Raw genomic sequence first — 114300 nt, forward strand, 5'->3', positions numbered from 1 at the left:
ACGGGCACCCCGGCGTACCGACGAAATGGGGCTGTGTGGGTGACGAAACGCAGTCCGTCGTCGGCCGGGCGATTGGGCTGACGCCGATCCCGCCGAAGGCGGCTCCCGTGTGCGGGAACTTCTGCGTATCTGCGCGGGATACACGCCCTGCTGGACTTGCTGGCCCACCATGCCGGCGCATTGCGTCGGTGGCCCGATCGCCCATGTGCATCGACGCGTAGTACCGCCGGCGAGCTTCCTTGACGTCCTCCGGGAAGGCGTCCACCAGGCCGAAGTCGGTGATCGAGTTGTCGAGCTCCTCAATCGCCGTGTGCACTCCGGAGGTTCGCCGCGGCCCCAGTCTCGGGCAGTGCGGCCTCGCGCCGATGGTCCGCGGCTCCTTACTCTCCCCCGTCAGCGGAATGGAGCTGGAAGTCGACGACGACGCAACCAACCCGTCCGTCATCGGTGCGGCCGATCCAGACGGGGTAGGCCCCGTCGCCCCGGCCGGCACGGAAGGCGATGAGGTTCGGCTCGGGCTCCGTGCCGGGCAGTTCGACGGTGAAATGGCTGTCGAGGGGTACGAACAGGTCCTCGTCCAGCCGGCCTTCGATCACCGTCCGAGTCGCATCCATGAAAGCCGCTGTGCCGGTATCCACGCCAACCCCGTAGAACTGGCCCTCGCCGAGCAGCCCCAGGTCCTCGTCGGGCCGGACGGCCATTTCCCACTCACGAGGCGGGATGTCCAGGAACGTCACCCTGGCCGCGGCGACACCGGCCCCGCGTGTCGTACGCAAAAGCGACAGCGTGACCGGGAACTCGCCCGGTGGCACAGCGACGGTCCGCGGGGTCTCTCCGATCCAGCCGGGGTCCGAGACCGCCAGCTGCCCTGACGTGATCCGCAGCAGGCCGGCGTCAACGGGCTCGACGACGGCCGGCCCATCCGGAGTGTCGCACGCGCCCGGACTGAACAGTTGCTCGATTCCGGTGGCGCGCAGCGGTCCTGATCCTTCGTCCACCGACACGTCACTCAGGACTACGGTCGTGGCGGGCTCGTGGCCCTGCTGGGCGAGGAACGGCGCGAACACCTGCCAGTCGCCGAATTCCGGTACGGGGCAGAGGAAGCTTTCGACGGGCGCCGGGAACCGCCGCACGGGGACGCTCGACGGGCCGGATGTTCGAGCGTGCAGTGGCTCCGTCGACGCTCCCCTCGGCCCGGCGAACTCGGACCTCACCTCGACCTGCCCGTCGGCCGAGACGGTCGTGGTCTCCTGAACATCCCACTTCCAGGACGAGTGCTCCTGCTCGTTGGAAAACTGCCATCGGGTGTTCCGGTGAGCCAACAACATCCCCGTGCTGTGCGGCTTGAGGTCGATCATCTGCATGCGCCAGGACCTGTCGTCGAACAGATACACACGCCACATCCGGCGCGGCCAGTACTCGACCAGTGCCAGCGGTCGCTCCCGCGCGGACAGCAGAACCGCGTACTCCATCCCGGCAGCATGTCTGCGTGCCGCGACCGCGCGCGACATCGGGTCCGGATGGGTCATTCCCTGATGGGAACCCCACATGTCGCCGTACGACACATCAAGACTGTCGAAGATCACAGCCGCGCATCTCCCCCCGTGGCACCAGCCGCCCCCGAGCAGTGGCGCTCGACGGGTGACCCTGCCGCATCGCCCTGCCCCTCCGGAGCTTCGTTGTGCCGCCAGTCTGCCACTGAGGTGTGACACACAGGATCGTGGGAGGCCGGCAACCTGAACCCCCCGCAGAAGCGCTTGACGGCGCCTGCCGGCTCCACCCCGCCGCCCCCGGCATCTGGCCAGACACCGACCGCAACCGTCCTGTCTCAGTCGATCTTGCTGCCGGGGGATGCCCTGACCTGCGGAAATACAAAACCAGGTGCGACACCGGAACCTTGCTGTCTCACGTGAAGTTGTCGGCAGAGCGGGAGTGGCGGTCTCCCCTTCGCGCGAGGTTTGTGTTGGACTGTCCCGACATAATCCGTACACGACAATGGGGTGAATGCGATGCCTCTTGAGGGCGAGTACGAGCCGAGTCCGGCGCAGTGGGTGCGCGAACAGGTCGAGCTGTATGAGAGTTCGGGTGGCACACAGGGCACAACGCTCTGGGACACGGGCCTGCCGGTCGTCATTGTCACGATGCGCGGCGCGAAGAGCGGCAGGATCCGGAAGATTCCGCTGATGCGCGTGGAGCACGAGGGGCGGTACGCGGCGGTGGCCTCGAAGGGCGGCTTCCCGCGCCACCCGGTCTGGTACTTCAACCTCAAGGCCGACCCGCAGGTGGCTCTCCAGGACGGCCCCGAACACCAGGGCATGATGGCCCGTGAGCTCACCGGGGACGAGCGGGCCCAGTGGTGGCAGCGCGCGGTCGCCGCGTATCCGCCGTACGCCGAATACCAGGAGAAGACCGACCGCGTGATCCCGGTCTTCGTACTCGAACCCGAGCACCTGGCCGGTCCGGCGAAGGCCCCGGCGCCGACGAGGAACTGAGCTTCGGGCCTCACTCGCTCGGCCCGGCAAGGCGCCGCGCGGCTGGGGGTAGGAGCCCGGCGCCGGCCTGGACAGACTCACCTACCTTGTTCCCGGAATGCGAACTGAACAAGGTCCGGTGAGACAGAGGCGAGGTCTCGTGAGACGGGACAACACCCCTGCCTCCGCCGTCAACTCCCGAAGGACTTCCGGACCGGACCACTTAGGAGCCCGGCGACGCCGACACCTCCCAAGGTGCAGGCAGCGGCTCAAGACCGCCCAGGCGGAACCGCCGCCGTCTGCTGACGTCCGCCAGGGCGGGCACGCCTGCTCCCCTACCGTGCCGGTGGGACAGCGGGACGCGGCGTCAGTCGTCGGTGTGCAGGGACTCGGCTGCCGCGGCGGCAATCGTCTCCGCCACGAGTGCGAGTGCCGGCACATCCAGCTTCCACTGCTGCCAGTACAGCGGCACATCGACCCGCCGCCCCGGCGCCAGTTCCGTAAGCGCGCCCGACCTCAGCAGCGGTTCCGATTGCGGCTCCGGAACCAGGCCCCAGCCGAGACCGGCGGCCACCGCGTCGCAGAAGCCTTCCGACGTGGGTACGTAGTGCCGGATCCGACTGGCGCCCGCCCCGTCAGGTGTGAGGGACCGAACGAACCGGTCCTGGAGTTCGTCACGCCGATCGAAAACAATCACCGGCGCGTCGGGCAGACAGCGCTCCAGCGGCCCGGTCGACAGATGGCGCTCCGCAAACCGCGGGCTCGCCACCGCCAGGTACCGCGCCCGGCCCAGCGGGCGCACCATGCAGCCCGCCACCGGCTCCGCCGACGATGTCACGGCCGCCATCACCTGCCCCTCGCGCAACAGCGCCGCGGTGTGTGCCTCGTCCTCGCGGTGCAGGTCGAAGCAGACCGGCGGGCTCTGCGGCACCCGCGTCAGGGCCGGCAGGAACCAGGTGGCCAGGGTGTCCGCGTTCACCGCGATGGGCAACCGGGCCGGACCGGCTCCGGCTGCGATCCCCAGCTCCGTCTGCGCCTCCCGTTCCAGGGCGGCCAGCTGGCGCGCAAACCGCACCACCACCTGCCCGGACTCCGTCGGCCGGACCGGCTTCGTACGCATCAGCAGCACCCGCCCGGTGCGCTGCTCCAGTGTCTTGATCCGCTGGCTGACCGCGGAAGGTGTCACGTGCAAAGCGGCGGCCGCGGCGTCGAAGGTGCCCTCGTCGACGACGGCCAGCAGCGTACGCACCTGATCGATGGGCAGCTCTGTCATCATAATCACTAATGGTAGGTAAGAAACTTTAGCTGTACTAATGCCACGGTGATCCATAACGTCGGAGGCCATGAACAGCGGCATTCTCTCGGCGGGCATCGCCGGATTCGGTACAGGCCTGTCCCTCATCGTCGCCATCGGCGCGCAGAACGCTTTCGTCCTGCGCCAGGGCGCGCGCGGGCAGGCTGTACTCGCGGTGGTCGGCATCTGCGCCGCGTCCGACGCAGTCCTCATCGCCCTCGGCGTGGCCGGGCTCGGCGCCGTGGTCACCGCGTGGCCCGCCGCACTGACCGCGGTCGGCCTGGCCGGTGGCGCCTTCTTGATCTGTTACGGCATTCTGGCCGCCCGTCGCGCGCTGCGGCCCGCCACCGGGCAAGCGCTGACGACGCGGGGCGCCTCGGCGGGCTCCGTGCGCACCGCAGTGCTCACCTGCCTGGCCATGACCTGGCTCAACCCGCACGTGTACCTGGACACCGTGCTGCTGCTCGGCTCGGTCGCCGCCGACCGCGGCTCGCTGCGCTGGGCCTTCGGCCTCGGCGCGATGCTGGCAAGCCTGGTCTGGTTCGCCGGCCTCGGCTACGGCGCCCGGCTCCTCGGCGGCGTCCTGTCCCGCCCCACCGCCTGGCGGGCGCTGGACACCCTCGTCGCGGCCACCATGCTCGTGATGGGCGCCATGCTCCTGGTCCGCACCCTCTGACCGCGCTTCCACCGGACCTGCCGTGTTCTACGGGGTGCCGTGGCCGTCGCGGAAACGAAGCAGGGCGCTCACCGCGGCCTTGTCGCGGGCGCGCATCGCTTCGGCGAGATGGGCAACAGCAGTTCGCCATCGACAGGAAAGCCGATCCCGGCGGCGGCAGCTGCCACAGCCGACAGCGACACCGTGCTGTTCAGAGCGCGAACCGTCTGCCGGTTGAGCGGACGGAGTTCATACACGTGGCGCACCGCGTCGATATCCACCGCGGTCTCGTAGTAATCCTCGGCGAACCTCTGGAACGCTTCCGGCGTCGGGTCTGTCAGCAACTGAAACAGCCAGTCGGCACCGTCGGGGTCCGCGTACCCCTCGGGGAAGTGGATATCTCCTGTCTGCCACCGGTCGCTCGCTGCCTCACGCCACATGCAGGCAGTCACGCGGGGCATGCCATCGTCGCCGAAGGCCGGCTCCAAGACGTGTCCACGAAACACATGGGGAACCGAGTCCACAACCCCGGGCCACAGCCCGTCGTCGGCGTAAGGACTCATCGGCGACTCGTGGTCGAAGCCCCGGACATACGCGCCCGCCGGGGAGAACACGACATCGAACTCGTCACCGGAGCCATTGCGCATCGAGGCGATCTCCTCCGTCGGTGACCACGTCGCGCTGAACGAGTAGTACCGCTCACCATCCGGGTTCAACAGCGCCTCCACCATGGCCATCGACCGGCACAGATCCCGAAGGGCGGGGATGTCAGGAAGAGCTCGCGCAACATCATGAACCGTCATGCGGACATCCAAGCCGACACCACCGACACTCCAGAACCCTCGTCTCCGCCCAGGCATACAGCCGCCCTGGAGAAGTTGGCCAGGTGGACGACGCCGATATCAAAGGTCGCCGACCAGGCCGAACGCCAGGGCCCGCCGCCAACCTGTCCGAAAACACCGCCCACCGCGAGATCCCGTCGGTGCCGCGGTGAACGGTTCGCCACCGAGGGGCCGGTGGATCGTTAGCGCTGGCGGAGGCTGCCGACCCTGGCGGCCCGGGAGGGGAGGTCCGGAAGTGGTGTGGAGCGAGGGAGCGTTCGGCGACTCGCCAGAGCTGCGCGAGGCGTACGAGGCGTGCGAGACCGAGGTGCGGCAGTCCCTGGCCGCGCTGTGGACGGCGACCGACACGCTGCCCGCAGCGGTCAGGCGGTTCGTCCACGCGATTCACGGATGGACTGTGCAAACGGACCGGATCGCCGACGAGGGCTCGCCCGAGGGCCGCCAGGAGCGTTTCGCCCGCTGGCAGGCCGACACCCTGGCCGATCTGCGATCCGGGCACAGCACGCATCCGGTGCGGCGGGCGTTCGTGGACACGGTGCACAGGTGGGATCTCGACCAGGCGCTGATCGAGGAGTATCTCGACACCGTGCGGGCCGACTGCGCGGCCGTGCCGGTGTACGAGACCTTCGCGGACCTCCGGCGCGACTACCTGCGCGGGATCGCGGGTGCCGTGGCCGAGCTGTGGGTGGCCCTGCTGGAGCCGAGCGGCCCCGAGGCCCTGCGGCTGGTGTCGACGCTGTTCGAAGCGTGCCAGATGGCGGACATCTTCGAGGACCTGCCGGCCGACCTCGCGGCGGGCCGCTGCTACCTGCCGAGGGAGGACCTGCGCCGGCTCGGGCTGGAGGTCGGTGACCTGCGAAGCGGCGCAAACCGGCAGGAGCTGGACGCGTTCGTGGACGTCCAACTCGTCCACTGGCGCGGACTGCTGGATGAGGCCGCACCGGTCACCGGGATGGTAGGGGTGCAGTACCAGCCGTTCCTGCACACCCTCCTGCTCGGCGCGCAGCTGCCCTACGACGAGGCGACGCTGCTGCGCTCCCAGGTGCTGGCGGACGGAGTGGATCCGACGAGCCTGGACGGCAGTGCGCGCCGCCGCCCGGCGCGGCCGGATCAGGGACCGATGCCCGGCCATGTCGCAGTCATCATGGACGGAAACCGGCGCTGGGCCGAGGCCCGCGGCATGCCGGTGCCGCAGGGCCACCGCGCGGGTGAGCGAGCGGCCCTGCGGCTGGTCAACGCGGCTTTGCGGCTGGGCATCCGGCACCTGAGCGTCTACACGTTCTCCACGGAGAACTGGGGCCGGTCGCCGGAGGAGCTGGCAGCCCTGTTCGACACCCTCGCCGACGGGATCACCCAGGGTGCGCAGTGGCTGCACAGGCTCGGCGTGAAGGTGCGCTGGTGCGGGCGGCGCGACCGGATCGACACCTCGCTGGCGTCCGCGCTCACGCTGGTGGAGAGCATGACCTGCCACAACGACGTGCTCACGTTCACTGTCTGCGTGGACTACGGCGGGCGGGAGGAACTCACCGCCGCCGCGCGTGCGCTGGCCGCCGAAGCGGTGGCGGGCACGGTCCGCCCCGAGAACATCGGCCCCGCCGACCTCACCCGGCATCTGTATGTGCCGGAACTCCCCGACGTCGATCTGCTGGTCCGCACCTCCGGTGAGCAGCGGATCAGCAACTTCCTGCCCTGGCACCTCTCCTATGCGGAGCTGGTCTTCGACCCCACCCTGTGGCCCGACTACGACCTGGCCCGGCTACGCGACGCCGTCACCGCCTACGCGGCGCGCGAGCGCCGCTTTGGCAGTCGTCGTGGCCTGCCCGCTCAGGCCGGCCGTGAGGAGCCGGCCCGGACCGGCTGAGCAGTCCGGGCCGGCGATGCCTCACGCCTTCGGCGGCGGCGTGTACACGCCCTCGGCGGTCACGTGCGCCAGCACCGTGTCGGTGGTGAAGTCGGCGTCGCCGAAGGTGTTGCTGAACGTCTCCACCAGCTCCGGCGTGGGCCGCAGCGGCACATCGGTCATCCGGACTTTCATCGGCTTGCCCAGCGGCACGCTCTCCGTCTTCAGCACTCCCTTGTCCAGGCCCGGCCGGACCACCGCCTGGTGCCCCAGGTCGACTCCGTTGACCACACACTTCCCGGACGCGAGCCCGTCCTGAAGAGCACCTTCCAGGCCGGTCACCCGCACGTTGCCATCCGGTGTGCGGATGTCGACTCCGCCGTCGAGCCGACCGTCGCCGTGAGCCCTCGGCGGGTCGGCCGCGGACGGGTCGCCCTGCCCGGACCGCACCGGGAAGCGGATCGCCCCACCTTGGGCGTCCCGCACCAGCTGGGCCGGGGCCACCGCCTCCACCACCGCCTGGAAACGGTCCAGAAGCACCTGGGCCTGCTCGGTCCAGCGGACCTCGACCCAGCCCTCGGAGACCGTGCCCAGCGTGCCCGGCTCGGCGGTGGCGGCGGATGCCGCCCCTGTGAACTGGGCCAGTAACGGCCCGGCCATGGCCGCGCCCAGCACCGAACGTCGCGTTGCGCTCATCGATGTGCCTCCATCCCTTCTCGGGCCGCAGGCCACGGCCCGGGGGTTGGGATCATCGGGCCACGCGGGCACCTCCGGGATCGCAACGAAGAACAAACCACTCGAAAGCGCGACAGCCAAGGCCAACACGCTTCACCCCCGCCACGGCGACCCCAGCCGACCCCCTTGCGTCGCGCCTCGCCCGGCCACGTACCACGGCATCGTCGCGAACGGGTTCGACGGGGATACCGGAGCCTTCCGGGTCCATTACGTCCGGTTGCCTCCGCGCCGCCAGATTGGAGGCGTCGTGCGAGCGGCAGCGCGTGCATAGGGGCCGTCGCAGACCGGCTCTCCTGGTTGCCCCGGGCCCCTAGGGCCTGTCGTCAAAAGTCACGTCCACATCAGAGGGCAGGAACCATGAGCGGGTCCTCGCACGCCGTACGGTCGGCAGCCGTCGGCGTTGTCATGGCCAGCTGGCACCATGGTCGGTGTGAGTGAAACAACTGGTTCTGACGAGGGTGTAGTTGACGCTGTTCTGACCACACCGCAGGAGTGGCGTGGCTTTCTGGAGCGGTACGGCGAGCGGTACTTGAAGAACTGTGCCGACGGCGACGAGTTGGTCGATCTGCTGGATGAAGATCAGCTGGACCTGCTGGATCGGGAGGGTCGGGTCGATGTGTGGTTGGGTGAAGCACCGGCTCGGGAAGAAGCCCTGGTGGCATCCGAGGAGCGCCTCGGGGTGCGGTTCCCGCCGAGCCTCAGGGGGTTCTTTCTGGCGAGCGACGGGTGGACGCGCCTGGATGCCTGGGTGGAAGGTGTTCATCCGTGCGGCCGCGTCTCATGGATGCGGGACGGCGATGCCGGCAGGCGCGTGACCGAGATCTACGACTCAATACCCGGCAACGAGAACGATGTACAGCTGTTTCGCCGATCCGTCGAGATCGCCCGGGGAGAAGACTTCTGGTTGCTCGATCCGACCGACGTCGGGCCGGACCGCGAGTGGGCCGCCTACGAGTTCGCGCCGAAGTACGGCAACCCGACGAAGTACCCAAGCTTCTCAGCGCTGTTTCACTCCGGGTACGAGAGCATGGACGGGTACGAGGACCTGGCCTAGGTTCGGTCGTCAGATGTCACGCCCACATCAGGAGTGATGCGAGGGTGACGGCGGGGTCGTAGGACTCGATGGTCTTGTCGTAGCGGGTGGCGATGCCGCGCCATTGCTTAAGGCGGTTGATGTCGCCCGCCGCGTCTGCTTTCGCCTGAGCAGCCCGCAGCATCCGCTCGAACGTCCCGTCCATCGCCCACCTGCGGAAACGTGTATGCAGCGTGGCCCACGGGCCATAGCGCTCGGGCACGTCCCGCCACGCTGTCCCGGTCCGGAACTTCCATACGATCCCGTTCAGGATCTTGCGGTTGTCCAGCCGCTTCCGCCCCCGCAACGACTCGGGCAGCAACGGCCGAACGAACTCCCATTCGGCATCAGACAGTTCATGGCGAGGTATCACGACACCATGATCCACCAACGCTGATCATTTGAAGACACTGCCTAGCGGCACCTTCGCCAAACGGCACGGCCACAGCGGTTACCCGGTTAGCGGTCTCATGGAGGGGATACGGAAGTGTTCACAGCTTTTCGAAGGGGTCGTGCTCGGCGAGCAGCTTCTCCATCCGCGCCTGGTCGACCCGGCTGACGATCTGCCCGGCCTCCTGCCGGTCCCGAATCACCTTGGCCAGAGTGAAGGCGGAGGTCACCAGGTAGAGCACGGCGATGGCCAGGAAGCCGCGCACCCAGGCGTCGGCGTTCAGTCGGAAGATGCCGATGGCGGTGGCCGCCATGGCGACAGCGAACGAGGCGACCGCCTGGCCGTAGAACGCGGCCGTACTCTGCTGCTTGACCGGTGTCTCACTCATGCGGGCAAGAATCGCTGAACGTGGCCGACTCCGCATCCGACCAGATACTCAGGAGGTACTCAGAAAACGGGCGCCCTCCGCAGAACCTCGTGGTGCACCGCGCAAGAACCAGGTACCGCCACCGCGGTCTCCGCGATCCGTTCCGGCCACGCCCGGCTTGCTCACCGAGAAGGCGCGGTTCACTCCTGACTCCGCTCTCCCAGTTCAGCCAACATGGGGCCAAGCCTTGTGGCGAGTTGGGAGACGAGCGTTGCTTCAAGTGGCACCGTCATTGTCATGGGGAGCAGGTGGGCGCCTTTCGCGTGGACGGCTGTATGGCCGAGGCGTAGGCACGCCAGTGCCACAACATGATCACGTAAGGCGCTGATCCAGTATTCAGCCTGCCATGCCCGGCCTCGCTGGATGGAGATGTGGGCATGCAAAGCGTGGTGCCAGGCGAGGCCGATCAGGGCGTCACGGTCGGGCTGCGGGAAGGGGGCCAGGGATCGTTCCTCACCGAAGATGGTCCGCCACTACGGGCCTCTCGGGCCGAACTCGTCGTGGAGCCACTGTGTCCAGCGGCTCGAGGACACAGCGAGTTCGTCGCGGATCGCGAGAACCAGGTCAGTGTCCGACCATTCGTCGCTGTGCCCGTTGGCTTGTGAACCGGTGAGAGCCGCTCCAGTGACCGCCTCGTCAGCTTCGGCAAACTGGATGAGACGTTCTCGGAGGCGGTCCCGATCTTCGACATCGCGCGCTCCGTGATCAGTGGCGAGCCCTGTGTGGTCGGCGAGCGCTCGACTGGACGGTCGGGCATCGCCGCGTCGACGGAAAGATCTCTCTTCTATATATGACGCCACATGTCATAAATGCAGCTTTACGGTGGGAGTGTTCCCATCGAGTGATGGCCCCGAGGAGAAGCGCGATGACTGACAACCGTTCGCCCGCGACTTCGGCGCGCTGGAGAACCTGCCGGCCGGTGAGGTGACCGGCAAGTAAGGGTACCGGGAGTTCTGGGAGGACTTCGCCCCGATGGTCGCCGCCGGTGGCACGATCATCCGCAGCCAGTTCATCGTCGGCACCGCGCCCACCGCGAACCTCGAGGGTGGCTTCGTGGCCCGCGCCAAGGGCGCGCGCAACGCCTGACCGAGCCGGACTCCCCGGGGAGAGCTTCACTCCATCACGTCTATTAGTCATCGGAGCCAACAAGGAGATGCGCTGTGCGTTCGGAGCGGCTACTCGCCCTCCTGCTCCTGCTGCAAACGCACGGGCAGACGTCCGCCAGGGAACTGGCCGAGCGCCTTGAGGTGTCCGTGCGGACGGTGATGCGTGACATCGAGGCCCTGTCAGCGGCCGGCGTCCCCGTCTACACGGAGCGCGGGCCGCACGGCGGCATCGCGCTGGTGCCCGGTTACCGTACGGACGTCAGCGGTCTCACGGCGGACGAGACACGGGCGCTGTTCGTGCTCCTGTCCGACAGTGCCCACGCCGATCTCGGGCTGGGCCAGGCCATGGGGTCCGCCCTCCGCAAGATCATGGCAGTGCTCCCCGAGGTCCACCGCCCGGAAGCCGACCTGGCCAGCCGCCGGGTACTCATCGAGCCCGACCGGTGGCACACCGGTGCCACTCCCGCTCCGGTCCCCGGAGCTGGCCTGCCTACAGGACGCGGTGTTCGGCGACCAGCGGCTGCGCGTCCGTTACCGCCACGGCCGTGACGGAAGCGAACGCTCCTACACGTTGGATGCCTACGGGCTCGTGAACAAGGCCGGCGTCTGGTACCTGGTAGCCGACCACCAGACGCGGCCGAAGCTCTTCCGCGCCGATCGGGTCGTGACCGCGCGTGTCCTGTCCGAGCAAGCCCGTCTCCGCCCCGGCGTGGAGCTACAGCATGTGTGGCAGGACCTGCGACGCGAGGTGGAGAGCGTGGAGCGACCCGTAAAAGTCACGGTCCGCGTGGCTCCTGACACCCTCGCCCGGTTCCTGCGGGTCCACCACACCGACCTCGCCGCCCCTGCAGGCACACACAGCCGCCCGGACACCGAGGCAACCGAACTGACATTGCAGTTCCGTTCCCTCGGCCACGCCACCACCCTGCTGTCCTTCGGTCCGAAGGTCGAGGTCGTCGATCCACCCGAGCTCCAGGACGCCCTCCGGGAAGCGGCCCAGGCAACGGCGGCCCTCTACCCTCGAACCTCCCCGAGCACCCTCGCTCCCCCACCGGACGGTTCCTGAATGGTCTGCGCACAGGCATCCGCACCACTGCCCACAGCCCGTCGCCGGGCGCCTGTTGCCGCAGGTCAGGGGCCGGTCCCGGCACGGGAGGCCGCGTACTCGGACATGCCGGTGAACCACGCCGGCTCTGCCCGTGGAGTCAGGACACAGGAAAGGAGAAGGAGACCGCCATGCCCGCCGAGGACATCCATGTGACCGACGGCATGATCCACTTCGCCGCGCCACTACAGCCCGCGACGATCATCCGCCGCCCCAACCGGTTCATCATCGAGGCCGACATCACGGGCACATCCGTGGCCTGCCACTGCCCCACCACCGGCCGGATCGGCAACTTCGTCCTCGACGGCCTGCCCTGCCTGCTGTCCCGCAGCGACAACCCTGCCCGCAAAACCACCCACACCGTCGAGGCCATCTCCCTCGATCCACCCGAGACACCCGAGCCCACCTGGATCGGCATCAACCAGAACGCCGCCAACCGCTATATCGAGACCGCCCTGCGCCACAACCTCCTGACCGACATGATTACCGCCCGGACCGTGCTGTGCGAGCAGACCCTGGGCCACTCCCGCCTCGACTTCCTCGTCAACGACGACACCTATATCGAGGTCAAGACGCCGCTCCAGCACGTCCAGGCCCCGCTGGGCAGACACATCAGGACGCGCAGACAGGCTCCCTTCGATTCCACCGACCGCATGATCCGGCACATCGGCGAACTCGGCGACAGCCTCGCCGGCCACCAGCGCGCGATCCTTATCGTCTGCTTCCTCTACGACAACCCCGGCTTCCAGGTCGGACCCAACCCCAGCACCCGACACGCCGCCGTCCGGACGAAGGTCGCCGCGGCCGTCGACCAGGGCGTCGAGATCTGGCAGGTGAACTTCCTCCTCGACGCCGACGGCGTCCGCGTCGGCCGTCAGACCGAACTCACCGCCCAGTTCACCCAACGACCCGCGAGGCCCGCCGGCCCACACTGATCCCTCACAAAGCCGAAGGCGACGGGGAAGTAGTGGTCTCCGCCTTCGGGGCACGGCGATGCCACGGCGAGAAGCACCGGCCGGAATAACGCGGCAGTTCAACAATTCCCCTTACGGCACCGCACCCCGGCAAAACTCCCCACCTGAAGACTTTCATTTCTCGTCAATTTGCAGGCCATCCGATATCCGAGTCGGGTGGCCATTTGGCGTGCGTTTTACCCCGCGGCGATCCGGTAGATTTTCAGTGCCCACACAGCAAGTCCCCTTGTCAAGCCGGACTTTCGTCATATCAGTTTCGGTCCGAACCAGGCAGCGGACGATGCTAGGGTCTTTCTCATTCGCATCCGCGATGCCGCTTTCCGCCGCTGCCGCAGACTTCCACAACGAAGCGTTGGCGCGGCAGTGCCAATTCACTCTCCTCTGGAGCCCTCTTTCATGTCTACCGGCATGTCCACCGACCGCGCGGCCGCAGCCGTCGCACCGGCCGATACGCCCACCGCGCCGCCGGGGCGGGGCCGTCACCTCGGGCTGGCCCTGATCGTCATCGCGGCCGCCCAGCTGATGGTGGTCCTCGACGCCACCATCACCAACATCGCGCTGCCCGCCATCCAGACCGACCTGAACGTCACCGACGCGAACCTCGCCTGGATCGTCAACTCCTATGCGCTGGCCTTCGGCGGACTGCTGCTGCTCGGTGGACGGGCCGGTGACCTCTTCGGACGACGGCGCATGTTCCGGGCCGGCATCGCCGTCTTCACCCTGGCCTCGCTGCTGGGCGGCCTGGCCCCGGGCGAGGGCCTGCTGATCGCCGCCCGCGTCCTACAGGGCGTCGGCGCCGCGCTCGCCGCGCCCAGCGCGCTGGCCCTGATCACCACCACGTTCCCCCAGGGCAAGTCACGCAACACCGCGATGGGCGTGTACGCGGCGATGGGCGGCGTCGGCGCCACGGTCGGCCTGCTGCTCGGCGGCACGCTCACCGATCTCCTGGACTGGCGCTGGGTGTTCTTCGTCAACATCCCCATCGGCCTGGCCGTGCTCGTCGGCACGAACACCCTCGTCGAGGCGGAGCGCCACCCCGGCCGCCTGGACATACCCGGCGCCGTCACCGGCACCGGCGGTCTGATCGCCCTGGTCTACGGCATCACCCGGGGCGGCGAACACGGCTGGACCAACGCGCTGACCCTGACCTCCTTCGTCGGGGCGGCCGTACTGCTCAGCGCCTTCCTGCTGCTCCAGGCCCGCACCGCAGACCCGATGATGCCGCTGCGCCTGCTCAAGGACCGCAGCCGCTCCGGCAGCTACGCCACGATGCTGTTCATCGGCGCGGGCATGTTCGCCACGTTCTACTTCCTGACGCTGTACATGCAGTTGATCCTCGGCTACAGCCCGGTGAGGACCGGCTTCGCCTACCTCCCCTTCAGCTTCGGCATGGCCACAGCAGCCGGCATCAGCTCCAAGCTGGTCACGCACTTCGCACCCCGGCTGATCGCCGGTCCGGGGTTGCTGGTCGGGGCCGCCGGCATGTTCTGGTTCGCCACTCTGGAGCCCGACTCCTCCTATGCCGCGCACCTCATGCCCGCGATGTTCGTCACCGCCCTCGGCCTGGGCATGAGCTTCGTACCGATGACCCTCGGCGCGGTCAGCGACGTCGCCCACCACGACACGGGCATCGCGTCGGCGCTGCTGAACACCGCCCAGCAGATCGGCGGCGCTCTCGGCCTCGCCGTGCTGTCGACGATCGCCACCTCGGCCGCCAACGACAAGCTCCCCGACGCGGCGACCACTCTCTACCGAGCGCTCGCCACCAAGGACGTCGGCCTGGCGAGCCGCGCCGGCGAGGCTCTGACCCACGGCTACACCATGGCCTTCGCCGCCGCGGGCGCCATGTTCCTCGCGGGACTTGCCATCACCGTGCTGGCCATCAACGCCGAACGGCAGCACACCGAGGACGGAGCCCCCGCCGTTCACATGGGCTGACCCCTCGGGCTGAGCACTCCCGAAACCGCGCGCGGTGCGCCGACTCCCCCTCGCAAGACCCCGAGGACCTCAGCGGGACCTGCCGGCCCGCGCACCGCGCGCCCCTCCAAGAGCACCGACTGGCCGCCGAACACCGTGTTGCGTCGTGTTGCGGGCTGACCCCACACTCCTGTCACCATCAAGCCGACCGGTCGGCGAGCACGCGGCGGACGCCGTAGGCGGCGGCGCCGACGGCCACCACCGCGGCTCCGGAGATCACCGACGTGACGGGCAGGGCGAAGGCGAGGACGAGGCATCCGGCCAGGCCGGCGACGGGGATGATCCGGGCCGGGCGGCCCTCTGCCGGGGTGAGGGTCCAGGCGGAGGCATTGGCGATGGCGTAGTAGGCCAGCACGCCGAAGGAGGAGAACCCGATCGCCCCGCGCACGTCCGCCACCGCCGCCAGGGCCGCCACGACCGCGCCGACCACCAACTCCGCCCGGTGCGGCACCTTGAACCGGGGGTGCACGGCGGACAGGACGTGCGGCAGGTGCCGGTCGCGGGCCATGGCCAGCGTGGTGCGCGAGACGCCGAGGATCAGCGCGAGCAGCGAGCCCAGTGCCGCCACCGCCGCGCCCACCCGGACGACAGGGACCAGCCAGCCGGCGCCCGCGGCCCGCACCGCCTCCGACAAGGGCGCAGCGGCCTGGGCCAGACGGTCCGGGCCGAGCACCGTCAGTGCGGAGACCGCGACCAGGGCGTAGACGACGAGGGTGATGGCCAGCGCGAGCGGGATGGCGCGGGGGATGGTCCGTGCCGGATCGCGCACCTCCTCGCCCAGCGTGGCGATCCGCGCGTACCCGGCGAAGGCGAAGAACAACAGGCCGCCTGCCTGAAGAACCCCGCCGAACGAGGCGTCCGCGCCCACGCTCAGGCGGGACGCTGTCGCGGCGTCAGAGGTGAGGGAGGCGGCCACGACGGCGCCGAGCACTGCCAGCACGATCGCGACGATCACGCGGGTCAGCCACGCCGACTTCTGCACCCCGGCATAGTTCACCGCGGTCAGCAACACCACCGCCGCCACCGCCACCGCGTGTTCCCGCCCGGGCCACACGTACGCGCCCACGGTGAGCGCCATCGCCGCGCACGAGGCGGTCTTGCCGACCACGAACGCCCACCCGGCCAGATACCCCCAGAACGCGCCCAGCCGCTCCCGCCCGTAAACATAGGTGCCGCCCGAGGCCGGATACCGGGCGGCCAGCCGCGCCGAGGACGTGGCGTTGCAGTACGCCACCACCGCCGCGACGGCCAACCCCAGCAGCAGGCCCGAACCCGCCGCACGGGCGGCCGGAGCGAGTGCGGCGAAGATCCCGGCGCCGATCATCGACCCCAGCCCGATCACCACCGCGTCCGGTACTCCCAGCCGCCGCGCCAGCTCATCCGGCACCCCCGCCGCAGTAGACGCCCTGCCCATGGCCTACGCACCGCCCCGTGTCACGGACCCCGATATCGAAAAACGATATATGAGCCGGGTGGCCCGGCCTCAAGCACTCACGCCCGGCAGGCACATCCAGGCATGCGGCGGCCCTCGCGGCGGGCGCGGACCTGGCCCGGGCCCTGGCTCGCGGGGCGGGCCGGGGCCGCCGCGCCGGGCCGGACACGCCGCGGGTACAGGTAGAGATCCAGGTCACGCGGCCCGGCTTGGCCCGGGCGGCCCGGCCGTACTCAACGCCCGAGAGGCGGAGGCGAACGATCTGCCGACCGCGCCCCTGGAGGGCCTCACATCGGCTCGATGACGTTCTTGCGCAGGTGCCCATAGACCACCGAGGTGCGTACGTCCGCGAGCTCCTTTCGCTCGGTCAGCTTGTCCAGGACCACCGAGTGCAGATGGTCGGCGTCGCGAACCGCCACATGGAGGAGGAAGTCGTCGGTGCCGGTCAGCACGAAGACCGCGATCACCTCGGGCATCCGAGCCACGAAGGCCTGGAACTGCTCGATGACCGCACGCGTCGGCGGCCGTACCCGCACGGCGATGATCGCCTGCAACCCCCGGCCGATCGAAGGGAGGTCCGCCTCGGCGTGGAACCCGAGCAGTACGCCGCGCTCACGGAGGGAGCGCACCCGCTCCAGGCAGGTGGAGGGGGCAATTCCCAACTCCTGTGCCAGATCCCGGTTGGTGCGCCGACCATCTTGCTGAAGAAGCCGCAGCAGCGCCGAATCTAGTTCGTCCATATTCCGCCAAGCTCCCAGAACGCCGAATTATGTTCGGCCAGCGTGCCACATACACGGACCGATTGCTAGCATCCCCGCGATGTTTCCGTCCATGATTCGCATCTACGCCATGCGGTCGGGCGGAATCGGAGAGTTCGGACGGGAAGGGGCATCAGGGGTGGACGAGCGGAAGACCAGGATCTTGGCGATCGGTTCCGTCGTGGCGGCCGCGCTGTTCTGGAGCAGCTCGTACGCGGTGACCAAGGAGGTGTTGGCGGACGTCGGGCCGCTGACCATCGGGGCCATCCGCTTCACGATCGCCGCCGCGCTGCTCGCGATCATGGTGCGTATGCGCCGCAACCCGGTAGCCCGGCCGGATGCCCGCCAGCGGCGGCTGATCTACCTGAGCGGCCTGCTCGGCATTCTGGTCTACTTCGTGCTCGAGAACATCGGCGTCGAGCTGTCGACCGCCTCCGACGCCTCCCTGATCGTGGCCTCGTATCCGCTGATGACCATGCTCCTGGAACTCGTGGTCTTCCGGACCAGGATGCCGCTGCTCCGGGTCAGCGGTGTGCTGCTCGCCACGGCGGGAGCCTTCCTGGTCGTACGCAACGGGGCGGAAGTCGGAGGCACAGCACGCTGGTTCGGCGATGTCCTGCTGCTGCTCGGCGGGCTGGTGTGGGCCGGGTACAACGTGCTGGGCAAGTACGCGGGTCGCGGGCAGGACGCGGTGAACCTCACCTACTACCAGACCGTGGCGGGCGCCGCCGGCTTCCTGCTCGCCTCGCTCCTGGAGATCGGGGACTGGCGGGTGCCGGATGCCACGGCCTCTGCGCTGCTCGCCTATCTGGCCGTGGCGTGTTCCGTCGGCGGCTTCCTCCTCTACAACTACGGTCTGCACCGGATGACCTCGAGCGTCGCGGTCAACATCCTCAACCTGGTGCCGGTGTTCGGTGTGCTCGGTGCCGTGGTGATCAACGGAGAGACGGTCCGGCTCGCGCAGGTCTTCGGCGGCGTGATCATCATTGCCGGTGTGGCGCTCGGGTTGGTCGAGCGCCGAACGGCCATCGAGGAACCCGAAGCTCCCGAACCGACTCTGGTCGGCGAGCGCACCTGAAGGCGTCCCTCCGCAGGGCGCCCCCGCTCGGGGAAGACAACCGCGCCCCCGGCTTTATCCTGCCTGTGGATGAAGCTCGGCCCGCTTGTGTCAAAGGGGTTTCCGAACCGGACAAACACCGCTACGGTCCTTGAGATGTACCGGTCACATAGGGGGTCCCCTCTCCCTGGACCGGTCACCCCGGCGCGACGGCGCGCGCCTGTGCCAGCCACAGTGGCCTGACGGCCCGCCCGTACACCCCCTCTTTCCACGGAGGATCAGCGTGCACAGGAAAAGGCTTCGACTGCGCGGGCCCCTCGCGCTCGTCACGAGCGGACTGCTCGTCGGCGCGGGGCTCGCGTTCACCGCTCCGCCGGCGGTCGCGGACCAACCCGCCCCGGCCGCCGAGGAGTTCCAGCAGGTCACCCTCGCCAAGGGGGCCGAGGAGACCGGTGAGCCGATGTCGCTCGCCGTACTGCCGGACCGCTCGGTGCTGCACACCTCGCGCGACGGCACCCTGCGGCTGACCGACGCGGCGGGCGACACCAAGGTGTCCGGCAAGCTCCCGGTCTACTCCCATGACGAGGAGGGGCTCCAGGGCGTCGGCATCGACCCGCAGTTCAGCGAGAACCGCGCCATCTACCTCTACTACGCGCCGCCGCTCGACACCCCCTCCGGCGACGCCCCCAACGAGGGCACGGACGCCGACTTCGCCAGGTTCGACGGGGTCAACCGGCTCTCCCGCTTCACCTTGAAGACCGATGGCACCCTGGACCTGACCAGTGAGAAGAAGGTCCTCGACGTGCCCGCCTCACGCGGTATCTGCTGCCATGTCGGCGGCGACATCGACTTCGACACCGACGGCAATCTGTACCTCTCCACCGGAGACGACACCAATCCGTTCGCCTCCGACGGCTTCACCCCCATCGACGAGCGGGAGGGCCGCAACCCCGCCTATGACGCCCGGCGCTCCGCGGGCAACACCAACGACCTGCGCGGCAAGATCCTGCGGATCAAGGTGGCCGACGACGGTACGTACACCGTCCCGGACGGCAACCTCTTCGCGCCCGGCGCGCAGAAGACCCGGCCCGAGATCTACGCGATGGGCTTCCGCAACCCCTTCCGGATGAGCGTCGACAAACCGACCGGCACGGTCTACGTCGGCGACTACGGCCCGGACGCGGGCGCCGCCGATCCCAAGCGGGGACCGGGCGGCGCGGTCGAGTTCGCCCGGATCACCAAGCCCGGCAACTACGGCTGGCCGTACTGCATCGCCGACAACAAGCCGTATCTGGACTACGACTTCGCCACCGGCGCCTCCGGTGCGACCTTCGACTGCGCCGCGCCCAAGAACACCTCGCGCTACAACACCGGGCTCACCGACCTGCCTCCCGCCCAGCCCGCCTGGATTCCGTACGACAACGACTCCGTGCCCGAGTTCGGCTCCGGCTCCGAGTCGCCGATGGCCGGGCCGGTCTATCGCTACGACGCCTCGCTCGACTCCCCGGTCAAGTTCCCCGAGTCCTACGACGGGGACTTCTTCGCGGGCGAATTCGGCCGCCAGTGGATCAAGCGGATCGAGCAGGGTGACGACGGCACAGTGCAGAAGATCAACGACTTCCCGTGGCGCGGCACCCAGGTCATGGACTCGGCCTTCGGCCCGGACGGCGCGCTGTACGTCCTCGACTACGGCCTCGGCTACTTCAACGGCGACGAGCACTCCGCGCTCTACCGGATCGAGAACGCCACGGGCGGCCACTCACCGATCGCCGAGGCGAGCGCCGACCGCACCTCCGGCAGGGCGCCCATGAAGGTCGCCTTCTCCTCGGCGGGCACCTCCGACGCCGACGGCGACACCCTCGCCTACAGCTGGGACTTCGGCGACGGGACCACATCGAGCGCCGCCAACCCCACGCACACCTACCGGAAGAACGGCACCTACACCGCTACCGTCACCGTCAAGGACCCCTCCGGGCGCACCGGCAGCGCCAGCGTCCACCTGACGGTCGGCAACACCGCGCCCAAGGTGACGCTGCGGCTGCCGGCCGACGGTCAGCTGTTCACCTTCGGCGACGAGGTCCCGTTCGAGGTCAAGGTGACCGACCCCGAGGACCGGACCATCGACTGCGCCAAGGTCAAGGTCACCTACATCCTCGGCCACGACAGCCACGGCCACCCCGTCACCACGGCGAACGGCTGCTCCGGCACCATCAAGACCAACGCCGACGGGGAGCACGACCCCAACGCCAACATCTTCGGGGTCTTCGACGCCGAGTACACCGACGGGGGCGGGGGCGGCCAGCCGCCGCTGACCACCCATGACCAGAGCAGGGTCCAGCCCAAGCACCGGCAGGCCGAGCACTACGGCGACAGCCAGGGCGTCTCGGTGATCTCCCACGCGCCGGCCAACGGCGGCAAGACGGTCGGCGACATCCACAACGGCGACTGGATCTCCTTCACCCCGTATGTGCTCGGCAACGCCAAGGACTTCACCGCCCGGGTCTCCTCGGCGGGCGCCGGCGGCACGCTGGAGATCCGCACCGGATCCCCGACCGGACCGCTGCTCGGCAGCGTCACCGTGCCGGTGACCGGCGGATGGGAGACCTTCCAGGACGTCAAGACCACGCTGCGGAATCCCCCGACCGGTAGCACCACTCTCTGTCTCGTCTTCAAGGGCGGCGAGGGAGCGCTCTTCGACGTGGACGACTTCACGATCGGCACCGGCTGACGAACAGGGCCGGGGGCGGTCCGCGCGGCCGCCCCCGGCCCGGAGGAAGGAACACAACGGACATGCACCCGCACTCTTCTCCGCATCCCGGGCCCCGTTCCAGACGCCGCACCGGATCCCCGCGCTCGGCGCGCCTCGCCGCCGTCGGGGCGGCCGCCTTGCTGCTCGCCCTGACGGCGCTGCCCGCCGCCGCGTCCGGGCCCGCCCCGTCCAGGGCCGCCGCGTCATCGGCCGCGGCGGGTTCCTCGGACCGGTCGGACCCGTCGGACCGCGTACTGGTCTTCTCCAAGACGGCCGGCTTCCGCCACGACTCGATCCCCGACGGCATCGCCGCCATCGAGGAACTCGGCGCGCAGGGCGGTTTCGCCGTCGACGCCACCGAGGACGCCGCCGCCTTCACCCCCGACAACCTCGCCCGCTACGACGCCGTCGTCTTCCTCTCCACGACCGGCGACGTCCTCGACCCCGCCCAACAGTCCGCCTTCGAGCGCTATGTGCGGGCGGGCGGCGGCTATGTCGGCGTCCACGCCGCAGCCGACACCGAATACGACTGGCCCTTCTACGAAGGCCTGGTCGGGGCGTACTTCCAGTCCCACCCGGCGATCCAGCAGGCCACGGTGGACGTCGAGGATCGGGCCCATCCCGCGACGGCGCATCTGGGGCCGCAGTGGGAGCGGACGGACGAGTGGTACAACTATCGCGCCAATCCCCGGGACCGGGTGAAGGTCCTCGCCTCGCTCGACGAATCCTCCTATGAGGGCGGGGCGATGGGGCAGGACCACCCCATCTCCTGGTGCCAGGACTACCGCGGCGGCCGCGCCTTCTACACCGGCTTCGGCCACACCAAGGAGTCCTACACCGACCCCGCCTTCCGGCAGCACCTGCTCGGCGGCATCCGCTACGCCACCGACGCCGCCCAAGCCGACTGCCGCCCCGAACAGGGCTACCGCCCGCTCTTCGACGGCACCTCGACGGACGGCTGGAAACAGGCGGGCCCGGGGAGCTTCACTCTCGACACCGCGTCGGGAACCCTCACCTCGACGGGCGGCATGGGCCTGCTCTGGTACCAGGCGCGCGAACTGCGCTCGTACTCGCTCAAGCTCGACTGGAAGGTGTCGGGCGACGACAACTCCGGTGTCTTCATAGGCTTCCCGGCCTCCGACGACCCCTGGTCGGCGGTCAACAACGGCTACGAGGTGCAGATCGACGCCACGGACGCCCCCGATCGCACCACCGGGTCCGTCTACGGGTTCCAGTCCGCCGACCTCGCCAAGCGGGACGCGGCGCTGAACCCGCCGGGAGAGTGGAACACCTACGAGATCCGGGTGCAGGGCGAGCGGCTGCGGATCTGGCTCAACGGCGTGAAGATCAACGACTTCACCAACCAGGACCCGGCGCGCAGCCTGCGGCAGGGATACGTCGGCATCCAGAACCACGGGGAGGGGGACGAGGCCTCCTTCCGTAACATCCGCGTCAAGGACCTGCCGGCGAAGAGCGGCGGCCACCACCACCGCTAGCCGCCCGGTCCGCTGTCCCTACGGCCCGAGGGGAGCCGTAGGGACGGCCGGCGGCGGGAAGGAGCACACCGCCTCCTCCCCGCCGCCACCTCATCCACCCGTCCGGAAGCGGGCCCTGGCCCCCGAGGTCGGGACGCAGCTGCTCGGCCCCTCACCGCGCCCATCCGCGTGACCTCTTGCTCTGGGCCGAATTCCGCACCTCCGGCCCAGCGTGAAGGGCCCGGCGGGCAGCAGCGCGGCGGCGGACGGCGTCCGTTCCCCGGAGCCGTCGGGGTGTGCCCCGCCTGAACGGCAACAACAAACCGTGAAGACTGCCTGATTCCGGCAATGATCTCCCGCGCGTTCAGAGCGACCATTCTCGCACCGGTGGATGGGGCACCAAGGCTCGGGGCGGGCCATATGCCGCCGATTCCTGACGACGTGTGCCATCCCTCGGTTCTGCGTGAAGTCCCCTGCTCGACGTTCGCAAGGAAGGTTCACACGTGAGACTGACCCGCGCTGCCCTGACCCTCGCGGCCACCGCTCTGACACCGGCGCTGCTCCTCGCCGCCACTCCTGCCTTCGCCACCGGCGCGACCGGCGCCTCGACCACCAGCGTGGCGGCGGCGTCGGATACGGACGGCTCGACCACGCCGGTGGACGAGATGTCCGACGACGACGTCCGGGTCGCGATCATGCGCATCATCGCCGACCCCAGCACCGGCAAGGCCGTCTTCGCCGCCGCGCAGGCGGCCATGGACGGCACCATCGAGGACCAGCGGTACTTCCTGAAGACGGGCCGCTGGACAGCCCAGTTCGAGGACGACCGCGTCGCGGTCGTCCGCATCCTCGCCGTCGCTCAAAAGAACAACGACAAGGCGGTTGTCAGAGAGGCCAACAAGGCCCTCGACGACGGCACCCCAGAGGCACTGCGCGCCTTCCTGGAGACCGGCTACCGCCTCGCCCAGGCCGAGGACGACCGCGTCGCGATCTTCCGCATCCTCGCCAGTCCGACCACCAGTGATGCGCTCCGCGCGGCGGCGGAGCGGGCGCTTGACATCGGCACGCCGGAGGCATTGCGGTATTTCCTGGAGCACGGTCAGTACGAGGTGGATGCCTAGCAGATCTGGACCTCCGCCCTCCTGCCCGTCGCCCACCAGCTGATCGCCGCGCTGCTCGAGGGCGGACGGGCCTCCTACGCCGACCTCGCCCACCGCGCCGACGCTTCCCTCCTCACCGCCCGCCGCCGGCTGGAGGCGCTGGTGGGCGGCCAGGTCCTCAGACTCGCGTCCGAAGTCGACCTCGCCCGCCCGGGCAGCCGCTGAGCCGGCCACACCCGGCGGCGGGGCCGGCCGCCGAGCCCGGCCGGCACGGTGCACCGCGGTGGGACCCTGCCGGAGGGCCTTTCGACGTACGTTCCTGGCCACGGTCGCGCTCTCCCGCAGACCTGTAGCTTGCGGGAAAGCCGGGGGAGATGTCATCGACCGGCTCCGCCGCTCGTTATCCCCCACGTCCAGGTACGCAGTCATCGAGCAGGAGAGCACATTGGCCACCGCAGCCCCGCAAGGCGTCCCCTCTTCCTCCTCCCGGCCCGGCTCCGTTCCCCTGCCTCCGGAACTCGACGCGGCGGCCGTCGAGCGGTGGCGGGCTTCCTCGGGGGCGGTGGTCGACTTGCTGGCCCAGGCGCGCGAGCTCGGCGGGGTCAGCGCGGTGCGCCTCGGCCCGCGCCCCACGGTGCTGGTCACCGATCCGCAGGCGGTGCAGCACGTCCTCGCCCTTCATCCCGACCGCTACGTCAAGCGCTCCCACCGGGCCCGCGTGCTGGTTGGGGACGGGGTGCTCTCTGCCGTCGGGGAGCCGTGGAAGCGTCAGCGCCGCCTCCTCCAGGCCCAGTTCACCGGAGCGGGGATCCGCCGCTACGAGCAGCGGATCGCCGGCGCCGCGCGCCGCGCCGCCGACCGCTGGGCGCAGTGCGCCCGTACCGGCACGCCGACCGATGTCGGCGAGGACATGCGCTTCTTCGCTCTGGACACGGTCTGGCGCTCTCTCACCGGCCATCCCCTCGACGAGACCACGAACCGCGAACTCGTCGCGGTCGAGGCGGTGGGGGCCGCCCTGCCGACCACCCCCTCCGGGTCGGCCGGCGCGGCCGAGTTGCGCGCCGCCGTGGCCGCGGACCTCGCGAGGATCGACGCCGTCGCCGAACACGCGATCGCGGCCGCCCGCCGACGAGAGGCGGGCCCGGAAGGCCCCGGCCTGCTGCGCGTCCTGGTGGACGCCGGGGCGACCCACCCCGAATACACCGACCAGTTGATCCGCGACGAGCTGGTCACCCTGCTCGCCGCCGGTTACGAGACCACTGCCAAGACCCTGTCGTGGCTGTATCTGCTGCTCGACCGCCACCCCGAGGCCCGCCCCTGGGCGCTGAGCACGGGACCCGCGGGCTCGCCCGAACGCGAAAGGGCCATCCGGGCGCTCGCCTCGGAGACCCTGCGGCTCTATCCGGCGGTATGGCTGATGCCCCGCCACGCCACCGAGGACGACACCCTCGCCGGCTACCGCGTCGCGGCCGGCACCGACATCTTCGTGTGCCCGTACCTCACCCACCGCGACCCGGCGCTGTGGCCCGAGCCCGAGCGATTCGACCCCGAGCGGTTCACCGCCGCGGACGAGAGCCGGCCCTCCTCCCGGCACGGCGCGTACTACCCCTTCGGCATCGGCGCACGAGCCTGTCTGGGTGCGCAGTTCGCGATGCGCGAGATGACCGTGCTCCTGGAACACCTGCTGCCCGCCTTCACCCCGTCCTTCCACACCACCCCGACCTCGGCCGTCTTCGGGCTCACCGTCCGCCCCGACGGCCCGGCGCCCGCCACCATCACACCCACTCCGGACGGCTCATAGGACGCCAGGTCACCTGCGGGCTCTCAAGGGTGCGCCGGAGCCGCGGGCGCTGATGGCGGGGCGAAGACCGTCGCGGCCTGCCCGACTGCCTCGAGGCTCCCTACGTCCTCTGGGACTGCGTCGGAACGCACGACCACGCGATGGCGGCGGCGGCCAGGTAGGCGAACGCGCCGATGACCATGCTGGTGCGCAGCCCGGTGGAGTAGTCGGTGGCCGTGGCGAGCAGGCTACCGCCGAGTGCTACGCCGGTGGCGCTGCCGATCTGGCGGGTGGTGTTGAACAGGGCGGAGGCGGCCCCTGAGTACGCCTGGGGTGCGGCGCCCATCACGGTGGCGGTCGAGCCGGTGAGGGCGAAGGAGGTACCGAACCCCGCGGCCATCATCGGGGCCACCAGCAGCGGGTAGTCGGGGTCGGCCCCCGCCGCGGCCCAGCCGGCGAGCCCCAGGGCAGCCAGGAGCATGCCGGAGATGACCAGCGGACGGTCGCCGGTGCGACGGGTCAGCCTCCCGGACAGGGCGGAGGCGAACATGGTCATCGCCACGGCCGGGAACAGCGCCAGCCCGGTGCCGAGGGCGCTGAAGCCGCGCTGATGCTGGAATTCGAGGCTGGCGGTGAACACCATGCCGTAGAAGCCGAAGTTGAACAGCAGCCCGATGACGGCTCCGCCGCTCATCGCACGAGAGCGCAGCAGGTTCAGCGGCAGGGCAGGAGAGCGGGCCAGCCGCTCGCGCACCGCGAACGCCGCGCCGGCCAGCACGGCCAGGCCCACCCCGGCGAGTACAGCCGGATCGGACCAGCCCCGCCGTCCGGCCTCGTTGAGCGCCGCGGTGAGCAGCGCCACCGCCGCCACAACCGCGCACTGCGCCGGCCAGTCCAGGGCCCGGGCAGGGCGCCGGGGCGAGCGTGCCACATGCCGCAGCGTCAGCACCAGACAGGCCGCACCGACGGGCAGGTTGATGAGGAACACCCAGCGCCAGCCCACCACGGTGACGAGCAACCCGCCCAGCAGCGGCCCGGCGGAGGCTGCGATGCCCGCCATCGAACCCCACAGCCCGAAGGCCCGCGAGCGTGCGGTCGGTGCCGGGTAGGCCTGCTGGAGCAGGGCGAGGGAACCGGGCACGATCAGCGCCGCGCCGAGCCCCTCCACCAGCCGGGCCGCGACCAGGAAGGGGGCGCTGGGCGCCAGCGCGCACGCGGCTGAGGACACGGTGAACACCGCCACGCCCGAGCAGAAGACCCGGCGGTTGCCCAGCCGGTCGCCCAGCGCGCCACCGGTCAGCAGAAACCCGGCGAAGACCAGGGTGTACCCATCGGTGATCCACTGGATACCGGTCAGCGAGGCCGACAGTTCCCGGCCGATCACCGGCACGGCGACATTGATGATCGTCACATCCAGGATCACCATGAAGTAGCCGGCGCACACCGCCAGCAGCGGTGCCCAGGACCGTCGCTCGGGCTCCGGTGCCGCCTCGGGAGAGGGCATGGGCTCGCCGCCACCGGCCGATTCCGCGAACGCCACGGCCCCAACTCCATCCCGTCCACGGAGGCCCTACACCAAAAGCCACAGTAAGGCACATATGCCCGACATTGACGGATCAAGTGGCGACTCGTGAAGCACGCCGAGGGTCAGCCGAGATACGGCCGGAAGAGAGAGCGGGGCCTCTTGAGCCTGTCCGTAAGGGGATCCCCCAACGAACACACAGATCTTGAAGGGTGATCGCCAGCGGCCTGCGTGATCGCCGTCGAGCCCGCCCCGGCCTCGACCAGGCGCTGGCTGCCGTGCGCGCCGGCGACACCCTCGTGGTGCCCAAGCTCGACCGCCTCGCCCGCTCCGTGCCCGACGCCCGCGAGATCGGCGACTCACTCGTCCCCGAGGCGTCCGCCTGTCCCTCGGCGAGTCGATCTATGACCCGGCGGGCCCGATGAGCAAGATGTTTTTATTCTGGCCACCCTTCCGGAGGGACGAGCCCACCATGGACGAGATACAGGTCGAGGTGGCTGACGGCCCGTTCGCGGGTCTGTCGGCGACTCTCATCTCCCACATCGGCGACCAAGTACAGATTCAAGTCACCATATTCGGCAGGTAGATACCGCTGGACCTGCACGTCGGCCCGGTTCGCATCGCCGGGACCCCACCGGCAGAAGAACTGGGCACGACTGATGCCGTCAGCAGCTCTCACGCGTCAATGCGTGAACAGATCGTCGTGGAACACGAGCGGCTCGCCGCAGCGGAGGCGTTCGCGTTCTTCCTGGCGAGCGGGACGCCTACCTGGCCCACCGGGACGAGCAGCTCAATAACCACAAACAGTACTGGGAATGGCTCGACAGCACCGCAACCGACCTGATCTTCGGCTCCTGACACGACACGAGCCACGCCTGGCCCTGCCCCGCTAAGGCCCAGCCCACAGTACTTGCTTCGCGAGATCGCCCCATCCCGGAATACGCCGCGCCCGGTCACGAAACCACACTTCCGCGCGGGACCGTACCAGGGCGGGCTTTCGGACCGTACAAGTGGCCGCGCGCATAGCCGCCTCGCTCCTGGCCACAGTGTTGTTCGCTGGACGGCACCACCTCGTCGAACCCGCCGACTGGCCCGACCCCCTGCCGCCGCTCTTGCCACCCACCTGGGCGCTCCGGGCCGGTGGCTTGCTACCTCGCCGGAAGTTCCCACCTGATCTCGCCTTCGTGCCACTGACCGGTGGGAGCCAGGCCGGCAGCAGCGGCAACGGCAGCGGACGCGTGATGATCCGGATGAATGTGGGCACAGATCGCCTGCACGTCTTGTTCCCTCAGCCAGGCAACCAGCCCTCGTGCGGCCTCGGTGGCGATCCCGCGCCCTTGCCACGGAGTCCCGACCACCCAGGCGACCTCGGCCGCACACCCGTGCTCGCCGGCGCTGATCGTCGCCTGCACCGTCCCGGTCAGGCTCTTCTCCTCGCGCAGCCGGATCACCCAGTTCCACCAGGTCACGGAAGGATCGGGTGAGCCGGCGACCAAGCGTTCATACCGGGATCGCAAAGCCTGTGGGGAATGCGGGACACCACCGATGAAGACATGCAGAGCAGGGTCGGAGAGCACGTCGGCCATCTCGTCGGCGTGCTCGACAGCGAGCGGCACGAGGCTCAGCCTGCTCGTCTCGATGGCCCCGATCTTCATCACGCCCACGCTGGCTCCTGCCCGACCGCTCCCGCTGCTGATGACCATCCGACACTACGAGAAGATTCGCCGTCGGATCAGCCCTCAGGGCACGAGGACGATCTTTCCCCGATTGGCCCGGCCCTCGATCGTCGCGTGTGCTCGTGCCGCGTCCGCGAGGGCGAACTCCGCGTGGACCGTGGGCCGCAGCACGCCCTCGCCGAACAGCCTCCACAGCTCCTCGATCCACCCCGCATACCGCTCGGGCCGGGTCCTGGCCACGATCGCCACCTGGAACCCGATGGCCGACTTGCCACCGACGAGGAGGTCGTACGCCTCGATGGTGCCGCCGCCCGAGCTGTACGCGACCAGCCGTCCGCCGGGCGCGAGCGCCCTGACGGCGGGGGTGAGCAGTTCGCCGCCGACCGCGTCGAGCACGATATCGACCGGCTCGCCCCAGCTCTCTTGTTCGTATGTCACCACGGCATCGGCGCCGACGGAGCGCACGAAGTCCGCCTTGGCGGGATCGCTCACGGCGGCGACGACGCGTGAGGCACCCCTCAGCCGGGCCAGCTGTAGGGCGAGATGGCCGACCCCGCTCGCCGCCGCGGTGACCAGCACCGACTCGCCCTTCTCCGGGCGCGCGGCCTCCAGTGCGCCGAGCGCCACCACACCGCTGCGGACCAGCGCGACGGCGTCCTTGGCGGTGGCGCCCGCCGGGACGGGGGAGGCCATCGCGGTGTGCAGCAGCGCGTACTCCGCATACCCGTGCCCGAAGCAGAGGCCGGTGACCCGGTCGCCCGGCGCGTATCCGCTCACGCCTTGGCCGACGCGCACCACTTCACCGGCCAGCTCGCCGCCGAGCGGGACGGGCTGCGTACCCTCGCGCACTTTGCGTACGACGGGGAGCGTGACGCCGATCGCCTCGGTCCTGACGAGCAGTTCACCAACTCCGGGGTCCGGGACGGGAACTTCTTCCTGGAACAGAGTTTCGGGTCCGCCGATGTTTTCATACCGAATACGCCGCATGCGTGATCGCCTCCGACACCCTTGGGATTCATTGGAGTTCCCAACGATATCCGACGATCATTGGGAACTCCAACGTTTTCTCGGTACGCTGCCGCGCATGGCAGAGAACCCCTCGGCGCCCAGCCGAATCAGCGCCCTCCCGAGCTGGCTCCTCGGCCGGGCGGCGGCCCGTGGGCGCGGCCTGGTCGCTGAGGCGCTCGCGCGACACGACATGAAGATGTGGCATCACGTGGTCCTTGCCGCGGTCGCGGATCTCGGCCCGGTCGCCCAGGCCGAACTGGGCAGGACGGTCTCGCTCGACCCGAAGGACATGGTCGGCATCCTCAACGATCTTCAGGCGGCAGGCCTCGTCGTGCGCGCCCCCGACCCGGCCGACCGCCGCAAGAACGCGGTGAGTCTCACCGCCGAGGGCGAGCGCCGCCTGGAGGAGTGCACACGGGCGGGGCAGCGGGCCAACGACGAACTCCTGGCTCCGCTGTCGGCAGCCGAACGGGAGCAGTTCCTGGAGATGCTGCGGAGGATCAGCGGCGTGCGGTGATCCGGCGGGCGGCGGCCCCCGCCCTGAGGCGGTGAAGCGGGTTGGTTCATCGGCTGCTCGCGGTCGCGGCGATGGCCGGCAGGATCGCGAGGGCGAGGACGCCACCGGTGAGGGCGAGGATGGGGTAGCTGGTGGTGGCGACGACGATGCCGGAGGTCAGGCCACCGGTGGCGCCGGCGATGGCAATGGAGACGTCGACCATTCCCTGGGTCTTGGCGCGGGTGGCCAGCGGCACGGTGTCGGTGATGATCGCCGTGCCGGAGACGAGGCCGAAGTTCCAGCCGAGTCCCAGCAGGGCCAGGGCGAGCGCGAGGAGGGCGACGGAGTCGTCGGGAGCGATGGCCGCGAGAATGCCCGCGGCCAGGAGGGTGAGCCCGGACGCGGCGGCGACCTTCAGCCGGCCGTAGCGGTCGACGAGCCAGCCCGTGACCGGTGAGGGCAGGTACATGGCGCCGATGTGGACGGCGATGACGAGACCTGAGGCGGCGGTGCCGTGACCGTGGTCGTGCATGTGGACCGGGGTCATCGTCATGATCGCGACCATGACGAGCTGAGTGAGGATCATGACGAGCGCGCCGAGGACCACGCTTCCGCGGCCTTCGTGTGCGGGGTCGGTGGCCGGGGACGCGTCGGTGGCGGAGCTGCCGCTCTGTTCGGCGGCGACGGTACGGGCCATGAGCAGCGGGTCGGGTCGCAGCCGGACGGCGAGGACGAGCGCGGCCAGGGCGTAGGCGGCGCCGGACAGCAGGAACGGGCCGGCCAGGCTGGGGATACCGAGGGTTTCCGCGAGGTCGCCGGTGGGTGCGGCGAGGTTGGGGCCTGCGACACCGCCGAGGGTGGTGGCGACCAGGACGGTGGACACGGCGCGGGCGCGGTGGTTGGGGTGGGCGAGGTCGGCTCCGGCATAGCGGGCCTGGAGGTTGGTGGCGGTGCCGGCGCCGTAGACGAACAGGGCGATGAACAGCAGGGCGGGATTGTCCAGGACGGCGGCGGTGATGACACCGGCGCTGCCGATGGCTCCGGTGAAGTAGCCGGCGGCCAGGCCGGGGCGGCGGCCGCGGGCTTGGGAGATGCGACCGACGGCGACGGCGGCGAGTGCGGATCCGGCGGTGAACAGGCCGCTGGGCAGCCCGGCGAGGCTGGTGGTGCCGAGCATGTCCTGGGCGAGCAGGGCGCCGACGGTGACGCCGGCGGCGAGTCCGGCCCCGCTGAGGATCTGGGAGGCGACCAGGACGCGCAGGATGCGGCGCTGTGCCTGGGCGGCGTTGAATATGTCGGATGCGGCGCCCGTGGTGCCGGCGCCTGGTGCGGATCTGGTCATGTCTCTTCCGGTGGCGGTAGGTGGGGCGGTGGTGTTGTCCGAGGTGAGGCCCGCGCAGGGGGAGGTGGGGTCAGCGCTCGGTGGCCACCTTGACGAGTGCCTCCGCCGCCGTCTCGATGTCGTCCGCCGTGGACCAGCGGCCCAGCGACAGCCGCAGCGCCCCGAGCGGTGTGGTTGCCGCGGTGGCAGGCCGAGCCTGTCGAGGCCGCGATCCCGTGGGCGGCGGCGAGGGGTTCATGGCCGAGTGCGTCGTCGATGCTGACGTTCAGGGTGTTCGACAGGCGCTTCCACTCTGGGCCGTTGAGGCGGACGCGGCCGGGCAGCGCCGCCGCCAGGCGCTGGTGGAGGTCGTCACACAGAGCCGCGATCCGGGCCGGAGCACCGTCGCCCAACTCGTCGGCGTCGAGGGGGATCATCCCCACCGCCTGGGCGGCGTCGCAGTGGAAGCGGCCCTCGCACACGAGCAGATCGGCCTCGGAGCCGGAGGCGGTGAACACGGCCTCGTCGGCGCGGGCGCCGACCAGGGCGGCGACCTGCGCCCGAACCTCGGCCGGCGCCCGCCGGGGCTCGGCGCTGTAGTGGTGGCTGCTGGAGGGGTTGCCGAAGAGGTCCGTCAGGCGCGGCCACATCGCCTCGGCCACGCGGATGTCAACGGGGGTGGCGGCGTTGTGGTCCAGGCAGACCGGTGCGCCGGTCAGCCCCGGAGGGAGGGGCGGGTGGCCGCCGTTCACGCCAGGTCCCCGGCGTCGACGGGCAGTTCGGCCAGCCGCCACTCCAGCATGCCGTCGTTGAGGCGGATGGCCCGCCGGCCGAGGTCGGTCAGCAGCCGCACCGCGTCGTAGGCGAGCACGCAGTACTCGCCCCGGCAGTAGACGACGATCTCCGTCTCCTCGGGCAACTCGCCGATCCGGTCGGCCAGTTCCCCGACCGGAATGGACACCGCACCCGGAATGTGCCCGGCCCGGTATTCCTCCGCCGGCCGTACGTCCAGCACCACCACGTCCCCGGCCGCCACGCGGGCGCGCAGTTCCTCGTGGGTCACCTCCGCCGCGCCGCCCTCACCGAGGTAGGCGTCCCGCGCCGCGGGCACGGCGGCCTGGTGGGCTTCCGCGACCTTGCGCAGCAGGGCGAACAGCTGGGCCACGTCATCGCCGGCGAGCCGGTAGTGGATGCGTACGCCCTCGCGGCGGGTGGCGACGAATCCGGCCTGCTTGAGGGTCTGAAGATGCGCCGAGGCCGTCGTCAGGTTCAGCCCCGCCGCCTTGGCCAGGGCATCGACCGTGCGCTCGCCCTGAGCGAGCAGATCGAGCAGTTCCAGGCGCTTTCCGCTGGCCAGCGCCTTGCCGCTGGCCGCGAAGGCATCGTACAGCTGCGCCTTCGGACCGGCTGCGGTGTTCCCCGTCATAGGCTTCCTCCATAAATCCATGGAATACCGTAGATGATGATGGAGGCGATGACCAGGCGCGGCGACGCAGGCGGAATCGCCAAAGGCGTTGACGCTCCCTGTGAGGCGCCTATCATCCAAGTCACCCGACGGACCGGCCGACGTTCGACGCCCCGAACGAAGGCTTGGCCGCAGCGGCCCGTACGCTCCGCCCGAACCGAGCACAGCAGCAGCCGCACCACCCGCACCGGCACAGCGATCCCCGCCCGCCACCACGCCCTGGCACCTCTTCGTCCCGTCACACAAGGAGGGCGATCAACATGTCATGGCTCCATCAAGAACACACGCGCCGGAACGTACTGACGGCGGCCACCGGCCTGACCGCGGGGGCCGCCCTGCCGGGCACCGCGGCCGCACAGGCGGCGACGCCCATGCCCTCGGCCGTCGCCGCACAGTACGGAAATCCCGTGCTCTGGCAGGACTTCGCGGACATCGACATCATCCGCGTCGGTGACACCTACTACTACTCGGCCTCCACGATGCACTACTCCCCGGGGGCACCGATCCTGCGCTCGTACGACCTGGTCAACTGGGAGTTCGCCGGCCACTCGGTGCCGGTCCTGGACTTCGGCGCCAAGTACGACCTGAACGGCGCACGCGGCTACGTCCGGGGCATCTGGGCCTCGTCGCTGGCCTACCGTCCGAGCAACAGGTCGTATCTCTGGCTCGGCCAGATCGACTTCGCCAAGACCTACATCTACACCGCCGCCGCCGTCGAAGGGCCCTGGTCCAGACTCACCGCGATCGACAACGCCTACTACGACGCGGGCCTGCTCGTCGACAGCGACGACACCCTGTACGTGGCGTACGGGAACTCCACCATCAGCGTCGCCCAGCTCTCCCCGGACGGACGCACCCAGGTCCGCACTCAGCAGGTGTTCACCACGCCCTCCAGCATCGGCACCCTGGAGGGCTCCCGCTTCTACAAGATCAACGGGAACTACTACATCTTCCTCACCCGCCCGGCCAACGGCCAGTACATCCTGAAGTCGACGAGCGGCCCCTTCGGGCCCTACACACTGCGCCAGGTCCTGCTCGACCTGCGTGGCCCGGTCTCCGGCGGCGGGGTGCCGCACCAGGGCGGACTCGTGCAGACGCAGAGCGGCGCCTGGCACTACATGGCGTTCGTGGACGCGTACCCCGGCGGGCGGATCCCCGTGCTGGCCCCGGTCACCTGGACCTCGGACGGCTGGCCCGTCATCCAGCTCGTGAACGGCGCCTGGGGCGCCTCGTACCCCAGCCCCGCCGTCCCGGCCCCGCCCCGCCAGGTCGCCCCGATGACCGGTGTCGACACCTTCGACGGCACCGCCCTCAAGCCGAAGTGGGAGTGGAACCACAACCCCGACAACAGCAAGTGGTCCGTGAACAACGGACTGACGCTCCAGACCGCGACGGTGACAGGCGATCTGTACTGGGCCCGCAACACCCTCACCCACCGGATCCAGGGGCCGACGTCCACCGCCACCATCCAGCTCGACTACTCCGCGATGCGCGACGGCGACCGAGCAGGGCTCGCCCTGTTGCGCGACTCCTCCGCCTGGATCGGTCTCAAACGGGACGGCGGCACGACCAGGGTGGTGATGGTGAACGGCCTCACCATGGACAGCAACTGGAACACCACCGGAACCGGCGCCGAGGCCGCGAGCGCCGGCGTCTCCGGCGGCCGCGTCTGGCTGCGCGCCACCGCCGACATCCGCCCCGGCGCCGCCCGGCCCGGCACCTTCTCCTACAGCACCGACGGCACCAACTTCATCCGCCTCGGCCCCGCTTTCACCATGGGCAACGACTGGCGGTTCTTCATGGGCTACCGGTACGCCATCTTCAACCACGCCACCCAGGCACTCGGCGGATCGGTCAAGGTCGCACGGTTCGAACTGTCCACGCCCTGACGGGCAACCGCCCTTCACGTAGACGTGACCGCGTTCGAATGTCCAATTTTGGGAGCGCTCCCATACAGGAGCCCTGATCCCGCGAGGAGAGAGATGAACCTTCGGAACCGATGCGGCCGACACCGAGCCTCGGTGTCGGCACTGCTGGCCGCCACCACCGTCATCGCGTTGTCCGGGACCGCACTCGCCACGCCCGACTCCGCCCGGGCCACCACGCTGGGCGCTCAGGCGGCCCAGTCCGGTCGGTACTTCGGGGCCGCCGTGGCAGCCGGCAAGCTCGGCGACGGCACGTACTCGACGATCCTGGACCGCGAGTTCAACATGGTCACCCCCGAGAACGAGATGAAGTGGGACACCACCGAGCGGTCCCGCGGCTCGTTCAACTTCGCCCCGGCCGACCAGATCGTCAACCGCGCCACCTCCCGCGGCCAGCGGGTACGCGGCCACACCCTGGTATGGCACTCCCAGCTGCCCAGCTGGGTCAGCTCCATCGGCGACGCAAACACCCTGCGCGGCGTGATGAACAACCACATCACCACCCAAGTGGCCCACTACAAGGGCAAGGTCTACGCGTGGGACGTGGTCAACGAGGCGTTCGCCGACGGCGGCAGCGGAGCGCACCGCCCGTCGGTCTTCCAGAACCTGCTGGGCGACGGCTTCATCGAGGAGGCGTTCCGCACCGCCCGGGCGGCCGACGCGTCGGCCAAGCTCTACTACAACGACTACAACATCGAGAACTGGACCGACGCCAAGACCCAGGGCGTCTACCGCATGGTGCGCGACTTCAAGGCACGTGGCGTGCCCATCGACTGTGTCGGTTTCCAGGCCCACTTCGGCACCAACGGCCCGCCGGCGAGTTTCCAGACCACCCTGTCGAACTTCGCGGCTCTCGGCGTGGACGTGCAGATCACCGAGCTGGACATCGCGCAGGCGCCGACGACCGCGTACGCGAACACGGTCAAGGCCTGTATGAACGTCGCACGCTGCAACGGCATCACCGTGTGGGGCATCAGGGACACCGACTCCTGGCGCGCCGGGGAGAACCCCCTGCTCTTCGACGGCGGCGGCAACAAGAAGGCCGCATACAACGCGGTGCTCACCGCGCTGGGCGGCACATCCGCGACCAAGGCCACGGCGAGGTCCACGGCCTCCCCCGCCTCGTCGGCCGCCGCCCTGCCCGGCAGCTTCGGCTGGAGCTCCAGCGGGGTCCTGATGTCCCCCAAGCCGGACTCCACCCACAACATCGCCGGGCTCAAGGACCCGTCGGTGGTCTACTACAACGGCAAGTACCACGTGTTCGCCAGCGTAGCCAGCTCCTCCGGATACAGCCTGGTGTACCTGAGCTTCACCGACTGGTCCCAGGCGGCCTCGGCCACGCACTACTACCTGGACCGAAGCGGAATCGGCACCGGATACCGGGCCGCACCCCAGGTGTTCTACTTCGCGCCCCAGCGCACCTGGTACCTCGTATACCAGACCGGCAACGCCTCCTACTCCACCAACACCGACATCAGCAACCCGAACGGGTGGAGCGCCCCGCGCAACTTCTACTCCTCGATGCCGGACATCATCAAGCAGAACATCGGCAACGGCTACTGGGTCGACATGTGGGTGATCTGCGACAGCGCCAACTGCTACCTGTTCTCCTCCGACGACAACGGACACCTGTACCGCTCGCAGACCACCCTCGCCCAGTTCCCGAACGGGTTCACCAACACCGTCATCGCCGCCCAGGACTCCAACAAATACGCCCTCTTCGAAGCCAGCAACGTGTACAAAGTGCAGGACAGCAACCAGTACCTGCTGATCGTCGAGGCCATCGGGTCCGACGGAAAGCGGTACTTCCGCTCCTGGACATCCAGCAGCATCGGTGGCTCCTGGACACCACTGGCCGCCTCCGAGAACAACCCGTTCGCCCGGGCCAGCAACACCGCCTTCCCGGCGGGAGCCTGGACGAAGGACATCAGCCACGGAGAGCTGATCCGCGCCGGGTACGACCAGACCCTCACCATCAGCCCCTGCAAGATGCAGTACCTCTACCAGGGCATGAACCCCAGCGCCAGCGGTGACTACAACACCCTGCCCTGGCGGCTCGGCCTGCTCACCCAGACCAACTCCACCTGCTGACCGCGCCGGGAGACCGTGGTGCCGGGACACGCGTCCCGGCACCACCCGCGTCCGCCCTCACCTCATGCCCGAGTCACTCATCCGGCCCTCTCTGACGTGCGCTGCGCCATGGCGTCCGCTTATGTGATGGTTGGCAACTTTCTGTGACCGTCGTGAGACCGCCGGATGGCGCACGACGCTGAGGAGGCATGACCTGATGAGGCTTCTTTCCGCTTCGCGTCTCGCGGCGGCGGCTGTGACCGCGGCGACGGCGATCCTGACGGTGGGCCAGACGGTATCCGCCGCGCCGATGACTGGGGACGGGCGACCGTTCCTCGGGCCGCTGCGCACCGTCTCGACCGTCGCGTCGACGGTTCCGGACAACGGCGACGTGAACCCGTACGGCACCGCCCTGGTCAAGAAGAGTGTTGGTGACCTGCGGCGCGGCAACGTGTTGGTCAGCAACTTCAACAATGCCGCGAACGAGCAGGGCACGGGGACCACTCTCGTGCAGGTCAGCCCGAAGGGCACGACCAGCCTGTTCGCCGAGATCGACCCGCGGAACCTGCCGGGACCGTGCCCGGGAGGTGTGGGTCTGACCACCGCGCTGTCCATCCTGCCGGGCGGCTGGGTGGTGGTGGGCAGTCTGCCCACGGCCGACGGCACATCCGCCACGGCGCAGGCCGGGTGCCTGCTCGTGCTGGACAACCGCGGAAAGGTCCGGGAGACCATCAGCGGCCACGGGATCAACGGTCCCTGGGACATGACCGCGAAGAGCCACGGCGACGAGACCGACCTGTTCGTCACCAACGTGCTCAACGGCACGGTCGCGGGCGGCGGCGACATCGTGCGGCGGGGCACCGTGCTGCGGATCACCCTGCGCACCCACGGCCACCGGCCGCCGACCCGGATCGCCACGACCAAGATCGGTTCGGGCTTCGCCCAGAAGACCGACCCGGCGGCCCTCGTGATCGGCCCGACGGGTGTCGGCCTGCGGGACGGGACGCTCTACGTGGCGGACACCGTCGACAACCGCATCACCGCGATCCCGGACGCGCTGACCCGGGACGACAGCGCCGGCACCGGCCGAGTGGTCACCTGCGACCAGCACCTCAACGGCCCGCTCGGGATGGCGATCACCCCGAAGGGCAACATCCTCACCGTCAACGGCGGCGACGGCAACATTGTGGAGACCACCCCAGGCGGCGACCAGGTGGCCGTGCGCACGCTCGACCGCAGCGGCTCCCCGCCGGGAGCGGGCGTCCTGTTCGGGATCGCGATCGCCGAGAACCCCGACCGGGTCTACTTCGTGAACAACGCGACCAACACCTTGAACGTGCTGAGCCGACGCTGATCCGCTTGCGCGGGGCTGATCCGGCCCCGCGCGAGCCCAGGCGCGCGGGGCGCCCGACCGGCTGGACGAAACGCTGGTCGCGCGCTTCCGCTGGCGGCGCAACGCGGTACGGCCCATGGCCCCGGCGCACCCCGGAACACCCGGGGGCGCCGGGGCCCCGGTGTTGGAGGGCGGATCTCGACGCCCCGGCCGTGCGCATCAGGTCGGAGTGCAGGACCACGGCCCGTACGGCGGCGGCGCCGGCCGGCCTTGCCGGAGACGGTCAGGCGCAGCCGGCCGACCAGGTTCTGTCCGATGTTGAGAATCCGCCCGGCGGCGGTCGCCCGCACCGCGGCACACAGCGCACGGCAGCGGGGCCTGGTGGATCTGTTCGTCACCCTGTCCGCCGCAGCCTCGGATCCGGAGCACCCGGCCAACGCGTTCTTCGTCCGACGGTACGAGGCTCTGACGGAGTCCATCGAGGACGGGCTGCGCAAGGCCCAGGAACGGGACACGGTCCGCACGGATATCCGGCCGGACCACAATGGGACGGATGCTGCTCGCTCTCTCGGACGGGCTCCAGTTGCAGTGGCTGCTGAACCCGGGCATCGACATGTCGGAAACCATCCAGGCCTCACGACATCCACAGCCTCGAAAACCTGTCCTTGTTTGACTTTTGGCCTTAGAGTCATCCGCCGTGCGCGCGCCACGCGGCGCACCGAGCCGTGTACTCGTTCTCCGCGACACCCGCACACGGGCGGCTCCCTTGCCTGCGCCCACGGCACCGGAACCCACTCCCCCGAGAAGAACGACGAGAGGTAACCCCTATGAAACGCCTGGACAATCGACGCATATTCATCACCGGGGCCGCCTCCGGCATCGGCCGTGCGACGACGTTGCGGCTGCTCGCCGAAGGTGCGCATGTCGTCGCCACCGATGTCGCCGAGGAAGGGCTTGCGGAGACCGCCGCCCTCGCCACCAAGGCCGGGACCGGCGACGACCGGTTGAACACCGCCGCCCTGGACGTCTCCGACGAGAACGCCGTGAACACGGTCGTGGCGGACGCCGTCACCCGACTCGGCGGACTCGACGCCCTGATCAACGTGGCCGGCATGCTGCGCGGCGCGCACACGCACGCATGCTCGCTCGACCTGTGGAACCGCGTGATCGCCGTGAACCTCACCGGCACGTTCCTTGTCACCCGGGCCGCGCTGCCCGCCCTTCTGGAGACGGGCCAGGGCGTGGTGGTCAACTTCAGCTCCACATCGGCGCAGTTCGCCCACCCGTTCATGGCCGCGTACTCCGCGAGCAAGGGAGGCATCCTGTCCTTCACCCACAGCATCGCCCAGGAATACGCCAAGCAGGGTCTGCGCGCGGTGAACATCAACCCGGGCAGCATCTCCAGCGGCATCACCGAGAACATCTTCTCGCTCGTGCCCGAGGACACCGACTGGAACCTCTTCACCAAGCTCACTCCGGCCATCGGCGAGGGCTTCGGCTCGCCCGACGCCGTCGCCGGCGTGGTCGCCATGCTCGTGTCCGACGACGGTGCCTTCATCACCGGGACCGAGATCCGCATCGACGGCGGCACCCACCAGTAGTCGTCCGCACCGGGTCTCCGGCTCGGATCACCCGGTGGAGATCTTGTGGACGGTGGTGTCGTCGGGGTTCAGCCGTCGCCCGTCCGCAGACCGCACTTCCAGTGCGCGGAGGCGATGTCCCTGCTGCCGGTCGACCAACTGTGAGTGTGGTTCGCCGGGGGCGAAGAAGTGCTGTTCGCCCCACTGCCGCAGTGCCACGATGACGGGGAAGAGCGCCTGGCCCTTCGGGGTCAGTACGTACTCGCGATAGGCGCTGCCGTCCGAGGCGGGGACGGATTCGAGAACACCGCCGGCGACCAGGGTGCGCAGACGCGCGGTGAGGATGTTCTTCGCCACGCCGAGGCTGCGCTGGAACTCACCGAAGCGCCGGCTTCCGTCGAAGGCGTCCCGCACGATCAGCAGGGACCACCAGTCGCCGATCGCGTCCACCGACCGGGCGACGGGACAGTCGCTGTCGTCGAAGCGCGTCCTGGTCACCATGGCGTCCCTCACTCTCACGACGGTTGCAACATGCTACCAAAGAGCCTACGGTCGCCATCGGTAGCAAGTTGAAACCAGATCTGCGGAGGAGTGCTGATGCCCGGCTGCGGTGAGGCCGTGACACGACGGGCCGAGGCCCGAAGCGAGGAGGGTTCCGCGTTCGTCCTGTCCCGTGGCGTCGTCATACTGTTCGCCGTCGCCTGCGGGGCAGCGGTGGCCAACGTCTACTTCTCCCAGCCGCTCCTGGTGACCATGGGCCGAGATCTCGCCATGAGCCCGGCACTTGTCGGCAGCGTGGTCACCCTGACGCATGTCGGATACGGGCTGGGGCTCTTCTTCCTCGTGCCGCTGGGCGACATGGCCGACCGCAGACGGCTCATCGTGGCCCAGTTGCTGCTCCTGGTGGTGGCGCTGGCCGTGGTCGCCGCCGCACACTCGGCGGCGATCCTGCTCGCGGGCATGGCCGCGACGGGACTTCTCGCGGTCGTCACGCAGACGCTGGTGGCCTTCGCGGCATCGCTGGCCCCTCCCGCCGGGCGCGGACGGGTCGTCGGCCTGGTCACCAGCGGCGTGGTCATCGGCATCCTGCTCGCCCGCACCGTGTCCGGCCTCATGGCCGATCTCGCGGGCTGGCGCTCCGTCTACCTCGCCTCGGCGTCGCTCACCGCGCTGCTCGCCCTGGTCCTGTACCGAGTGCTGCCGCGCCACCGTGACGCTCCGCCGACACCCCTGCGCTACGGACAGCTCCTGCGCTCGACGGTCACCCTGTTCGCACGCGAACGGCTGCTGCGGCTCCGGGCCCTGTTCGGTCTGCTGATCTTCGCCGCCTTCAGCACCCTGTGGAGCAGCGTCGCGCTGCCGCTCAGCGAGGCCCCGTACTTCCTGTCCCACAGCGCGATCGGGGCGCTGGGGCTGATCGGGGTCGCAGGCGCCCTGGCCGCGACCGTGGCGGGTCGGCTGAACGACCGTGGCCTCTCCCGGCGGACCACCGGCATCGCCCTGGCACTGCTCACCGCCTCGTGGTTGCCCTTGGCCTTCACCCGCAGCTCGCTCTGGGCCCTGGTCGTCGGGGTGATCCTGCTCGACCTCGCCGTGCAGGCCGTCCATGTCACCAACCAGACCCTGATCTACGCGCTGCACCCGGACGCGGGCAGCCGGCTGATCGGCGGATACATGGTCTTCTACTCGATCGGCAGCGCCACCGGCGCCATCGCCGCGACCTCCCTCTACACGGTGGCCGGCTGGGGCGCCGTATGCGTACTGGGCGCCGCGTTCAGCTCCCTCGGGCTCGTGCTGTGGGCGTCTTCCGGCCGCCGCTGAAATCGGACTCATTCCCGTCCGACTCAGTGTCCCTGACTCCGTTTCCCTCCCAACGTTTTGGCTCATCCGAAAGCGCGCATAGAGGCCGCTTCTCCTGCATCACAGGCAAAATCAGCCCGATTTGCGGGCTTTTAAAAAGCTCTCAAGACTTCGACACGGGTGTCCCATTGATTGCCCGTTTGCGAGGCTTTCCGCCGCGCCGCATCCCTCAGTGTTCCGCTACCGGAAATTTCCAAAATGGCAACAGAGCCGAACCTTTATCGAGCGCTTGTTGTAACCTCTTATTTCTCGTCCGACCGCCCTGTCTCTAAGAGGAGCATGTGTGGGTTTATTCCCCGGAGCCGATCCCCCGCCCATCCGCGTGGCAGGGAAGGCACGTGCCGTCCTCTACATCGTCCACAACCGGGTTTCCCTGCGGACGCTGCGCCGGGTGCACCGGCTCCTGGCGGACGACGGCCGCCTTTCCTTTGCGGCGACGCTCGCCCCGGACCACTTCGGGCGGGGCTGCGAGGCGGAGGTCGGCCGCTGGGGCCTGCCCCTGGTGCCGTTCGAGGCGGCAACCGCCGAGCCGTGGGACCTGGCGATCTTCGCCAACCACGGCGGAGCCCACCTGTTCACCCGAACCGGGGCCCGGGTGTTCGTCCCGCACGGGGTGGGCGCGGGCAAGCAGGTGCTGGGCCAGGACTTCACCTACGGCCCGGACTTCGTCCTTCGCTCGGGAGAGCCGATCTACACCGCCATGCTCGAGGCGAGCGAGGAGGGGCGGGCACGGGCCGAGGGCCTCACCCCTCAGCTCACCGGGCGAATACGGGTCGTCGGTGACCTGGAGACCGACGAGTTCCTCGCCGTCCTCGCGCGCCGCGCCACCGCCCGCGCCCTGCTGTGCGCCGGCCCCGAAGATCTCCTCGTACTGCTCTCGGCCACTTGGGGCGATGCCGGAATGCTCGCTTGGCACGGCCCAGCCCTGCTGAAGAGCGCCCGTCGGCTGCCCGGGCACGTCCGTGTCGTCCTCAAGCCGCACCCCCACAACTGGGACCAGCGCGGACGCCCTCGTCCCCACCTCGCCCGCGCTCTTGCCGCGGCGCCGGAGGCGGTCTGCCTCGTCCCGCCGTGGCAGTCCTGGATGGGCGCGTACGCCGCCGCCGACCTCGCGGTGTACGACTTCGGCTCGCTCGCCCTGCGCTTCGCCCTGCGGCCCAGGCCGATGGTCGCCGTCCCCGCCGAACCGGGTGCCGTCACCCCCGGGTCCCCGGTGGACGCGCTGCGCGCCATGACGCCCCAATTGGCCGAGCCCTCGCTGCCGCAGGCGCTCGAACTCGCCTTGGAGGCGGGGGTGCCGCCGGGGCTCGCCGACCTCGCGCCCCGGTTCGTCAGCCACCCCGGTCAGGCCGCGCCCCGCACCCGCGGCGCGCTGTACGAGCTGCTGGACCTCGCCGTACCCGGCCCGCAGGACAGGGAGGAGGAGACGAAGGAAAGGGAGCTGGAGGCGAGCGGATGAGGGCCGTCGTCGCAGGCATCGCCAACCAGCAGACGCGGCTGCCGGTGCAGGGCTTCCCCCACCCTTACAGCCCCGCGCGTCACCTGCCCGGCCGGATCGAGGACACGGTCGGCGGGGTGGGCTTCAACGTCGCCGCGGCCCTCGCACAACTGGGGGCCGCCGTCGAGCTGATCGCGCCGTTGGCCGACGACGCCCCCGGGCAGGCCGTGCTGGCCGCCGCACACCGTCTGGGCGTCGGCACCGGCCTGTGCACCCGGTCCCTGGAGCGCACCCCGCGGTCCGTCATCCTCGTGGACCCCGCGGGCCGTCGCCAGGTCAACACCGACCTCGGCGGGGCCCTGGCCGCCTCCTTCGGCCCTGCCCCGTTCCGCGCCACCGCCGCCGGGGCGAACGTGTGCGTGCTGGGCAACCTCGACTTCTCCCGCCCGCTGCTGCCCGCCGCCCGAGGACTGGGGGTGCCGGTGGTGGTGGACCTTCAGGACGTGCGCGGCCCTGACAACCCCTACGATCGGGACTTCCTCACCGCCGACACCCTCGTCATGAGCCACGAGCGCCTCTCCGGCCAGGACCTGCCCGGCTTCCTGCACGCGCTGCGCTCCCGCTCCCGTGCGTTACTGCTCGTCCTCACCCTCGGTGCCGACGGCAGCCTCGCCCTTGCGCCCGACGACGCCGACTGCTGGCACACCCCGGCCGTGGGCGTCGGCCCGGTTCCCGACACCACCGGGGCGGGCGACGCCTTCACCGCCGCCCTCGCGCATGCGCTCCACGGTCTGCGCCTGCCCGCCCGGAGGGCCGTCCGCGCCGCCACCGCCTACGCGGCCTCCCACCTCTCCGCCGGCGAGCTGCGGCGATGACGGGGCTGCGCATACTGATGGCGGCCCAGGCGGTGTCGCTGGCCGGCTCGGGGATCAACGCGGCAGCCGTGGCCTACCTGGTGACGGTCCGCTCGGGTGTCCCCGCCCTCGGCCTGGTGCAGGGGATCCCGCTGGTGGCCACCGTCGTGTGCGCGCCCTGGATCGGCGTCCTGGTGGACCGTCACGACGCCCGCCGTGGCCTGGTCGTCTCCTCGGCGGTGCTGGCGGTCCTCACCGCCCTGATGCTCCACTACGGGGCCTGGTGGTACGCCCTGGTCCTGGCCGTCCGCACCCCGTGGGAGGTCGCCCTCTCCGGGTCCCTGACCCGCCTCCTGCCGGCCGCCGCCGCCCGCGCCGCCGTGCCCGTGGCCAAGGCGAGCGGGACGATGTCGCTCACCGGCCGGCTGGCCACCGCCGCCGGGGTCGCCGTCGGTCCCTTCCTCGCCGGGACGCTGGGACCGGCCGTCTTCCTGGCCGACGCGGTCACGTTCGCCGTCACCGCCCTCGCCTTCCACGGCCTGCGCCTGCCGGCCCCGGCCACCGCCACACGCACCGGATCCAGCGTGGCCCGCCAGTTCCACGAGGGCCTGCGCTACCTGCACGGGCGGCCGCTGGCCCTCTACACGGCCGTGCTGTACACGGTCGCGGGCATCGCCTGGGGGGCCAAGGACACTCTCTACGTCGCCTACGTCGACGAACGCCTGGGCCTGTCGGCGCACGTGTGGGCCGGTCCCTACGGGGCCGCGGCGCTCGCAGGGGAGACCGCCGCCGCGGCCCTCATCGCCTCCGGCCGCCTGGGCCGGCCCGAGCGGATTCCCGCCGTGGCCACAGGAGCGGTGCTGCTGCTGGGTGGCTGCCTGCTGACGGCCGCCGCGACGACCTCTCCGCCGGTGGCCTTCGCCGCCAAGATGCTGGAGGGAGCGGCTACGAACGTGGTCGGGGTGCTTGCCGTGACCTTCGTGTCACTGCTGGCGGCCGAGCACATGCGCGGCCGGATGAAGACCCTGCTGACCACGGCCAACCGCGTCTCCCTGGGCGGGGCGAAGGGGGTTCTGCCGCCCCTGGCCGGGGTGCTGGGCGTCCACAGCGCCTACGCCGCGGCAGGCGCGGTGGTCCTGGCCGGGCCCGCGCTGGCCGCGCTCCTTCTACGCCGCCGGCTGCGGAGCCTGTGAGGGCCGGAAACCGCGTCGCCTTGTGCGACTTGCCTTTTCCTTGCTTGAGCAAGCAGATACAGTCCCCGTGTGATGGCTCCGAGGCAGAGATCGCACGAGACGCCGCCGCGCGCCGCCGACGACGCGCAGGACGACCGCTGGTGCATGGCCGTGCGGCTGTTGGGCCGCGTGGAGAAGCAGTTGGACCAGGCCCTACAGCAACGCCACGGCCTGCCGCTGTCGGAGTACCGCGCCCTGTGCGCCCTGACCCGCTCCGACGGAGAATCCGCCCTGCGTATGGGCGAGTTGGCCGATCGGATCGGATTGAAGGACAGCACGGTGACGCGCCTGGTCGGCCGGCTGGAAGCCCGAGGGCTGGCGGAGCGGGCCGCCTCGGCCGGTGACGGCCGGGCGGTCGCCGCGAGCATCACACCGGCGGGCCGGCAGTGCTACGCGGAGGTGACACCCACCTATCGGGCGGCCCTCGGGGACGCCCTGGGGGCCTCGCTGACCAACGTGTACCTCGCCGATCTCGCCGCCTGGGTGCTTACGGGCGAGTCCGCGGTGAACAGCGCCCCCGCCCTCGACCCACCTGCCGGGGCGTAGGCGCCGCCGGCTGATCGGCCTTGGTGCCGTACCGGCCCCGTGTCGACGGACTTCACGAATGGAACACGTATGACCACTGCGGCCGAACACTACGACGACCTGCTCGCCGAGCACTACACATGGATGCTCGGCGGTGACATCGAGACGGCGGCGGCCGCCCAGGCCGAACTCCTCCGCGAGCTGGGACTGTTCGCCCATCCGGACGAGGAAGCCGCCGCCGTCGATCTCGGCTGCGGCCCGGGCCCGCAGACTCTGGCCCTCGCCCGCCTCGGTTTCGCGTCGGTGACCGCCGTCGACACCAGCGCCGCGCTCCTCGACGAACTCCTGGAGCACGCCAGGCGCTCCGGGACCGCGCAGGCCGTCCGCCCCGTCCACGGAGACATCCGCGAGGCCCTGCCCCGCCTTGCCCCGGGTTCGGTCGCCGCCGTTGTATGCATGGGCGACACCCTGCCGCATCTGCCCGACCGGACGGACGTGCAGGAACTGATCACAAGCGTCGCCAAGAGGCTGCGCCCGGGCGGAAGTTTCGTCGCCACCTACCGCGATCTGACACACGAACTCCTCGGCCCGGACCGCTTCATCCCCGTCCGCAGCACGGAGGACCGGATCCTCACCTGCTTCCTCGACTACCTCGACGAGGACACGGTCCAGGTCCACGACCTGCTGCACACCCGCCGTGACGACACCTGGCACCTGAAGACCGGCAGCTACCCCAAACTCCGGCTGAGTTCCGAGTGGTTGACCACGCAGTGCCATGCGGCCGGCCTCCACGTCCGCCGCAACGAGGCGGGCCCCCGCGGCTTGTACGTCCTGCATGCCGTCAAACCCTGACCATCAACGAGTACCGGCAAGATAAGATCCACGCAATTACGGCCATGCATGAGAGATGAATAATGACGTCAATGGATGACATCCTCAAGGAAATCGCCGATCTCCGGAAGGTTGTGGGGAACAGTTCCAGGCAGGTAGCGGCCCTGACGGATCTCTACGAAATCATTCCCGTCAAGCATGCGATGCCCAAGACCACAAAATGGACGGCCTGGCCGGACCTCCTCCTGTTCCTGGTTTCGCAGATCCAGGAGCGACGTCCGGTTTCCATCCTGGACGTGGGGAGCGGCGCCACAACGGTCTGGATGGCAAACGCGCTTCGCCATTTCGAAATCCCCGGGACGATTGTCTCGATCGACCATGACCAGGACTTCGGTGATGCAACCGCCGCCACCTTGAAGCGCCAAGGGCTGGACACATACACGCAAGTGCGTATCGCCCCGCTGGTTGAGGTGGACATCAAAGGAGAGCGGTGGCACTGGTACGACCCGATACAGATCGAAGATGTAGAGAACTGCGACATGGCGGTGATCGATGGTCCTCCAGGATTCTTGCAACCACTCTCAAGGTACCCGGCACTCCCGATGCTTGAGTCGAAAGTAAACGACGATGCGCGGATATTCATGGACGATGCGAGCCGCCCCGACGAGCTGGAGATAGTCGAGCGCTGGCGCCGTGAGTATCCGGATTGGTCCTCTGATTTCATTGAGCACGAAAAGGGGACGGCTGTTCTGAGGCGATCCCGCTGACCGGTTGAACCGAAGTACGTGGCGCACCGGCTGCGGAATATCTCGTCAGTGTTCGGCCGTTTCGGACGAGTCGAGGCTGGTCCGCAGCGTCACCGGCTTCAGCAGGACCGCCGCGACGATGCCGAGGGCCGCTACCGCGGCGCCGATGAGGAAGACGAGTCCGGTCGCGTCGCCGTAGGCGACGCGGGCGGTTTCCCGGCCCTGCGCGGTCCGTTCGGCGACCTGGCGAGCCAGGACCGCGCCCAGGACGGTGACGCCGAACGTGCCGCCCAGGGAGCGGAAGAAGGTGACCGTGGTGCTGGCCGTGCCGATGTCCTTCAGCGGGACGGAGTTCTGCACGGCGAGGACGAAGTTCTGCATGGTCATGCCGACGCCGAGGCCGATGCACAGCATCGCCGCGCTCATGAAGACCAGGGACGTCCTGTGGTCGATGGTGCCGAGTCCGGCGAACCCGGCCGTGAGCAGGACGGAACCGACGATGACAAAGGGCTTGAGCTTCCCGGTCCTGCTGAGCAGCCGCCCTGCGAGGATGGAGGAGACCAGGATGCCGCCCATCATCGGAATGGTCAGCAGCCCCGCCTCGGTGGCCGTGTAACCGCGGCTGACCTGGAAGTACTGGCTGAGATAGACCGAGGCCGCGAACATGGCCGTGCCGGCGGCGAGGCTTCCGAGGATCGCGAGCACGGTGGTGCGCTGCTTGATGATGTGGAGCGGCACGATGGGCTCGGCGGCGCGCGCTTCCACCCACAGCGCGACGGACAGCAGGACCACGGCCGCACCGACCATGGTGGCGGTCTGCCAGGACGCCCAGGCGAACGAGCTGTCGACGAACGAGATCCAGATGAGCAGCACGCTGACGCCCGAGGCGATGAGTGTCGCTCCCAGGTAGTCGATCTTCACGTCGTCGCGTCGGATGACCGGGAGGCGCAGCGTCCGCTGGAGGAGGACCAGCGCGGCGACGGCGACCGGGATGCTGATGAAGAAGCACCACCGCCACCCCAGCCACGAGGTGTCGACGATGAGGCCGCCCAGCAGCGGACCGCCGATGGTCGACAGGGCCGTGACACTGCTGAGGTAGCCGCTGTACCGGCCGCGTTCGCGCGGCGGGATCATCGCCGCGATGGCGATCTGGACCAGGGACTGCACGCCGCCCACGCCTACGCCCTGTAAGGCGCGCGCGGCGATGAGCTGCCCTGGTGACTGGCTCACCCCCGCCGCCACCGACCCGAGAACGAAGACGGTGACGGCGGTCTGTACGAGGTTCTTCTTGTTGAACAGGTCCGCCAGCTTGCCCCAGATCGGGGTGGTGGCGGTGGTGCTGAGCAGGGTCGCGGTGACGACCCAGGTGTACTGGGTCTGTGAGCCGTGCAACGCGCCGATCATCTTCGGCAGCGCGGTGGAGACCACCGTGCTGCTGAGCGTCGCGACGAAGAGCGCGCTGAGCAAGCCGCTGAGGGCCACCAGGACCTGTCGCCGGGCCTTGGGCGGATGGGGGTCTGCGGTGGTGGCGGGCTCGTTCGCCGCGGCTGTGCTCATCAGGCGGGCTCCGGGGAGGTTCGGACAACGGACAGCGAACGCGGCGGACCGGCGTCCTTCACGGCTCCTGGCTTCCTCCCGCCGTGCGCGTGCCGGGATGAGGAGCGTGGTCGACGACGAGTTGACGGAGTTTGCGCAGCTCGCGATGGCTGTTCCAGCCGAGCACTCCGACCACCTTGCCCTCGTGGCCGTAGGCGGCGACGAACCGGCGGTCGTCCAGGCTGCCGTGCACGATCTTCACGTCCGCGTCGTCGGGGAAGATGCCGTAGGCCTGGATGCGGGCGTCGTACTGGTCGCTCCAGAAGTAGGGAATGGGGGCGAAGGGGCGCTGTTCACCGAGGAGGTCCGCGGCCACGGCCATGCCCTGCTCGGTGGCGTTGAGGCGGTGTTCGACGCGCATCCGCAGGCCGAAGTGCGGGTTGTGCCAGGACGCGACGTCTCCGGCGGCGTAGATACCGGGGGCGGCCTGGCAGCGGGCGCCGCACTCCACGCCGTTACCAAGGGGCAGTCCGGAGTCGGTCAGCCAGTCCGTCGCCGGTGTGGATCCCACGGCGACCAGGACCAGGTCCGCGTCGAGCTTCGTGCCGTCGGCCAGTTCGACGGCGACCACCCGGCCGGCGGATTCCAGGAACCGGGCCACGCCGACCCCCAGGCGCAGTGCGACCCCGTGATCGCTGTGCATCTGTCCGACGAGTTCCCCGATCCGGTCGCCGAGTTGTCGGCGCATCGGCACCGGCAGCGGGTCGACCAGCGTGACCTCCAGCCCCATGGTGCGGGCCACCGCAGCCACCTCGGCGCCGAGGAACCCGGCGCCGACCACGACGACCTTCGGCCGGGCCAGCAGATGGGTCCGCAGCGTGAGGGCGTCGTCGAGCGTGCGCAGGACGTGCACGCCCGCCAGGTCGTCGCCGGGCAGCCGGCGCGGGGTGACGCCGGTGGCGATGACCAGGGCGCCGAACGGGAGGCGGTCACCGCCGTCCAGCAGGACCTTCCGCCGGGCGATGTCCAGCCCGGCTGCCCGGCGGCCGAGCCGGAAGTCCGCGTCCAGCCTGCCGATCGCCTCCTCGTCACGCAGCCTCACCCGCTCCGGCTGCCAGTCACCGGACAGGACCTGCTTGGACAGCGGCGGCCGGTCGTACGGAAGGTGCGGCTCGTCGCCGATGAGGGTGAGCGCCCCGTCGTATCCCTTGTTGCGCAGGGCCTCGGCCGTGGCCAGTCCGGCGGCCGAGGCTCCTACGATCACCACGTCCCTGGGCATCGGCGTCATCACCAGGTCACCGGAAGCTCGTAGGCCCCGTAGACGAACCCGTCGTGCTTGAACGGGATCTCCCCCAGGTCCGCGGCCAGGGCCAGCGTCGGGATGCGTCGCAGGAGGGCGGGGTAGGCGACCTGCAACTCCATGCGGGCCAGCGGCTGGCCCAGGCACTGGTGGATCCCGTATCCGAAGGTCACATGACGCCGGGCGTCGCGGGTGAGGTCCAGCCGGTCCGGGTCGGGGAAGACCAACGGATCCCGGTTCGCGGTCTCGTTGACCGTGATGATGCCTTCGCCGGCTCGGATGACCTGGCCGGCGATCTCGATGTCCTCCCGTGCCGCCCGGCGCAATCCGCCGTGCGTGATGGTGAGGTAGCGCAGCAGTTCATCGACCGCCAGGGCGATCGCCTTCGGGTCCTCGGCGTCCCGCAGGAGGGTCAGCTGGTCGGGGTGCTGGAGCAGGGCGAGCGTGCCCAGCGTGATTATGTTCGCGGTGGTCTCGTGTCCCGCGAACAGCATCAGCACCCCCATCTCGGTCGCCTCTTCCCGGGACAGCTCGCCGCCCTTGATCCGCTCGGCGAGTCCGGAGAGCAGGTCCTCAGCGGGGTGGGCGAGCTTCTCGGCCAGCAGCCCGTCCAGGTACTCGGACAGCCGCTGCCTGGCTCCCATCCGCTGCTCGGCGGTCGAGTTCCGGTTGATGATGGTCTTGCTGTTCGACTGGAAGAAGTCGTGGTCGTCGTAGGGCACGCCGAGCAGATTGGAGATCACGAGCGACGGCACCGGCAGCGCGAACGCCTCGACGAGATCCGTCGGCTTGGGGCCGTCGAGCATCTTGTCGATCAGGTCGTCCGTGATCCGCTGGGTGGGTGGACGCATGGCCTCCACCCGCTTGATGGTGAACGCGGACGTCACCATGCGGCGCAGGCGGGCATGTTCGGGATCGTCCATCATGATGAAGCTGGTGCCGGTCGAGCGCTTGCCCTGCTTCTTCAGTCGGTCGATCGTCTCGACCTCCCCGGGGGAGAGCTTGGGCGCGCCGGGCTGGAACGGGTTCACGCTGACCCGCTGGTCGGCCAGCACCGCCCGGTGTTCCTCCCAACCGGTCACCAGCCATGCGAGGGTCCCGTCCCACAGCCGGACGCGGGTCAGCGGGCCCTCCGCCTGCCGTGCCCGCATCGCGGGTGCCGGATCGAGCGGACACCGCGCGGACCTGCCGATGTCGTAATCCGGAGTGTCCACCGGGGTCCCGCTCGGCGAATTGCCTGCTGCACCGGTCACTGCTTCTCCTCGCTCGTGGGGGGGGGCACGGGGCTCGGGGGCGCGGGGATGCTCCAGCGAGAGATCGTCGAGTCCGCTGCGGTGCGCGGCCGTGACCTGCGCGCGCAACCGCCGCGCGCCCCCGGTCTCCTGCGACTCGACATCGCTGCGGACCAGGCAACACCAGCGGGAGCAGTTAAGTCAATTCATTGATTTAATTTTGGCCGGACCCGGCCGCCACGCGAACGAAGGCGCACCGAACGGGTCGGCCGGTCAGCCCTCGCGCGTGACCGGCGCCTGCCACAGCGCGACAATGGCGTCGATCAGACCGTTCGCCGTGTCGTGCCAACTGGCCCGGGGCGTCGGCGCGTTGTCCGCAAGGGCGCGCTCCCGCTCCGCGGACATCTGGGCGATCAGGTGACGCGTCATGGCGCCGCGCTCGGCATGCACCTCGGCCGGCAGTTCGGGCAGACAGCGGTCCAGGCCCTCCTGCAACCGCCGCATCGACGGCGAACCGGTCGCGAACTCCTCGGCCGTGACAGCACGCAGGGCCGGGTCGGCCGTGACCTGGGCGATGAACCGGGCGTACCAGCTGGGGGCGCCCAGAGCCTCCAGATGCTCGGTGACAGGGCGGACCGCGCAGGCCACCCAGTCCCGCAGATCGGCGGAGTCCCCAATGGCCTCGATCATGCGCAGACGGCCGGCCTCCACCGGCTCGGCATGCCGGCGGGCGATGGCGCGTATCAGGTCGACCTTCGTGCCGAAGTGATAGCTGACCGCGGCGTTGTTGCCCTGTCCGGCGGCCTCGCTGATCTGACGGTTGGCGACCGCGTGCACCCCGCGTTCGGCGAACAACCGCTCCGCCGCGTCCAGGAGTGCCAACCGCGTCGCGCTGACCTGCTCGTCCCGTCTCGTCCTGTCGGCCATCGCCGCCACCACCTCGGGACATCACACCAGTCCACGAGAGCCCGTCCCCCAGGCCACCGCGGATCCTCGACCAGGTCGGCGAGGCCAAACGACGAAAGCGTACGCAATGACGTGGCCGGTCCCGGCCGACGGAGAGACCAGCCATGCCCCCACGCCGCTGAAGCACTATGGCGCAATCCCTTCTGTTTCGGCCGCGCGCATGCGATACGGTTAAATCAATCCGTTGATTTAACACTCGCCCCCCCACCTCGGTTGCGACGGCTGCACCCCGAACAGCCACTCCCCCAAGCCCGGTTGTGGGACAGACCCGAAGAGGCCAGATGAGCCAGAACGACCCCATCGTCCGCCTGCCACTGCCCACCGACGGACCCCTGGACCCGCCGCCCGAATGGGAAACGCTGCGCGCACGGTGTCCGGTGGCCACCGTCGAACTCCCCAGCGGAGACACCGGCACGCTGCTGACCCGCTACGAACACGTCAAGGCACTCCTGTCGGACCCTCGCTTCTCGCGCCCGGCCGCCGAGGACGACAGCGCGAGGATCGCCCCGGAAGGGGGCGGCGGCGTATCGACCAACAGCGGCACGTCGCTCTCGCTCCACATGAAGGGCGAAGGCCACCAGAGGTGGCGCCGTCACGTCGGCAAGTACTTCACCGCAAAGCGCGTGACGGCGCTGCGCCCCGGCATGGAGGAGATGGCCGAGGCCGTCGTCGCCGCCATGGTCAAGAGCGGCCCGCCCGCCGACCTCAAGGCAGCGCTCGGCTTCCCGCTGCCGGTCTACGTGATCTGCGGCCTCCTCGGCGCGCCCGTCGAGGACCGGGACCGCTTCTCCTACTGGTCCGACGCGTTCCTGAACGTCAGCCGCTACTCGGAGGAGGAGACCGGCGCGGCCCACGAGGACTTCGTGGCCTACATGTCCGAGCTGATCGCGGCCAAGCGCGCCGAGCCCGGCGAAGACCTGATCAGCACCCTCATCGAGGAGAGCCGGGCGGAGGGCGAGGGGCTGACCGACCCCGAGCTCCGCGACACCGGCATGGCCCTGCTGGTCGCCGGGCACGAGACCACCGCGAACATGATCGGCAAGATGGTCGCCATGCTGCTGGCCGACCGCACCCGGTGGGACGGCCTGCTGGCCGACCCCTCTCTGGTGCGCACCGCGGTCGACGAGGTGCTGCGCTCCGACGCCAACCTGGGCGGCTACGGCCTCCGGCGCTATCTGACCGAAGACTACGAGGTCGACGGGACGGTGCTGCCGGGCGGCACCACCGTCTTCTGCGGCCTGTCCGCAGCCAACCGCGACGAGCGGGCCTTCACGGACCCGGCCGATATGGACCTCACCCGCAGCCCCAACCCCCATCTCGCCTTCGGCGCCGGAGCCCACTCCTGCCTGGGCCAGTCCCTGGCGCGCACCGAACTCCAGGTCGTCCTCGAGGTCCTGCTGCGCAAGCTGCCGAGCCTCGACCTGGCCATACCTGTCGCGCAGTTGCGCCAGGTCGAGGGACTCACCGTCGGCGGCCTGCGCGAGGTGCCCGTGCGATGGTGACCCGCCCCGCCGAAACCTCCGTACCGACCGACCGCACAGCCGAAGGCACGGCCGAAAAGAAAGGAGCGACCATGAAGGTCACCGTGGACGAGGACAAGTGCTGCGGCGCCGGGAGTTGCGTCCTCGCCGCACCGGACGTCTTCGACCAGCGCGACGAGGACGGCATCGTCGTCCTCCTCGACCCCGAGCCGGCAGCGGACCAGCACGCGGCCGTCCGGGACGCGGCCGCCGTATGCCCCGCCGCCGCCATCGCACTCAGCGACGTATAACGCGCTGAACCCCTGAGCGGGGTGGCTACAGTGCCCGCAGCGCGCTGCCGAGGTCTGGGCCGTAGTTGCCCCAGCACTGGATGTCCCCGGCATCGGAGACCAGGTCGCCGAGGTACCAGTCGCCGCCGTGGGTCCGCACCGCGCAGATCCCCTCCAGGTCGATGACACAGTCGGCCTGGAGAGGTTCGCCGTGCGAGGTGACGGTGCCGATGGTGGTCAGCAGCCGGGCTTGCGGGCAGCCTGTGAAGCGCTGAACGTCAGCCAGGGTCCAGGGCTCGGGGAGATGCCCGTCGTGGTGCTCCGTGGCGGGAAGGAGCTCGACCACGGCGTGGCCCAACTGGGGCCGGATCCACTCACCGCTGCGTTCGATGCCGATGACGCCTCCGAGGAAGGCCATGTCAAAGGTTCCGGTGGGGGTCTCCCAGCGGAACGGAACACAGGAGACATGGGAGGGGAAGTCGTCCTGGGCGGTGGTGCCGGGGCCGAACGACTGTAGGGGACACGGCCCGTCGTCGGTGTATCGGTGAGCGAAGAAGGCGGTGATCCAGCCGGTGACCCGGTCACCGCCGGATCCCGATTCCCACTTGTAGAGCGACCGCCAGAATCCGTGGTCGACGCCCCACCCGGAGGCTGTCTCGCTGATCGCTTCCAACACCGGGTGCAGGGCGGTGAACCACGGGCGCAGGCCCTCGAACCACTCCGACAACTCCCGCACGCGGGCCACCAGCAGGCGCCAGTCCCGGTCCGTGCCCTCCAGCCGGATCCGCGGAATGCCGCAGAGCGTCTGCCACCGGAAGCGGTAGTACGGACTGACCACGTCCATCAGTGCGACCAGGGCGGCGGTGGCATCGGCAGGGGTGGTAGTGGAGAAGGCGGGCTGGAACAGGTCGGCCACATCGTCGCCGATCCGGGAGCGCAGCGGCTGCTGTACCAGGTTGATCGAGCGCTCCCAGTCCTCGGGAGCGAAGTCGTCGCGGACGGCGATGGTCCGCTGATGACCGGGCGTGTCGGTGAAGAGTCCCTCGTACGTGTCGCGGTTCAGCCGGACGTGGACGGCCACCTCGTGCACGACGGCATACCAGAGCAGGTCGGGTGACAGGCTCAGTGGCAGGTGGGCCGTGAAGCAAAGGTGGATGGCACGCAGCAGGAGGCTGGAGGTGGTCTCGGTGAGCTCGGTGAACTCGGTGGTCTCCGGACCGTTGGCGGTCCAGCCGACGAGGCGGTCAGTGCTGCGGTGGTGGAAACGCGCCTGGTCGCGGACCACCGCCCGCAGGAAGCGCTCGTTGCCGAGTTCGGTGAGTTCAGCCGCGAGCCGATCGGCATTGCGGTCTTCGCCGAGCGGCAGATCTATCTCAATAGCCATCCGTATCCCCAGGAGCAGTGATCGGTCCCGATCCTAGAAGAGTGATGGACCGGCCTGGCCGGCCTGGCAGCAAAACTCACGTGACTGTGACTCACACGCTTCCTAGGATCGGATCTTGTGCGTACCCGTCCGTCCTTTATCAGCGATGAGGCGATCGCCAGTGCGGTTGCCACCCACTGGCTGCCTGAGATCACCGAAGTCGACTACCTGCCCTGGGGTTTCGGCGCACACCACTGGCGGGTGGCCGGTGGCGGCAAGACGCTGTTCGTGACATTGGACCAGTTGGCGCCCCGTCATACCGCGCCCTCGCTGGAGGCTGCCTACGCGGGGGCGGCCGCGCTGGCCGCCGGTGGTCTGGACATGGTGTGTGCGCCGTTGCCTGCGCGATCCGGGCGGTTCACGATCGATGTCGGGCCCGGTGTGCTCAGTGTGACGCCGTGGCTGGACGGACGGTCTCCGACCGAGGCTGAGGCTCGCGCACCCCAGCACGTCCGCGAGGTGCTCGCGGCGCTGGTCGCGTTGCATCGCACGGCACCACCGGACGGCCTGCCGTGCTGGGTTCCACGGGTCGGCCCGGGGTTCGCCGATGAGCTGCGGGCTCGCACCGCCCAGCCCTGGACGTCCGGCCCGCTGGCGGAGGAAGCCCGGGGTGCGCTTGCCTCACACCATGACGCGATCAAGCGCTGGACCAGCCGTTATCTGGAACTCGCGGACATCGCGCACTCCCATCGTGATCTCTGGGTGCCGACCCATGGCGAGCCGCACAACGACAACCAGGTCATGGTTGCCCACGGACTGAAGCTGGTCGACTGGGAGTCGCTGGCTCTCGCGCCGCGCGAGCGGGACTACTCCGACCTCCTCGATACGGGTGAAGCCGACGGTTTGGCCCCCGACCCTGCGATGGTCGAACTGTTCGCACTTGATTGGCGGCTTTCCGAGATCGCCGAATACGCACTGTGGTTCACCACGCCGCACACCGGTACAGAGGACGATCGCATCGCGTTGGAAGGACTGTACGAGGAATTGTCAGACGCCACCGATTGACCCCGCGACCAGAGGGGGCAGGCGACCCCCCAGTAGGGTCCCCACGTCCAGCGTGGTGCGCGATCGGAGATATGGATGGCTCGTCATACCCCGCCGAGGCCCGTAGCGCTGGAGAAGGTGTTTCCACAGCTGAAGCCGCTCAGCAGGCAGGCGCTGCGGCTGCATCCACGTGCGGGAGACCCGTCGTACGAGGACAGCTCCGTCGGGGGACCGCTGAGATGGCCGATCGATGAGCCATGGCCGTGGTGCAGCGAGGAGCACTACAACATCGGTGACGGCGGCGACAATCCCGAGAACGACACACGGCACCAGGCCGCGGAGCCCATGGTGCCGGTCGTACAGCTCTACGCGACAGACGCGCTGGGCCTGCCGTTCCCGCCGGGCAGTGATCTGCTTCAGGTGCTGTGGTGCCCGTTCCACCACGGGGAGCCCTGGTACGAACGCTCGGTCCGAGCCCGCGTCTTCTGGAGGAAGGCGGTAGACGCGTCGTGTGTGCTCGTTGCACCTCCAGTGCCCGTTGACGCTCCGGAGGGCCACGTTCCCAAGCCCTGTGCGGTGCATCCGGAGCTGGTGACGGAGTATCCCGGCCGGGACGACATACCGCGGGAACTGCGCAATGAGGTCGGAAACCGGCTGAACGGCCTGAACGAGACCACTGGATGGGACTACTTCTACCACCTGAGCACGGCTCCCGGGACCAAGGTCGGTGGTCATCCGCGCGGCTGGAACGGCTCCACGACCGGGTTCAGCTGCGATCGATGCGGAGCGCCCGTCGAGCATCTCCTGACCGTCACGCATGGTGAGTTCGACGGGGAGTCCTGGCGGTCCTGGCTGCCGGTGGAGGACCGGCCCGACGACGACAGCGGGCCGCTCCACCTGTGGAATCCCGGCTCCGAACGAGCCAGAGACGCGCAGAACGCCCACTGTCTGGAAGTGGGAGGCGGGGGCGACGTGTATGTCTTCGAGTGCCATTCCTGCCCGGACCGCCCGACCGAGACCCTTTTCAACCTCAACTGAGCTTGTTCCACCGCCTTCTCGGCGCTGACGCGTTCTGCGCGCGAGGCAGAGACACGATGAAACAGCAGCCGGCCGCGTCAGCGGGCAGCCGCTCGGCGGCCGCGCGCTGCGACGATGACCGTCGGCACGATGCCCAGCGCCAGGATGCCGCCGCCGACGGCCAGGAAGGGATAGCCGGCAGCTGCGACGACCAGGCCTGAGGCCATACCGCCCACGGCGCCCGCGATGGCGATGGAGACGTCGACCAAACCCTGGGTCCTGGCGCGGGTGGCCAAGGGTGCGGCGTCCGTGATGATCGCGGTGCTGCTGACGAGACCCAGACTCCAGCCCACCCCCAGCAACGCGAGAGCCACCGCGAACCCGAAGACGGAATCGCCGGGTGCCTTGGCGGCAACGATCCCGGCGGCCAGCAGGACCAGCGGGGAAGCGGCGGCGACGGTGAGTCGGCCGTACCGGTCGACGAGCCAGCCGGACAGGGGCGCGGGCAGATACATCGCCCCGATGTGGATCGCGATGACGAGGCCCGAGGCGGCGGCGCCGTGACCATGGTCGCGCATGTGGACCGGCGTCATCGTCATGATCGCGACCATGACCAGCTGAGTGACCGCCATGACCAGCGCACCCACCAGTACGCCGGCGCGGCGCCGGCCGACCGCCGTCCGTGCCCGACCATCGGCATCATCCGGACGCGCGGACGCCGTCGCGGCGCCCTCCGCCTCCAGTGTGCGGGCCAGCAGCAGCGGGTCGGGACGCAGCCACACGGCCAGCACGAGGGCGGACGTCGAGTAGGCGGCACCCGAGAGAAGGAACAGCCCGGCCAGTCGGGGAATGCCGAGCGCGTGAGCGAGGTCGCCGAGGGGCGCGGCGAGATTGGGGCCGACCACGCCGCCCAGGGTGGTGGCGACCAGCACGGTGGACACAGCGCGGGCGCGGTACGCGGGAGCCGCCAGGTCGGCGCCGGCGTAGCGGGCCAGCAGGTTCGTTGCCGTACCGGCGCCGTAGACGAACATCGCGATGAGCAGCAGCACGGAACTGCCGGCGACGGCGGCGGCGATGACGCCCGCGCTGCCGATGGCACCAGCCAGGTACCCGGCGGCAAGACCGGGGCGACGGCCGCGCGTTTGAGAGATACGCCCGACCGCGATGGCCGCCAGGGCGGAACCGGTCGTGGACAGGGCGCTGAGCAGACCGGCAAGGCTGGTGGAGCCGAGCATGTCCTGCGCGAGCAGAGCACCGACGGTCACGCCCGCCGCCAGTCCGGCGCCGCTGAGGATCTGCGCGGCGATCAAGACGATCAGGACGCGGCGCTGCGCCCGAGACCGTGACAGATCCTCGTTCCGGGCGGGCACGGTGGTCGTCACAAGAGAGTTCTTTCACTGGACGCGATCCGGTCGGGACTGGAGAGTGCGCGTGGGCACCACGGTGGCAAGCCGAGCCGGGGAAGGCCGCCACCCGACCTGCCTCGCCGAGGCGTCGGTCGGCGTCCGGCCCGCCCGGCCGTGCGGTCAGCCCCGGTCACCCAGGTCCAGGCGGTCGAGCAGCCCGGCGTCGGTGAAGGCGGCGACCAGTTCGTCACGGCCCTCGGTGAAGTGCGCCCAGCTGTCGTAGTGGACGGGAACCACCCGGCGGGCGCCCAGGATCTGGGCAGCGTGGGCGGCCTGTGCGCTGTCGAGGACGATCAGAGCGCCGTCGAAGAGGACGGGGAAGCGTGGTGCCCCGGCGAACAGGATGGCGGTGTCCACCGGACCGAACCGTTCGGCGATCTCCTCGACCAGGTCGAGCGAGGCGTTGTCGCCGCTGACGTAGACCGTGGGCAGGCCCTCCCCCGTCAGGACGAATCCGACGACCTGGCCGGTGATCGGCTCGACGTCCTCGCGCGCGCCGGGCCCGTGGAGGGCGGGCACGCCGGTGACGGTGATCGTGCCGCCGCCGGGGCGGTCCAGCTCGATCGACTCCCAGTCGGCCAGCCCCCGGGCCCCCGCACCGAGGCGCTGCCCGCCCCCGGGCGTGGTCAGTGTCAGTGGGACGTCGGCGAGCAGTGCCCGGCCGGAGTCGTCGAGGTTGTCGGGGTGCTCGTCGTGGGAGAGCAGGACCACGTCGATACGGCCGAGGTCGGCCGGCGCGGCGACGGAGGGCGCCGTCTTGGTCAGCCGGCCGCCCGGCACGTGGTAGTCACGGGGCGCGTCGAAGGTCGGGTCGGTCAGGAATCGCAGGCCCCCGCATTCGAAAAGGGCCGTCGGGCCGCCGAAGACGCGGACGGGGATCTGCTCAGCGGTCGTGCTGGTGCCAGCCATCAAAACCTCACGGATGGGTGTCGGGTTATCCGTGATGGACGATAGCGGCGTCTCACGGATGAACACAAGCCGTACCATGACAGCCATGAGCGAGACCCCGACCGCCGAATCCGTGCCTCCGCCCGCGCCGGGGGCGGAGGAATACCTCGCCCTCGACTTCGTCAACAGCGCCGTCGCACTGCCCGGAGGGCACTTCATCGATCTCCTCGGCACCCCCGAGGCGGCGAATCGGTGGCTCACCGAACACGGTCTCGCGCCGGCTGACGCCGGGGTGCGGGAGATGTGCGCGGCGCAGCTGCGCTCCCTGCGCGAACACCTCAGATCACTGTTCGCCGCCCGCGTCGCCGGGCTGCCCGCCCTGCCCGCGGCGCTGTCCGCTGTCAACGACGCGCTGAGCAGAGCTCCTTCGGCCGCCCTGCTGCACTGGGACGAGAAGAGCGGCCCCTACCGCGCGGCGCCGTGCCCCACCAACGAGATCCTCGACCGCGCTCTGGCGGCCCTCGCGGCCAACGCGGCCGACCTCCTCACCGGCCCCGACGCCGACCGCCTCACCGGCTGCGGTTCCACCCCGTGCAACCGCTACCTGCTGCGCCACGGCCGCCGCCAGTGGTGCTCCACCCGCTGCGGCGACCGCGCCCGCGCCGCCCGCGCCTACGCTCGACGCCCCCGACCCACAGCAGGCTGACGAACCCGAGATCAGCCCAGCGATCGGGGCGCGTCTCGTTCCGGGTTGACCAGCAGCGCGAAGCACAGACCGCCGAAGGCCACCAGCACACCGAAGACGAGGAAGGCATCGGTGTAGCCCTGCTGCTTCGTCGCCGACCGGTCGAGGAGCCAGCCGGTGAACATCGGGCTGATGATCCCGCGCTGGTACCGAGCGCGGTGAGGACCCCCAGCACACCGCCGCGCCGGGCGGCGGGGGCGATCTCGGCGACCACCGGATTGGCGACGGCCTGCACGGTGGTGGACAGCCCGTATCCCAGCATCAGGAGAGCCACGGCAACGACGGGCGACGTCACCCAGTGCAGCAGAGTCAGGATGAGGCCCGCGGCGACGAGGCAGCTGCCGGCCGGGCGCGGCGTCGGCCGAGGTCGTCACGGAGCCGCTGACGGATTGAGCGCGTTGGCCGTTGGCAGGTCGGTCACGAGCAGCCGGTATCCGACGTCAATGGTGTCGAGGGTGAGCAGTCCGGCGTGGTGCGTGTGCCAGTGGCCGGTTGCCAGGTCGTCCGCGAGCCGGGCCAGACCGGGCGCGATGGCGTCTTCGCCGGTCTGGGCCAGCATGGAGATCCCCGCGCGCACCCGCGGGTCGAGATAGGCCTCGGGGCGGCGCCAGTATGCGGCGCCGAATCCGTCCACGCAGTCATGGGGGACCATGACCGGTTCCTGACGCGCACCACCGAGCAGGTCGACCAGCTGGTCGGTGGGGGTGGCGCGGGTGTCGTCGAACGCGGACGCCTCCGGGAGGTAGTCCCGGACGAGCCAGAACCGCTCGCGGAAGATCTGCTGGTCCCACGTCAGGATGACGACGCGGCGGCGGGCGACCCTGCGCAGCTCGCCGATTCCGGCTGCCAGGTCGGCCCAGTGGTGGACGGTCAGCAGGGCCATCGCGGCCTCGGCGGCGTTGTCACGCAGCGGGAGGCGCTCCGCGACGGCCCGCACGGCGGGCGCGGATCCCGGCGGGCGCTGGGCGATCATGACCTGGCTGGGCTCGACCGCGAGCGCGGTCCGCGGCGGCTCGTAGGAGCCGGTGCCTGCCCCGACGTTGATCACGTCGGTGACGTTCCCGAGGGCGGCGTGGATCTGCGCGGCGATCCGCGGATCAGGCTGTCGTGTCCGGGCGTACGCGGCGCCGAGCGTGTCGTAGGTGGCCATGCTCGTCAGTATGCGAAACGGGCACGGCCCCTGCCCCGCCTACGAGGGAAGCCGGTTACCGCCCCCGGCGATGTTCCTCATCACATCGACGGCCGACAAAGCCTTGACCCGACGCGAAGCGGCCCCTACATTCCTCACACCCTCGAGGTAGATCGATTAACCACTCGTTAACCGCCTGGTTGGAGACACCCCGCTGTGCACTCACCGCTGACTAGGCGCGGCTTCCTCGCCGCCGGTTCCGGCCTCGCCGCCGCGACCGCCCTGCCTGCCCTGTCCGGCTGCTCCCTGGTGGCCGCGGCGGACTCCGATCCCGATACGCTCGTCGTGCACAGCCAGCTGGGCACCACCTCCCCGGGATCGCCCACCTACCTCGCGGGCCTGGACCGTTTCCGCAAGGACAATCCGGGACTCAAGGTCAAGAACCTGATCAACGGCGATGACCTCGCGCAGGTGTACGAGACCTCGCGCCTGGCCCGCAAGGAGCCGGACGTCGTGATGGTCAACCTCTACGACAAGACGCTGGCGTGGACGGACGTCGGCGCCACCGTCGACGTCAAGGGCTACCTGGACGACTGGGGGCTGCGCGACCGGGTGCGCCCGGAGGCTCTCGCCGCGTGGACCGACGCCAAGGGCAGGCTGCGGGCCTTCCCCTACTTCGCCACGAACTGGCCGATCGCCTACAACAGAGCGCTGCTGGACCGGGCGGGTGTCGACGCGATACCCACCACGGGTGACGAGCTGATCGCCGCGGCCCGCAAGCTGCGTGCCAAGGGGATCGCGCCCGTGACCGTCGGCGGCAACGACTGGACCGGGCAGAAGCTGCTGGCCCAGATCATCCAGACCTTCCTGACCGAGGACGAGGCCAGGCACGTCTACTCCACCGGGGACTTCGGCAGCAGGGGCGCCCGGGAGGGCATCGAATACTTCGTGACACTGCGGGACGCGGGCGTCTTCGCCGACAAGGCGCAGGGCCTCACCTCGGACCTGATGACCACGCAGTTCAACACGGAGTCCGCGGCGATGGAATCGGCGATGTCCTCGGCGCTGGCGAAGGTGCCCGAGAAGGTCGCCCGGCACACCGAGGTCGGCGGCTGGCCACTGGCCGACGGCGCCGTGCACGACAAGCCCACCATCCTGCGGACGTACACCCTGATCGGATTCTGGATCAGCCCGAACGGCGCCAAGAAGATCGACGCCGTCGAGAAGTTCCTGCGCTTCATGTACCGCCCCGACACCGTCTCCCGGTTCATCAAGGAGAGCGGCCGCGACATGGCGCTGCGCTCCGACACCGTCAGCACGGACTTCCCGCTGGTCGCCGCCGCGCAGAAGCTGGGCTCCGATGTGAGCCAGGTGCTGTTGCCCGATGTGTATGTTCCGCCCGCCGCCACCCAGCCGCTGATCACCGCGACCAGCACATCGTTCACCCGAGGCACCAGCGCCGCGAAGGTCCGCGCCGCGCTCGAGACCGCGTACCGCTCCGCGTGACCCGCTCGCCCGCTCGCTCGCATCCCGAGCCCGACCTCACGGAGGCCACCTCATGACGACGCTGACGTCGACCCCGGGCGGGGCCGCGGTCCGCCACCCCGCTCCGCCCTCCGCCACGCCCCGTTCGCACAACGCCCGACAGGGCGGCACGATCCTCGCCGTCCCCGCGCTGATCTGGTACGCGATCTTCATGATCGGTCCGGTGATCGCCATCTTCGTGATCGCCGCCCTGCACTGGCCGGGGATGCTTCAGCCGGTGTCCTTCGCCGGTCTCGACAACGTCCGCACGGTCTTCGACGACCCCGTGTTCTGGGACGCGGTGAACAACACCGCCGTCCAGCTCGCCGTGGCGCTGCCGATCATGATCGTATGCGCCTACATGCTGGGCTACTACGTCGCCCAGAAACCCCCCGGACACCGTGTCATCCGCTATCTGCTGTTCATCCCCGGGCTGATATCCACCCCCGCGAAGGCCATGGTGTTCTACGCGGCGCTGTCGCCGGACGGGCTGGTCAACGGCGCGTTGCAGTCCGCGGGGCTCGGTTCGCTCACCGACGCCTGGCTCGCCTCGCCGTCCACGGCTCTGGCCTGTCTCATCGCCCTGGACGTGTGGAGCGGGATCGGCTTCACCGCCGTGCTGTTCGCCGCCCGGCTCGACAGCGTCCCGGACGAGCTCGGCGAGGCGGCGCAGCTGGACGGGGCCGGGCACTGGCGGACCATGTGGCGCATCCACTTCCCCGTGATCCGCGACTATGTCGGCGTCGTCACCATGCTTCAGTTCCTGTGGACCCTCTTCGGCTCGGCACAGCACGTCCTGCTGCTCACCATGGGCGGTCCCGGCAGTTCGTCGACGACGCTGTCGTTTCTCGTGTACCAGAAGGCGTTCATCGCGGCCGACCTGGGTTACAGCCAGACCGTCGGCGTCGTCCTCTTTCTGGCCGGGCTCGTCGGGCTGCTCGCCATCCGCCGCGCGTTTCGCCAGAACTACTGATCGGAGCGGTCACCATGAAACTCGGCAAACGCTGGCTGCCCGCACACCTTCTGGTGTGGACCTACGCGGTGCTGCTGATCGTGCCGCTCTACTACTTCCTCGCCTCCGCGTTCAAGAGCAACGAGGAGATCTTCGCCCATCCCTTCGCGCTGCCGGACTCGCTCGGCTTCGACAACTTCCGGACGGCCTACACCAGCGCCTCCCTGGGGCCGGCCATCGTCAACTCCGCGCTGGTGACGGGCCTTGCGCTGGCGCTGACCCTGCTGCTGGCGCTGCCCGCGTCGTTCGCCCTCGCCCGGTCGACCGGACGGCTGGCCTCGGCGATGGAGAAGGTCTTCTCGCTCGGCTTCCTGATCCCGACGTTCGCGGCGCTCTTCCCGACGTTTCTGCTCGCCGCGGCCACCGGACTGTTCCATACGCAGCTCTTCATGGTCCTTTTCCTGCCCGCGACGGCGATGCCGCTGTCGGTGGTGATCCTGGTGCAGTTCATGCGGACCATCCCCAGGGAGATGGAGGAGGCCGCCCGGATGGACGGGGCGTCCACCTACACCGTGCTGCGCCACATCTACACGCCGATGTGTCTGCCCGGCATCGCCACCGTGGTCCTGCTGAACTTCCTGACGTTCTGGAACGAGTACCTGTACTCGCTCGTCATCATCGGCCCGGACCCCGACCAGCGCACCGTCCAGGCGGCCCTGCCCACGCTGAAGGCGGTCATCGCCACCGACCACGGCGTCCTCACCGCCGGCACGGTGCTGACCCTCATCCCCGTATGGATCGTCTACACGGTGCTCCAGAAGCGCATGCAGCAGGCGCTCATCAGCGGCGCGGTGAAGATGTGAGCGCGCCCGCCGGGAAGCAGGGCCGCCGGCCCACCATCAAGGCGGTGGCGGCCGCCGCCGGGGTGTCGACGGCGGCCGTGTCCCAGGCCTTCCACGGCAAGGGCCGGCTGTCGGAGCCGACCAGGCAGCGCATTCTGGACACCGCGGGAGAGCTGGGCTGGTCGCCGAGCGCGCCCGCCGCCGCCCTGCGCAACGCCCGTACCCGCACCCTCGCGCTCGTGGTGCGGCGCCCCACCGATGTGCTCGGCGCGGATCCGCACTTCAGCGAGCTGATCACCGGTATCGAGGGCGAACTCGCGCCCCGCGGCTACGGTCTCCTGCTGCATCTGGTCGCCGGGGCGCAGGAGGAGAACGCCCTCTACAGGCAGCTCACGGCCGAAGGCCGGGTCGACGGGGCCGTCCTGACGGACGCGCACACCGACGACCCGCGCCCCGCTCTGCTGGCCCGCCTCGGCCTGCCCGCCGTGCTGCTCGGTCCTCCCGACCGTGCCGCCCGGGTGCCGAGCGTCGGCCTCGGCCACCAGGGCGCCGCCGTCGAGGAGGTCGTCCGCCACCTGCTCGGCCTCGGACACCGGCGCATCGCCTATGTGGCGGGCCCCGCCGGCCTGCTGCACACACGGCTGCGCGGCGGTGTCTTCGAGACGGCTCTCAAGGCGGCCGGTCTGCGGCCCTACGCGGTCCTCCACACCGACTTCACCGAAGTGTCCGCCGTGGCCGCGACCCGGGCGCTGCTGGACACCGCCGACCGCGCCACCGCGATCGTCTACGCCAACGACTCCATGGCGGTGTGCGGCATCGGCGCCGCCCAGCGCGCCGGTCTGCGCGTCCCCGACGACCTGTCGGTCGTCGGCTATGACAACCTGCCGCTCGGCCGGTGGCTGCACCCCCGGCTGACCACGGTCGACCAGCAGGTGCAGCGGGTCGGCGCGGCCGCCGCCCGGCTGCTCCTCGCCCGCTGCGGCGAGGACGTCGAGGAGACGGTGCTCGACGACCGACCGCGTCTGGTCGTCCGCGAGTCCACGGGGCCCGCCCCCGTCTCCCCCGCCTGACGCCCGCGCCGCCACCACGACCAACAGATCCACGAGTCTCCCCCGCACCGCACCACGAGATCCGAGAAGGACCATGCGACGCCACAGCGCCCAGCTCACCCACCACCCCGCCGTCCTGCCCTGGCTCGGCGCCAACTTCTGGTCCCGCACCGGCGGGCCCCTGATGTGGCGCGACTACGACCCGAAGACGGTCCGCGCGGAACTGCGGGTGCTGCACGAGCACGGCCTGACCATGACCCGGTCGTTCTTCTACTGGCCCGACTTCCATCCGCAGCCCCACCGCGTCGACGAGACGCTGTGCGAACGCTTCCGAGACTTCCTCGACGCCCACAGCGAGACGGGCATGGGGACGGTACCCACCTTCATCGTCGGACACATGTCGGGCGAGAACTGGGACCCGGCCTGGCGCGGTGGCCGCGATCTGTACGAGGACGTGTGGATGGTCGGCCGCCAGGCGTGGTTCGTGTCCCAGATGACCCGCCGCTTCAAGGACCACCCGGCGGTCACGGGCTGGCTCATCACCAATGAGATGCCGGGATACGGCCGCGTCTACCAGGTGGATCCGCCCTCCTCCGATGTGGTGACGGCCTGGGCGCAGGCCATGTGCAACGCCGTGCGGGCGGCCGGCGGCACCCAGCCCGTCTCCCTCGGCGACGGAGCGTGGGGCATCGAGGTCACCGGCCGCGACAACGGCTTCTCTCTGCGCGAGACCGCCGAGTACGTCGACTTCGTCGGCCCGCATGTGTACCGCTCCGACACCGACCGGCCCCGTCAGCACCTGCGCGCCGCCTTCGAGTGCGAGCTGGCCTCGGTCACCGGACACCCCGTCGTACTGGAGGAGTTCGGCCTCTCCACGGACACCGTGTCCGCCGAGAACGCGGCGGTCTACTACCGGCAGACCCTGCACAACTCCCTGCTCGGCGGAGCGACGGGCTGGATCGCCTGGAACAACACCGACTACGACGATCTGTGGGACCACTCGCCGTATGACCACCACCCCTTCGAGATGCACTTCGGTATCACCGACAGCACCGGGGCCCCCAAGGCTCCGCTCCTCGAACTCGCCGCATTCGCCGAGGTGTTGGGGGCCGTGGACTTCACGCGGTGCCGACGCCCCGACGCGGACGCGGCGCTGGTCGTGCCCGCCTTCCTGGAGCGCGGCTACCCGTACAGCAGGCCCGCCGACCGGCCGCTGATCTTCACCTCCCTGCACCAGAGCTACGTCGCCACCCGCGCCGCGGACCTGCCGGTGGGCTTCACCCGCGAGGCCGACGGGCTACCCGGCGACGCGGCCCTGTACCTGCTGCCGGCCACCCGTCAGCTCACCACGCGCACCCGGCGTGAGCTCGAACGCCGCGCCCACGCGGGCGCCACCGTCTACCTCTCGTTCTGCTCCGGCGAGCACCCCGGCACCCGCGGCCCGTGGTTCGACGACCTGGACGGGCTGTTCGGCGTCGAACTACAGCTCTCCTACGGTGTGGCCGAACCGATCGAGGACGATGTCCTGGAGATGACGTTCACCGGCGACTTCGGCGGGCTGGCGGCAGGGGACACCCTGCGTTTCCCCGTCGCGGGCAACGAGGACAGCCGCGCGTATCTGCCGGTCCTCCCCCGTGACGCGCGTGTCGTCGCCGTCGACGCACACGGTCGGCCCGCCCTCCTGGTGCGCGACACCGGGCGTGGTCGCACCGTCCTGGCCACCTATCCCCTGGAGCACATGGCCGCCCGCACCGCCCGCGTCAATCCCGAGGACACCCACCGCCTGTACGCGGCGCTCGCCGACGTGGCCGGGGTCCGGCGCCCGGTGACGGTCGACAGCCCCCACATCGGCGCGGACCTCGTCGTCCACGAGGACGGGCGCCGCTTCGTGTGGCTGGTCAGCCAGAGCCCCGAGGAGCTCACGGTCCGCCCCGTCGCCGACGGGGCACTGCACGACCTCGAGTCGGGCGCACCGGCCGCGGACGTGACGCTCGCCCCGTACGGGGTACGCGTCCTGGAGCTGAAGTGACCGATCACCTCTACCGCGACCCGTCCGCGCCGGTCGCGGAGCGGGTCCGCGACCTGCTGGCGCGCATGACGCTCACCGAGAAGGTGGGCCAGGTCAACCAGCGCATGTACGGATGGCATGCCTACGAGCGCACGGCGGACGGCCACCGACTCACCGACGCCTTCCGCGCCGAGGTCGCCGCGCATGACGGCATGGGAGCCCTGTACGGGCTACAGCGGGCCGACCCCTGGTCCGGGGTCGGCTTCGCCGACGGCATCACGGCGGCGGACGGGGCCCGGGTCGCCGACGTGGTGCAGCGGTACGTCATGGAGAACACCCGGCTGGGGATACCGGTGCTCCTCGTCGAGGAGGTTCCGCACGGCCATCAGGCTCTGGGCGGCACTGTGATGCCGGTCAACCTCGCCGTCGGCGCCACCTGGGACCCCGAGCTGTACGAGGCCGCGGCGGCCGGTGCCGCCGCGGAACTGCGGGCCCGTGGCGGCCACGTGGCGCTCGTCTCGGCCCTCGACCTGGTGCGCGACCCGCGCTGGGGCCGTGCGGAGGAGTGTTTCGGCGAGGACCCGTATCTGGCGGCCCGGCTCACCGAGGCGCTGGTGCGGGGCATGCGCGGTGCCGGAGTCGCCGTCGTGCTCAAACATTTCGCCGGCCAAGGGGCCACCGTCGGCGGGCGCAACAGCGCGGCCACCGAGCTGAGCGCCCGCGAGCTGCACGAGATCCACCTGGCGGCGGCCCGGGCCGGCGTACGAGCCGGCGCCGCCGGGGTGATGGCGGCCTACAACGAATTCGACGGCCTGCCCTGTGTGGCCAACCGGACGCTGCTGACCGAACTCCTGCGGGACCAATGGGGGTTCGACGGGATCGTCATGGCGGACGGCGGCGCCGTCGACCGTCTGGTCCGGCTCACGGGAGACCCGGTGGCCGCGGGTGCCCTGGCCCTGAACGCCGGATGCGATCTCAGCCTCTGGGACGCCTGCTATCCGAAGCTGGCCGAGGCGGTGGCGCAGGGGCTCGTCGCGGAGCAGACCCTCGATGCCGCCGTGGCCCGGGTCCTGGCCCTCAAGTTCCGTCTGGGCCTCTTCGACCAGCCCTCCTCGCGTGCCGAAGCGCCTGGGGAAGAGCGCGCCGATCCGAGCGAGCTGAGTGAACGCGTGGCCCGCGCGTCGATCACGCTGCTCGCCAACGACGGAGGGGTCCTGCCGATCGCATCGTCGCCCCGCCGGATCGCCGTCCTCGGCCCGAACGCCGACTCGATCGCCCAGCAGATCGGCGACTACACCGCGCCGCAGCGGCCCGGCTCCCATCACGTCACAGTCCTGGACGGCATCCGGTCCGCCGCCCCGCCGGACACCGAGGTCGACTACGCGCCGGGGTGCGATCTGGTGGGCGGCGACCTCTCCGGTGTCGCGGAGGCGGCCGCGCTGGCGGCAGCGGCGGACATCGCGGTACTCGTCCTGGGCGGGTCCAGCGCCCGGTCGGGCGACACCGTCTTCGACTCCAACGGCGCGGCCGTCGTCACCTCCGCCGACCCCGTGGGCATGACGTGCGGGGAAGGCGTCGATCTGGCGGATCTCCGGCTTTCCGACGGGCAGTTGGCACTCCTGGACGCGGTGGCGGCCACGGGCGTGCCGGTGGTCGTGGTGCTCGTACAGGGCCGTCCGCACGCTCTGCCCGAACTTCCCGGCACCGCCACGGCCGTGCTGAGCGCCTGGTACCCGGGCCCGTGGGGCGGACGGGCCGTCGCCGACGTGCTGTTCGGCGCGGCCGAGCCCGAGGGACGGCTGCCGGTGTCCGTACCGAGGTCGGCCGCGCAGCTGCCGGTGTTCTACAACGCGAAGGACCACGGGTACCGCGGCTACGTGGACCAGCCCGCCACTGCCCGGTACGCCTTCGGCCACGGCCTGTCGTACACCACGGTCGCCTACGCGCCACCGCGGCTGTCGCGAGCCCGCGTGACCCCGGCCGATCCCACCCTCACCTGCCGGGTCACCGTGCGCAACACCGGAGAGCGGCCGGTACGCGAGACGGTCCAGCTCTATGTACGGCGGCTGTCGGGAGGGTCCTCGTGGCCCCGCACGCGCGAGCTGCGCGGATTCGCGCGCCTCGACCTGCGGCCCGGGGAGGAGGCCGACGCCGTGTTCGAGATCGACGCCGACACTCTCGGCTCCGTCACCCGGGATCTCGGCCTCGCCGTCGAAACCGGAGAACTCCTCCTGGAGACCGGGCCCTCTTCCGCCCGGACGCAGGGGGCGAGGCTGGTGATCGCGCGCCCAAGCTGATCACGACACGTTCCGTGACGCCCCGGAGCCTGCCACCCGGGCGCGCCGGGCGAGGCCGTCCCCGGCCGTCGTCTCCCGGCTGCCCGGCCGGGTGCGCGCTCCGAAACTGCCGCTCAGTGGAACTCGTGAACCAACTGGATCTTGCCGACAGAGTCCGCCCCCCTTCGCCCGGAAAATCCCTGCGACGCACCGAACCCGCCGCCTACCATGCCATGTCATGACCTGGCGACATTGATCCCGCAGCCGTGCCTCCCGTGGGCCGCCCCGGACGCCCTGCTCCCGGCGTCCGAATTGTTGTCCCTGCGGGAAGGCCTCATGACACCCTCTCTTGCACGCGTGCCCGCCACCGGGATCCGGCGGCTGACGGCGACGCTGTACTGCTACGCGTTCCTCAACGACCTCATCCTGCTCTACCCGGTGTACGCGCTGCTCTTCAGCGACACCGGTCTGTCGCTGTGGCAGATCTCCTCTCTCTTCGCCCTCTGGTCGGTCACCGGCGTGCTCGTGGAAGTGCCGTCCGGCGCATGGGCCGACACCGTTTCCCGTCGCCTGCTGCTGTGGCTCGGACCGCTGCTCACCGCTGTCGGCTTCGCGCTGTGGGTGCTCGCCCCGTCGTACGGGGCCTTCGCGCTCGGCTTCGCTCTCTGGGGCACTGGCGGGGCGCTCGGCTCCGGAGCGTTGGAGGCGCTCGTGTACGACGAGTTGGGCCGGCTCGACGCGGCCGATCGGTACGCCCACGTCATGGGCCGGGTCCGCGCGGCCGGTCTGGTGGCCGTGATGGTGGCGATGGCGCTCGCCGGACCTGTCTTCGCCGTGGGCGGCTATCCGGCCGTCGGTGGGGCCAGTGTGCTGGCCTGCCTGCTGGCGGCAGCGACCGCCACCCGGCTGCCAGAACACCGGACGCCGGCCGCCCGAAGTGACAGTTGGGCCACGACGCTGCGGGCGGGCCTCGCCGAGGCTCACGCCAACCGCTCCGTGCGCGGAGCCCTGCTGCTCGTCCCGGCGGTGGGTGCCGTGTGGGGCGCGCTCGACGAGTACACCCCGCTCCTGGTGCGGGAAACCGGCGTCACCGGCGCGGCCATTCCCCATCTGCTCCTGCTGATCTGGGCCGGGGCCACAGCCGGCGGCCTGATGGCCGGGGCATGCGCGCGCCTGGGCCGGGCCGGACTCGCCGCGCTCCTCGCGGGCGCCGCGCTCGCCCTGGCGGCCGGCGCCGCGCTTCGGACCCCAGCCGGCCTCGCGCTCGTGGCCCTCGCCTTCGGTGGCTTCCAGCTGACAACCGTGCTGGCCGACGCCCGCCTCCAGGCGCGCGTCGACGCCAGACACCGTGCGACCCTGACCTCGGTCGCCGGCCTCGGCACGGACCTGGCCACGATGTCGGTGTACGGCGCGTACGCGGCGGTCAGCTCGGCCACCGCGCACGACACCGCCTTCGTTTGGGCTGCGCTGCCGTATCTGGTCACCGCCCTGGCGCTGGCGGCCGGCAGAGCCCCGGGCTGAGGACTGGGGACGTCGAATCCCCTCTCAGCAGCCCGGGGCCTCGCTCGGGCGACGGCCCTCAGCTAACCGATGCAGAACACGTCTTCGAAACCAAACTCCTTCTTCTCGAGCCCGATCACCTTCACCTCCCCGTGCAACCCGAAGCAGTACTTCTCACCATAGAACCCGAATTCCAGATCGGCATGGAACAGAAATGTCCCAGGCTTGATATGGACGACCTGCTTCTCCTTCGAGAAGTCGACGAACTTCTGGGAGTAGCACTCCTCACCGAACACCAGAATCTTGAAGGTTACGCTGGCCTTCCAGTCGTCACCGCCCGTGAACTCGGCCGAGAGCTTGAAGGCCAGCACACCCGGGATAAGCGGGATTTCATACTCCTTCTTCAGGAGCTCCAGCGGGACGACAAAGGGCTCGGAGGACTCGTCTACGGACTCCAGAGCCTCCTTTACCTCACCGACAGAACGCCCGATCGTCGCGGCGAGGAAGTCCCACTCCGCCTCAGAGATGCCTTCGATCTCGCTGGAAATCATTCGAGTACCCTCTCCTTCAGTTGCGCCGCCGGATAGCGGCGGCCTGTTGTCCCTAGCACCATGTTTCTAGTCAGCCTCTGCGCCGCCCCCCTCGCACGCTCTCAGGTCAGCGATACCTCTTCCGGTATCGGTGAAGTAGCTTCTCGACTCCCTTGGGCGTGGTGCTCAGACGTCCGGCGATTTCACGTTGGGAGTATCCGACCGCGGTGAAGGCGAGTACGGCGCGGGTCCGGATCGGGGCTCGCCCGAGGATCCGTAACGACTCGATGTGAAGTTCCGCTGATCGTTCCGGACCTGGGGAATCGTCAGGTACGTCAAAATACTCCTCGTGCGCGGGCACAGGCGTTGGCAGGCGCCCGTCACGATGCTCCCTGAGCCATCGACGGTATTCGTTGGGGAAACACATCAGACACTGCCCGACGAAGTAGGTCTTGAGAGACGACCCGCCCCCCGGACGCCACCCGCTGCCCCGCTCCATTCGCTCCAGAAACGACTTCAGGGCAACTGCGACCGTCAACCCGGACAGCTCGGCGGCGGCGTCCGGATCCTTGGACAGCTCGCCGGCGGCATGCAGGCGAATCCTGGTCAGTCGCTCAATTTTGGAGAAGATGACACCGTTGGAAATCCATGCGCAAAGAACAGAGTACGCGTATCGCGCCAGTGGGTCCTTGAGGGACTCCCAGCCATCCCGCACATCCTGCTGACACTCAATTCCGGCGATGCGGCCATCAAGGTCCGCCTGGAGGTTGCCGTCAGCCGTCATCTCTTGTCCTGATACACATAGTCGCGGTCCGGGCGTCGTGGCGGAGGCTGGTGACGTGGGCGAGGAGCGCGCACACGGACTCCGTGCGGGTGGCGGTCCCCGCGTGGTTGGCGGTGGCGTACAGGGCCACGGTCGTGGTGGTGTCCTCGTTCGCCCATGCGGCCAGGAACCGGGCGGCGAACGCGTCGTGTGCGTCCGCGTCGGGCCTGATGGCGCGGCGGATGTGTCCGGGTTGCCACACCCGGCCATGAGCCGGTGCGGACGGGCCGCCGGGGTACAGGGTGAGCAGTTGGGCGCGGCCGATCTCGGCGAACCCGCAGCACGCCACGTACATGTCGGCAGCGTCACCGATGTCGGTGATCTCGGTGACGGCCGCGGCGGCCGGTTCCCAGTCCCGGGCGAACGCGTGCCGGAGGGCGGACTCGGTCAGCCGGGCAAGGCGGTCAAGCTCCATGGATCGGTTGGGGCCTCTCGTTCTTGTGTCATTCGGTGGTCTCCGTGATCGGACGAGGCATCAGCTCTCCCCCGTCTCTTCCGGCGTGGACACGTCCGGGCACGTCCGCGGACACCAGTCGGGACACCAGTCCGTGCAGGCCGGGACCCTGAGCGTGACGGTGTCCTGATCGCTGTACGCGCCCGGCCGGGCAGTGTTCCGCTCGGTCGTCCTGGCGCGGGCCCGCCGGCGTGCCGACCGCCTCAGGCGGCAGAGGATCGCCGCGCAGCATGCGGTGATGAGGATGGGCGCCCACACATGCGCGGAAGCGATGGCGGCGTCGATCGGCTCCGCGATGGCGATCAGCAACTCAAGCAGAAGCACCGGTCGCACCCCCTTCACGGCGCCTTCGCCGCGAGATCCGGCGCTCGGCCGGGGCGCGACGCTCAGCCATACGACTCCGCCCCCGTCCAGCTCTCGGGGAGCGACGGGGCGATACGGATCGAGGTCAGCACGATGTCGTCGGCCTCCTGCGTGCGGCAGTTCGCGATGGCCTCCAGGTGCTTGCCCGGAAGCTCCTCCGCCGTGCATCCGGTGGCGTGGGTGAGCTGGTCCAGGAGCACGGTCACCCCGGCGGTGGGGTTCCAGCCGACGACGACCACGCGGGCCGTGCACATGGCGACGTCGACCGCCTGAACCTCGACCGGTGTCGCGAACCGCGGCTCGCCCCGGGCCGTGAGGTAGGCGTGGCCGAGGTCGGTGATCGACGGAGCGCCGTTGTCGACCGCGACGTACCGGAGAGCCCGTAGCGGCGTGATCAGTCCGGCCGGCTCGTTCACCGTGCCCGTGCCGTCGGCGAGCCCTCGCAGGATTCCCTCCGCGGTGTCCGGGAGCGGCACTTCGAGCGCGTGCCGGGTCACTCGGATGCGCGCCATCCGCCACGCGTGCGTGCCGCGGGTGGTCTCCGCCGAGCAGGGGCATCCGGCAACCGTGGCCGCGAACTCGGTCCGCGTGTTGCCGATGCACTCCAGCGTGCTGTTGCGCCCCTTCTGACACAACGGCGCCGTGCAGCAGGAGCAGTTCGGGCACTCGGGCTGGAGAGGGCGGAGGTACTCCGGGCCGATCGGCTCCACTGTCTGATCAGTCATGGGTTCCTGCTGTCCTGGTCGGGCACGCCCGGCGCCGGCTCGGGCCGGAGGCGTGCCTCGTGTGCGGGGTGGTCCGGCCCTCGGCGGGCAGTAATCGGTGGCGGCCGGGGCGTGGGGCGGACGGACGGCGGGCGCGTGTACCGGCGTTCTTCTCCGGCTCGCGGCCCATGAGGAAGCAGAACGGCCCGAACACCACACCGAACAGGACGATCGAGATGGCCAGGCAGGCGAGCAGGTCGCTGGTGGTGGTCGTGTGGCTCATTCGTCGGCCTCGCCGCCGTACTCGGAGGCGACCGTAACGGCGGTGACGGTGAACCCGGTGTACGACACCTTGTCCGCGGCGACGAACAGGCGCTCCACCGCCTCGTTTTCGGGGTCCGGGTACCAGTCGAGTTGCTGGTGGCACGGCTCACGGCGCGCGTAGGCCTCGCAGTGGGCGCGGGCGGCCTCCCGGTTCGTGTACAGGTCGAGGGCGAAGCGACGGTGTCCGGCTTCGGCCCGGTAGACGGTCAGTTCGGGAGGGGCCGCGGCGGCCGCCGCGTGGCCCTCACGTTTGTCTTTCAAGGGGGTGCCTCTTCTCCCGGTGTCGCAGTGGCTTTGGTGATTCGGGGCTGTCGGACGTGGCATGGTCGGGGCGGCCCCGCCCGCCGTCGCGAGACGGCGGCGTGTGATGTGCGTTTCGGCACGGGCTTGGCGGCTGCCGGCGGCGTGCTGGTGGCCGGCTCGTCCTCGAGCACACCCGCGAACGTTTTTGGGCATGACGCCGTGCAGGAAAGGCCGCTGAGCGGCAGAAGTTCTGGCGAGGCGCGCGGCCTGAGCTTCAGAACGCCTTCCGCTCGGGCATCCCGGTCGGTGCCTCCGTCTTGTCGGTCGACGTCGGCACACCGGGGCGCTTCGACTGGAGTACGACCAGCGGACAGTTCAGAACGGCGGCCATCCGGCGCAGGGTCGCGGGGGTCGCGTTGCGGCGGCCGGCCTCGATGTCGCACATCAGCGACTGGCTGATGCCGCAGCGCTCGGCGAGATTCTTCTGGGACAGTCCGGCCTGTTCCCGGGCGTACGTCACCGCCTCGGGCGCGTGATGGAAGGGGGCACCTCTGCGGCGCCGCTGGGGACGATCGCTCATGACCTGAAGGCTAGCGCGCAGTAGCGCGCATAGCAACTACTGCGCGCGCAGCACGCGCTAGTCGCGCAGGTACGCGCTAGGACGCCCGATGAGCGCCACATCCTCGGCCGAGGTGGCGCAGTAGCGCGTAGTCGTGCGAACCTGCAAGCATGAATCGAGACACGCGGCCAGAGCCGCCCCTCGAAGCCGTGCTCATCAAAAAGGCCCTCAAGCGAAACCGGATCTCCGGCCGCGAGGCAGCCAGGCGGGCCGGGATCAGCGACGCCCGGTGGCGGCAGATCGTCGGCGGTTACCAGACCGTCAGCGGCTCCCATATCCCCGTAAGGGCGCCGGACGAGACACTCGCCCGCATGGCACATGTCGCCGGGGTCACCGCCGACGAACTCAGACAGGCCGACCGCGAGGCTGCCGCCGAGGCGCTGGAGGAGCTCGCCGCACCGGCGGCAGCGGCAGACTCAACAGACGCCTACGCGAGCGATCCGCACCTCGCGGCGATCACCGCGCTCCTGGAGAGCCTCTCCCCCGAGGCGCGAAACGAAGTCCTTCGCAGGGTTGGCCACATGACACCCGCGCGGGGAGAGAAGGAGCGGGGCGAGCAGCACCGACACATCAGCTGACCCCACGTCACAAACACATCACGTATTCGCCCAGGGCTCCCATGGCCTGAGAGCGTCAAACCGTACCCCCACACCACCAGAAATCAACAAGGGGCAATACGTGGTTGACGTTCTACTGGCTGGGATCCTCGGCGCGGCGGTCCTGGCCATCACCCTCCTCCACAAGAAACAACAGAGGCAGGCGAAGCAGCTCGACCAGCTCCACGCCGAGGTCACCGCTCAAAAGATCGCCGCGCTCCAGCAACTCACGCCCACGGCCATCGTGGCACCGGAAGCGGCACCGGACACGCCGCCGGAGCCCGCCCATCGAAAGCGACACTTAGCGCTGTACATCGGTGGCGGTGTCGCCGCCGTTCTCGCCTCGCTCGGCGAGCGGATCCGTTCCCTCACACTGCGCCGCCCTCGCGGTGTTACCACGGCGGCCACCGCGCTCACCCTCGCCGCGGCCTCAACCGCCGCCGCCTTCTACGTCACCTCCGGCAGTGGCCACAACACACCTGTTCCGGGCGGCAGTTCGACACCGTCCGCAACCGCACCGGAGCACCCCAACTCGGAAGCGACGAGCACGGCTCTCGCTGCCTCCCCGTCGGCCTCGCCATCAGTTCCTCCGACTGCCTCCCCCAGGACGGCCGACACACCGGGCACGAGCACCGCAGCGCAGCGGCCCCAGCGGTCATTCACCTCCGGCCGGCCCCTGACGCCGACACCGACCGAGCCCACCCCGGGCGCGTCGACAACACATGCCCCGACACCCACGGCGCAGCCGAGCACCAGGCCACCGGCGCCGAGCGCCCCCACGCCGAGCACACCGACGGTTCAGCCGAGCACCACAGCACCGGGATCGAGCGACCCCACGCCCACGCCGACCGCTACGTCGACTCCGGGTCCGGATAACCCTGACGACTGCCTCTGCGTCTGGTTTCCCTGGCTCCCGCAGTGCACCGGCTGACAAGCCATCCCGTTCGGGAAGTCTGCCCGAATGCCACCCGGCCGTGCTGACTCATTGTCATCACGACCGGGTGGCACGGCCGCCGACCGCGCAGAACTCGCGCAACCGGCGCGCGCTTGGCTGATCAGCCGATGTCCAGGGTCACTGCGCCGGATTCACATCGATCACGTAGCTGACCTCGTAGTCCCAGTCACTCCACGCGAGCAGCCCTGGCTCTTCGACGATGTTCGGCTTCCTGTCCGAGAACTTCCACTTGAACGGCCCGCTGCGCCCGTCCGGATAGGCGGCCACATTCACCCTCTTCTGGACCGTCCCAAGGACGTCGTCCCTGTCGATGCTCGCCAGAACCGAGATCAGCGCCGGCGGCGTGGCGGCGAGAATCGCTCCGGCAACCGCCCCCACGGCGGGGGTGGCCAGGGAACCGACGGCGGTTCCGATGGCTCCGGTGAGCGCGGAGACCAACGCCACGTACTTGGCGTTGAAATCATTCTCGCTGAAGTCCTGATCCCGGAATTCGAGGCCCAGCTCGACGAAGTCGTCGACATACACGTTGTCATCGAAGATCACATAATCAGGGCCGGAGAGAATCTTCTGCTGCCCACTATTGATTTCGATCGCCTTGGTCAGAATCGCCTTGTGCTTGGCCCCGGACCGAGAGCTGGTCCCCGCGCCACCCGCGACGTAGAGTTCATCGGCGCCGGTAATGTCTTCGGTGTCACCGCAGTGCACGGACTTCAGCGCGATGGTGACACGCTTCTGGTCGTCGTTCGAATCTGCCATGGGATTCTCTCCTCTTCGGGGAATCGATCTGAAGCATGTGCCCATGGTCGGTGTCCCTTGGGCGCAGCCTGCAACCCATACCTAGTCGGTGGCGCGGCATTTCCCCCTCGCTCACATGCAGCGGGGGATACATGACGCCGGCCGTCATGTAGGTGCACCATGCTTGAGGCATGAAGTCGGACCGGTTGCTCTCCATCCTGCTGTTGCTACAGACACACGGGCAGGTGTCCGCCGGCGAGCTGGCATCGCGCCTGGAGGTGTCGGTGCGCACGATCTACCGGGACGTCGAGGCGCTGTCGGCCGCAGGGGTGCCGGTGTACGCGGAGCGCGGGCGCAACGGCGGTATCGCGTTGCTGCCGGGGTACCGGACCGATGTCACCGGCCTGACCGCCGACGAGGCCCGCGCGTTGTTCGTGTTGGTCACGGAGCAGGCGCATGCGGATCTGGGGTTGGGGCCGGCGATCGGTTCGGCGCTGCGCAAGGTGATGGCGGCGCTCCCGGCGCCGTTTCGCGGGGACGCCGATCTGGCGAGCAGGCGGATCATGATCGATCCGGTGCGCTGGCGCAGCAGCCCGCGGCCGTCGACGGTCGATCTCGGGGTGCTCCAGGCCGCGGTGTTCAACGACCGGCGGCTACGGTTGCGCTACCGGCACGGCCGTGACGCTCAGGTGCGGTCGTACACGCTGGATCCCTACGGGCTGGTGAGCAAGGCCGGGGCCTGGTACCTGGTGGCGGACCACCGGGGGCAGCCGATGATGTTCCGTTCGGACCGAATGCTGTCGGCGTCGCTGGTCGACGAGCCGGTGAGCCGCCGTGACGGGGTGGAGCTGGCGGATGTGTGGGAGGTGCTCCGGCAGCGCGTCGACCGGATCCCGGCGCCGGTGCGGGTGATCGTGCGGGTGCAGCGGTCGGAGCTGGCCCGCTTCCTGCGCTATCACGAAGCCGACCTGGTGGGTCCTGCGTCCGCCTTGACCGAGGCGGAGGCGGAGGCGGACGCGGAGGCGGAGGCGGAGGCGGGCAGCGAGGGGGAACCGGTGGAGCTGGAGCTGCGGTTTCCCGCGCTTCGGGCGGCCGAACAGCTGTTGGTGTTCGGCCCGGCGGTCGAGGTGATGGAGCCTGCGGAGCTGCGCGAGGCCCTGGTCCGGCGGGCGCGGGAGACCATCGCTCTGTACGCCGAGGGTCGCGGCGTCTGACACACCCGGCACGGGCCCCTGGGACGAAGATTCCAGAAATACATGACGCTCGCTGTCAAGTATCGCTGCCCAAGATGGGACACGAACCTGCCGGAGCACCGTTCGCGCGGCGGGGACGAAACACCCTGAAAGGAACACTTCCCATGACTGCCACCAGCGGCTCCGCCCAGAAGATCGCCGACCAGTTCGCCCGTGCCTGGCTCGGTCGCGACGTAGAGAAGGCGCTGGGCTTCCTCGCCGACGACGTCGTGTGCGAGGCCCCGAACGGCCGCTTCGAGGGCGTGGCCCGCTATCGCGAGTTCCTGGAGCCGTTCGCGACCGCGCTCATCAGCGGCACGGTGATCAACGTGCTGGCCGACGACACCCACGCGGCGACCGTCTACACCACCGACACGCCCTTCGCGAAGGACTTCCGCGGCGTCGACTACATCACCGTCGAGAACGACAAGATCACCCACGTGATCAGCGTCTTCGACCTGCTCCCGGCGGTCCAGGCCGGAGCCAAATCCCAGCACTGACCAGGAAGGAAAGCGGGTCTGCCGTCCGTCCGCGCGACGGCGGCGGGCCCGCCGCGCCCCTCCGCGAAAGAAGCGTCTCACGTCATGACTTCTCCGTGGCCGGCGCTGGTGAGGTCGTCGCGCCGGCCGACAGCAACTTCTCCGCCAGCACGTGACAGCGCCTCCGGAGCTCCGGAGGGTCGAGCACCTCGAAGTCGTGCCCCAGCAGGAGCACATGCATGAGCACGAAGTCGAGGCTGGCGGCGCCACTGAGCACCTCGCAGAGCTCGCTCCCCCGCCGTCGTACGACGGCCGCGGCCGCCGGGATCTGCGCGCGCACCGTGTCGGCCGACGCGTGCACGAGGAAGCGCGCCTGGTGCGGATAGACCCGACTCGCCACACTCTCCTGCACATACGTCGCCGCGTCGGGCGCCTCGCGCGGGCGAAAGCTCCAGGACCGTGCGGACACATCGGTCATCCGGTCGACGCGGAAGTTGCGCCAGTCGTCGCGGTCGAGGTCGTAGGCGAGGAGATACCAGCGCCGGTCGGAGGCGACCAGACGGTAGGGCTCGACCCGCCGCCGTCGTACCTCACTCCCGGACGGGTAGTCGAAACCGGCCTCGACCTCGTCGCGGCTGGCTCTGGCCAGCGTCATGAGCACCTCCGGGTCGACCGGCGTGCGGCCTCCGCCGAAGAACTCCACCGCGCCGGAGAGCGCGCCCACCTTGTGCCGCAGCCGGGTGGGCAGCACCTGGTCGAGCTTGGCCAGCGCTCGGAGTGCGGCGTCGCCGGCGCCTGCGACCGCGCCACCCGCTCCGGCGAGCAGCGAGACCGCGGTGGCGATCGCCTCCTCGTCGTCGAGCAGCAGCGGCGGCAGGTCGTGCCCCGGGCCGAGCTGATAGCCGCCGCCGACGCCCTGGCTGGCATGCACCGGATAGCCGAGCGTCCGCAGTCGCTCGACATCACGCCGCACCGTGCGCGGTGTGACCCCGAGCCGGTCGGCGAGCTCGGGGCCGGTCCAGACCCGGCGCTGCTGCAACAGCCCGAGCAGGGTGAGCACCCGCTCCGTCGTGCCCCGCTCATCACCGCTTGCCACATCCATGCCGCCCACTCTGCCAGACGATAGCGGACCGATTCTGTCCGCTAGGAGTGTCAGGGTGGCTTCATCGACACAGACGCACGATCGCCCGGCGACTCGGGCACGTCGTCCGTGGGAGTACGTCTGCCACGCGACGTCTCCCCGCCCACGAAATCCGCTACGAACGGAGCAACCCGATGAGCCGACACATCCAGGTCACCTTCGACGCCCATGACCCGCGGGCGCTGTCGTCCTTCTGGCGCGACGTACTGGGCTATGTCCACCCCGGGCCGCCCGGAGTCGACCTGCCCGACGGGGCCGACCCGCTGGCCGCGTGGGACGACTTCCTCGCGGGGATCGGCGTACCGGAGGAGCAGCGCAACACGAAGTCGGCCATCGAGGACCCTGACGGGCGCGGCCCACGGCTGTTCTTCCAGCAGGTGCCGGAGGGCAAGGTCGCCAAGAACCGTGTCCACCTCGACGTCCGTGCGGCTCCCGGACTGCGGGGAGAGGAGCGGATGGCGGCGCTGGAGGCCGAGTGCGACCTGCTCGTCTCGCTCGGAGCCACGCGGGTACGCCGCGACGAACCCGCTCCCCCGTTGAGCGCCGGCTTCATCGTGATGGCAGACCCCGAGGGCAACGAGTTCTGCCTGGACTGACGCAGCTGGGACGGCACCCCGCCCGCCACCGGCGCGGGCCGGTGGCGGCGGCCGGCTCACCGTCGAGAGCAACCGTCTCGTGCTGTTGATCGGCTATGGATGGCGCTTCTGTGACTTCGATTCGACCCGTCCGAGCGGGTTGGGGCCATCCGTCAGCGCGTCACACGCCGTCTGCCACGCGGAATCCCCGGGGTAGAGCTCGGTGCGGAGGTAGGCCCAGGTGAGCCGCTGGACCGCAGCCACCCGCTCGGGGTTCTCGTCCGTGGTCTCGGCGACGTCATATCCGGAGATCCCGCCGAGCCCGTGCTCTGCCTCGAACAGGGTCAGCAGGGACTTGCGGCCCGGGGAGAGGACGTACGGATCGGTGTGCCAGTCCGGGCCGCGAACCGTCAGATGGGCAGAAGTGTCCTTATCGCCGGCGACCACGAGCGTGGGGGTCGTCATCTCGGAGAAATCCGTGGTCAGGAAGAACGAGTAATTCTCGGCCGCGAACTCGCTGAGGGCATCGCCACCCCTGCCGGGCGCGGCAAGCAGTACACCCGCCTTGATCCGGGGCTCGGCCAGGTTCACTTCCGTTCCGTCGTGCGGATCGGTGAGCCGGGCGCCCAGCAGCAGGCTCGCGGTGTGCCCGCCCATCGAGTGCCCGGCCACGGCGACCTTGCTGTGGTCCAGGCGCCCGAGGAGCTGTGGAACGGCGGCCTCGATCGCGTCGAGCTGGTCGACGATGCGCTTCATGTCCTCGGCCCGTGATCGCCAGTGGAGAGGCGCCCCGGGGGTGTCGGCGTCCAGGCTCAGTGTCCTGGAGCTCAGATGGGTGGGCTGGATCACGACGAAGCCGTGCGCCGCCCAGAAGTTGGCGAGTGGGGCGTATCCGTTCAGCGAGGAGAGGTTGTTCGAGTATCCCTGGCCGTGCGAGAGGAGGATGACCGGCAGGTCGCCCCCGGTCACAGGCGCGGAGACGCGCACCTCCAGGCCCACGGCCCGGCCGGGAGCCGGCAGCACCACCGGACTGACCGAGAGGACGGGAGTGGGTGAGCTGAACATGTCCGCTGTGTAGGTCGATTCACTCATGATGCGCATTTCCCTTCAAGGGCCTCTGTCACCGCTCTCATGCGGCTGGCGGCGTGGCAAGGCGGTCAGGAGCGTCCGGCTTCAGCCACAGCCAGAAGCGGAGCGCCGTTCCGCTTAACATACGGAGCGCTGTTCCGCTTTGTCAACGGCTACCGGAAGGGGGACCGCCGGCCTACACAGATCGGCGCCGAAGGGTCATGGAGAGGACGAGGAGGACGAGCCCCGCTGTCGGAGCCAGCGCGAAGGCGGCGGAGGCGCCCAGGCTGTCGGCAGTGCGGCCCGCGAGGGGCGCCGCGAGCGCCGACCCGGCCGCGCTTGCGGAGTTGTTCCAGGTGAAGGCCTGGGTGAGGACGGCCGGGGGGACGGACTTCTCGGTGAGAACGTTCAGCAGGACGAGCGTCGGCGGCACTGCCGCCTCCGTGACCACCATGGCTGCGCCGAGCCAGATCGGGGATGGCGCGAGAGGAAGCAGCAGCCCTGCTCCGGTCAGGTACGCGGTGACGACGACGAGTTGGAGATGTGCCGGAGCACGACGGCGACCCAGCCCGTAGAGCCAGCCGGAGAGCAGCCCGCTGAGGCCGGAGACGGTGATGATCGGCGCGGCCGCCTCGGGCGTGCCATGTCCGAGGGCGAAGGCGCTTACCGAGACGCCCATGGTGCCGAAGTAGAGCCCGATGGCCAGGTTGAGCATGGCGAGGAGGACGAAGTCCGGTCGCACCAGAGCCTGTTCGGTGTGCATACCCTCGGTGTGCCCGCAGGCGGGCCGGGGCGCGGTGCGGCGCTGGGCGGCCAGGGCTCCTCCTCCGCTCAGGATCAGGGCCGCGGCGATGGCACTGGCCAGGGCCGCGTCGTCGGCCGCACCGAGCGCACTGACCAGGACGGGCCCGAGGAGGAAGGCGGTGGAGTTGGCCAGCGCTTCCAGGGAGAAGACGGTGGGTAGTTCATCGGCCCGCCCCTCGCGCAGCAGGTGGGCCCAGCGGGCCGCGGAGAGAGCTCCGAGCTGAGGGATTGCCGCCCCGGCACAGGTGGCGGAGACAACCAGTGCGGCCGAGGAGGTGGCGGCCAGGACACCGACGATGGCGGCGCCGTGGGCGAAGAGGGAGAACGGCAGGACACGGGTCTGGCCGAACCGGTCGACCAGGCGGGCCAGATGGGGGCCGATCAGGGCCTCGGCGAGGGCAAACCCGGCGGTGGCAAGGCCGGCGGTGCTGTAGGAGCCGGTACGGGCATGTACCAGCCAGACCAGGCCGAGGCCGGTCATGGCGATGCCGACGCGCCCCACGGCGGCGGCGAGGAAGAATGCGGCGGCACCGGGGATGCGCAGCAGCGGACGGTAGCCGGATGCGGCGGACGACATAAGGAGTCCTTCGTCGCCGCCAGGCGGGGCGGGCCACCCCAGGTCGCCGGCGCCTGACACCCCGTCGGGGTGCGAAGAAGTCAATGGTGCGACCCGTGGCCCGCCAGGGGCGTCCAGGACTGCGGAAGGACGGGACACGCGCCCTCGCCGCCACCCCGTTCACCAGGCGGAGGAAAAAATGCCAGGCCCGGGCCAAGACGGGACCGAGCGACTGGGAGGACGGTAACAGGGCGGAACACGGTTCACGCAAGGGCTTTGCGGACAGTTCCGGTGCGGTCGCCCAAGATCGCAGGGGAGGGTCGTCATGCGCGACGGAAAGTGGCTGGAGTAGTCGCCGGGCGGACTCCGAACCTGCGTTGCAGCTCAGCCAGAACCCGAGAGCCGCCCGTCACATCGGGAGGGAGAACAGGCGCACTGCCCCTGAAGGCCAGGGGGCGTTGTCGCGCAGAGGCGTCACCATGGTTCGCAGTGGCATGGTCACCAATCGGTTCGCGGGCTGTTCGACGAGTACGTCCTCGTCCAGCGCGTGCCATCCGAGGCGCTGGTACAGCGGCACGAGGGGAGGTCGGCAGAACAGGAGCGCGTGCTGAGGACCCATCGTGCGAGCGTGGTCGAGTGCCGCTGCGACCACGAGTCGAGCCAGCCCCTGGCCTTGCATGTCGGGTGCGACGGCCACTCCACCGACGCCCATCACCTCCGTCTCGGCGTCGCCGATCGCAACAGACAGCCGCCGCAGACCGGCATGTGCCACAAGCCGGTCGCCGTGTCTGATGCCGAAGTGTTCTTCTTTGGGCAGCCAGGTCAAACCGGCCGCGGCAACGCCGAAAGGGTCATCGCCGTCGCCGAGGATCTCCTCCTGCTCCGTGTTCGTGTACCGAGAGAGCCGCACGACGGTCGGTGCTACGAAGGATTGGTTCTCAGACATCCCCACATCATGATCTCTCCATCGGGAAACGGCCAAGCCATCGCTCAGCCGATCGTCGAGAAAGGGCCCGGTGTGACGTTGTTGTTCAACCAGTGCGTCGTCGCCCGTCAGTGGCTGGTGGCGTGCTGGTAGGCCCGTCGCAGGAGGCGTGGTATCAGGCGCAGCCGACCGCTTGGGAGCGGATAGCCATTGACGGTGGCCCAGGCACACACGGCATCGAAGTCGGGGTCTTCGGTGGTCATGTCCGGCGTGCCACGGACCGCGTACGCGGGGAGTCGGGCCTTGGTGAGGAACGCGGGGGGCAGGGAGAGCCCGAAGCGCTTTTCGACGACGGCGAGAGTGCGACCGCGAAGGGCCGCGTAGTCCTCGTCGTCCTCGTCCTCGTCCTCGTCCTCGTCCTCGGGAGCACAGTGTGTTTTCCCGTCGGGGCGCAGAATCCCGGCGGCGACGAGGTCGGGCAACAGCAGGTCCGGCTCCTCGCCCCAGCGGATGGCCTCCTCGCACAGTCCGAAGCCGCACATGGAGTGGCCATCGCGTGCGTAGAAGAAGGTGGCGGGAGGATGTTCCCCTACCGGCACATAGTGAATGGCCTCCGCTCCCTCGCGGGAGATCTCTTCCAGGCGTTGGCCCCCGGTGGAATCACCGTACTCGATCGCGAACGCCCAACCGGCGTGCTCGCCGACCCGGACAACTCCGTCGCCTCTCCCGTCGGGCCGGTAGATCTCCATGTCCAGCTGCACCACTTCGGCGCCGGTGATCGGCTCGGTTCCCGCCCCGGGCGCCCCTCCCATCCGTACCGCCAGCTCCTCCGCGTCGATCCCGCGGGCAAAGACCACACCCGTCATCCAGCCCGTCAGCGCGTCCCCATCCGCCAGCCACCGAATACCGTCGCCCATGGCCCCTCCAACTCGTAGGCATCGCACGCGCGTTGTCCACGGCGACCCTACGGGGCTCCACTGACACCCCTGCCCGCCCATACGGTGACACCTGCTGGCCCTCACGCCCCAGGGCTGACAGGCTTCGTGGGGAACAGCATTGGGGAGGTCGGCGATGAAGGACGAGGTGACGGTCCTGGACGAGCAGGTTGCTGTCGGGGACCCCTGGGAGGGCGTGGACGCGGAGGCCTTGGCGGAGGCTGCCCGGCAACAGGCCGAACGTCCGGTGCCGGGCATCGAGGACATGGCGTCGTATCTCGCCGCCCAGGTATCCGATGACTCCCACCGGGAGGTCATCGGCCCGCTGCTGGACGGCCGGGGCGCGAGTGGCGTCGTCGTCCGGCGTGGCACCGTGATCGCGTCCTGGGGTGATCCGACGCGCGTGGAGATGGCGTACAGCGCGACGAAGAGTGTGCTGGCTCTGGTGGCCGGCATCGCCCATGACGACGGCCTGCTGGACCTCGACGAGCCGGTGTCCGCCCGTGTCGGGCTGGAGCAGTTCACGGACGCCCACGGGCGTGCGATCAGCTGGCGCCACTTGCTCGACCAGACAAGCCAGTGGGAGGGCCGGCTGTGGGGAAAGCCCACGTCGGTCGATGCGCAGAGCAGGAGGGAGGGCACCGAGTCGGCGGGCGGTCCACCCGGGGAGGGGTGGGCGTACAACGATGTCCGGGTGAACCTGACCGCGCTGGCCCTCACCGCCCTGTTCCGCCGCGCCGTGCCGGAGGTTCTGCGGGACCGCGTCATGGCCCCGATCGGCGCGTCGCCGTCCTGGTCCTGGCACGGCTATGCCAACTCCTTCCTGGACCTCGACGGTGCCCGGCTGCCGGTGGTCTCGGGCGGTGCCCACTGGGGCGGCGGACTGTGGATCAGCGCGCTCGACCTGGCCCGGATCGGACACCTGTGTCTGCGGGGCGGCCGATGGGGCAGCACACAGGTGGTGTCCACTCGCTGGATCGAGCAGATGTGGACACCGTGCCGGGTCAAGCCCAACTACGGCCTGTCCTGGTGGCTCAACGACGACCGCACGGTGTGGCCCTCCGCCCCGTCGACCGGGCGCTGCGCCCGCGGCAACGGCGGCGGACACCTGATGTGGGTCGACCCCGCCCGCGACTTGGTGATCAGCTCCCGCTGGGGCGCCGAAGTCGAGACTCTCCTCGCGACCGTGTCCGAGGCGGTCGAGCCCGACGGCCCCGTCACCTGAGCTTGTCCACGCCGTACGTGGCGGGGGTCAGGTGGTGGCCACCAGCAGGTCCTCTCCACTCGACGGGCGAAGGCCGTCGGCGCGACCGGCGAAGTAGCGCTCGGCGAGCTGAGCTCCCGATACGTGTCGGGCGTCTGCGAAGCCGGCCTCGCGGGCCAGTGTCAGCATTCCCTGCGGGGCGTAGAAGCTGATGAACGGCGTACCGGACGCTCGCGCGCCTTCCTGGCTCGCCCGGAGGCCGGGGCGGTCGGCGTCGACGACAAGTTCGGTCGGCAACATGAAGGTCATGGCGAGCATCGAGCCGGGGGCGAGCCCCGCGATCTGACGCAGGGTGGCCGCGGTGGCGTCTTTGGTGAGGTACATGGTGACGCCGGTGGAGACGATGAGCGCCGGCCGGCCGGGATCGAAGCCGACGGCGGCCAGTTGTTCCAGCCAGGACCCGCCGGCCTCGAAGTCGACCGGCACCAGGTGCAGCCAGTCGGGGACGCCGTAGCCGAGTTCGGCCAGGCGGTGGCGCTTCCACGCCTGGGGGCCGGGCTGGTCGACCTCGAAGACCCGCAGCCGGGAGGCGATCTCGGGTCTGCGCTGGGCGAAGGTGTCCAGGCCGGCTCCCAGGATGACGTACTGAGCCACACCGCGGTCGGCCTGCTCGGCGACCAGGTCCTCGATGTAGCGAGCGCGGGCCACGATGGCTGCCCGGAACCCGCTGGTGGCGCGCGGGTCCATGTCGGGGCGGCGGCGCCAGTCATCGTCGGGGGCCGCCAGCTGTCGGCCGATGTCGTCCTCCAGTACGTGGGGTGGCGGGTCGACCTGGATGTGCATCGCCCGCCAGAGGGCGACCCGTACCGCTGTGCTGTCCGGCGCCTCGGCCTGCTCGCCTGTCATGACGTTCCCTTCTCGTTCCGTTCGGTTCCCGACGGGAGCCTGGAGCCTCCACAGACGCCCGCCGGGGTCGCAGACGGAGGGGACATTGTCAGTCGGGCAGCGTCGGTCGCTGAAGGTCGGCGAGCGGCCAGTCCTGCGCCGGCCAGAACCAGCAATGTACCGACGACCGTGCGAGCGGTCACGGGTTCGGAGAGCACGAGCACGCCTGCCGAGACCGCGACGACCGGGGCCACGTAGGTGATGAACGCGGCACGCGCCGGACCCTCGGCGCTGACCAGGGCGAAGAACGCGGTGAAACCGCCCGCGGTGCAGGCCGTGCCCAGGCCGATGACCGCGAGCAGGACCCGGGCGGTGACCTGGGGAGCCGGTTCCGTGGCGGCGGCCACCGCCAGCAGCGGGACGGAGGCCGTCGCCAGCATGCCCGCGGTGACGGTCAGGGGCGGTACGTCGCGGAAGAGCCGGTGCATCAGCAGGGCACCCACCGCGTAGCAGGCCGCGGCTGCCAGCACCGGCACGGCGCCCTTGCCCGCGCCCGCCACACCCAGCAGGACGACGACGCCGAGGAAACCGAGGGCCGCACCGGCCCACGCCCCACGCGCCAGCCGCTCGCGCTTCCCCCAGAGCAGGCCCAGGGCCAGGATGAACAGCGGCTCCGTGGCGATCAGCACCCCGGCGAGTCCGGAAGACACCGTGTGCTCCCCCACCGCGATGAGCGTGAACGGCACCGCCACCTCCACCACGCCGAGCAGCAGCAGCGGACGCCATCGCTCGCGCAGCAGCCTCGGGAGGCCGCGCCGCCACGCCACCGGAAGCAGGACCAGGGCGCCCAGAGCGACCCGCCCGGCCACCACGCCCACCGGGCCCAGCCCCTCCAGCGCCACGCTGATCAGGAGGTACGGCACCCCCCACAGCACGGAGACGGTGATGAACAGCGGCAGGCCACGGCGGCTCATCGGCACTCCACAGGGTCGAGGGCGTGCTGGGCGCCCGCCGGCCGTGGCCACCCGGGTGCGACGCCTGGAGAGTCTCCAGGTGATCACCGGCTATGGCGCGCGCGTCGACCCGGCCAGGGCCGGCTGGCCCGTCCAGGCCTTCGTGGTGTTGTCCACCACAGGGATCCGTCAGTCCCACCAGACCGCCCACATCGCTCGGGCCGCGCCGCACATCCTCGAAGACCACCGTGTCACCGGCACCGACGACCACATCCTGCGCGTGGTGGCGCGGGAGATCGGCGCGCTCGAGCCGCTCATCGACCAGCTCAACGAGCTGGGCAAGCCCGCGACGTCCTTCGTGCTCTCCTCGCCCAAGGCCTGGGGCCCCGTCCCACCGCCGGCCGCGTCCGACTGACGCGTCCGGCGCTCAGACGACGGTGATGGCCCCGGTGATGACGGCGAAACCTATGTAGGCGAGGGAGACGGGGATGCCCCAGCGCAGGGCGTACTTCTGGAAATCGCCGAGCTCCGCCTTGACGAGGCCCAGGAGGACCCACAGGGGTGCGCTGGTGGGGCCCATCATGTGGAGGATCTGGCCGATGGCGCCGGCGCGGGCGATCTGGTTGGCGTCGATGCCGTAGTGGGCGGCGGATTCGGCGAGGACGGGGACGACGCCGAACCAGTAGCCGTCGTTCGACATGAAGAAGCCGAGCGGCAGGGCGAGGATGGCGGTGAACAGCGGGATGAGGTTGCCCATGGAGTCGGGGACGACGGAGAGGGCGGCGTCGGCCATGGCCTTGATCATGCCGGAGTCGGTCATGATGCCGGTGAACACGCCGGCCGCCAGGACGAGGATCATCACGGGGACGGCGTTGGCGGCCTGGCGCTTGATGAGTTCCTGCTGGTCGCCGATGCTGCGGATGTTGACGAGCAGGGCGATGACGAATGCCACCATGAACAGCACCAGGAGGTCGGCGACCTCGAGGATGAGCAGCACCATCAGCAGCACGGTCAGAGCGGCGTTGAACCACATGCGCCAGTCCGCCTTCACCGGCTCGAAGGCTTCGCCCGAGGCGATCTCGAGCTTGTAGGCGGCGAGCTTCTCGGGGTCGATCTTGTTGCGTTCGCGCAGGCCGAGCCAGTAGGCGACGGCGATGATGGCCAGGCTGGTGAAGGCCATGGGGCCGATCATGTGGACGAAGTAGTCAGTCGCGTTCAGGTGCAGGACGCTGATGCCTCGGGTGGCGGCACCGCCCCACGGGGTGGTGCCCGAGATGGTGCCCAGCGCCATCGCGGCGATCACGGCGACGATCAGGGGATTCATGCCCAGGCGCCGGTAGATGGGCAGGAACGCCGAACAGATGATCATGTAACTGGTGGTGCCGTCGCCGTCGAGGGCGACGCACAGAGCCAGGACGGCGGTGCTGACGCAGATGCGCACCGGGTCGCCCTTGGCGGCGCGGATGATGGCCTGGCACACGGGCTCGAAGAGTTTGCACTCCATCATCAGGCCGAAGTAGAGGACGGCGAACAGCAGCAGCGCGGCGGTGGGCGCGACCGTGTCCAGACCGTTCGTGATCATGTCCCCGAGCTTGGCGCCCTTGCCCGCTATGAGGGCGGCGGCGATCGGGGTGAGCATGATGGCGGTGAACGCGGAGAGGTGCTTCCGCATCACGAGCAGCATGAAGCTGCCCAGGGTGGCGAAGCCGAGGACGGCGAGCATCGTTGCTCCTTGGGGCAGGGCTGAAGGGCCGCTGTCGGGCGGGGGTGAGGGGGTGCGCGGTTCGGTTGCGTGTCGGGTCGTGTAGCGACCAGCAGCACACGCGGCGCCGTGCGGCTCGCACGATGCGAGAGGAGGCCGGCCCATCACCGGACTTCCGGCCAACCGGTTTACCGGATTGCCGGTAGGTAACTAGAATCCAGCCATCACGTCAATACCGAAGTGAGGAATTCGATGGCCGAACTCGCCAGGATCACGGTCGAGCCGCGAGAGCCGCTGGCAGCCGAGGTCTCCCGCCGCCTGATCGACTACCTGATGTCCGGCGAGGTGCAGCCCGGCGACCGCATCCCCTCCGAGCGACAGCTGACCGAGATGCTCGGGGTGAACCGGCCCACCGTGCGTGAGGCGATCAAGTCGCTGGGCTTCCTCGGCCTGCTGGAGATCCGCCAGTCCAGCGGGACGTACTTCCGAGGCGCCGACTCCGACGTCCTCTACCGCCTGTTCGAACTGGGCCTGGTGCTCGGCGAGCGGGGTGCCCGGGACATGGTGCAGGCCCGCGCGGAACTCGAGGTCATCGTGGCGGGCCTGGCCGCACAGACCCGTGACGAGCCGGGCATCGAGCTGCTGCGCGCCCGGCTGGCCACCATGCGGGAGTGCCCGGACGAGGAGTTCCCCGAGGCGGACACGGCCTTCCACGCGGCCTTGGGCGAGCTGGCCGGCAACGCGGTTCTGCGGGACATGCTCAAGGGCATGCGGGCGATGATCCAGCGCGGCTGGGTGGAGCGCACCGGCGCCGTCCGGTCTCGCGAGGTGGCCTACGCCGACCACGTGCCCATCTTCGAGGCGGTCGCGAAGGGGGACGCCGAGGCCGCCCGCGCGGCGATGGCCCGGCATATGGACGGCGCGTCCCGGCGGCTGATGGAAGCCCTCGAACAGCGCCAGGCATAGCGGGCCCTGGGCCGCCGGACATGGTCCGACGGCCCAAGCGCATCTCCACAAGGACAACCGGTTTACCGGTTGACTGGTTGACCGACTACTTCTAGAGTGGCGGCGCGGCAGCGCGACGAAACGCCGCCGCGCCCCATCCCGCGCCTGCCCCACGGCCTGGCCCTCCCGCGCCGACCGAAGCCGGCCCGGGTCAGGGACACTTCCCGGTCCCCGTCTACCGGAAGAGGAAAGAACCCCGGTGATCGAACCCCACCCTCTGGTCGCCATGATCCATGCAGTGCCGGCGGGAGCCCGCATCGCCCAGGAGGCGTTCGCGCGAGAGTTCCCGCAGGCCACGGTGTGGAACGTGCTGGACGACCGGCTTCTGGACGACGCCCGCGATGTCGGCGGGCTCACCGATGTGCTGCGCCGCCGCATGCTCCGCCTGATCGGTCACGTGATGGACGGCGGCGCCCACGGCCTGCTGCTGACCTGTTCTTCCTACGGAGAAGTGGTGGACACCGCCCGCGCCCTGTGGGACGTGCCCGTCCTGAAGTCCGACGAAGCCATGTTCAAAGCCGCCCTGGCCGGCCCGTTCGAGCGCATCGCCGTCGTCGCCTCCACCCCGCCCGCCGTCCCGGCGGCCGTGGCCCAGGTCGAAGCGCTCATCCCGACGGCGCGACCCGACCGGCCGGTCGACATCGTGACCGCGCTGAGCGAAGCCGCGGCCGACGCGGACACTCCGGAAGCCGCCGCCCGCCACCTGGCCGACGCCCTGACAGCCGTCGGCGCCGCCGACGCCGATGCGGTGTTGCTGGCGCAGTACTCCCTCACCCCGGCGCGAGACGCGCTGGCCGAGTTGCTGGGCGTCCCCGTACTCGACGGTGCCGGCGCCGCCGCCCGTGAACTGCGCGGGCAGCTCATCCCCGGCGCGGGGCAGGCGGTTCCTGAGTCGGCGGTCGCGCCATGACCACGCTTCTGCCGTGGCCGCTGGCCTACACCGTCTCCAGCGACGACTGCCGTACGCCCATGCCGCTCGGCTTCGACGCGCCGTTCGCCGAAGCTGTCCGGCAGTTGGCCGAACTCGGCTACAACGGTGTGGAGGTCCAGGTCCGTGAGACCACCGCGCGCGACGCCGATGCCATGCTCCGGACGGCCGAGAGCGGCGGGCTGAAGATCCTCGGTGTCGCTACCGGTCCCGTCGCCGCGCAGGACAACCTGACGCTGACCGATCCCTCCCCGGACATCCGCCGCCACGCACTCGACCGGCTGCTGGGCGCGGCCCGCCTCGCCGGAGCCCTGGGTGTTCCCCTCACTCTCGGCCAGGCCCGCGGTACCTTTCTGCCGGGGCTGGAGGATGTGCAGCGGGCCTGGGCCGAACGCGCTGTGCGGCAGCTGGCGCAAGAAGCGGCCACGGTCGGCAGCCGCCTGTTGCTCGAACCGCAGTCACGCGCGAACACGTCCCTATGGCACACTCCCGACCAAGCCCTCGCCGCCATCGCCGCGCTCGGCGCACCGGCCGGACTGGTGCTGGACACCCACCACCTCGCGGCCGAGGGCATCGATGCCGTCCAGGCCGTCACGGACCACGCCACCTCGACCGGCTGTCTCCAGCTCGCGGCGCCGGGCACACGGGGCCCGCTGACCGTCGGCGACCACCGGCTGCCCGCCCTGCTGCAAGCCCTGCGCCAGGGCGGCTTCACCGGGTGGCTGACGCTGGAACACACCCAGGACGGCGACAGCTTCAAAGCCGCCGCCCGGTCCTGGACCGCCCTCGCCGACGCCGCCACCACCGTGCCGTAGCACCGGCGGTCACCCAAAACACCCTGACCCGCCGCACACGCGACCGATTGTTCTCCAGAGAGGAACCCGCACCATGAGCACCACGACCTACCGCCTCGGCGTCCTGGAGGGCGACGGTATCGGCCCCGAGATCGTCCCGTCCTCCGTCGAGATCGCCGCCGCGGCCGCCCAGGCGGCCGGTGTCTCCGTCGACTGGGTGACCCTGCCGCTGGGCGCCGCCGCGATCGAGTCGCACGGCACCCCGGTCCCCGATGCCACCAAGGACGCCCTGGCCGGTCTGGACGGCTGGTACCTCGGCCCGCACGACTCCGTCAGCTACCCCGAGCCGCACAAGTCCGCCCTCAACCCCTCGGGCACCCTGCGCAAGCACTTCCAGCTGTTCGCCAACATCCGCCCCGCCAAGAGCTTCCCCGGCGCGAAGGCCGTGTGTGACAGCGCCGACCTGGTCATCGTCCGCGAGAACACCGAAGGTTTCTACGCCGACCGCAACACCTTCGCCGGCACGGGCGAGTTCATGCCGACCCCCGACACGGCCATCATGCTGGGCATCATCACCCGCGAGGCCACCGAACGCGTGGCCCGTGTCGCCTTCGACCTGGCGCGCTCACGCCGCAAGAAGCTCACCATCGTCCACAAGGCCAACGTCCTGAAGCTCACCACCGGCCTGTTCCGCACGGTGTGCCAGGAAGTCGCGCAGGACTACCCGGATGTCACGGTGGACGACTTCCACATCGACGCCATGACCGTGCACCTGGTGCGCCGCGCCCAGGACTTCGACGTCATCGTCACCGAGAACATGTTCGGCGACATCCTCTCCGACCTGGCCGGCGAGATCTCCGGCTCGCTGGGCACCGCGCCGTCCATCAACGCCTCCGCCACCACCGCCATGGCCCAGGCGTCCCACGGTTCCGCCCCCGACATCGCCGGGCAGAACATCGCCAACCCGGTCGCCATGATCCTCTCTGGCGCGATGCTGTTCCAGTGGCTCGGTGCCAAGCACGGCGACGAGTCGCTGACCGCCGCGGCGAAGATCATCGGGGCGGGTGTGGCCGATGCCATCGCCTCCGGCGTCTCCACCCGCGACCTCGGAGGCAGCGCCTCCACGACCGAGTTCACCGCCGCCGTCCTCAAGGCCATCACCGCCGTCGGCCGGAACTGACCCACTGCTCCGGGGCGGGCCCTCCGCAAGCCCGCCGCCCGCCCCGGGGCCCGCACTCCACCCGCACGCCCGAGGAGAGACCACGACCATGACCCTGCGCATCGGCTGCATAGCCGACGATTTCACCGGCGGCACCGATGTCGCCGCCGCCTTCCGGCGTGCCGGCCTGCGCACCGCTCTGGTCTTCGGCATCCCGGACGCCACCACGGCGCTGCCCGCCGGCTGCGACGCCGCCGTCGTCGCCCTCAAGTCCCGCTCCGTCCCCGCCGATGAGGCCGTCGCCGACTCCGTAGCCGCCCAGCGCTGGTTGTGGACCATGGGTGCGGCGCAGATCTACTTCAAGTACTGCTCCACCTTCGACTCCACGCCTCAGGGCAACATCGGCCCGGTCGCCGACGCCCTCATGCACGCCGCCGGGGCCACCGCCACCCTGCACTGCCCGGCGTCCCCGCCCAACGGCCGGACCGTCTACCAGGGCCATCTCTTCGTCCACGACCAGCTGCTGTCCGACTCGCCACTGCGCCACCACCCCCTCAACCCCATGACGGACTCCGCGCTGGTGCGCCTGCTGTCCGCGCAGACCCCTCACCGCGTCGCCCTGATCGACTGGCCGACCGTGCGCCGCGGGGTCGACGCCGTCCGCGACGCCCTCGCCGAACACCAGCGGGCCGGTGCCCGGCACATCATCGCTGACGCCCTCACCGACGACGACCTCGCCGTCCTCGGCGCCGCCGCCCTCGAGCTGCCCCTCGTCGCGGGCGCCGCCGGGCTGGCTGAAGGACTCGGCCGCGCCTACCCTGCCGCCGGCCCCGCCACCGGCGACCCCGTGCCGCGCCAGGGCCGCGCCGCGGTGCTGGCAGGCAGCTGCTCCGCCCGCACCCTGGAACAGATCGCCCAGTTCTACGCCGCCGGGCTGCCCTCCCGCCACCTCGATGTCCTCGCCGCCGCAACCGGCCGCGACGTCGCCGGCGAGGCCCTCGACTGGTACGACGCCCAGGACCCCGACCTGCCCGTCCTGATCTACGCCTCCGCCTCGCCCGAGGAACTCGCCGCGGTCCAGGCGCAGTTGGGCGTCACCGAAGCCGCCGCCCAGGTCGAGGAGCTCCTCGGCGCCCTCGCTTCCCACCTCGTCGAACGCGGCGTACGACGCCTTCTGGTCGCGGGCGGGGAAACCTCCGGCGCCGTCACCACGGCCCTGGGCATCCGCGCGGTTCTGGTCGGCGATGAAGCCGATCCCGGAGTGCCGTGGACCTACGCCACGACCAAGGCCGGCGATCTGGCCCTCATGCTCAAGTCCGGCAACTTCGGCGCCCCGGACCTGTTCACCCGCGCCCTCAGCACCACCGGCAAGGAGTAGACATGACCCCCTACGACGACGAGAAGGCCGCCCGCGCGCTGCTCGTGCGCACCGCCCGCTCCCTGTTCACGCGCGGCCTGACCCACGGTTCCACCGGCAACCTGTCCGTCCGTCTCGCGGGCGGCAGCCTTCTGCTCACCCCCACCGGATCCAGCCTCGGCACCGTCGAAGAAGCCGAACTGTCCCTCACCGACCTCACCGGACGCCACCTCGACGGGCCGCGGCCGACGAAGGAGGCGTTCCTGCACGCCGCCTTCTACCGGGCCCGGCCCTCCGCCCACGCGGTGGTTCACCTGCACTCCACCCATGCCACCGCTGTCTCCTGTCTCGACGGCGTCGATCCCGCCAACGCCCTGCCCCCGCTGACCGCGTACTACGCCATGCGCGTGGGCACCCTGCCGCTGCTGCCCTACCACGCCCCCGGCGACAGCAGCCTGGAGCCACTCGCCGAGCGGACCGCCCGCGCCCACCACGCGATCCTCCTCGCCAACCACGGTCCCGTCATCGCCGATGCCACCCTGGAGAAGGCCGCCGACGCGATCGAGGAACTCGAGGAAACCGCCAAACTGCACCTTCTCCTCCGGGGACACGCCACCCGTCCCCTCACCCCCGAGCAGGCTGCCGCCCTCGCGCCCACTCCATCCTGACGAGGGAAGTTCTGATGCATCCGGGCCACAGCGGCCGCGGTCGGTGATAGGCGCACCCGCCCGGGGTACCCATACGACCCTCACCGCCGCCCTGCCGCGAAGGACATCACGATGCGGAACAGCGCCCGCCCGCTCGGTCGCGCCTGGCCCGCCAGGCTGGCCGGGGCGCTGCTGTGCCTGGCGGTGGCCGTCATCCACGTGACCGATCAGGGCGGGTTTCCCGGGTCCAAGGCCCCGAGGTACGTGGCGGTCCTTTACTACGTGCTTGAGGCGGCCGGTGTGCTGACGGCGGTCCTTCTGCTGACCCGCGCCGTCAGGCTGGGGTGGTTCCTCGCGGTGGGAGTCGCCGCGGGCCCCATCCTGGGGTATCTGCTCTCGCGCGGGCCCGGCCTCCCCGACTACAGCAGCGACATCGGCAACTGGACCGAGCCCCTGGGGCTGCTCAGCCTCGCTGCGGAGGGACTGCTGCTGATCCTCTCCGTCTCCTGCTGGTTGTCGGTGCGGAAGGCGTCGCCGCGTATCGAAGCCGCCTCCTGACCTGCCCGGGCGTCGTGACCAGCCCTCGCTCCGACCGCCGTTCCTCAGCCGGCTGGTCCAGCGGCGGGCTCGACTTCCAGGTAGCGGCGGCCGCGTGGCCCGCGGTATTCCAAGGCCTCCCAGCCGAGGCGGCGCAGCACGGCCGCGCAGCGTCTCAACTCATCCTGCGCCGCGTACGCGGCACCGCTTCCTGGCGGACCCAGCCACTCCACTCTCACGACGCCGACCTGGTCGGCGGGACCAACGCAGTATCCGGTCGCGATCCGGTGCCCATCCGAATCGATCGCGGACGCCGGGATGCCCGCGGCCTCCAGGGCGAGAGCCACCGCGCGGACCGGCTGGCGCCTTTCCCATGCGGCAGGAACCCGATCCGGGCTCGGGGTGTCGGCGTTCATCAGCCGACGGATCTGCAACAACCCTTCGAACGCGACCCGGACCGCAGCTTCACGGTCCCGGGCACTGCCGCCGGCAATATCGTCCGCGCCGGTGGCCGGCTGGAACCCGATGGGGTTCGAGGCGGCATCGCCCTCACTTTCCATTCGCGCTGTGCACGATCTGGATCAGGTTGCCGCAGGTGTCGTCCAGAACCGCGGTGGTGACCGTGCCCATCTCCAGCGGCTCCTGGGTGAAGTGCACTCCGAGCTCGCGCAGCCGGTTGAACTCCGCTTGGACGTCGTCCACGGCGAAAGAGGCGGCCGGGATGCCGTCCTGGACCAGCGCCGTCTTGTACGGCTGCACAGCGGGGTGGCCGGAAGGCTCGAGCAGCAGTTCGGTCCCCTCGGGCTCTTCCGGTGAGACCACGGTCAGCCACCGGTCCGTACCCAGCGGGACATCGTGCTTCTTCACGAAGCCCAGCACGTCGGTGTAGAAGCGCAGGGCTTTCCCCTGGTCGTCGACGAACACGCTGGTGAGGTGGATCTTCATGGGGTGCTCTCCGGGGTGTCGGACCTGAGGCAAGTGTTTACTTGCCTATCAAGCTATCCGGTTCGCCCGGCCGGTGGATCGCGATGGGTGCGGCGGCGCCGATGACGGCATGGTCACCCTTGCCTTGGGTGCACCCGGCAGTTGGTATGGAGGTACTGGGCAGCGCCGTTCGCGAAGTCGTAGATCGCCACCGTCTGGGTGTCCTCCAACGGATCCGTCGACGGCATCAGGAAATGGGTCTCGCTCACCGGGAGCAGCTCATATCTGATGCGGTCCGGCCTCTGGAGGAACTCTGCCCGCATCGGATCGAGGACCAGGGTCAGGTACAGCTTTCCGTTTTCCGCTGACACCTCGTACCGTGCGCCGGGGCGCCCGTAGACACCTTCGTACCTGGACAGGTCGAGGTTCAGCGTCGCGTCCGGTGCGGGCAGGTCCGGGATGGTGACCGCGCCGAGGTCGGTCAGGATTTCGTTGAACACCTTGCGGTAAAAGCTCTCCCGCGGTCCGCCGTTGGTCAGCATCGCAATGGCGGTGTTCGAGTCCGGCAGGAGCCGGAGCCGGGCGTTCTGGCCGATCGTGCTGCCGTCGGTCGCGTAGACGGTTTCGCCGTGCCAGTCACACACGATGAGGCCGAGTGCCCATGCCGGCCCGAACATGTAGGGGTCCGGTACGGGCACCCGCGAACGCAGCATCTCTCGAACACTCTCGGCCGAGACGATGCGCTTCCCACTTGGCGCCGTGCCGTCGTTGAGGAGGAGGTGCGCCATGGCGAGCACCTCCCGGGAGGTCGAGGTGATGTTTCCGCCGGGGCCGAATGCGCGTGGCAGGTAGCGCATTGGTGTGACGATGGGGCCCTCGTCCAGCGAACGGAGCAGGTGCCCGGTCGCGGCCCGGGCTTCGTCCACCTGCTCGTGCCGGCTGTTCGTGCTGGTCAGGCCCATGGGTTCGAAGAGGCGGTGTCGCATGATGTCGTCCCAGAGTGCACCGTCGTGCACCTCCAGGATCCGCGCGAGAATCGCGTAACCCAGCGCCGCGCTGTAACCGTGGGTGTGGCCCAGTGGAAAGACCTGGGGTGCGTCGGCGATGTTCTCGACCATGCGCGCGCAGACGTCGTCGCCTTCGCCAGGGTCGCCGTAGGCTTCCTCGATACCGTTGGTGTGGTAAAGCAGGTGGCGAGGGGTGACTTTCGCGCTTGCCTCGGGATCGGCCACCGCGAAGCCGGGCAGGTAGGTTCGCACCGGCTCGTCGAGGTCGACTTTCCCCTCGTCGACGAGTTGCATGAAGGCCAGTGCGGTCCATGTCTTGGTCATGGAGCCACATTGGTAGACGGTGTCCGTGGTCGCGGGTTCCCGCGTTTCCACGTTCTTGACGCCGACCGCGAGTTCGGTGAGCTCTCCGTCCTGGAGCACGCCGATCGCGGCGCCCGGGATTCCGTACTCCGCCAGGAGTTCGGCGACCCGGGCCCGGATCCGTGGTACGTCGAGCGTCATCGCGGCAGGCCGACCGCGTTCGCGGCGTCCGCTTCGCAGTACTCCGTCGTGGCGTAGGGGCCGGCGTATGCCTCGAAGAAGTCACGAACACCGTCGACGGAGTCGTGGGTGATGATGTTCACCGCCTTGGCCCCGTCCTTGCTCGCGACCGCCAGCTTCCACGTGGCGCCCTTGGGGAGTCTGGCGTGTGCCTTCTTCAGCTCGCTCCAGAATTTGCCGTCGTCCGAGACTGTCGACACGACCATCACGTACACCGTTGGCCCCTCTCTTTCCAGGTGAGGAAAAGCTACGTTGCGTTTCAGCTTGCGTCAACAAAATGGGCGCACAAGTGCCGGTTAAATCAGAATCGTTGCAGCAGATATGCGAATGAATGCAATTCACTCAACCGAGTCGTTGCAATGTACTGTTACTGAAAGCAAGGAGAGGAGTCGCATCGGTGCCAGGAGGCAGGCTGACCCACGAGGATCGCCGGAGGATCGCGGCGTGGCTGGCCGAAGGGCTCGGGTACGCCGAGATCGGCCGACGGCTCGGCCGATCGACGTCCACGATCAGTCGCGAGGTCGCACGCAACAGCGCACCCGGCGACTATGCCGCCGACCACGCGCAGCGGGTTTCCGGCGACCGTGCACGCAGGCGCAAGCCGGCCCGGCCCGCCGAGCCGACGGCCGATGAGCGGCCGGCCGACGTGGTGCGTGGCTTCGTAGAGCAGTTCGCGACGCTGCTGGCCGCGACCGGCCTGCCCCGGATGACCTCCCGGGTGTTCGTCTGCCTGCTCACCGCTGACGCCGACGGCCTGACGGCAGCCGACCTGGTGCGCCGGCTACAGGTCAGTCCTGCGTCGGTGTCCAATTCCATCGGCTACCTCGAAGCCATGGAACTGGTGGCGCGCCATCCGAATCCCGGCGGGCGCCGCGAACGGTACGTCATCGATGACGACACCTGGCTCCGGGCGTGGCAGGCCGACACCGGCGCACACTCCAAGATCGCAACCGCCGCACAGCGGGGCATCGAGATCTTCGGCGCCGACACGACCGCGGGCACCCGCCTCGGCGCGATGGGTCGGTTCTTCGCCTGGCTCAGCGAGCAGATGAGCGGCAGCACCCTCACCGAGTGCGCCGTGTACGACGCGCTGACCGTGCTCGCCGCCCTCGTGCACGCCGACCGACCGCTCACCCTGGGCACGCTGGCCACCGCGCTCGGCTGGCCCGAAGGCCGCGCCACCGCCGCCCTGGACGCGATCCGACGGCAACCGGCCATCGCCGATCCCCTCGCCCTGAGGACCGTCGGACCCCGGACGTACACCCTCATCACCAGACCGGACCGCCTCAGCCCGGCGCAGTGCAAAGCACTCCACCAGTAAGTGTCGCACCAGTACCTCCACACATCTGGGCGGTGAACAGGCGGCGACCGACGGGGACGCCTTCCGTGTCCGGCCGTCAGACGGTGTCGTCGAGGAGGCGGCGATGTTCGGCGGGCAGCCGCAGCCGGGCTCCGGCCAGTGCCTCGTCGAGCTGCTCCGGGGTGCTGACGCCGACGATCGGAACGGCGGCCGGCTTGCCGCCGATCAGCCAGGCCAGGACAACCTGATTCCGGCTCACTCCGAGTTCTCCGGCCACCTTGTCCAGGGCCGCCAGCCGACGGGAGGTGTTGGGGTGGTCATAGGCATCGGCGAGCGGGCGGTCCGGGCGGGTGTAGAAGCCGTTCAACAGGGCGGTGTACACCCACAGGGACAGGTCCGGTTCGCTGTCGACATAGTCGATGACCTCCTCGGTGACCCAGCCGAACCGGTGGCTCTGGTCGGGCACCGGCACGCCGGGGTGTGGTTGGAGGTAGGAGTGCCGCAGCTGGAGCGCGGTGTACCCGGCCCATCCGTTGTCCTTGGCGATCCGGCGTGCCCGCTCCACCCGCCACACCGGGTGGTTGGAGCAGCCCAGCCGCCCTACCGCGCCCGTGGCGACCAGTGCGCCGAACGCCTCGGCGGACTCCGCCAGAGGGACCGTGCGGTCCTCCATGTGGGCCCAGTACAGATCGATCCGTTCGGTGCCCATCCGCCGCAGGCTGCCCTCGACAGCGGCCTTGATCGCCGACGCCGACAGGCCCTCGCGGTTGGCCGGCCAGTCGCCGGGGCCGACGGGCTGGGCGCCCGCCTTGGTGCTGAGGTACACCTGGTCGCGCCGCCCGCCGCGGCGGGCCAGCCATCGCCCGATGACCTCCTCGCTCTGCCCGCCGCCACCGCTCGGGTCGGACCAGAAGGCATAACAGTTGGCCGTGTCGACGATCGTCCCACCGGCGTCCGCGAACCGGTCGAGCAGGTCCAGCGACGTAGCAGGGTCCACCTTGGTGCCGAATCCCATCGTTCCTAACGCGAAGTCCACAACCGGCATTGCTCGGTCCCTCCATAGCGAAGTACGAAGACTCACGGTGCGCGTCGGCCATCCTGGCAATTGAAGTGCACTCGAAAGCAAGCCGATCCCAGCTCGTGTTCCCTGGAGGCAGACCGTGCCCGCATCATCCGCCCGCGTCCACACCGATTCTTCGTCGAGCCACCGGGCCATCGAGAACCTGATCGCACGTTACGCCGAGCTCGTGGACGACGGGGATTTCACGGGGCTCGGCTTCCTCCTCGATAACGCCACCTTCACGGGAAGCGGCGCACCGGTGAGCGGCCGCGAAGCGATCGAGAAGATGTTCCGGGACACCGTGATCGTCTACGCCGACGGCACTCCGCGGACCCAGCATGTCACGACGAATGTCGCCATCGAGGTGGACGAACAGGCGAACACGGCGGTCTCGCGTTCGTATGTGACCGTGTTCCAGGCACTGCCCGATCTCCCTCTCCAACCCATCGCCGGCGGCCGGTACCACGACCGATTCGAGCGTCGTGGCGGGCCATGGCGCTTCGTGGAGCGAAGAGTCCGCATCACCCTCGTCGGCGATGTGAGCCGCCACCTGCGCCCGAACGCCGAACAGCGGTAGGGCCGGGACGGCGAGGTCCCCGTCGCCCCGGGAACGTGATGTCCGAATGCCGCCAGCATCCGGTCGGAACGGACGCGATGCTCGGATGTGAACCAGGGGTGGCCTGCGTCGAGGCGATCGCCGGATGCACGGGTCCCTCTCAATCAGCCCCGTCGTCCCCGCAAACCGCGCCGGCCCAGGAAAGACCTCTATGAATCAGCCCGCCCCCACCGCCGACACCCTGTTCTCCCCTGTCCTATCGGCCGGTACGGCACCGCGCGTCCTTCCCACCCCGGGCCTCGCCGCGCTCAGCGAGCTCGACTGGGACGAGCTGTATGCGCGGCTGAACGAGGAGGGCGTGGCCGTCACCGCGCCACTTCTCTCGCGCGCCCAGTGTCAGGAGATCATCGACACGTTCGACGAGCCCGGACTGTTCCGCTCCACCGTCGTCATGGAGCGGTACCAGTTCGGCCGCGGCATCTACAAGTACTACGCCGCCCCGGCCACCGTCCCGCTGGTCCAGACCCTGCGCGAGCGGCTGTATCCGCCGATGGCGTGGATGGCCAACCGGTGGGCTCCGCAGTTGAACGAGCGTACCTTCCCCACCTCGCTGGAAGAGCTGCTGGCCGAGTGTGCGGACAACGGGCAGCACCGCTCCACCCCGCTGCTCCTGCGGTACGGCCCCGGCGACTACGCCTGCCTGCACCAGGACATCTACGGCGACATCGTCTTCCCGCTACAGATCGCCATCATGCTCAACCAGCCCGCCGAGGACTTCACCGGCGGCGAGAACGTCTTCGTCGAACAACGGCCCCGGTTCCAGTCCCGGGCGATCGTCGTCAAGCCCCGGCTCGGCCAGGGAATGATCTTCCCCGTGCGGCACCGCCCGGTCCACGGCAAGAACGGCTACCGCCGCCACCCCATGCGCCACGGCACCAACGCCGTCGAGACCGGACACCGCAACACCCTCGGCATCATCTTCCACAACGCCCGCTGATCCCCTGGCCGTGCCTGCGCACGGCACAGTGCTGAGACGCCGCCCTCGGCCGGCACCGCGCCCCCGGCGCGGCACCCCCGACGATCCAAGGACCCTCACCATGAGCCAGACCACCCGACTCGCGGGCCCCGTCGTCGACAGGCTCGCCCAGTGCGACTGGGCGGCCCTGGCCGACGAGCTGGGCGAGTACGGCAGCGCCCTGACCGGCCGCCTTCTCACCGACGCCAAGTGTCGCGACATCGCCGCGCTGTACGACGAGCCCGGCCACTTCCGTACGACCGTCGACATGGCCCGTCATCGCTTCGGCTCCGGCCAGTACCGCTATTTCACCCACGACCTGCCCCAGGCCGTGCGGGAGCTGCGCGAGGCGTTCTACCCCCGGCTGCTCCCCATCGCCCGCGACTGGGCGGCCATGCTCGGCCGTCCCGCCCCGTGGCCGGACACGCTTCAGGAGTGGGTGGCCAGGTGCCACGAGGCCGGGCAGTCCAGATCCGCGCAGATCCTGCTGCGGTACGGCCCCGGGGACTGGAACGCACTGCACCGGGACGTGTTCGGCGAGATGCTCTTCCCGCTCCAGGTGGTCATCGGCCTGGATGGGCCGGGAGTGGATTTCACCGGCGGGGAGTTCCTGATGACCGAGCAGCGGCCCCGCGCCCAGTCGCGGGGGTCGTCCACCACCCTGCTCCAGGGCCACGGGCTGGTCTTCACGACGCGCGACCGGCCGGTCGCCACCAAGCGGGGCTGGGCCAACGGGCCGATGCGGCACGGTGTGAGCACGGTCCGCTCCGGTCGCCGGCACACCCTCGGCATCGTCTTCCACGACGCGGCATGAACCCGGGTTCCTTTGCGGCGGGCGGGCAACACTGCTAACGTACAACCAAATGGTTGTAGATGACTTGACCGATGAGGCAGTGGACCGCCTGTTCCATGCGCTGGCCGACGCCACCCGTCGCAGCATCCTCCACCGCTGTGTGCGGGGTGAGCTGTCGGTGTCGCGGCTGGCCGAGGTCTACCCGATGAGTTTCGCCGCGGTGCAGAAACACGTCGCCGTGCTGGAGCGGGCCGGCCTGGTCACCAAGCAGCGTCGCGGGCGGGAGCAGCTCGTGCGGACCGACCCCGAGGCCATCGTTCGCGCGCGGCAGGTGCTCGACGAGCTCGAGATGGCCTGGCGCGGACGGGTGGACCGGATGGCCCGGCTGCTCGCGCAGGACTCCGACCCCGAACAAAACATCCCGACGGAAGGACGAGACAGATGAGTGTCACCAGTGTGGACAAGGACCTCGACAATCTCACCCTCACCCTGATCGCCGACTTCACCGCGCCGGTCGAACAGGTGTGGCAGCTGTGGGCCGACCCGCGGCAGCTGGAGCGTTGGTGGGGGCCGCCGTCCCACCCGGCCACCATGGAGCAGCACGATCTGACGCCGGGCGGAGACGTCACCTACTTCATGACGGGCCCGGAAGGCGACAAGCACCACGGCTGGTGGCGGATCACCTCGGTCAACCCGCCGACGTCCCTGGAGTTCACCGATGGCTTCGCCGATTCGGAGGGGAAGCCGGCCGCCGACATGCCGATCACCACGGTACGGATGCGGCTCACCGAGCGCGACGGCGGCACCCGGATGGAGCTGCACTCGGTCTACGACTCCCGGGAGCAGATGGAGCAGCTGCTGAACATGGGCATGTCCGAGGGACTGCGGCAGGCGGTCGGCCAGATGGACGCGCTGCTCAAAGGCTGACCTGGCCCGATCCGGCCCGGGCTACCACCGGGGGGACTCCCACGGTATGTCGCCCGGGCCGGGCTCCGTCCTTCAGCAGTTGGCACGCACACAGCAGTTGGCACGCACAGAGGATCACCGAGCTCAGGACAGCCCGAGTTCGTTGTCCAGCATCTCGAAGACCTCGCTGTCGCTCGCCGCATCGAAATCGAACTCGTCGTCGGCCTTCTTCTCATCCGTGTCACCGTGCAGGGCGCCCCATTTGCTGCGCAGCACCTCCAGGCGCCCCGCCACCCGCTCGTGCAGGACCGGATCGACCGCCGCCTGCGCGAAGACGTGCTCCAGACGGTCCAGCTCGGCCAGGATCGACTCCGGCCCGGCAGCCTCCGGGACCAGCTGCCGGCGAATGTGGTCGGCCAGCGCATCCGGTGTCGGGTAGTCGAAGACCAGGGTGGCGGGCAGCCGGAGGCCGGTGGCGGCGTTGAGACGGTTGCGCAGTTCGACGGCGGTGAGCGAGTCGAAGCCCAGGGTCTTGAACTCTCGGGACGGCTCGATGGCGTCGGCCCGCGCATGGCCCAGCACCTCGGCGGCCCGCGCACAGACCAGTCCGCGGACGGCTTCCGCCCTTTCGGTGTCGCTCAGGCCGGTGAGCCGCTGGGCCAGCGAGGCCGGCGTGTCCACGCCGGCTCCGGCTCCGGCCGCTCGCCTGGGCCGAGTCCTGATCAGGCCGCGCAGTACGGAGGGGACCTCGCCCTGGGCGCGCCAGGCGGGGAGGTCCAGCCGGACGGGGACGACGGCCGCCAGCCCGGTCGCCAGGGCCGCGTCGAAGAGCCCCATCCCTTCCTCGATCGACAGCGGAGGCATACCCGACCGCGCGAAACGTGCCAGGTCCGCCTCGGTCAGCTTGCCGGTCATCCCTTCGGTCCGGGTCCAGGGACCCCAGGCGAGCGACACCGCGGGCAGACCTGCCGCGCGCCGGTGTTCGGCCAGCGCGTCGAGGAAGGCGTTGCCCGCCGCGTAGTTGGCCTGTCCCGCGGCGCCGAACACGCCCGCCACCGACGAGTAGAGGACAAACGCCGTCAGGTCCAGATCACGCGTCGCCTCGTGCAGCGCCCATGCCGCGTCGGCCTTGGGCCGCAACACGGTGGCCACACGCTCCGGTGACAAGGACTCCAGCACGCCGTCGTCCAACACCCCCGCCGTATGCACCACCGCCCGCACCGGGCGGTCCGGCGCCACCGTCGCCAGCATGTCCGCCACGGCGTCGCGGTCCGCGACGTCGCAGGCCACCACGCGGGCGTCCGCCCCGTACCCGGCGAGCTCCGCGACGAGTTCGCCGGCACCGTCGGCGTCCGGGCCGCTCCGGCCGGCCAGCATCAGATTCCGGACGCCATGCTCCGTCACCAGATGGCGGGCCACTTCGCGCCCCAGCCCGCCCATACCGCCGGTGACCAGCACCGTACCCTCGGGATCCCAGACCACGGGCGGGGTGTGCGGTTCCGCCGCGGCGGTGGACGCACGCACCAGCCGTGGGACGGTGACCGTGCCGGCGCGGACATCGGACTGCGGCTCGCCCGAGGCGACGGCCTGTCGCAGCGCGGCCACGGAGGCATCCGTGTCGTCGAGGTTCACCAGGCCGAATCGGCCGGGGTGCTCCGTCTGCGCCGAGCGGACCAGGCCCCATACGGACGCGGCGGCCAGGTCGTCGCCCGTCGTCGCGCCGCGGGTGACGAACACCAGGCGCGAGTCGGCCGCGTCCTCGTCCGCGAGCCACGACTGGGCCAGGCACAGGGCCCAGGACACCACCCGGTGTGCCGAGCGCACGGGGTCCTCGGCGGTACTGTCCTCGACCGGGACCAGCACGGCCTCCGGTACGCCGCCGCCCGTCGGCGGCGATGTGACCGCGGCCAACTCGGCACGCACCTCCACCGGTGCCCCGGCGGCCCGCAGGGCTTCGGCCAGCCAGGAGTGCCGGTCCCCCAGCACCACGGCGGTGGCGGCGGCGGCCGTGGCGGCGGCCTCGGCTGCGGCGACGGCGCCAGTGGGCGACGGCGTCCAGTCCACCCGGAACAGCGCGTCCGCGCCGCCCGTGTCCGCCGCACCGAGCTGGTCGGCGGACACCGTCCGCACGACGAGGGAGTCGATGGAGCCGACCGGGCCGCCGGCCGCATCGGCCAGCGTGATCGACATGGCATTGTCGCCGGCCGGGGACAGTCGGACACGCAGCGCCGAGGCGCCGGACGCGAAGAGGGAGACACCCTCCCAGCTGAAGGGCAGGCTCGCCTTGGCGTCCGTACCGGCCACCCCGTCCCCGTCATCCCCGCCCGCCTTGTCGAGCCCCGCGAGGAGGGCGGTGTGCAAGGCGGCGTCGAGCAGTGCCGGGTGGAGTCCGTAAGTTGCGGCGTCGGCCTCGCCCCGTTCGGGGAGGGCGACTTCCGCGAAGAGTTCATCGCCGCGCCGCCAGGCGGCCCGCAGCCCCTGGAACAGCGGCCCGTAGTCGAAACCGATCTCCGCGAAGCGGTCATAACAACCGCTCAGTTCGATGTGCTGGGCACCCTCCGGCGGCCACACCGCCATCGGTTCCGTCCGCGCCGCCTGCTCACTCACCGCCAGCACTCCGCTGGCGTGCAGGGTCCACTCCTGTGCCATGCCTTCCGGCCGGGAGTGGACGCTGACGGGGCGACGGCCGGTGTCATCGGCCTCGCGAACGGCTAGCTGGAGCTGTACGGCGCCCTGTTCGGGCAACACGAGCGGCGCCGCCAGCGTCAGCTCCTCCACCCGGTCACAGCCGACCTCGTCCGCGGCCCGGAGTGCCAGTTCCAGCAGCGCCGTGCCCGGCACCACCACCCGGCCCATCACCACATGATCGGCAAGCCACGCATGTGAACCCGCCGACAGGCGGCTGGTGAACAACGCTCGCTGACTGTCGGCCAGCTCGACGGACGCTCCGAGCAGCGGGTGGTCCGCCACGCCCAGGCCCGCCGCGCGCACATCGCCGGCCCGGTTCAACAAACCCGCCGGCCAGAACCGCCGGCGCTGGAAGGCGTACGTGGGGAGATCCACCCGGCGGGCCCCCGGGAACAGGGCCGCCCAGTCCACCGCCGCGCCGTGCACGAACATCCGCGCCATCGCCGTCAGAGCGGACCGCTCCTCCCCCCGGTCCTTGCGCAGCACCGGCACCAGCAGGGGCTCCTCGGTGAGGCTTTCGGCTGCCAGGGCCGACAGCGCCCCGTCCGGTCCGAGCTCGAGGTACCTGCGTACGCCCGCCTCGTTCAACACCGTGATGGCATCGGCGAACCGTACCGTCGCCCGCACATGCTCGACCCAGTAGTCGGCGGAGCACAAATCCGTGCCCTTGGCGGGCTCACCCGTCAGTGTGGACACCACCGGAATCGCCGGGGGCAAGTAGGTAAGACCCTCGGCCACGGTACGGAAGTCGTCCAGCATCGGGGCCATCAGCGGGGAGTGGAACGCATGCGACACCCGCAACCGGCTCGTCTTCCGACCCTCCGCGGCGAACCGTTCCGCGATCTCCAGCACCTGCCGCTCCGCCCCGGACACCACCACCGAACCAGGGCCGTTGACTGCCGCGACGGACACCTCGTTGGAGAGCAGCGGCACTACCTCGTCCTCGCCGGCCTGCACCGCCACCATGGCCCCGCCCTCCGGCAACCCCTGCATCAGCCTTCCTCGCGCCAGAACCAACGCGCACGCATCCCGAAGAGACACGACGCCGGCCACATGCGCCGCCGCGATCTCCCCGACCGAATGCCCCACCAGGTAGTCCGGGGCAATCCCCCAGGACTCCAGCAGCCGGAACAACGCCACCTCGATCGCAAACAAGGCGGGCTGGGTGAACTCGGTACGGTTCAGCGCCCCCTCATCGTCGCCCCAGACCACATCCCCCAACGCCACGTCCAGCGCCGACACCACCTCGTCCCACGCCTCGGCGAACACCGGGAAGCGCTCATGCAGCTCACGCCCCATCCCCAACCGCTGCGCCCCCTGCCCCGCGAACAGGAACGCCGTCCTCCCACCATCAGCCACCGCCCCCTCGACCACTCCCGCATCGGACTCGCCTGAAGCCAGCGCCGACACACCCCGCACCACGCTCTCCTGGCCCTCCCCCAGCACCACAGCCCGGTACTCAAACGCCGACCGGCCCGCCGCCAGCGACAGACCCACATCCCGCGGCCCCAGCTCAGCGCCTGCCGTCACGTGCGACAGCAGCTGTCCGGCCTGAGCACGCAACGCGGCCTCCGACGGACCGGACACCACCCACGGCACCACGCCGGTGCCCTCAGAGGACACCTCAGGCACACTGTTCAGCGCATCAGAGGGATCCGGCTGCTCGACGATCAGATGGGCGTTGGTGCCGCTGATGCCGAACGAGGACACGCCCGCCCGGCGCACCCGGTCCGTCGACGGCCACTCCACCGCCTGAGTGAGCAGCTCGACCGCTCCCGCCTCCCAGTCCACCTCGGACGACGGCGCGTCCACGTGCAGCGTCTGCGGCAGCACCCCGTGCCGCATCGCCATCACCATCTTGATCACACCCGCCACACCCGCCGCTGCCTGCGTATGGCCAATGTTCGACTTCACCGACCCCAACAGCAGCGGACGATCCCCGTCCCGGTCACGGCCGTACGTCGCCAGCAGCGCCTGCGCCTCAATCGGGTCGCCAAGCCTTGTGCCCGTTCCGTGCGCCTCCACCGCGTCCACGTCCACCGCGGACAGGCCCGCGCTCGCCAGCGCCTGCCGGATCACCCGCTGCTGCGAAGGACCGTTCGGCGCGGTCAGGCCGTTGGACGCACCGTCCTGGTTCACCGCCGAACCCCGCACCACAGCCAGCACCTCATGTCCGTTCCGCCGCGCATCCGACAACCGCTCCAACACCACCACACCCACACCCTCGGACCAGCCCACACCATCAGCCGCATCCGAAAACGCCTTGCACCGACCATCCGGCGACAATCCCCGCTGCCGCGAAAACTCCACAAACGCGGCAGGCGTCGACATCACCGTCACACCCCCCGCCAACGCCAACGAACACTCACCCGACCGCAACGCCTGCCCCGCCAGATGCATCGCCACCAAAGACGACGAACATGCCGTGTCGACCGTGAGCGCCGGGCCCTCGAAACCCAGGGTGTAGGACACGCGGCCCGATGCCATGCTCCCCGCGCTGCCGTTCCCCTGATAGCCCTCGAACTCGCCACCATCGAGCAGATCGGCGTAGTCGTTGTACATCACCCCGGCGAACACACCCGTCCGACTGCCCCGCAGCGACACCGGATCGATCCCGGCCCGCTCGAACGCCTCCCACGACGCCTCCAGCAGCAGGCGTTGCTGCGCATCCGTCGCCATGGCCTCACGTGGACTCAGCCCGAAGAACGCCGCATCGAACTCCCCAGCATCATGCAGGAACCCACCCTGCCGCGTGTAGGAAGTGCCCAGGTGGTCCGGGTCCGGGTCGTACAACCCCTCCACATCCCAGCCCCGGTCGGTCGGGAAGCCCGACACCACGTCCGCCCCCTCGACCGCCACCCGCCACAGATCCTCCGGAGAACGCACCCCACCCGGATAACGGCAGGCCATCCCCACGACCACCACTGGATCATCGGATGCCGCGGGGACGCTGTGCGTCGGTGCCGAGTCCTCGGTTTCGGCTCCGAACAGTTCGTCGAGGAGGTGATCGGCGAGCGTGGTGGGCCTGGGGTAGTCGAAGACGAGGGTGGCGGGCAGCCGGAGCCCGGTCGCGGCGTTGAGGCGGTTCCGCAGCTCCACGGCCGTCAACGAGTCGAAGCCCAGATCCTGGAACGACCGAGCGGCCTCGACGGAGTCAACTCCGGCGTGGCCCAGGACGAGCGCCACCTGACCGCGCACCAGGCGCAGCAGGGCGTCACGCCGCTCTTCCCGATGGGTCAGCGTGCTCAGTCGCTGGATGAGCGATGCGGCTGCCCCCGAGCCGGTGACGGCGGCACGGCGGGCCTTGGCCCGGACGAGTCCGCGCAGCAGCGAGGGGATGTCGTCCTGAGTGCGCAGCGCGGGCAGGTCGAGCCGGACGGGCACAACGGCGGCCTCGCCGCTCGCCAGGGCCGCGTCGAACAGCGCCAATCCCTGTTCGGCCGACAACGCACGCATGCCCGAGCGCGCCATCCGCCTCGTGTCGGCCTCGCTCAGCGCACTGGTCATCCCCCCGGTCGGCTCCCAGGGGCCCCAGGCCAGCGACACCGCCCACAGCCCGGCGTCCCGGCGGTGTCCGGCCAGAGCGTCCAGGAAGGCGTTGCCCGCCGCGTAGTTCGCCTGTCCCGCGGCGCCGAACACGCCTGCCACCGAGGAGAAGAGGGCGAAGACGGAGAGATCCATGTCCCGGGTCAGCTCATGCAGATGCCAGGCCGCGTCCACCTTCGGCCGCAGTACGGCCTCCAACCGCTCGGGCGACAGCGACTCCACCACTCCGTCGTCTAGCACACCTGCCGTATGGACGACCCCGCGCAGCGGATGCGCCTCGGGCACCCCGGCCAACACCTGTGCGAGCTGGTCGCGGTCGGCGGTGTCGCATGCTTCCAAGGTGACATCCGCGCCGTGAGCCGTCAGCTCCGAGAGGAGTTCCCCGGCGCCGTCGGCCGTCGGGCCGCCGCGGCTGACCAGCACCAGATGGCGTATGCCGCACTCGAACACCAGGTGGCGGGCCACCAGCCGGCCCAGTCCTCCCGTGCCCCCGGTGATGAGTACGGTGCCGTCGCTGTCCCACGCGAGGGCCGACCCGCCGGGTGCGGGGACGCGGGCGAGCCGGCCCGCCCGGATCGCGCCGTCGCGTACGGCCAGTTGCGGCTCCGCGGAGGCGAGGGCCTCCAGCAACAGCGATCCCGGTGTCCTCTCGCCGTCGACGGCACGGTCGTCGGTGGCGGGGTCTGGTGTCGAGTCAAGGTCGAGGTCGAGGTCGATCAGGCCGAAGCGGCCGGGGTGCTCGGTCTGGGCCGAGCGCACCAGGCCCCACGCCGACGCGGCCGCGAGGTCGTCGGCGGTCGTCGCGCCACGAGTGACGAACACCAGCCGGGAATCCACCCACCGTTCCTCAGCCAGCCAGGTCCGGAGGCGTTCCAGCACGCTGGTCGTCGTGGTCCGGACGCGTTCCACCACGGGCGGCCCGGAGTCGGCGCCGACCACGGGCACGGGCACGGGCACGGGCACGGGCACCAGGACGATGCCCGGTGCCATGTCCCCCGACGCGGCCGCCAGGGAGGCGAGGTCGGCGTGCGATTCCACCGTCGCGCCGCCCTCCTCGATCAGAGCGGCCAGACCCAGCGGGTCCGGGCCGATCACCGCGATACGTTCGTCGACGGCGGCCGCCGCAGGGGTCGGCGCCCAGTCCAGGCGGAACATCGCTGTACGCGCCACGTCCGGGACGCCGTCGCCGCCCTCCCCATGCTCGGCCGGGAGCTCGGCCACCACCAGGGAGTCCACGGTGGCCACCGGGGCACCGGACGGATCGGCGAGCGCGATCGACAAGGCGCCGTCCGCGGTGCGCGACAACCTCACCCGTAGCGAGGCGGCGCCCACGGCCCGCAGCGAGACTCCCGACCAGGAGAACGGCACGGCACTCGAGTCCGTGTCGGGGCCGGCCAGGACGGCCACGTGCAGGGCGGCGTCGAGGAGTGCGGGGTGCAGCCCGTAGGCGGCCGCGTCGGTTCCCATGCGCTCCGGCAGTTCCACCTCGGCGAAGAGCTCGTCGCCCGACTGCCAGGCGGCGCGCAGGCCTTGGAACACCGGGCCGTAGCCGAAGCCCTCGGCCGCTCGGCGCTCGTAGAAGCCATCCAGATCCAGCGCCACCGCCCCGGCCGGTGGCCACACCCCCGCTTCCGGGGCGGCATCGTCGGGTTCCGCGTCGGACGGCGTCGCGGTGGAAGTGGCGAGGGTGCCGGTGGCGTGCCGCAACCACGGCGTGTCCTCCGCCCCCTCGGGCCGGGAGTGGACGCTGACCGGGCGGCGGCCCGTCTCATCCGGCTCACCGATGGTCAGCTGGAGCTGTGTGGCGCCCTGTTCGGCGAGCACCAGCGGTGCCGCCAGGGTGAGCTCCTCCACCCGGTCGCAACCGACCTGGTCACCCGCCCGGAGCGCCAGTTCCACCAGCGCCGTCCCCGATACCACCAACCGGCCCATCACGCGGTGGTCGGCCAGCCACGGGTGCGACCGCACCGACAGAAGGCTCGTGAACAGATGTCCTCCGGCGCCCGCGAGCTCGACGGCGGCGCCCAGGAGCGGGTGGTCCGTCGTCCCGAGGCCCGCCGCGCGCACATCACCGGTGTGGCTCGCCGTGCCTGTCGGCCAGAACCTCTCGCGCTGGAAGGCGTAGGTGGGCAGGGCCACTCGCCGTGCGCCCGCGAACAGTGCGGACCAGTCCACCTCCACACCGTTGACGTGCAGCCGGGCCAGGGCGGTCAGGGCCGACCGCTCCTCCCCCCGGTCCTTGCGCAACACCGGCACCAGCACCGACTCCTCCGGCGCCGACTCCCGCGCCAGGGCGGAGAGCACCCCGTCCGGCCCGAGCTCCACAAACACGGTGGTGCCTTCGTCGGCCAAGGTCCGTATCCCGTCCGCGAACCGCACGGCCTGACGGACGTGATCCACCCAGTAGTCGGCGGAGCACAGCTGCTCCTCCGTCGCAAGGCCGCCCGTCAGGTTGGAGACCAAAGGAATCGCCGGGGGCCGGTAGGAAAGGGCTTCGGCCACGGTACGGAACTCGTCCAGCATCGGATCCATCATCGGGGAATGGAACGCATGCGACACCCGCAACCGACTCGTCTTCCGACCCTCCGCGGCAAACCGCTCCGCGATCTCCAACACCTGCCGCTCCGCCCCGGACACCACCACCGAACCAGGACCGTTGACCGCGGCAATCGACACCTCATCGGAAAGCAGCGGCACCACCTCATCCTCACCCGCCTGCACCGCCACCATCGCCCCACCCTCAGGCAACCCCTCCATCAACCGACCCCGCGCCACCACCAACGCACACGCATCCGCCAGCGAAAACACCCCCGCCACATACGCAGCAGCAATCTCCCCAACCGAATGCCCCACCAGATAATCCGGAACAACCCCCCAAGACTCCAGCAGCCGGAACAACGCCACCTCAACCGCAAACAACGCGGGCTGGGTGAACTCGGTACGGTTCAGCGCCCCTTCGTCCTCGCCCCAGACCACATCCCCCAACGCCACGTCCAGCTCCGCCACCGCTTCGTCCCACGCTTCGGCGAACACCGGGAAGCGCTCGTACAGTTCGCGGCCCATCCCCAACCGCTGCGCCCC

103 protein-coding genes and 2 pseudogenes (1 of these 105 only partly in view) are annotated in these 114300 nt (G+C 70.0%); 57 read left to right on the forward strand and 48 right to left on the reverse strand.

Annotation, left to right across the window (positions count from 1 at the left end; translation table 11 throughout):
* Positions 1–380: 380 nt before the first annotated feature.
* Entirely contained in the window at positions 381–1472 is a 1092-nt protein-coding gene (locus ABTY62_RS31515; protein ID WP_352132823.1) for a DUF4241 domain-containing protein, read from the reverse strand.
* A 537-nt stretch (positions 1473–2009) separates the two neighbouring features.
* Between ABTY62_RS31515 and ABTY62_RS31520 the strand changes: the two genes are divergently transcribed.
* Complete coding sequence (locus ABTY62_RS31520) at positions 2010–2492, forward strand: nitroreductase family deazaflavin-dependent oxidoreductase (RefSeq protein ID WP_352132824.1); 483 nt, start codon at positions 2010–2012, stop codon at positions 2490–2492.
* Positions 2493–2838: 346 nt separating this feature from the next.
* Here ABTY62_RS31520 and ABTY62_RS31525 read toward each other — a convergent pair whose 3' ends face one another.
* The gene (locus ABTY62_RS31525; RefSeq protein WP_352132922.1) at positions 2839–3744 is read right to left on the reverse strand and encodes a LysR family transcriptional regulator ArgP; all 906 of its coding nucleotides are present in this window, start codon (positions 3742–3744) and stop codon (positions 2839–2841) included.
* A gap of 70 nt (positions 3745–3814) precedes the next feature.
* On the opposite strand from ABTY62_RS31525, the gene ABTY62_RS31530 reads away from it, so the two are divergent.
* Positions 3815–4441, forward strand: a complete 627-nt coding sequence (locus ABTY62_RS31530; protein ID WP_352132825.1) for a LysE/ArgO family amino acid transporter — start codon at positions 3815–3817, stop codon at positions 4439–4441.
* Between the two features lie 68 nt (positions 4442–4509).
* On the opposite strand, the gene ABTY62_RS31535 is transcribed toward ABTY62_RS31530, so the two are convergent.
* Positions 4510–5223 carry a hypothetical protein gene (locus tag ABTY62_RS31535; RefSeq protein WP_352132826.1) on the reverse strand — a complete coding sequence of 238 codons (714 nt, stop codon included), beginning with the start codon at positions 5221–5223 and terminating at the stop codon, positions 4510–4512.
* Between the two features lie 274 nt (positions 5224–5497).
* Here ABTY62_RS31535 and uppS point away from each other — a divergent pair, with 274 nt between their 5' ends.
* Positions 5498–7123, forward strand: coding sequence for a polyprenyl diphosphate synthase (gene uppS / locus ABTY62_RS31540; RefSeq protein WP_352132827.1), 1626 nt, complete (start codon positions 5498–5500; stop codon positions 7121–7123).
* Positions 7124–7144: 21 nt separating this feature from the next.
* On the opposite strand, the gene ABTY62_RS31545 is transcribed toward uppS, so the two are convergent.
* Positions 7145–7798: a hypothetical protein gene (locus tag ABTY62_RS31545; RefSeq protein WP_352132828.1), complete on the reverse strand. Its 654-nt coding sequence runs from the start codon at positions 7796–7798 to the stop codon at positions 7145–7147.
* Positions 7799–8258: 460 nt separating this feature from the next.
* Between ABTY62_RS31545 and ABTY62_RS31550 the strand changes: the two genes are divergently transcribed.
* The gene (locus ABTY62_RS31550; protein WP_352132829.1) at positions 8259–8891 is read left to right on the forward strand and encodes an SMI1/KNR4 family protein; all 633 of its coding nucleotides are present in this window, start codon (positions 8259–8261) and stop codon (positions 8889–8891) included.
* Positions 8892–8907: 16 nt separating this feature from the next.
* On the opposite strand, the pseudogene ABTY62_RS47565 reads toward ABTY62_RS31550, so the two are convergent.
* The 3 genes and pseudogenes from ABTY62_RS47565 to ABTY62_RS31560 all read right to left on the reverse strand — a co-directional run.
* A pseudogene (locus tag ABTY62_RS47565) lies at positions 8908–9012 on the reverse strand (IS5/IS1182 family transposase); the annotation flags it as partial.
* Between the two features lie 51 nt (positions 9013–9063).
* Positions 9064–9297, reverse strand: a pseudogene (locus ABTY62_RS47570) (transposase); the annotation flags it as partial.
* 103 nt (positions 9298–9400) lie between these two features.
* Positions 9401–9688: a YiaA/YiaB family inner membrane protein gene (locus ABTY62_RS31560; RefSeq protein WP_311724058.1), complete on the reverse strand. Its 288-nt coding sequence runs from the start codon at positions 9686–9688 to the stop codon at positions 9401–9403.
* Positions 9689–10887: 1199 nt separating this feature from the next.
* Here ABTY62_RS31560 and ABTY62_RS31565 point away from each other — a divergent pair.
* The 4 genes from ABTY62_RS31565 to ABTY62_RS31580 all read left to right on the forward strand — a co-directional run bounded on the left by ABTY62_RS31565 (position 10888) and on the right by ABTY62_RS31580 (position 14850).
* A complete protein-coding gene (locus tag ABTY62_RS31565; RefSeq protein ID WP_352132831.1) occupies positions 10888–11382 on the forward strand; it encodes a helix-turn-helix transcriptional regulator in 495 nt (164 codons plus the stop codon).
* Positions 11288–11899: a helix-turn-helix transcriptional regulator gene (locus tag ABTY62_RS31570; protein WP_352132832.1), complete on the forward strand. Its 612-nt coding sequence runs from the start codon at positions 11288–11290 to the stop codon at positions 11897–11899. The genes ABTY62_RS31565 and ABTY62_RS31570 overlap by 95 nt, the downstream gene beginning before the upstream one ends.
* A 170-nt stretch (positions 11900–12069) precedes the next feature.
* Complete coding sequence (locus ABTY62_RS31575; protein ID WP_352132833.1) at positions 12070–12873, forward strand: DNA/RNA nuclease SfsA; 804 nt, start codon at positions 12070–12072, stop codon at positions 12871–12873.
* 435 nt (positions 12874–13308) lie between these two features.
* Positions 13309–14850, forward strand: coding sequence for an MFS transporter (locus ABTY62_RS31580; RefSeq protein ID WP_352132834.1), 1542 nt, complete (start codon positions 13309–13311; stop codon positions 14848–14850).
* Positions 14851–15028: 178 nt separating this feature from the next.
* Here the strand turns inward: ABTY62_RS31580 and ABTY62_RS31585 are convergent, their stop codons facing one another.
* Positions 15029–16303, reverse strand: a complete 1275-nt coding sequence (locus ABTY62_RS31585; RefSeq protein ID WP_352132835.1) for an APC family permease — start codon at positions 16301–16303, stop codon at positions 15029–15031.
* 305 nt (positions 16304–16608) lie between these two features.
* Entirely contained in the window at positions 16609–17061 is a 453-nt protein-coding gene (locus ABTY62_RS31590) for an Lrp/AsnC family transcriptional regulator (RefSeq protein WP_352132836.1), read from the reverse strand.
* 157 nt (positions 17062–17218) lie between these two features.
* Here ABTY62_RS31590 and ABTY62_RS31595 point away from each other — a divergent pair, with 157 nt between their 5' ends.
* The 5 genes from ABTY62_RS31595 to ABTY62_RS31615 all read left to right on the forward strand — a co-directional run bounded on the left by ABTY62_RS31595 (position 17219) and on the right by ABTY62_RS31615 (position 25261).
* Positions 17219–18157 carry a DMT family transporter gene (locus ABTY62_RS31595; protein WP_352132923.1) on the forward strand — a complete coding sequence of 313 codons (939 nt, stop codon included), beginning with the start codon at positions 17219–17221 and terminating at the stop codon, positions 18155–18157.
* A 262-nt stretch (positions 18158–18419) separates the two neighbouring features.
* Complete coding sequence (locus tag ABTY62_RS31600; RefSeq protein WP_352132837.1) at positions 18420–20864, forward strand: PQQ-dependent sugar dehydrogenase; 2445 nt, start codon at positions 18420–18422, stop codon at positions 20862–20864.
* A 62-nt stretch (positions 20865–20926) separates the two neighbouring features.
* Complete coding sequence (locus tag ABTY62_RS31605) at positions 20927–22381, forward strand: ThuA domain-containing protein (protein ID WP_352132838.1); 1455 nt, start codon at positions 20927–20929, stop codon at positions 22379–22381.
* A gap of 482 nt (positions 22382–22863) precedes the next feature.
* Positions 22864–23481 (forward strand): ALF repeat-containing protein, encoded by a 618-nt coding sequence (locus tag ABTY62_RS31610; protein WP_352132839.1) that lies wholly within the window; start codon positions 22864–22866, stop codon positions 23479–23481.
* A 424-nt stretch (positions 23482–23905) separates the two neighbouring features.
* Positions 23906–25261, forward strand: coding sequence for a cytochrome P450 (locus tag ABTY62_RS31615; protein WP_352132840.1), 1356 nt, complete (start codon positions 23906–23908; stop codon positions 25259–25261).
* Positions 25262–25361: 100 nt separating this feature from the next.
* On the opposite strand, the gene ABTY62_RS31620 is transcribed toward ABTY62_RS31615, so the two are convergent.
* Positions 25362–26780, reverse strand: coding sequence for an MFS transporter (locus ABTY62_RS31620; RefSeq protein ID WP_502997552.1), 1419 nt, complete (start codon positions 26778–26780; stop codon positions 25362–25364).
* A 194-nt stretch (positions 26781–26974) separates the two neighbouring features.
* On the opposite strand from ABTY62_RS31620, the gene ABTY62_RS31625 reads away from it, so the two are divergent.
* Positions 26975–27187 (forward strand): recombinase family protein, encoded by a 213-nt coding sequence (locus ABTY62_RS31625; RefSeq protein WP_502997553.1) that lies wholly within the window; start codon positions 26975–26977, stop codon positions 27185–27187.
* 723 nt (positions 27188–27910) lie between these two features.
* Here the strand turns inward: ABTY62_RS31625 and ABTY62_RS31630 are convergent.
* Together ABTY62_RS31630 and ABTY62_RS31635 are read right to left on the reverse strand one after the other, a co-directional pair.
* The gene (locus ABTY62_RS31630) at positions 27911–28417 is read right to left on the reverse strand and encodes a GNAT family N-acetyltransferase (RefSeq protein ID WP_352132925.1); all 507 of its coding nucleotides are present in this window, start codon (positions 28415–28417) and stop codon (positions 27911–27913) included.
* Between the two features lie 84 nt (positions 28418–28501).
* Positions 28502–29425: a quinone oxidoreductase family protein gene (locus ABTY62_RS31635; RefSeq protein WP_352132841.1), complete on the reverse strand. Its 924-nt coding sequence runs from the start codon at positions 29423–29425 to the stop codon at positions 28502–28504.
* A gap of 97 nt (positions 29426–29522) precedes the next feature.
* Between ABTY62_RS31635 and ABTY62_RS31640 the strand changes: the two genes are divergently transcribed.
* Positions 29523–29963: a MarR family winged helix-turn-helix transcriptional regulator gene (locus ABTY62_RS31640; RefSeq protein WP_352132842.1), complete on the forward strand. Its 441-nt coding sequence runs from the start codon at positions 29523–29525 to the stop codon at positions 29961–29963.
* Positions 29964–30009: 46 nt separating this feature from the next.
* Here ABTY62_RS31640 and ABTY62_RS31645 read toward each other — a convergent pair whose 3' ends face one another.
* Genes ABTY62_RS31645 through ABTY62_RS31655 form a run of 3 tightly spaced genes read right to left on the reverse strand, consistent with a single transcriptional unit; the run spans position 30010 to position 32689 of the window.
* Complete coding sequence (locus ABTY62_RS31645) at positions 30010–31284, reverse strand: MFS transporter (protein ID WP_352132843.1); 1275 nt, start codon at positions 31282–31284, stop codon at positions 30010–30012.
* Positions 31281–32015, reverse strand: coding sequence for an aminotransferase class V-fold PLP-dependent enzyme (locus ABTY62_RS31650; protein ID WP_352132844.1), 735 nt, complete (start codon positions 32013–32015; stop codon positions 31281–31283). The genes ABTY62_RS31645 and ABTY62_RS31650 overlap by 4 nt, the downstream gene beginning before the upstream one ends.
* A complete protein-coding gene (locus ABTY62_RS31655; protein ID WP_352132845.1) occupies positions 32012–32689 on the reverse strand; it encodes an ArsR/SmtB family transcription factor in 678 nt (225 codons plus the stop codon). The genes ABTY62_RS31650 and ABTY62_RS31655 overlap by 4 nt, the downstream gene beginning before the upstream one ends.
* A 299-nt stretch (positions 32690–32988) precedes the next feature.
* Here ABTY62_RS31655 and ABTY62_RS31660 point away from each other — a divergent pair, with 299 nt between their 5' ends.
* The 4 genes from ABTY62_RS31660 (at position 32989) to ABTY62_RS31675 (ending at position 39657) form a co-directional block, all read left to right on the forward strand.
* Positions 32989–34617: a glycoside hydrolase family 43 protein gene (locus ABTY62_RS31660; protein WP_352132846.1), complete on the forward strand. Its 1629-nt coding sequence runs from the start codon at positions 32989–32991 to the stop codon at positions 34615–34617.
* Between the two features lie 93 nt (positions 34618–34710).
* A complete protein-coding gene (locus ABTY62_RS31665; RefSeq protein WP_352132847.1) occupies positions 34711–36744 on the forward strand; it encodes a glycoside hydrolase in 2034 nt (677 codons plus the stop codon).
* A gap of 196 nt (positions 36745–36940) precedes the next feature.
* The gene (locus ABTY62_RS31670; protein WP_352132848.1) at positions 36941–38077 is read left to right on the forward strand and encodes an NHL repeat-containing protein; all 1137 of its coding nucleotides are present in this window, start codon (positions 36941–36943) and stop codon (positions 38075–38077) included.
* Between the two features lie 806 nt (positions 38078–38883).
* On the forward strand, positions 38884–39657 hold the full coding sequence (locus ABTY62_RS31675; RefSeq protein WP_352132849.1) for an SDR family NAD(P)-dependent oxidoreductase: 774 nt from the start codon (positions 38884–38886) through the stop codon (positions 39655–39657).
* Between the two features lie 27 nt (positions 39658–39684).
* Here the strand turns inward: ABTY62_RS31675 and ABTY62_RS31680 are convergent, their stop codons facing one another.
* Complete coding sequence (locus ABTY62_RS31680; RefSeq protein ID WP_352132850.1) at positions 39685–40137, reverse strand: winged helix-turn-helix transcriptional regulator; 453 nt, start codon at positions 40135–40137, stop codon at positions 39685–39687.
* A 96-nt stretch (positions 40138–40233) separates the two neighbouring features.
* Between ABTY62_RS31680 and ABTY62_RS31685 the strand changes: the two genes are divergently transcribed.
* The 7 genes from ABTY62_RS31685 to ABTY62_RS31715 all read left to right on the forward strand — a co-directional run bounded on the left by ABTY62_RS31685 (position 40234) and on the right by ABTY62_RS31715 (position 47143).
* On the forward strand, positions 40234–41457 hold the full coding sequence (locus ABTY62_RS31685) for an MFS transporter (RefSeq protein ID WP_352132851.1): 1224 nt from the start codon (positions 40234–40236) through the stop codon (positions 41455–41457).
* A gap of 322 nt (positions 41458–41779) precedes the next feature.
* A complete protein-coding gene (locus tag ABTY62_RS31690; RefSeq protein WP_352132852.1) occupies positions 41780–42955 on the forward strand; it encodes a hypothetical protein in 1176 nt (391 codons plus the stop codon).
* Positions 42952–43809 (forward strand): carbohydrate kinase family protein, encoded by an 858-nt coding sequence (locus tag ABTY62_RS31695; RefSeq protein ID WP_352132853.1) that lies wholly within the window; start codon positions 42952–42954, stop codon positions 43807–43809. The genes ABTY62_RS31690 and ABTY62_RS31695 overlap by 4 nt, the downstream gene beginning before the upstream one ends.
* Entirely contained in the window at positions 43806–44981 is a 1176-nt protein-coding gene (locus ABTY62_RS31700) for an MFS transporter (protein WP_352132854.1), read from the forward strand. The genes ABTY62_RS31695 and ABTY62_RS31700 overlap by 4 nt, the downstream gene beginning before the upstream one ends.
* Before the next feature lie 72 nt (positions 44982–45053).
* The gene (locus ABTY62_RS31705) at positions 45054–45566 is read left to right on the forward strand and encodes a MarR family winged helix-turn-helix transcriptional regulator (protein WP_352132855.1); all 513 of its coding nucleotides are present in this window, start codon (positions 45054–45056) and stop codon (positions 45564–45566) included.
* A gap of 69 nt (positions 45567–45635) precedes the next feature.
* A complete protein-coding gene (locus ABTY62_RS31710; RefSeq protein ID WP_352132856.1) occupies positions 45636–46397 on the forward strand; it encodes a class I SAM-dependent methyltransferase in 762 nt (253 codons plus the stop codon).
* Positions 46398–46468: 71 nt separating this feature from the next.
* Positions 46469–47143, forward strand: a complete 675-nt coding sequence (locus ABTY62_RS31715; protein WP_352132857.1) for a class I SAM-dependent methyltransferase — start codon at positions 46469–46471, stop codon at positions 47141–47143.
* Between the two features lie 45 nt (positions 47144–47188).
* Here the strand turns inward: ABTY62_RS31715 and ABTY62_RS31720 are convergent, their stop codons facing one another.
* From ABTY62_RS31720 to ABTY62_RS31735, 4 genes are all read right to left on the reverse strand, one after another.
* On the reverse strand, positions 47189–48679 hold the full coding sequence (locus tag ABTY62_RS31720; protein ID WP_352132858.1) for an MDR family MFS transporter: 1491 nt from the start codon (positions 48677–48679) through the stop codon (positions 47189–47191).
* Positions 48680–48737: 58 nt separating this feature from the next.
* Complete coding sequence (locus tag ABTY62_RS31725; protein ID WP_352132859.1) at positions 48738–49937, reverse strand: NAD(P)/FAD-dependent oxidoreductase; 1200 nt, start codon at positions 49935–49937, stop codon at positions 48738–48740.
* 8 nt (positions 49938–49945) lie between these two features.
* Positions 49946–51211: a cytochrome P450 gene (locus tag ABTY62_RS31730; protein ID WP_352132860.1), complete on the reverse strand. Its 1266-nt coding sequence runs from the start codon at positions 51209–51211 to the stop codon at positions 49946–49948.
* 252 nt (positions 51212–51463) lie between these two features.
* Positions 51464–52117, reverse strand: coding sequence for a TetR/AcrR family transcriptional regulator (locus tag ABTY62_RS31735; RefSeq protein WP_352132861.1), 654 nt, complete (start codon positions 52115–52117; stop codon positions 51464–51466).
* A 320-nt stretch (positions 52118–52437) separates the two neighbouring features.
* Here ABTY62_RS31735 and ABTY62_RS31740 point away from each other — a divergent pair, with 320 nt between their 5' ends.
* The gene (locus ABTY62_RS31740; RefSeq protein WP_352132862.1) at positions 52438–53658 is read left to right on the forward strand and encodes a cytochrome P450; all 1221 of its coding nucleotides are present in this window, start codon (positions 52438–52440) and stop codon (positions 53656–53658) included.
* Between the two features lie 71 nt (positions 53659–53729).
* On the forward strand, positions 53730–53927 hold the full coding sequence (locus ABTY62_RS31745; protein WP_311724019.1) for a ferredoxin: 198 nt from the start codon (positions 53730–53732) through the stop codon (positions 53925–53927).
* Between the two features lie 25 nt (positions 53928–53952).
* Here ABTY62_RS31745 and ABTY62_RS31750 read toward each other — a convergent pair whose 3' ends face one another.
* Positions 53953–55290: a DUF4419 domain-containing protein gene (locus ABTY62_RS31750; protein WP_352132863.1), complete on the reverse strand. Its 1338-nt coding sequence runs from the start codon at positions 55288–55290 to the stop codon at positions 53953–53955.
* Between the two features lie 117 nt (positions 55291–55407).
* Between ABTY62_RS31750 and ABTY62_RS31755 the strand changes: the two genes are divergently transcribed.
* Both ABTY62_RS31755 and ABTY62_RS31760 read left to right on the forward strand, forming a co-directional pair.
* Entirely contained in the window at positions 55408–56334 is a 927-nt protein-coding gene (locus tag ABTY62_RS31755) for a phosphotransferase (RefSeq protein ID WP_352132864.1), read from the forward strand.
* Positions 56335–56409: 75 nt separating this feature from the next.
* Positions 56410–57351 carry a YwqG family protein gene (locus tag ABTY62_RS31760; RefSeq protein WP_352132865.1) on the forward strand — a complete coding sequence of 314 codons (942 nt, stop codon included), beginning with the start codon at positions 56410–56412 and terminating at the stop codon, positions 57349–57351.
* Positions 57352–57428: 77 nt separating this feature from the next.
* Here the strand turns inward: ABTY62_RS31760 and ABTY62_RS31765 are convergent, their stop codons facing one another.
* Together ABTY62_RS31765 and ABTY62_RS31770 are read right to left on the reverse strand one after the other, a co-directional pair.
* A complete protein-coding gene (locus ABTY62_RS31765; protein WP_502997554.1) occupies positions 57429–58712 on the reverse strand; it encodes an MFS transporter in 1284 nt (427 codons plus the stop codon).
* A 144-nt stretch (positions 58713–58856) separates the two neighbouring features.
* Positions 58857–59645 (reverse strand): MBL fold metallo-hydrolase, encoded by a 789-nt coding sequence (locus ABTY62_RS31770; RefSeq protein WP_352132866.1) that lies wholly within the window; start codon positions 59643–59645, stop codon positions 58857–58859.
* Between the two features lie 85 nt (positions 59646–59730).
* Between ABTY62_RS31770 and ABTY62_RS31775 the strand changes: the two genes are divergently transcribed.
* Complete coding sequence (locus ABTY62_RS31775) at positions 59731–60330, forward strand: CGNR zinc finger domain-containing protein (protein WP_352132867.1); 600 nt, start codon at positions 59731–59733, stop codon at positions 60328–60330.
* An 11-nt stretch (positions 60331–60341) separates the two neighbouring features.
* Here the strand turns inward: ABTY62_RS31775 and ABTY62_RS31780 are convergent, their stop codons facing one another.
* Together ABTY62_RS31780 and ABTY62_RS31785 are read right to left on the reverse strand one after the other, a co-directional pair.
* Positions 60342–60494, reverse strand: a complete 153-nt coding sequence (locus ABTY62_RS31780; protein WP_352132868.1) for a hypothetical protein — start codon at positions 60492–60494, stop codon at positions 60342–60344.
* Positions 60495–60739: 245 nt separating this feature from the next.
* Positions 60740–61519, reverse strand: a complete 780-nt coding sequence (locus ABTY62_RS31785; protein WP_352132869.1) for a methyltransferase domain-containing protein — start codon at positions 61517–61519, stop codon at positions 60740–60742.
* 195 nt (positions 61520–61714) lie between these two features.
* On the opposite strand from ABTY62_RS31785, the gene ABTY62_RS31790 reads away from it, so the two are divergent.
* From ABTY62_RS31790 to ABTY62_RS31820, 7 genes are all read left to right on the forward strand, one after another.
* The gene (locus ABTY62_RS31790) at positions 61715–63004 is read left to right on the forward strand and encodes an ABC transporter substrate-binding protein (protein WP_352132870.1); all 1290 of its coding nucleotides are present in this window, start codon (positions 61715–61717) and stop codon (positions 63002–63004) included.
* Positions 63005–63056: 52 nt separating this feature from the next.
* Positions 63057–63995, forward strand: coding sequence for a carbohydrate ABC transporter permease (locus ABTY62_RS31795; protein WP_352132871.1), 939 nt, complete (start codon positions 63057–63059; stop codon positions 63993–63995).
* 14 nt (positions 63996–64009) lie between these two features.
* Positions 64010–64837, forward strand: a complete 828-nt coding sequence (locus tag ABTY62_RS31800) for a carbohydrate ABC transporter permease (protein WP_352132872.1) — start codon at positions 64010–64012, stop codon at positions 64835–64837.
* Positions 64834–65886: a LacI family DNA-binding transcriptional regulator gene (locus ABTY62_RS31805; RefSeq protein WP_352132873.1), complete on the forward strand. Its 1053-nt coding sequence runs from the start codon at positions 64834–64836 to the stop codon at positions 65884–65886. Before ABTY62_RS31800 ends, ABTY62_RS31805 begins: the two co-directional genes overlap by 4 nt.
* Before the next feature lie 73 nt (positions 65887–65959).
* Positions 65960–67894 carry a glycoside hydrolase 5 family protein gene (locus tag ABTY62_RS31810; RefSeq protein ID WP_352132874.1) on the forward strand — a complete coding sequence of 645 codons (1935 nt, stop codon included), beginning with the start codon at positions 65960–65962 and terminating at the stop codon, positions 67892–67894.
* The gene (locus ABTY62_RS31815; protein ID WP_352132875.1) at positions 67891–70170 is read left to right on the forward strand and encodes a glycoside hydrolase family 3 N-terminal domain-containing protein; all 2280 of its coding nucleotides are present in this window, start codon (positions 67891–67893) and stop codon (positions 70168–70170) included. Before ABTY62_RS31810 ends, ABTY62_RS31815 begins: the two co-directional genes overlap by 4 nt.
* Before the next feature lie 315 nt (positions 70171–70485).
* Complete coding sequence (locus ABTY62_RS31820) at positions 70486–71670, forward strand: MFS transporter (protein ID WP_352132876.1); 1185 nt, start codon at positions 70486–70488, stop codon at positions 71668–71670.
* 62 nt (positions 71671–71732) lie between these two features.
* Here ABTY62_RS31820 and ABTY62_RS31825 read toward each other — a convergent pair whose 3' ends face one another.
* The 8 genes from ABTY62_RS31825 to ABTY62_RS31860 form a co-directional block, all read right to left on the reverse strand.
* Positions 71733–72200 (reverse strand): hypothetical protein, encoded by a 468-nt coding sequence (locus ABTY62_RS31825; protein WP_352132877.1) that lies wholly within the window; start codon positions 72198–72200, stop codon positions 71733–71735.
* Positions 72201–72306: 106 nt separating this feature from the next.
* The gene (locus ABTY62_RS31830; RefSeq protein ID WP_352132878.1) at positions 72307–72963 is read right to left on the reverse strand and encodes an RNA polymerase sigma factor; all 657 of its coding nucleotides are present in this window, start codon (positions 72961–72963) and stop codon (positions 72307–72309) included.
* A complete protein-coding gene (locus ABTY62_RS31835) occupies positions 72953–73417 on the reverse strand; it encodes a hypothetical protein (RefSeq protein WP_352132879.1) in 465 nt (154 codons plus the stop codon). The genes ABTY62_RS31830 and ABTY62_RS31835 overlap by 11 nt, the downstream gene beginning before the upstream one ends.
* Before the next feature lie 60 nt (positions 73418–73477).
* Positions 73478–73780, reverse strand: a complete 303-nt coding sequence (locus ABTY62_RS31840) for a hypothetical protein (protein WP_352132880.1) — start codon at positions 73778–73780, stop codon at positions 73478–73480.
* A gap of 62 nt (positions 73781–73842) precedes the next feature.
* Positions 73843–74544 carry a hypothetical protein gene (locus ABTY62_RS31845; RefSeq protein WP_352132881.1) on the reverse strand — a complete coding sequence of 234 codons (702 nt, stop codon included), beginning with the start codon at positions 74542–74544 and terminating at the stop codon, positions 73843–73845.
* On the reverse strand, positions 74537–74806 hold the full coding sequence (locus ABTY62_RS31850) for a hypothetical protein (RefSeq protein ID WP_352132882.1): 270 nt from the start codon (positions 74804–74806) through the stop codon (positions 74537–74539). Before ABTY62_RS31850 ends, ABTY62_RS31845 begins: the two co-directional genes overlap by 8 nt.
* The gene (locus tag ABTY62_RS31855) at positions 74803–75108 is read right to left on the reverse strand and encodes a hypothetical protein (RefSeq protein WP_352132883.1); all 306 of its coding nucleotides are present in this window, start codon (positions 75106–75108) and stop codon (positions 74803–74805) included. Before ABTY62_RS31855 ends, ABTY62_RS31850 begins: the two co-directional genes overlap by 4 nt.
* Positions 75109–75364: 256 nt before the next feature.
* Positions 75365–75670 (reverse strand): helix-turn-helix domain-containing protein, encoded by a 306-nt coding sequence (locus tag ABTY62_RS31860; protein ID WP_352132884.1) that lies wholly within the window; start codon positions 75668–75670, stop codon positions 75365–75367.
* 149 nt (positions 75671–75819) lie between these two features.
* On the opposite strand from ABTY62_RS31860, the gene ABTY62_RS31865 reads away from it, so the two are divergent.
* A complete protein-coding gene (locus tag ABTY62_RS31865; protein WP_352132885.1) occupies positions 75820–76287 on the forward strand; it encodes a helix-turn-helix domain-containing protein in 468 nt (155 codons plus the stop codon).
* Between the two features lie 1090 nt (positions 76288–77377).
* On the opposite strand, the gene ABTY62_RS31870 is transcribed toward ABTY62_RS31865, so the two are convergent.
* Positions 77378–78016 (reverse strand): hypothetical protein, encoded by a 639-nt coding sequence (locus tag ABTY62_RS31870; RefSeq protein WP_352132886.1) that lies wholly within the window; start codon positions 78014–78016, stop codon positions 77378–77380.
* 170 nt (positions 78017–78186) lie between these two features.
* Between ABTY62_RS31870 and ABTY62_RS31875 the strand changes: the two genes are divergently transcribed.
* A complete protein-coding gene (locus ABTY62_RS31875; protein ID WP_352132887.1) occupies positions 78187–79209 on the forward strand; it encodes a helix-turn-helix transcriptional regulator in 1023 nt (340 codons plus the stop codon).
* Between the two features lie 143 nt (positions 79210–79352).
* Positions 79353–79727 carry a nuclear transport factor 2 family protein gene (locus ABTY62_RS31880; protein ID WP_352132888.1) on the forward strand — a complete coding sequence of 125 codons (375 nt, stop codon included), beginning with the start codon at positions 79353–79355 and terminating at the stop codon, positions 79725–79727.
* Positions 79728–79809: 82 nt separating this feature from the next.
* Here ABTY62_RS31880 and ABTY62_RS31885 read toward each other — a convergent pair whose 3' ends face one another.
* On the reverse strand, positions 79810–80808 hold the full coding sequence (locus ABTY62_RS31885) for a helix-turn-helix transcriptional regulator (RefSeq protein ID WP_352132889.1): 999 nt from the start codon (positions 80806–80808) through the stop codon (positions 79810–79812).
* Positions 80809–80981: 173 nt separating this feature from the next.
* Between ABTY62_RS31885 and ABTY62_RS31890 the strand changes: the two genes are divergently transcribed.
* On the forward strand, positions 80982–81443 hold the full coding sequence (locus ABTY62_RS31890; protein WP_352132890.1) for a VOC family protein: 462 nt from the start codon (positions 80982–80984) through the stop codon (positions 81441–81443).
* Between the two features lie 93 nt (positions 81444–81536).
* Here the strand turns inward: ABTY62_RS31890 and ABTY62_RS31895 are convergent, their stop codons facing one another.
* From ABTY62_RS31895 to ABTY62_RS31910, 4 genes are all read right to left on the reverse strand, one after another.
* A complete protein-coding gene (locus ABTY62_RS31895) occupies positions 81537–82514 on the reverse strand; it encodes an alpha/beta hydrolase family protein (protein ID WP_352132891.1) in 978 nt (325 codons plus the stop codon).
* A gap of 172 nt (positions 82515–82686) precedes the next feature.
* Positions 82687–83871, reverse strand: a complete 1185-nt coding sequence (locus ABTY62_RS31900) for an MFS transporter (protein WP_352132892.1) — start codon at positions 83869–83871, stop codon at positions 82687–82689.
* A 388-nt stretch (positions 83872–84259) separates the two neighbouring features.
* Complete coding sequence (locus tag ABTY62_RS31905) at positions 84260–84796, reverse strand: GNAT family N-acetyltransferase (RefSeq protein ID WP_352132893.1); 537 nt, start codon at positions 84794–84796, stop codon at positions 84260–84262.
* A gap of 107 nt (positions 84797–84903) precedes the next feature.
* Positions 84904–85692 (reverse strand): DUF6461 domain-containing protein, encoded by a 789-nt coding sequence (locus ABTY62_RS31910; RefSeq protein ID WP_352132894.1) that lies wholly within the window; start codon positions 85690–85692, stop codon positions 84904–84906.
* 154 nt (positions 85693–85846) lie between these two features.
* Between ABTY62_RS31910 and ABTY62_RS31915 the strand changes: the two genes are divergently transcribed.
* Positions 85847–86935 (forward strand): serine hydrolase domain-containing protein, encoded by a 1089-nt coding sequence (locus tag ABTY62_RS31915; protein WP_352132895.1) that lies wholly within the window; start codon positions 85847–85849, stop codon positions 86933–86935.
* 27 nt (positions 86936–86962) lie between these two features.
* On the opposite strand, the gene ABTY62_RS31920 is transcribed toward ABTY62_RS31915, so the two are convergent.
* Both ABTY62_RS31920 and ABTY62_RS31925 read right to left on the reverse strand, forming a co-directional pair.
* Positions 86963–87820, reverse strand: coding sequence for a class I SAM-dependent methyltransferase (locus ABTY62_RS31920; RefSeq protein ID WP_352132896.1), 858 nt, complete (start codon positions 87818–87820; stop codon positions 86963–86965).
* On the reverse strand, positions 87817–88773 hold the full coding sequence (locus ABTY62_RS31925) for a DMT family transporter (protein ID WP_352132897.1): 957 nt from the start codon (positions 88771–88773) through the stop codon (positions 87817–87819). Before ABTY62_RS31925 ends, ABTY62_RS31920 begins: the two co-directional genes overlap by 4 nt.
* A 79-nt stretch (positions 88774–88852) precedes the next feature.
* On the opposite strand from ABTY62_RS31925, the gene ABTY62_RS31930 reads away from it, so the two are divergent.
* Positions 88853–89167 (forward strand): Lrp/AsnC family transcriptional regulator, encoded by a 315-nt coding sequence (locus ABTY62_RS31930; protein WP_352132898.1) that lies wholly within the window; start codon positions 88853–88855, stop codon positions 89165–89167.
* A 12-nt stretch (positions 89168–89179) separates the two neighbouring features.
* Here ABTY62_RS31930 and ABTY62_RS31935 read toward each other — a convergent pair whose 3' ends face one another.
* Positions 89180–90475: a CitMHS family transporter gene (locus ABTY62_RS31935; RefSeq protein ID WP_352132899.1), complete on the reverse strand. Its 1296-nt coding sequence runs from the start codon at positions 90473–90475 to the stop codon at positions 89180–89182.
* Positions 90476–90706: 231 nt separating this feature from the next.
* Between ABTY62_RS31935 and ABTY62_RS31940 the strand changes: the two genes are divergently transcribed.
* The 7 genes from ABTY62_RS31940 (at position 90707) to ABTY62_RS31970 (ending at position 96902) form a co-directional block, all read left to right on the forward strand.
* Positions 90707–91420: a FadR/GntR family transcriptional regulator gene (locus ABTY62_RS31940; protein ID WP_352132900.1), complete on the forward strand. Its 714-nt coding sequence runs from the start codon at positions 90707–90709 to the stop codon at positions 91418–91420.
* A 265-nt stretch (positions 91421–91685) separates the two neighbouring features.
* Positions 91686–92369, forward strand: coding sequence for an aspartate/glutamate racemase family protein (locus ABTY62_RS31945; protein ID WP_352132901.1), 684 nt, complete (start codon positions 91686–91688; stop codon positions 92367–92369).
* On the forward strand, positions 92366–93202 hold the full coding sequence (locus tag ABTY62_RS31950) for a sugar phosphate isomerase/epimerase family protein (protein WP_352132902.1): 837 nt from the start codon (positions 92366–92368) through the stop codon (positions 93200–93202). Before ABTY62_RS31945 ends, ABTY62_RS31950 begins: the two co-directional genes overlap by 4 nt.
* Positions 93203–93275: 73 nt before the next feature.
* Positions 93276–94361 carry an isocitrate/isopropylmalate dehydrogenase family protein gene (locus tag ABTY62_RS31955; RefSeq protein ID WP_352132903.1) on the forward strand — a complete coding sequence of 362 codons (1086 nt, stop codon included), beginning with the start codon at positions 93276–93278 and terminating at the stop codon, positions 94359–94361.
* An 88-nt stretch (positions 94362–94449) separates the two neighbouring features.
* Entirely contained in the window at positions 94450–95718 is a 1269-nt protein-coding gene (otnK, locus tag ABTY62_RS31960; protein ID WP_352132904.1) for a 3-oxo-tetronate kinase, read from the forward strand.
* Between the two features lie 2 nt (positions 95719–95720).
* Entirely contained in the window at positions 95721–96365 is a 645-nt protein-coding gene (gene otnC, locus ABTY62_RS31965) for a 3-oxo-tetronate 4-phosphate decarboxylase (protein WP_352132905.1), read from the forward strand.
* Between the two features lie 111 nt (positions 96366–96476).
* Positions 96477–96902, forward strand: coding sequence for a hypothetical protein (locus ABTY62_RS31970; RefSeq protein WP_352132906.1), 426 nt, complete (start codon positions 96477–96479; stop codon positions 96900–96902).
* A 44-nt stretch (positions 96903–96946) separates the two neighbouring features.
* On the opposite strand, the gene ABTY62_RS31975 is transcribed toward ABTY62_RS31970, so the two are convergent.
* The 4 genes from ABTY62_RS31975 to ABTY62_RS31990 form a co-directional block, all read right to left on the reverse strand.
* Positions 96947–97441, reverse strand: coding sequence for a hypothetical protein (locus tag ABTY62_RS31975; protein WP_352132907.1), 495 nt, complete (start codon positions 97439–97441; stop codon positions 96947–96949).
* Complete coding sequence (locus ABTY62_RS31980; protein WP_352132908.1) at positions 97431–97826, reverse strand: VOC family protein; 396 nt, start codon at positions 97824–97826, stop codon at positions 97431–97433. The genes ABTY62_RS31975 and ABTY62_RS31980 overlap by 11 nt, the downstream gene beginning before the upstream one ends.
* A 113-nt stretch (positions 97827–97939) precedes the next feature.
* Positions 97940–99316, reverse strand: a complete 1377-nt coding sequence (locus ABTY62_RS31985) for a serine hydrolase domain-containing protein (protein ID WP_352132909.1) — start codon at positions 99314–99316, stop codon at positions 97940–97942.
* Positions 99313–99561, reverse strand: coding sequence for a hypothetical protein (locus ABTY62_RS31990; protein WP_352132910.1), 249 nt, complete (start codon positions 99559–99561; stop codon positions 99313–99315). Before ABTY62_RS31990 ends, ABTY62_RS31985 begins: the two co-directional genes overlap by 4 nt.
* Positions 99562–99752: 191 nt before the next feature.
* Here ABTY62_RS31990 and ABTY62_RS31995 point away from each other — a divergent pair, with 191 nt between their 5' ends.
* Positions 99753–100676, forward strand: coding sequence for a GbsR/MarR family transcriptional regulator (locus ABTY62_RS31995; protein ID WP_502997555.1), 924 nt, complete (start codon positions 99753–99755; stop codon positions 100674–100676).
* A 76-nt stretch (positions 100677–100752) separates the two neighbouring features.
* Here the strand turns inward: ABTY62_RS31995 and ABTY62_RS32000 are convergent, their stop codons facing one another.
* The gene (locus tag ABTY62_RS32000) at positions 100753–101700 is read right to left on the reverse strand and encodes an aldo/keto reductase (protein WP_352132911.1); all 948 of its coding nucleotides are present in this window, start codon (positions 101698–101700) and stop codon (positions 100753–100755) included.
* A 115-nt stretch (positions 101701–101815) separates the two neighbouring features.
* On the opposite strand from ABTY62_RS32000, the gene ABTY62_RS32005 reads away from it, so the two are divergent.
* The 5 genes from ABTY62_RS32005 to ABTY62_RS32025 all read left to right on the forward strand — a co-directional run bounded on the left by ABTY62_RS32005 (position 101816) and on the right by ABTY62_RS32025 (position 105006).
* Complete coding sequence (locus ABTY62_RS32005) at positions 101816–102292, forward strand: nuclear transport factor 2 family protein (protein WP_352132912.1); 477 nt, start codon at positions 101816–101818, stop codon at positions 102290–102292.
* A 190-nt stretch (positions 102293–102482) separates the two neighbouring features.
* A complete protein-coding gene (locus ABTY62_RS32010; protein ID WP_352132913.1) occupies positions 102483–103268 on the forward strand; it encodes a 2OG-Fe(II) oxygenase in 786 nt (261 codons plus the stop codon).
* 100 nt (positions 103269–103368) lie between these two features.
* Positions 103369–104100: a 2OG-Fe(II) oxygenase gene (locus ABTY62_RS32015; RefSeq protein ID WP_352132914.1), complete on the forward strand. Its 732-nt coding sequence runs from the start codon at positions 103369–103371 to the stop codon at positions 104098–104100.
* Between the two features lie 49 nt (positions 104101–104149).
* Positions 104150–104524, forward strand: a complete 375-nt coding sequence (locus tag ABTY62_RS32020) for an ArsR/SmtB family transcription factor (RefSeq protein WP_352132915.1) — start codon at positions 104150–104152, stop codon at positions 104522–104524.
* Positions 104521–105006 (forward strand): SRPBCC family protein, encoded by a 486-nt coding sequence (locus ABTY62_RS32025; RefSeq protein ID WP_352132916.1) that lies wholly within the window; start codon positions 104521–104523, stop codon positions 105004–105006. Before ABTY62_RS32020 ends, ABTY62_RS32025 begins: the two co-directional genes overlap by 4 nt.
* Before the next feature lie 123 nt (positions 105007–105129).
* Here the strand turns inward: ABTY62_RS32025 and ABTY62_RS32030 are convergent, their stop codons facing one another.
* Positions 105130–114300, reverse strand: the 3' end of a protein-coding gene (locus ABTY62_RS32030) for an SDR family NAD(P)-dependent oxidoreductase (RefSeq protein WP_352132929.1). It continues 20517 nt past the right edge of the window; only the last 9171 of its 29688 coding nucleotides appear in the window; the start codon falls outside the window, past its right edge; the stop codon is at positions 105130–105132.

This window comes from Streptomyces sp. NPDC097640, assembly GCF_040302705.1.
GTDB lineage: Bacteria > Actinomycetota > Actinomycetes > Streptomycetales > Streptomycetaceae > Streptomyces.

Bases quoted from the DNA above. Each gene is read 5' to 3' on its own strand.
- ABTY62_RS31900 (WP_352132892.1), bottom strand. From the start codon at position 83,871: ATGTCGTCCGCCGCATCCGGCTACCGTCCGCTGCTGCGCATCCCCGGT.
- ABTY62_RS31680 (WP_352132850.1), bottom strand. From the start codon at position 40,137: ATGGTGACCAGGACGCGCTTCGACGACAGCGACTGTCCCGTCGCCCGG.
- ABTY62_RS31975 (WP_352132907.1), bottom strand. From the start codon at position 97,441: ATGGAAAGTGAGGGCGATGCCGCCTCGAACCCCATCGGGTTCCAGCCG.
- ABTY62_RS31545 (WP_352132828.1), bottom strand. From the start codon at position 7,798: ATGAGCGCAACGCGACGTTCGGTGCTGGGCGCGGCCATGGCCGGGCCG.
- ABTY62_RS32000 (WP_352132911.1), bottom strand. From the start codon at position 101,700: ATGCCGGTTGTGGACTTCGCGTTAGGAACGATGGGATTCGGCACCAAG.
- ABTY62_RS31535 (WP_352132826.1), bottom strand. From the start codon at position 5,223: ATGACGGTTCATGATGTTGCGCGAGCTCTTCCTGACATCCCCGCCCTT.
- ABTY62_RS31985 (WP_352132909.1), bottom strand. From the start codon at position 99,316: ATGACGCTCGACGTACCACGGATCCGGGCCCGGGTCGCCGAACTCCTG.
- ABTY62_RS31865 (WP_352132885.1), top strand. From the start codon at position 75,820: ATGAATCGAGACACGCGGCCAGAGCCGCCCCTCGAAGCCGTGCTCATC.
- ABTY62_RS31515 (WP_352132823.1), bottom strand. From the start codon at position 1,472: ATGGAGTACGCGGTTCTGCTGTCCGCGCGGGAGCGACCGCTGGCACTG.
- ABTY62_RS31775 (WP_352132867.1), top strand. From the start codon at position 59,731: ATGAGCGAGACCCCGACCGCCGAATCCGTGCCTCCGCCCGCGCCGGGG.
- ABTY62_RS31520 (WP_352132824.1), top strand. From the start codon at position 2,010: ATGCCTCTTGAGGGCGAGTACGAGCCGAGTCCGGCGCAGTGGGTGCGC.
- ABTY62_RS31660 (WP_352132846.1), top strand. From the start codon at position 32,989: ATGTCATGGCTCCATCAAGAACACACGCGCCGGAACGTACTGACGGCG.
- ABTY62_RS31720 (WP_352132858.1), bottom strand. From the start codon at position 48,679: ATGAGCACAGCCGCGGCGAACGAGCCCGCCACCACCGCAGACCCCCAT.
- ABTY62_RS31665 (WP_352132847.1), top strand. From the start codon at position 34,711: ATGAACCTTCGGAACCGATGCGGCCGACACCGAGCCTCGGTGTCGGCA.
- ABTY62_RS31710 (WP_352132856.1), top strand. From the start codon at position 45,636: ATGACCACTGCGGCCGAACACTACGACGACCTGCTCGCCGAGCACTAC.
- ABTY62_RS31590 (WP_352132836.1), bottom strand. From the start codon at position 17,061: ATGGACGAACTAGATTCGGCGCTGCTGCGGCTTCTTCAGCAAGATGGT.
- ABTY62_RS31845 (WP_352132881.1), bottom strand. From the start codon at position 74,544: ATGACTGATCAGACAGTGGAGCCGATCGGCCCGGAGTACCTCCGCCCT.
- ABTY62_RS31810 (WP_352132874.1), top strand. From the start codon at position 65,960: ATGCGACGCCACAGCGCCCAGCTCACCCACCACCCCGCCGTCCTGCCC.
- ABTY62_RS31560 (WP_311724058.1), bottom strand. From the start codon at position 9,688: ATGAGTGAGACACCGGTCAAGCAGCAGAGTACGGCCGCGTTCTACGGC.
- ABTY62_RS31655 (WP_352132845.1), bottom strand. From the start codon at position 32,689: ATGACGGGGAACACCGCAGCCGGTCCGAAGGCGCAGCTGTACGATGCC.
- ABTY62_RS31820 (WP_352132876.1), top strand. From the start codon at position 70,486: ATGACACCCTCTCTTGCACGCGTGCCCGCCACCGGGATCCGGCGGCTG.
- ABTY62_RS31850 (WP_352132882.1), bottom strand. From the start codon at position 74,806: ATGAGCCACACGACCACCACCAGCGACCTGCTCGCCTGCCTGGCCATC.
- ABTY62_RS31635 (WP_352132841.1), bottom strand. From the start codon at position 29,425: ATGCGGCGTATTCGGTATGAAAACATCGGCGGACCCGAAACTCTGTTC.
- ABTY62_RS31735 (WP_352132861.1), bottom strand. From the start codon at position 52,117: ATGGCCGACAGGACGAGACGGGACGAGCAGGTCAGCGCGACGCGGTTG.
- ABTY62_RS31945 (WP_352132901.1), top strand. From the start codon at position 91,686: ATGATCCATGCAGTGCCGGCGGGAGCCCGCATCGCCCAGGAGGCGTTC.
- ABTY62_RS31830 (WP_352132878.1), bottom strand. From the start codon at position 72,963: ATGACGGCTGACGGCAACCTCCAGGCGGACCTTGATGGCCGCATCGCC.
- ABTY62_RS31905 (WP_352132893.1), bottom strand. From the start codon at position 84,796: ATGTCTGAGAACCAATCCTTCGTAGCACCGACCGTCGTGCGGCTCTCT.
- ABTY62_RS32020 (WP_352132915.1), top strand. From the start codon at position 104,150: ATGGTTGTAGATGACTTGACCGATGAGGCAGTGGACCGCCTGTTCCAT.
- ABTY62_RS31550 (WP_352132829.1), top strand. From the start codon at position 8,259: ATGGTCGGTGTGAGTGAAACAACTGGTTCTGACGAGGGTGTAGTTGAC.
- ABTY62_RS32010 (WP_352132913.1), top strand. From the start codon at position 102,483: ATGAATCAGCCCGCCCCCACCGCCGACACCCTGTTCTCCCCTGTCCTA.
- ABTY62_RS31925 (WP_352132897.1), bottom strand. From the start codon at position 88,773: ATGAGCCGCCGTGGCCTGCCGCTGTTCATCACCGTCTCCGTGCTGTGG.
- ABTY62_RS31795 (WP_352132871.1), top strand. From the start codon at position 63,057: ATGACGACGCTGACGTCGACCCCGGGCGGGGCCGCGGTCCGCCACCCC.
- ABTY62_RS31640 (WP_352132842.1), top strand. From the start codon at position 29,523: ATGGCAGAGAACCCCTCGGCGCCCAGCCGAATCAGCGCCCTCCCGAGC.
- ABTY62_RS31525 (WP_352132922.1), bottom strand. From the start codon at position 3,744: ATGACAGAGCTGCCCATCGATCAGGTGCGTACGCTGCTGGCCGTCGTC.
- ABTY62_RS31760 (WP_352132865.1), top strand. From the start codon at position 56,410: ATGGCTCGTCATACCCCGCCGAGGCCCGTAGCGCTGGAGAAGGTGTTT.
- ABTY62_RS31530 (WP_352132825.1), top strand. From the start codon at position 3,815: ATGAACAGCGGCATTCTCTCGGCGGGCATCGCCGGATTCGGTACAGGC.
- ABTY62_RS31825 (WP_352132877.1), bottom strand. From the start codon at position 72,200: ATGATTTCCAGCGAGATCGAAGGCATCTCTGAGGCGGAGTGGGACTTC.
- ABTY62_RS31675 (WP_352132849.1), top strand. From the start codon at position 38,884: ATGAAACGCCTGGACAATCGACGCATATTCATCACCGGGGCCGCCTCC.
- ABTY62_RS31630 (WP_352132925.1), bottom strand. From the start codon at position 28,417: ATGAAGATCGGGGCCATCGAGACGAGCAGGCTGAGCCTCGTGCCGCTC.
- ABTY62_RS31700 (WP_352132854.1), top strand. From the start codon at position 43,806: ATGACGGGGCTGCGCATACTGATGGCGGCCCAGGCGGTGTCGCTGGCC.
- ABTY62_RS31890 (WP_352132890.1), top strand. From the start codon at position 80,982: ATGAGCCGACACATCCAGGTCACCTTCGACGCCCATGACCCGCGGGCG.
- ABTY62_RS31920 (WP_352132896.1), bottom strand. From the start codon at position 87,820: ATGACAGGCGAGCAGGCCGAGGCGCCGGACAGCACAGCGGTACGGGTC.
- ABTY62_RS31705 (WP_352132855.1), top strand. From the start codon at position 45,054: ATGGCTCCGAGGCAGAGATCGCACGAGACGCCGCCGCGCGCCGCCGAC.
- ABTY62_RS31885 (WP_352132889.1), bottom strand. From the start codon at position 80,808: ATGGATGTGGCAAGCGGTGATGAGCGGGGCACGACGGAGCGGGTGCTC.
- ABTY62_RS31695 (WP_352132853.1), top strand. From the start codon at position 42,952: ATGAGGGCCGTCGTCGCAGGCATCGCCAACCAGCAGACGCGGCTGCCG.
- otnK (WP_352132904.1), top strand. From the start codon at position 94,450: ATGACCCTGCGCATCGGCTGCATAGCCGACGATTTCACCGGCGGCACC.
- ABTY62_RS31970 (WP_352132906.1), top strand. From the start codon at position 96,477: ATGCGGAACAGCGCCCGCCCGCTCGGTCGCGCCTGGCCCGCCAGGCTG.
- ABTY62_RS31685 (WP_352132851.1), top strand. From the start codon at position 40,234: ATGCCCGGCTGCGGTGAGGCCGTGACACGACGGGCCGAGGCCCGAAGC.
- ABTY62_RS31940 (WP_352132900.1), top strand. From the start codon at position 90,707: ATGGCCGAACTCGCCAGGATCACGGTCGAGCCGCGAGAGCCGCTGGCA.
- ABTY62_RS31915 (WP_352132895.1), top strand. From the start codon at position 85,847: ATGAAGGACGAGGTGACGGTCCTGGACGAGCAGGTTGCTGTCGGGGAC.
- ABTY62_RS31715 (WP_352132857.1), top strand. From the start codon at position 46,469: ATGGATGACATCCTCAAGGAAATCGCCGATCTCCGGAAGGTTGTGGGG.
- ABTY62_RS31645 (WP_352132843.1), bottom strand. From the start codon at position 31,284: ATGACCAGATCCGCACCAGGCGCCGGCACCACGGGCGCCGCATCCGAC.
- ABTY62_RS31745 (WP_311724019.1), top strand. From the start codon at position 53,730: ATGAAGGTCACCGTGGACGAGGACAAGTGCTGCGGCGCCGGGAGTTGC.
- otnC (WP_352132905.1), top strand. From the start codon at position 95,721: ATGACCCCCTACGACGACGAGAAGGCCGCCCGCGCGCTGCTCGTGCGC.
- ABTY62_RS31740 (WP_352132862.1), top strand. From the start codon at position 52,438: ATGAGCCAGAACGACCCCATCGTCCGCCTGCCACTGCCCACCGACGGA.
- ABTY62_RS31935 (WP_352132899.1), bottom strand. From the start codon at position 90,475: ATGCTCGCCGTCCTCGGCTTCGCCACCCTGGGCAGCTTCATGCTGCTC.
- ABTY62_RS32015 (WP_352132914.1), top strand. From the start codon at position 103,369: ATGAGCCAGACCACCCGACTCGCGGGCCCCGTCGTCGACAGGCTCGCC.
- ABTY62_RS31880 (WP_352132888.1), top strand. From the start codon at position 79,353: ATGACTGCCACCAGCGGCTCCGCCCAGAAGATCGCCGACCAGTTCGCC.
- ABTY62_RS31835 (WP_352132879.1), bottom strand. From the start codon at position 73,417: ATGGAGCTTGACCGCCTTGCCCGGCTGACCGAGTCCGCCCTCCGGCAC.
- ABTY62_RS31980 (WP_352132908.1), bottom strand. From the start codon at position 97,826: ATGAAGATCCACCTCACCAGCGTGTTCGTCGACGACCAGGGGAAAGCC.
- ABTY62_RS31580 (WP_352132834.1), top strand. From the start codon at position 13,309: ATGTCTACCGGCATGTCCACCGACCGCGCGGCCGCAGCCGTCGCACCG.
- ABTY62_RS32025 (WP_352132916.1), top strand. From the start codon at position 104,521: ATGAGTGTCACCAGTGTGGACAAGGACCTCGACAATCTCACCCTCACC.
- ABTY62_RS31950 (WP_352132902.1), top strand. From the start codon at position 92,366: ATGACCACGCTTCTGCCGTGGCCGCTGGCCTACACCGTCTCCAGCGAC.
- ABTY62_RS31870 (WP_352132886.1), bottom strand. From the start codon at position 78,016: ATGGCAGATTCGAACGACGACCAGAAGCGTGTCACCATCGCGCTGAAG.
- ABTY62_RS31605 (WP_352132838.1), top strand. From the start codon at position 20,927: ATGCACCCGCACTCTTCTCCGCATCCCGGGCCCCGTTCCAGACGCCGC.
- ABTY62_RS31990 (WP_352132910.1), bottom strand. From the start codon at position 99,561: ATGGTCGTGTCGACAGTCTCGGACGACGGCAAATTCTGGAGCGAGCTG.
- ABTY62_RS31955 (WP_352132903.1), top strand. From the start codon at position 93,276: ATGAGCACCACGACCTACCGCCTCGGCGTCCTGGAGGGCGACGGTATC.
- ABTY62_RS31780 (WP_352132868.1), bottom strand. From the start codon at position 60,494: ATGTTCACCGGCTGGCTCCTCGACCGGTCGGCGACGAAGCAGCAGGGC.
- ABTY62_RS31910 (WP_352132894.1), bottom strand. From the start codon at position 85,692: ATGGGCGACGGTATTCGGTGGCTGGCGGATGGGGACGCGCTGACGGGC.
- ABTY62_RS31875 (WP_352132887.1), top strand. From the start codon at position 78,187: ATGAAGTCGGACCGGTTGCTCTCCATCCTGCTGTTGCTACAGACACAC.
- ABTY62_RS31670 (WP_352132848.1), top strand. From the start codon at position 36,941: ATGAGGCTTCTTTCCGCTTCGCGTCTCGCGGCGGCGGCTGTGACCGCG.
- ABTY62_RS31725 (WP_352132859.1), bottom strand. From the start codon at position 49,937: ATGCCCAGGGACGTGGTGATCGTAGGAGCCTCGGCCGCCGGACTGGCC.
- ABTY62_RS31785 (WP_352132869.1), bottom strand. From the start codon at position 61,519: ATGGCCACCTACGACACGCTCGGCGCCGCGTACGCCCGGACACGACAG.
- ABTY62_RS31860 (WP_352132884.1), bottom strand. From the start codon at position 75,670: ATGAGCGATCGTCCCCAGCGGCGCCGCAGAGGTGCCCCCTTCCATCAC.
- ABTY62_RS31895 (WP_352132891.1), bottom strand. From the start codon at position 82,514: ATGAGTGAATCGACCTACACAGCGGACATGTTCAGCTCACCCACTCCC.
- ABTY62_RS31750 (WP_352132863.1), bottom strand. From the start codon at position 55,290: ATGGCTATTGAGATAGATCTGCCGCTCGGCGAAGACCGCAATGCCGAT.
- ABTY62_RS31770 (WP_352132866.1), bottom strand. From the start codon at position 59,645: ATGGCTGGCACCAGCACGACCGCTGAGCAGATCCCCGTCCGCGTCTTC.
- ABTY62_RS31575 (WP_352132833.1), top strand. From the start codon at position 12,070: ATGCCCGCCGAGGACATCCATGTGACCGACGGCATGATCCACTTCGCC.
- ABTY62_RS31800 (WP_352132872.1), top strand. From the start codon at position 64,010: ATGAAACTCGGCAAACGCTGGCTGCCCGCACACCTTCTGGTGTGGACC.
- ABTY62_RS31585 (WP_352132835.1), bottom strand. From the start codon at position 16,303: ATGGGCAGGGCGTCTACTGCGGCGGGGGTGCCGGATGAGCTGGCGCGG.